Source organism: Nonomuraea sp. NPDC050202 (assembly GCF_040656115.1).
GTDB lineage: Bacteria > Actinomycetota > Actinomycetes > Streptosporangiales > Streptosporangiaceae > Nonomuraea.
In genome coordinates this window covers 281138-373347 of record NZ_JBFALF010000007.1, presented here as the reverse complement: position 1 = coordinate 373347, position 92210 = coordinate 281138, and the positions used below count along the sequence as shown (strand labels likewise).

The following is a 92210-nucleotide window of genomic DNA, read 5'->3' as shown; positions in this document are numbered from 1 at the left end:
TTGCCGGCGGCGAGGTTGGTGTCGGCCGCGGCGTGCGCGGGCGGCGCGGCGAGGAATCCGATGAGTAACGCAAGGGCGGCTAACAGTGCTCTCATGGGGGTGGCCCTTCGGGTAAGGCGGATGGCCGAACCATAAGATGTCGCGCAGATAGCCGCAATATTTCGACTACATTTCGCAAACAGTTGACTGAATCTGAGCGTGCGTGGTCGTCTCCTGTTGCTGGTCAGAGAGCGGTAACCGGCAGGAAGCCCGGTGTGGGCGCGGTGCAAGCCACGACGTTCGATGGACGTAAGCCGTTGCAAGCGCTTGCGTGGAAGGCCGTATAGTTTGCGCATGACGCGACGACTCGCAGAGGTGGCCAAGAAGGTCGGGGTGAGCGAGGCGACCGTGAGCCGCGTGCTCAACGGCAAGCCGGGGGTGTCCGACGCGACCCGCGAGGCCGTGCTGACGGCGCTCGACGTGCTCGGCTACGAACGGCCCACCCAGCTCCGCGGCGACCGCGCCCGGCTGGTCGGCCTCGTGCTCCCGGAGCTGCAGAACCCGATCTTCCCCGCCTTCGCGGAAGTGGTCGGCGGCGCGCTGGCCCAGCAGGGCTTCACCTCCGTGCTGTGCACCCGCACGGTCGGTGGCGTCTCCGAGGCCGACTACGTCGACCTCCTGCTCCAGCAGCAGGTCAGCGGCGTGGTCTTCGCCGGCGGCCTGTACGCCCAGGCCGACGCCTCCCACGGCCACTACGAGCTGCTGCACGAGCGCAAACTCCCCACGGTCCTGGTCAACGCCGCGGTCCAGCACCTCGACTTCCCGCAGGTGTCGTGCGACGACGTGGTGGCCGCCGAGATGGCCATCGCCCACCTGCGCGCGCTCGGCCACGAGCGGATCGGCATGGTGCTCGGGCCCAAGGACCACATGCCGTCGCGGCGCAAGCTCGAGACCTTCCAGGCTTCGGGCGGGGACACGGAGCTGGTGGAGCACACGATGTTCTCCCTGGAAGGCGGGCACGCCGCCGCCGCCCGCCTGGTCAAGCGGGGCGTCACGGGCGTCATCTGCGCCAGCGACCTGCTCGCCCTGGGCACCGTACGCGCCGCCCGCCGCGCCGGCCTCGCCGTCCCGGCGGACATCTCGGTCATCGGCTTCGACGACTCGGCCCTGATGAACTGCACGGAGCCGCCTCTCACCACGGTCCGCCAGCCCATCGACGCGATGGGCCGGGCGGCGGTGGACCTGCTGGTGGCCCAGATCGACAAGGCGGTCGTGCCGGCGGACGAGCTCCTGTTCGAACCGGAACTCGTCGTCCGCGCCTCCACCACCCGCGCCCGTCCCTGACCCTCGGCACCACGCGGCCGTGGGACTTGCACGGGTGCGGGCCGGTGGCGGGCGAAGGCGTTACCCCACCTGGGCACGGCACAGCACCGCACGGCACCGGCCGAACGATGGGCGCCCAGGTCGGCGGCATGCGGCGGTGATGCACGTGGTCGTAACGCGGCGCGGAGTGACGAGGACACCTGTGCGGCAGGGCGGGGGCACCGGCGCGGCATGGACGCGTGTGGTGCCGGAGGCCGCGCCCTTGATGCGCCGGGTCGGCGGGATGGTGCGCTGTGTTGCGCAGGTGCGGGCCTCGCCCGCCGTCCCCGCATGCCGGTGGCGGAGCCCGCCGGTGACCGCCCGGAACGCCGGGGTTCCCTCGGGTGGCGAGCTCGTCGCCACCCGGCCCCCGAAGGTCGCCTGACCCCGGACGGCGCCAGGAGCGGCCTCTCCCTCCCGGCGTAACGCAGTCGTTATCTTGCAATATGAAGTCGAAATCTTGCGAACATACGTCACGGATCCTATGGTGTGGGCACCTCGCATCAGAAGGGTCAGACCATGCAGAGATCCACCGGACTCCTGCTCGTATCCGCGCTAGCCCTGTCCACCGCCGCCTGCGGTTCAGGGAGCGAGCCCGCCACGCCCACCGCCGGCGGCGCCAAGGCCGTGTCGATCACGGTGGCCTGCCAGCCCGCCAAGTCCGCGCCGAAGGAACGGCAGGCCTGGGACGATGACGTGGCCACGTTCATGAAGGCGCACCCCGGCGTGACGGTCAAGAGCACGGACCAGCAGCCGTGCTTCGACCCCAAGACGTTCGGCCCCAAGCTGGCGGGCGGCCAGATGGAGACGGCGTTCGTGGTGCCCGTGACGAACTACAACGACGTGATCTCCAAGGGCCAGGCCCTCGACATCACCCCGTACACCAGCGTGATCAAGAACTGGAACGACCTGCGCCCCGACCACAAGGAGCTCGTCACCAAGGACGGCAAGGTCTACGGCGTCCCGAACGTGCACTACAGCGTCGGCCTGGTCTACAACCGCGCCCTGTTCACCAAGGCCGGGCTGAACCCCGACGCCCCGCCCAAGACGTGGGCCGAGGTCCGCGAGGCGGCGAAGAAGATCGCCGGGCTCGGCCCCGGCTACGTCGGCTACGGCGAGTACTCCGGCGGCAACACCGGCGGCTGGCACTTCACCCAGGCCATCTACGGCCGCGGCGGCGACATCCTGACCCCCGACAACAAGAAGGCCGCGTTCAACTCGCCCGAGGGCAAGGCCGTGCTGCAGACCCTGCACGACATGCGCTGGGTGGACAACAGCATGGGCACCAAGCTCCTGGTCGGCTGGGAGTCGCTGATGGTCGCCATGGGCAGCGGCAAGGTCGGCATGATGCTCGGCGCGCCCGACGTGGTCACCGACGTGGTCAACAAGTTCAAGGGCAACGTCGCCGATTACGGCATCACCGGCTTCCCCGAGGCCAAGGCGTCGCTGAGCGGCGGCGAGGCGTTCATGATCAACCCGAAGGCCACGCCCGAGGAGGCCAAGGCCGCGCTGGAGTGGATCGACTTCCGCTTCAACACGGTCGGCAAGGGCCGCTTCGACTTCGCCCGCGGCAAGAGCCTCGGCAACCCCGTCGGCGTCCCCGACAACGCCGTCTACGGCGACTCGCCCACCGGCCAGGCCATCCAGGCCGACCGCGTGAAGAACGCCTCGCTGCCGGTCTCGAACTACGAGACCTACGTCCAGGCCGCCGGCACGATCCCGCCGAAGGCCGAGCCGCTGCACGCCCAGGAGCTGTACGCGATCCTCGACGTGGCCATGTCGGGCGTGCTGAGCCGTAAGGACGCCAGTATCGACCAGCTCCTCGCCGACGCGGAGACGAAGGCCAACTCGGTGCTGGCGGCCAAGGGCTGACCCTATGCAGATCTTGAGGCGCAATCTGACGGCCTACGGGTTCTTGTGCGCGGCGCTGGCGTGTTTCACGGTGTTCGCCTGGTATCCGATGGTCAGGGAGTTCATTCTGAGCTTCCAGAAGACCGACCTGATCAACGAGCCGATCTGGGTGGGCCTGGACAACTTCGTGACGGCGTTCCAGGACCCGGCCTTCGGCGAGGCGTGGCTGAACACGCTGGAGTTCACGTTCCTCGCACTGGTGTGTGGCTACGCCGTGCCGTTCGTCGTCGCGCTCGTGCTGAACGAGCTGCGCCACGCCCGGGCCTACCTGCGGTTCGTGGTCTACCTGCCGGTCATGCTGCCGCCGATCGTGGCGGTGCTGCTGTTCAGGTGGTTCTACGACCCGGGGCCCGGGCTGTTCAACCAGGTGCTCGACGTGTTCGGCCTGCCGCCGCTGGCCTGGCTGGACAGCTCCTCGACCGCGCTGATCTCCCTGGTCATCGTCTCGACCTGGATGAACATGGGCAGCGCGACGCTGATCTACCTGGCCGCGCTGCAGAACATCCCGCCGGAGCTGTACGAGGCCGCGGAGCTCGACGGGGCCGGCATCTGGAAGCGCATCAGGCACGTCACGATCCCGCAGACGCGGCTGATCCTGCTGCTCATGCTGATGCTGCAGATCGTGGCCACCATGCAGGTGTTCATCGAGCCGTACATGCTGACCGGCGGCGGCCCGGAGAACTCCACCGTCACGGTCGCGTACCTGATGTTCCAGAACGCGTTCACCCTGCAGGACTACGGCTCGGCGGGGGCGCTCGGCATGATGCTGATGATCGTGCTGCTCGTGTTCGCCGCCTTCCAGCTCCGCCTGACGAGGGAGGACAAGGCGTGATCTCCGTCGGAGCCGAGGCGACGCCCCGGGGCAAGCGGGGCAGGAAGCGGTCGCCGAGGCCGATCGAGGTGCAGTTCCGTACGATCGTCTCGCCGCACCAGCTCAACAGCAGGTGGGGCCGGCGCATCTACTGGCTCGTGCTGACAGCGGTGCTCGTGCTGTTCACGACGGCGTTCGTCTTCCCGCTCTACTGGATGGTCACCGGCGCGCTGAAGACGCCGGAGGAGCTGGCGCAGATGCCGCCCACGTTCTTCCCGGCCGATCCGACGCCGGACGCCTTCTTCGAGGCGTGGGACCTGTTCGACATCGGCACGCTGCTGCTGAACACCGGCTACTACTCGCTGGGCGGCTGGATCGTGTGCATGGCCGTGGACGTGTCGGCGGCGTACGCGCTGTCGAAGCTGCGGCCGATGTTCGGCAACGTCATCCTCGGCATGATGCTGGCCACGCTGATGATCCCGGCGATGGTCGTGCTCATCCCGCTGTACGTGACGGTCGTGGACCTGGGCCTGCTCAACAACCCGTGGGCGCTGTGGCTGCCCGCGGCGGCCAACGGGTTCAACATCTTCCTGCTCAAGCGCTTCTTCGACTCGATTCCCCGTGAACTGATCGAGGCCGCGCAGATCGACGGGGCGGGCGCGGTGCGGATCCTGCGTTCGGTGGTCCTGCCCATCTCCCGGCCCATCCTGGGCGTGGTGTCGATCTTCACGATCGTCACCTCGTTCAAGGACTTCGTCTGGCCGCTGCTCGTCATGACCGACAGCGACAAGATGACGATCAGCGTGGGCCTGTCGCAGACGGCCGGGGCCGTCACCCAGAACCAGGTCATGGGCGGCCTGCTGATCACCAGCATTCCCATGATCATTGTTTTCTTCATCTTTCAACGGCACATCATGGCGGGACTCACCGCCGGAAGCATCAAGGGATGAGCGCATGTCGCAAACGTGGTGGCGGGGGGCCGCGATCTACCAGGTCTACCTGCGTAGTTTCGCCGACGGGAACGGCGACGGCGCCGGCGATCTCGCCGGCCTGCGCTTCCGCCTGCCGTACTTGAAGGATCTGGGGATCGACGCCATCTGGCTCAACCCGTGGTATCCGTCGCCGATGGCCGACGGCGGCTACGACGTGGCCGACTACCGCGACATCGAGCCGGTCTTCGGGACGCTGGAAGAGGCCGAGCGGTTCATCGAGGAGGCGCACCAGCTCGACATCAAGGTCATCATCGACGTCGTGCCGAACCACAGCTCCACCGAGAGCGCCTGGTTCAAGGAGGCGCTGGCGAACCCGGCGGCCCGCGACCGGTTCTGGTTCGCCGACGAGCCGCTGAACGACTGGCAGTCCATCTTCGGCGGCTCGGCCTGGACGCAGGTGCCCGACGGGCAGTGGTACCTGCACCTGTTCGCCCCGGAGCAGCCGGACTTCAACTGGAACAACCCGGAGGTCCACCAGGAGTTCGAGGACGTGCTGCGCTTCTGGTTCGACCGGGGCGTGGACGGCGTGCGCATCGACTCCGCCGCACTGCTGATCAAGTCAGACACCGCCTACGAAGACCTCGACGAGGTCCACGACGTCTACCGCCGGTGGCGCGAGGTGGCCGACGAGTACGACGAGCGCATCCTGATCGGGGAGGTCTGGCTCCCCGACCAGGAGCGTTTCGCCCGGTACCTGCGCCCCGACGAGCTGCACACGGCTTTCAACTTCGACTTCCTGTCCTGCGCCTGGGAGCCCGCCGACCTGCGCAGGTCGATCGAGCTGACGCTGGCCACGCACACCCCCATCGGCGCCCCGCCGACGTGGGTGCTGTCCAACCACGACGTGACCAGGCCCGTCACCCGGTACGGCCGCGCCGACACCTCCTTCGCCCACGGCGGTGCCCTGCACGGCACCCCGACGGACCTGGAGCTGGGCTACCGGCGGGCCCGCGCCGCGGCGCTGCTGGCCATGGCGCTGCCCGGCTCCGTCTACGTCTACCAGGGGGAGGAGCTGGGCCTGCCGGAGGTGGAGGACCTGCCGGACGAGGTGCGCCAGGACCCGATGTACGCCCGCTCCGGCGGCACGAACCCGGGCCGCGACGGCTGCCGTATCCCGCTGCCGTGGTCGGGTGAGGAGCCGCCGTTCGGCTTCGGCACGGGCACGCCGTGGCTGCCGCAGCCGGAGGGCTGGCGCAAGCTGACGGCCGAGGCGCAGCGTACGGACCTGGGGTCGATGCTGAACCTCTACCGCACGGCGCTGGGCATCCGGCGGCGGCTGCTCGGGGACGGCACGCTGACCTGGCTGCCACTGGGCGAGCAGGTGCTGGCCTTCACCCGCGACTCCGGCCTGACCTGCGTCACGAACCTGGGCCCGGACGCGGTGCCGCTGCCGCCGGGCAAGGTCCTGCTGGCCAGCGGGCCGGTCGTGGACGGCCTGCTGCCGTCCGACACCACGGCCTGGCTCTCCCCGGAGAGCTGACGATCCGGCGCAGTACCTCGACCCCCCTACGCCGTGTCCGCCGGGCGGCGGCTCGGACATCGCCGCCCGGCTGCCGGCGTTGGGGAGGGCCCGCCTGCTACGAGCGCCCGTTTGCCGGACCCACCGAAACCGGTCGCGAGAGCGTGATCAGCCGTTCATGGCGTCAACGTCACCACGTATCGCCGCAGCCCTCCCTCCGCCCCCTCGAACACCGCTCCGAGCCGCTCGGCCAGCCGCTGGGAGGTCACGTTGCCGTCGTCGGTCTCGATGAGGACCTCCTTCAGCCGGGCCCGCTTCCCCGCCGCGAGCACCGCCTGAGCCGCCTCGGCCGCCAGCCCCGCGCCCCAGTACCCGGGATCCAGGCTGTAGATGATCTCGACCCGCTCCTCGCCGCGCCGCCGCAGCCCGCACACCCCGATGAGCACGTCCTGAAGGAAGACCTGCCAAAGGCCGTACCCGCGCCGCGCGAAGTCGGCCTCGCTGTCGCGCAGCAGCGTCTCGGCCAGCCGGGGATCGACCTCCCTGTCGTCGAACAGGTAGCGCTTGACCTGAGGGTCGTTCCAGTGCCGCACGAGCGCGCCGAGATCGCGCAGCCCGGCGGGACGCAGCTCCAGCCGTTTCGTGGACATCGCCGTCATGCCTCCACAGAACACCTCGCCGGAGGCGCGGAGAAGGGCCGGTTACGATCGCGGGATGGCACGCCTGCGCAGGACGCCCCCGAACGAGCTGGACCCGGAGGCCCGGGCGCTCTACGACAAGATCACCTCAGGGCCGCGGGGCCGGTTCATGGTCGACGAGGAGGGCGGGCTCACCGGGCCGTTCAACGCGATGCTGCTCAGCCCGCCCCTCGGCGGCCCGCTCCAGGAGCTGGGCGCCGCCGTCCGTTACCGCTCCACGCTCACCGGCCGGGCGCGGGAGCTGGCGATCCTGGTCGTGGCCGGGCACCACGACAGCGCGTTCGAGCGGGCCGCCCACGAGCCGATCGCCCGCGAGCTGGGCTTCACCGAGGAGCAGCTCCAGGCGTTGCGCGACGGCTCGCCCCTGACGCTCGCCGACCCGGCCGAGGCGGCGGTGCTGCGCGTGGCCAGGGCCCTGGTGGCGAAGGGGGACCTGGATGAGGAGGAGTACGCGGTGCTGGGGGAGCGGGAGCTGTTCGAGCTGACCACGCTGGTCGGCTACTACTCCACCCTCGCTCTCCAGCTCCGCGTCTTCCGCGTGTGAACCGGCCTCGGCGGCTCGGGCCCCCGGGGCCGTGCCGACCAGACAGGAGATCCGGACGAACGCGTCGGCCGCGTTCGAGCCGGCGGCGGGGGCGTGGCCGACGGGCTAGGCCGACTCCCTGATCACCAGCTCCGTGGGCAGGATGATCGGATCGGTCGGCCCGCCCTCGAACAGGTTGAGCAGCAGCCTGACCATGGCCGCCGCCTGCTCCACGACCGGGTGCCGGAGCGTCGTCAGCGGCGGCTCGGTGTACTTCGCCGCCTCGATGTCGTCGAAGCCCACCACCGCCACGTCGTCGGGCACCCGCCGCCCGGCCTGCCGCAGCGACTGCAACGCCCCGACCGCCATCAGGTCGTTGGCCACGAACACGGCGTCCAGCGCCGGATCGTCGCCGAGGAGCTGGCGCATCGCGATCGCGCCCGACTCGCGGGTGAAGTCGCCCACCGCCACGATCGAGCGGCGGTCGGAGTCGCGCAGCACGTTGCGGTAGCCGGCCAGGCGGTCCTGGCCGGCGATCATGTCCTGCGGCCCGGCGATGGTGGCGATCCTGCGCCGCCCTGTCTCCACCAGGTGCCGCACCCCGGCCTCGGCCCCGCCGACGTTGTCGTTGTCGACGAACGGGATGTCCACCGGCACGGCGGGCCGCCCGTAGGAGACGACCGGCACGCGCAGCCGCGACAGCGCGGACGGCAGCGGGTCGGCGCCGTGCATGGACAGCAGCATCACGCCGTCGACGTGGCCGCCGGCGATGTAACGCTCCACCCTGGCGTGACTCTTGGGCGAGGACGCCAGCATCAGCACGACCTGCTTGTTGATCGCCTCCAGCTCCACCGAGGCGGACCTGATCGCCGTGGAGAACAGCGGGTCCTCGGAGAACACCCGCGTCCCCGGCTCGCTCACGACCAGGGCCACGGAGTCGGTGCGCTGGGTGACCAGGCTGCGCGCGGCGGAGTTGGGCACGTACCCCAGCTCGTCGATCGCGCGCAGCACGGCGTCGCGGATGTGCGGCGCCACCGTCGTCTGCCCGTTGACCACCCGGGAGGCGGTGGCGCGCGAAACGCCCGCGCGGGCGGCGACCGCCTCAAGGGTCGGGCGCCTCATGTCTGCACCAGGAGGGAGAGCACGTCAAAGAATCTACAGGCCGTTTCTGCCGATCACGTCCCGGTACCACAGCGCGCTGTCCTTGGGCACCCGCTCCAGCGTCGCGTAGTCCACGTGCACGATGCCGAAGCGCCGCCGGTAACCCTCGGCCCACTCGAAGTTGTCCAGCAGCGACCACACCAGGTAACCCCGCAGGTCCGCGCCCGCCTCGATGGCCCGGTGCACCTCGCGCAGATGCCCGTCCAGGTACGCCACCCGCTCGTCGTCGTGCACCCGGCCGTCCTGCACGACGTCGTCGAAGGCCGCGCCGTTCTCGGTCACCATGAGGCCGACCTGCGGGTAGTCCTGGGAGAGCCGGACGAGCAGCCTCGACAGCCCGTCCGGCACGATGGGCCAGCCCATCGCGGTCGTCGGCGCGTCCGCCGTGGCGAACCTGACGTTCTCCGAGCCCGGCCAGGCGGCGTCGGCCGGCAGCCCGGGGCCCGACTCCACCACGCACGGGTTGTAGTAGTTGACGCCGATCAGGTCGATCGGGGCGTTGATCAGCTCCAGGTCGCCGTCGTGGATGTGGTCCGTCCCGCCGTTGCGGGCCGCCGCGTCCAGCACCTCCTCGGGGTAGGTCCCGTACACGGCCGGGTCGAGGAACTGCCTGGTCAGCAGCGTGTGGATGCGGTGCACCGCGGCCGCGTCCGCCTCGCTGGGCACCGCCGACGGGTCGTTGACCTGGGCGGGGGTGAGCACGGGGGAGGAGTTGACGACCAGCATGATGCGCCGCGCGCCGGCCTCGCGCAGCCGCCGGGCCGCCAGCCCGTGGCCGAGCAGCAGGTGGTGGGCCGAGCGCATGGCGTCGGCCGGGCGGCGGCGGCCCGGCGCGTGCACGCCGTTGCCGTAGCCGAGGAAGGCGGCCACCCAGGGCTCGTTCAGCGTGGCCCAGTCGGCGACGCGGTCCCCGAGCCTGGCGTGCACGGCCTCGGCGTAGTCGGCGAAGCGGTAGGCGGTGTCGCGGTTCGTCCAGCCGCCGCGGTCTTCGAGAGCTTGGGGGAGATCCCAGTGATAAAGCGTGACATAAGGCGAAATTCCGGCGGCCAGGAGTTCATCTACGAGCTTGTCGTAGAACGCCAGGCCGCGGGGGTTGACCGAGCCCTCGCCGTCCGGCTGGATGCGCGGCCAGGCCACCGAGAACCGGTAGGCCGCCAGCCGTAGCTCGCGCATCAGCCCGATGTCGTCACGGAAGCGGTGATAGTGATCGCAGGCCACGTCGCCGGTGTCGCCGTCGGCCACGTTCCCGGGGGTGTGGGAGAAGGTGTCCCAGATCGACTGGCCCCGCCCGTCCTCCTTGACCGCCCCCTCGATCTGGTACGAGGCCGTGGCGGCGCCCCAGACGAAGTCCTCGGGAAAGATCATCCCTTAACAGCTCCTTGCATGATTCCACCGATGATTTGCTTGCCGAACAGGGCGAAGACGGCCACGAGCGGCAGGGTCCCGATCGCCGTTCCCGCCAGGCCGAGCACGTAGTCGTTGACGTACCCGCTGGCCAGGGTCGACAGCGCCACCTGGACGGTCGGATTGTCCGGGTTGAGCACGACCAGCGGCCAGAAGTAGTCGTTCCAGGCCGACATGAACGTCAGCATGCCCAGCACCGCCGCCGCCGGACGCGCGGCCGGCAGCACGACGTGCCAGAACAGCCCCCACGTCGAGCAGCCGTCCACCCGCCCGGCCTCCAGCAGCTCGGTGGGCAGGGCGCGCGAGAGGTACTGCGTCATGAAGAACACGCCGAACGCGTTGACCAGCGCCGGCACGATGAGCGCGTAGTTGGTGCCGGTCCACTCCAGCTTCACCATGAGCATGTAGAGCGGGATGATGCCGAGCTGCGCGGGGACCATCATGGTCGCGACCGTGATCACGAGCATGATGTTCCTGCCCCTGAACTTCAGCTTGGCGAAGGCGAACCCGGCCAGCGTCGAGAAGAACATCACCGCGATCGAGATCGACCCCGCCACGATGAACGAGTTGGCCAGCGCGAGCCCGAAGGGCACGGTGTCGAAGACCCGGGAGACGTTGGCGAAGAAGTTCCCGCCCGGGATCAGCGGCGGCGGCACCTCGGCCAGCGCGGAGTTGTGCCTGGAGGCCACCACGACGCTGTAGTACAGCGGGAACGCCGAGAAGAAGGCCACCGCGGTCAGGGTGAGGTAACGCAGTCTCACACCAGACCTCCCTTCACCTTGCGGGTGATCAGGAAGTTGATCCCGGCGACGACCACCACGGCCACGAACATCAGCCACGACGCCGCCGAGGCGTAGCCGAAGTCGAACGTCGAGTTCGCGAAGCCCTGCTCGTAGACGAACAGCGCCAGCGTCTGGAACTGGCGGTCGGGGCCGCCCGTGGCGATGCCGCCACCGCCGCCGCTGCTCTGCCCGAACAGCATGGGTTCGGCGATGATCTGCATGGCGTCGATCGTGGAGACGATGACCACGAAGATGATGGTCGGGCGGATCATCGGGATCGTGATCCGGCGGAGTTGGGTGAAGTTGCTCGCGCCGTCCAGGGTCGCGGCCTCGTACAGCTCGCGCGGGACGGCCTGCATGGCGGCCAGGAAGATCAGCGCGTTGTAACCGGTCCAGCGCCACATGATCATCACTGACAGCGCCACGTGCGAGGTGGCCGTGCCCGCCGCCCAGTCGATGTGGCCGACCCCGAACCAGGACAGCATCCAGTTGATCAGCCCGAAGTCCCGGCCGAAGAGCTGGCTGAAGATCACCACGACCGCGACCACGCTCGTGACGTTCGGCAGCAGCAGGGAGATCCTGAACAGCGTCTGGAACCTCAGCCGCCGGTTGAGCAGGTGCGCCAGCCAGATGGCCAGCGCGAGCTGCGGCACGGTCGACAACACGCCGATGGACAGGGTGTTGAAGGTGGCGTTCCAGAAGTACGCGTCGGTGAGCAGCGTCGAGTAGTTGCCGAGCCCGACGAACTCCTGCGTCTCGGACAGCAGCGTCCACTCGTGCAGGCTCACCCAGGCCGTGTAGACCAGCGGGAACAGGCCGAAGGCGCAGAACAGCAGGAAGAACGGGGCCACGTAGGCGTACGGCGACACCCTCACGTCGAGGGTGTGCCGCACGCTGCGCCTACGCCGTCGCGTGACCGCGAGGGGAAGGGTGCTCATTTGATCTTCTTGACGTCCTCGATCACCTGTGCCCACGCCTCGTCCGGCGTCTGCTTGCCCTGCTCGACGCGCCCGAGGCCGTTGCCGATGGCCGTGCGCACGTCGGCCTCCTTCGGGCCGAGGTGCTGCGGCTTGAGCGCCTTGGCGGCGTCGGAGTAGATCTTGCCGATGGGGGCGTCGCCGAAGAACGGCTTGGTGAAGTTCTGGATCGACGGGTCGTCGTACAGGGCCGGGATGGACGGGAACGTGCCCTCCTCCTTGAAGACCTTGGCCTGGTTCTCCTTGGAGGTGAGGAAGTCGATCAGCTCGGCCGCCTCCTTGGGGTGCTTGCTCTGCTTGGGCACCATCAGGTGCGAGCCGCCGCTGTTGCCGGAGCCGCCGGGCACGTTCGCGATGTCCCACTTGCCGGCCGAGTCCTTGGCCTGCTCCTGGATGAAGCCGGTCATCCAGGCCGGGCAGATGATCGTGGCGAACGAGCCCTTGGCGAAGCCGGTGTTCCACGGCGGCGAGAAGGCGGCCAGCTTGGCGGTCAGGCCGTCGGCGGTGAGCTGGTTCGACAGGTCCCAGGCCTTCTTCACGTCGGGGTTGGACTCGACGATGATGTTGTCCTGGGCGTCGTACAGGCCGACGGGGGCCTGGTTGACCATGGCGCGGAAGATCTCGCCGGGGGAGTCCACGAACTTGGCGCCGGCCACGTTCGCCGCGGCGAACTTCTTGCCCGTCTCGATGTACTGCTCCCACGTCGGCCAGAGCGCCGACACCTGCTCGCGCTCCTCGGGCAGCCCGGCCTTCTTGAACAGGTCCTTGCGGTAGCACATGGCCAGGCCGCCCACGTCGGTGCCGAGGCCGAGGACCTGCGCGCCGTCCTTGCTCAGGCCCTGCTGCCACTTCCAGTCGAGGTAGTCCGGCTGGCGCTTGTCGAGCCCGTACTGCTTGAGGTCCACGAACTTGCCCGGCTGGGCGGTGAACGTGCTGATGTAGCCCACCTCGACCGCTGCGACGTCCCCCGCGCCCGCGTTCGTGGCCAGCCGCTTGACCAGGTTGCTGTGGTGGTCGTTGAACTGCGTGACGTTCTCGACGATCTCGATGTTCGGGTGGGTCTTCTTGTATTCCGCGTAGAGCGGTTTGAAGCCGAAGTCGCCGAACAGGTCGACCGTCAGCTTGATCTTCTCTCCGGGCTTGGCGCTCGACTCGGTGGCGGTGTTGCCGCCTCCTCCGCCGCCGCACGCCGTCGCCAGGGCGAGGACGGACGCGGTGAGCAACGGCAGGCCGAGCCGCCGGATGCGAGGGGCCATGGGAAACCCTCCTGGGTCATGCTTGAGGAACAGAGTGAGAGAGCGCTCTCTCATGAGAGTCCCGGTGCTCACACGCTGCTGTCAACGAAGGTTAAATAACGATCCGTGTAACCGGAGAGAGCGCGTTCTTCACCTGGCCACCCCTCGGGGAGCTCACCAGGTGGTTAGGTTAGCTGCCCTAATTGACATGAGGTTCACCTGACTTGGAGTTGATGTGGCATCCCTCATCCGCGCCGGCCTCGCGGCGCTCCTGGCGGCGGTCGGCCTCGCCGCGTGCGGGTCCGGCGGCGAGGAGGCCGCCGGGACCTCGGCGCAGAGCGGTCCGACACGTACGGTGCGGCACGAGGCCGGCACGACCGAGGTGCCCGCCACGCCGAAGCGCATCGTGTCCACCAGCGTCACGATGACCGGCCAGCTGCTCGCGATCGGCGCCCCCGTCGTGTCCTCCCAGGCGACCCCTCCCGGCCCCATCACCGACGCCAACGGCTTCTTCAAGCAGTGGTCCGAGGCGGCCACCAAGGCCGGCGTGAGCGTGCTGTACCAGGGTTACGAGGCCGACATCGAGAAGGTCATCGCGGCCAAGCCCGACCTCATCGTCGGCAGCGCCTCCGGCGCCGACAGCACCGCCAAGGTCTACGACCAGCTCAAGGCCGTCGCGCCGACCATCCTGTTCCGGCACGACAACGTGACCTGGCAGGAGCTGAGCACCAAGCTCGGCCAGGCGCTCGGCCTGGAGGCGAACGCCGCCAAGGTCGTCGCCGGCTACGACCAGCGCGTCGCCGAGGTCAAGGCCAAGATCAAGGTTCCCGCCGAGGAAGCCGTCATCCTGCGCGACAACAACACCGACATCCCGGTCTTCACCGAGGCCTCCGCCCAGGGCGGCCTGCTCACCGCGCTCGGCTTCAAGCTGCACCCGGTCGACGCGGCGCTGGCCGCCGAGTCCACCAAGGAGGGCGGCGGCCGCAAGGACATCGTGAACATCTCCCAGGAGAACGTCATCAAGGCGTTCGGCGACAGCTCGATCTTCTTCGCCGGCCACAGCGCCGAGCAGATCGCCGCCACCGAGGCCAAGGCCCTGTGGAAGGACCTGCCCGCCGTCACCGGCAAGCGGGTCCACGACCTGGGCATCGACGCCTTCCGCATCGACTACTACAGCGCCTCCAACATCCTCGGCCGGATCGAGCAGCAGTTCTCCTGATGCGCGATCTCCCGCCGCGGGTCCCCAGGCCCGCACCTCCGCAGACCCTGCTCACTCCCGCGCCCGGCGTGGACTCCTCGCCGCTGGTGACCGAGGTGGACGCCGGCCACCGCGCCGTGACGTTCCAGTGGCGTGGCGCGGCCTCGGAGGTGCGGGTGCTGGCCAACAAGCTGACCCATGACACCGATGCCGCGCTGATGGAGCGCACCGGCGACCGCTGGCACCGCACGTACGTGGTGCCGGCCGGCTGGCGCGCCTCGTACCGGCTGTCCGTGGACGGCGCCGTCGTCACCGACCCGCTCAACCCGCGGGTCTGGCGGGGCTTCTCGGTCGCCGAGACCGCCCCGCCGTCGCCCTGGCTCGCCCCGTGCGCCGAGCCGGGGCACGAGCTCACCCGCCATCCGAACGGCTGGCGGTACGACCCGGCACGCCCGCCGCGCGCCACTCTGGTGGTCCTGGACGGCGAGCACTGGGTGGACGACCTGCCGGTCATGCTCGACAACCTCATCGAGGCGGGGGCGCTGCCCCCGGTCACGGCCTGGCTGGTGGAGTCGGGGCCCGACCGGGCGCGGCTGCTCACCTGCGACCCGGAGTTCGTGGACGCGCTGCCGTACGAAGGGGCGACGGTGATCGCCGGGCAGAGCTTCGGCGGGCTGGCGGCCGTCTACGCCGCCCACCGCCGGCCCGACCGGTTCGTGGCGGCGGTGTCGCAGTCGGGCTCGTTCTGGTGGCCCAACGGCCCGGAGCCGGAATGGCTCACGGGCGAGCTGGCCAGGACGGCGCCGCCCACGGTGCACCTCCAGGTCGGCACCGACGAATGGGCCCTGACGGGGCCGACGGCGCGGCTGCGCGAGCGGCTGGGGGAGACGAGCACGTTCCACGAGTACGCGGGCGGCCACGACCGCTACTGCTGGCGCAACGAGCTCGCCGACGCCCTCATCACCGCCTTCGCCGCCCTGCCCCGCTAACGGCGCCACTCCCGATACAGCAGCCAGGCCAGGTACAACCCGCCGAGCCCCCCGGTCAGCACCCCCACGGGAAGCTGGCCGGGCGTGGGCAGCCGCTGCGCCACCAGGTCGGCGGCCCCCAGCAACAGCGCCCCCATGGCGGCCGACGACGCGATCCCCGGGCCGGGCGCCCGCGTGACCCGCCTGGCGAGCTGTGGCGCCGCCAGCGCGACGAACCCGACCGGCCCCGCGCTCGACACGGCCACTCCCGACAGCCCGACCGCGATCAGCAGCAGCACCAGCCGCAGCCTCTCCACCCGCAACCCCAGGGCTCCCGCCGCGGCGTCCCCCATCTCCATCAGCGCCGCCGACCGGCTCAACCCCAGCGCGACCGGCAGCCCCGCCACGACGGCCAGCGCCACGGGCCAGACCCGCTCCCAGTTCGCCCCCGCCAGGCTGCCGATCAGCCACACCTTGGCGCCCTGCGACTCGTACAGGTCGGCCCGGGTCAGCAGGTACGCGATCAGCGAGTGCAGCATCGCCGTCACCCCCACGCCGACCAGCACCAGCCGCGTCCCCTTGACGCCCCGCCTGAACGACAGCGCGTACACCAGCAGCCCCGCCGCCAGCCCGCACACCAGGGCCCCCAGCGAGACCCCGCTCTCGGAGCCCAGGACGAGGATCATCAGCACGGCTCCGGCGGCGGCCCCGGCGTTCACGCCGATGACGTCCGGGCTGCCCAGCGGGTTGCGCGACAGGCTCTGCACCACCGCCCCGCCGACGCCCAGCGCCGCGCCCACGAACAGGGCCAGCAGCACCCGGGGCGCGCGCAACGTGTAGACGACCAGCTCGGTGGCGGCGTCGCCGTACCCGAAGAGCGTCCGCAGCGCGTCGCCCGTGGACAGGGCCGAGCCGGTGGTCAGCGCGACCAGGGCCAGCGCGGCGCTCGCCGCGAGCAGGCACCCCATCACCACGCAGGCCCGCACGTGGACGCGCAGCGCCAGCCCCGAGATCCGCAGCGTCCTCACGCCGCCACCGCCTTCCGCCGCCGCAGCAGGTAGATGAAGATCGGCCCGCCCACGAACGCGGTCACGATGCCGCTCTCCAGCTCTCCCGGCCGGACGACCACCCGCCTCAGCACGTCGGCGGCCAGCAGCAGCGCGGGGGCGAGCACCGCCGAGTACGCCAGCACCCAGCGGTGGTCAGGCCCGGTGAAGGCGCGTACGGCGTGCGGCGCCATCAGCCCGATGAACCCGATCGGCCCGGCAGCCGCCGTCGCCGCCCCGCACAGCAGCGTGATCGCCACCCCGGCCAGCAGCCGGGTACGCCCCAGCCGCACGCCCAGGGCCCGCCCGGTCTGCTCGCCCAGCGCGATCACGTTCAGCCCGCGCCCGAGGCCCAGCGCCAGCAGCGAACCCACCAGCACGAACGGCGCCACCTGCGCCACCACGTCCAGCGAGCGCCCGGCCAGCGCCCCGACGTCCCAGAACCGCCACTGGTCGAACACGCCGGAGTCCAGCGCCAGCACCCCGTTGATCGCGGCCACCAGCGAGGCGCTGATCGCGGATCCCGCCAGCACGAGGCGGGTGGGGTGGTGGGCGCCGAGCGCGTACACGGCCACGGCCGCCACCAGCGCGCCCGCCATCGAGAACCACACCCAGGTGGTCATGTCGTGCGCCCCGAAGAACAGGATCGAGCAGACGACGGCCAGCGAGGCGCCCGAGTTCACGCCGAGGAGCCCGGGGTCGGCCAGCGGGTTGCGGGTCAGCCCCTGCATGAGCGCGCCCGCCAGGCCCAGCGCCAGGCCGACGCAGAGGCCGAGCAGCGTGCGGGGCAGGCGGAGGTCGTGGATCACGGCGGCCGTCTCCCCGCCGTCGGGGTGCCAGAACTGCTGCCACACCTCGCCGATGGGTATCGCCTGCGCGCCGACCGCCAGGCTCAACGCCGCCATGGCCACCAGCACCGCCAGGGACAGCCCGAGTCCCGTCCACCGCATACACCTTCTCCTTGTTAGGCAAGGCTTACCTTAGCGGTGGCTTCCGCCGGGGAAGTCAGGTGGTCAGGACGCGTCCGGCCATCCGCGCGTACATGCGGCCCGGGCTCGGCGCCTCGGCCAGGAAGCCGGGCAACATCGGCAGGTCCACGGCGAACGGGTCGAGCCGCCCGTACAGCTCGTCGGCGTCGGCGGGCCGGTCGTCCGGCTGCTTCTCCAGCAGTTGCGCCAGCAGCGCGCTCAGCGGCTCCGGCAGCCCCGGGATCCGCGGCGGACGCTCCTTGACCTGCTTCTCGAAGACCACGTAGTCGGTCGGCCCGGTGAAGAGCTGACGCCCGCTCAGCATCTCGTGCAGCACGCACCCGAGCGCGTACAGATCGCTGCGCGGCTCGGCGACGCCGTGCTGGATCTGCTCGGGAGCCATGTACGCCGGAGTGCCCAGGATCTGCCCGATCCTGGTGAACGTGGTGACGTCCGACTCCCGCAGCATGGCCAGCCCGAAGTCCAGCACCTTCACGCTGCCGTCCGGGCAGAGCATGAGGTTGGTCGGCTTGAGGTCGCGATGGCAGATGGCCAGGGCGTGCGCCGCCGACAGCACCGCGCACGCCTGCGCCGCGATCGCCGCGGCCCACGGCACCGGCAGCGGCCCGTGCTCGTGCACCACGTCGGCCACCGTGACGCCCTCGATGAACTGCATCACCTGGTAGAGCCGCTGCTCGTGGGTGCCGAAGTCGTACAGGACGGGAGCCCCCGGATGCTCCAGCCGGGCCAGGATGCGCGCCTCGCGGATGAACCTGCGCTCCAGCTCCTGATCGGGCCCGCTGGGCAGCCGCAGCAGCTTCACCGCGACCCGCCGGTCGAGGTGGCGGTCGTGACCCGCGTAGACGGCGCCCATGCCGCCTTGCCCAAGAGGGAGGTCGTCGAGCTCATAGCGGTCACCGATGACCATCAACGCCCCTCCCGCAGCCTTTCGGGGAAAAACTACACCGTCAGGACTGCGGGTGCAGGTGGCCGTCGGCGAGGCCGTCGAGGCCCAGCCGGATCAGCGTCTGCCCCAGCGTCGAGGTCTCACGGATGGCGTCCTCCAGCACGGCGAGTTGCCTGAACGCCTCGCCGTACGCCTTCTGCTCCTTCAGCGACAGCCGCGGCAGGCGGGTGCGCCGCACGTCGAACCTGCTGGAGCCGGTCGTCACCCGCCCGCCCGCGGCCCGCAGGAAGCCGGCCAGGAAGTCGGGGTCGAGCCTGCGCGCATCCACCCGGTACAGCGTTAGGTGCGGCCCCAGCACGGCGCCGCCGCCGTCCTCCACCACCCGCACGGCCGAGTAGGAGGCCACCACGTCGCCGGGGTGGATCGGCACGAGCCCCTGCTGAACGGTGGTCAGGCCGGACGGGGCGCCGCCGCTGAGCACGTCGTCGGAGGTCAGGACCGGCACGTCGCCGCCGTCGGCGGACATCTTGGGCGGGGCCTGGGACGTGGTCACCAGCCCCTCCTTGATCAGGTCGCCCAGCGTGGTCGCGGGCTGGTCGAGCGGCTGCTCCAGCACCTTCAGGTCCGGCGGCACGGCCGCCGCCGCGAGGAAACGGTCGCGGGCCTCGGCGAACGCCCGGCCCACGTCGTCGCGCCGCTGGTGCCGGGCCGGGGTCATGTCGACCTCGTCGGCCAGCAGGTCGATGATGCGTACGGTCTGGTCGGAACGGTCCTCCAGGTACGCCTGCCAGGCCGGCTCGACCACCGACAGGTCGGCCGTGGCGTCCAGGATGAGCACCTCGGACGGCGGTCGCTCACCGGCCGCCGGGCGGCGCAGCAGCCACAGGTCGGAGCCGGGCAGCGCGACGACCGCCCGCAACGCGCCCGCGCGCAGCAGGTTGGCGCGGATGCGGCGGCCCGCCTTGCGGCTGGCGGCGGCCGGCGGCATGAGGATGGCGACCAGGCCGCGCGGCTTGACGTGGGTGAGGCAGTGCTGCACCCAGGCCAGCTCCGGCTCGCCGCGCGGCGGCAGCCCGTACTCCCAGCGCGGGTCGCCGGTCAGCTCCTCGTAGCCCCAGGCCCGCTCGTTGAACGGCGGGTCGCACACCACGGCGTCGGCCCGCTCGCCCGCGAAGCCGTCGTGCCGCATGGTGTCGCCGGCCACGATCCTGGCCTCGACGCCGCGCAGCAGCAGCCTGGCGGCGGTGATCGCGGCGGAGGTCTCGCTCAGCTCCTGCCCGAGCACCCGCGCCGGGGCGAGGCCGCTCGGCGGGTGGGCGGCGTCCTCTCCGTTCGAGGCCCGCGGCGGGTTGGCGCCGTCCTCTCCGTTCGAGGCCCGCGGCGGGTTGGCGCCGCTCTCCCCGTTCGTGGTCCGCGCCGGATCGGCGTCGCCCTCTCCGTTCGTGGTCCGCGCCGAGGTGACGCCGCTCTCCCCGTCCGGTGTCCGCGCCGCGGAGCCGGGGGCGAGCAGCAGGGTGCCGACGCCGCAGGCCGGGTCGAGTACGGTCGCGCCGCCGGCGCTCACGAGCCGCACCATCAGCGCGGCGACGTCCTCCCGGGTGACCGAGAGCTGCCGGGAGTGGGCTTCGAGGTAACGCTCGCAGAGGAACTCGTACGCGGCCGACGCGCCGTGCTGCTCGCCCAGCTCGCGGACGAGCTCGGCCAGCTCGGGATCGAGCCCGCCGCCGGCGCTCTCCTCCCGGCTCGCCCCGGTCACCAGGGTTCCGGCCTGGCCGGCCCCGGTCAGCAGGACTCCGGCCTGGGCCACCAGCTCGCCCAGCCGCAAATCACCCGCGGCTTTCAGGCGTTGCCAGACCCGATCTCCCAGCGATACCTGGTAGGACTTCCCATAGCGCCGCAGCCAGGACTCGACCTGCCGCAGCGAGAACAGCGGCTGGTTGGCGGTGCCGCCGATGGGCTGGGGGAAGTCGTCGTGGCGACGGCGCCAGTTGCTCACCGCGGCACGCCCGACACCCGCGAGCCGGGCGATGTCCCCGGCGTTCACGGTCGGGTCGTGGCTCATGGAGCCCACAGTAGTTCACAAGAGTCTTCAGCGCATCTGCTTGTGAAGTCTTTCAACCAATGATTTACTGCAGGGTATGAAGCACAACATCCGCTATGCCGCCGGATCAGACGTGGGCCGTCGCAGGGAGCAGAACGAGGATTCTGGCTATGCGAGCGGCCGGTTGCTCGTGGTGGCTGACGGGATGGGTGGACACGCGGCCGGCGAGCTGGCGAGCTCGGCGGCGATCGCCGTCATGCGCGAGCTGGATGCCACGCTTCCCGAGACGGGCTCGGACCTTGAGGCGGCCCTGGAGGGCGCCGTGCACGAGGCGGCTCGCAGGCTGGTCGAGCTGGCCGACATCGACCCCGCCCGCAGGGGCATGGGGACCACGGTGACCGCCATGCTGTGGGATGGCTACCACTTCGCCCTGGCTCATCTCGGTGACTCCCGCGGATACTTGCTTCGCGATGGTGCGCTCTACCAGATGACCAAGGATCACACACTTGTGCAGTCGATGGTGGACGAAGGCCGGATAACGGAGGATCAAGCCGCGGTGCACCCCCGCCGTTCGATGGTGCTGCGGGTGCTGGGCAGCGAGGGCAGGGCCGAGCCTGACATGGCGCTGCGCGAAGCCGAGCCTGATGATCGCTACCTCCTCTGCTCTGACGGGCTCACGACCGTGCTCGGGCCCGAGATGCTGCACGAAGTGCTGACCACGGTGGCAGACCCGGCGGCGTGCGTCCAGCGGCTCATCGATCTGGCGAACGAGGGAGGCTCGCCGGACAACGTGACCGTGATCGTGGCCGACGTGGTCGCGCCGGGCATGGGCGACGAGGGCATCTACCGGGTGGGCGCGGGCTCCTAACGAGAGTAGTAGCCAGTCCCATCGGTCACAGAAGCCACAAAGCCATAATTTCGGCTCACAACCAGACACTTTCCGGTTGATACGCGCAATTCCGCGATGGCGCTACTACAGTCCATCGTGATTTGTCGGTTTTCTGGGAGGAGTCACCCTGGACCCGATCGCGGATGAGCTGCTGAAAACGGTGCGGCAGGAACTCGGCTACAAGGAGAAGAGCGGCCAGTTCACCAAGTTCGGTCAGTGGTACGCGGATCGCGTCCAAGACACCCAGTACCGCGACGCGCCATGGTGCGACATGTTCCTCGCCTGGGCCGCGGACAAGTCCGGCCTCACCGACTACGTCGGCGAGTTCGCCTGGACGCCCTCCCACGCGGCCTGGTTCATCCAGCAGAACGCCTGGAGCCGGAAGCCCGAGCCCGGAGCGCTGGTCTTCTTCGACTGGCGCGGCGGCAAGAGCTACAAGGGCATCGATCACGTCGGGGTCGTGGAACGCGTCGAGGGCAAGAAGATCCACACCATCGAGGCGAACGTCGACCGCGTCTGGCTCAAGCGCAAGACCAGGGAGACGGACAAGGTCGTCGGATACGGCATCCCGCGCATGGTCAAGGACAACCTGGAGCGGCTGGACGAGATCCGGTCGACCGAGCGGCCCTTCGTGTCGCCGCCCCGTTCCGAGACCGGGCACGGGTCGCCGCTGGACGTGCTGGGCACGCCGCCCGCGTTATTGGCCGCGATGGTCCTCATGACCATCGTCCTCTCGCTCCGCGTCACCGGCCGCCGCCGCGGCACCCACCGCCGCCTGCCGTGGCTGCCCTGGCGTGGCAACCCGGCCGGTCCTCCCGCGAGGCCGGGGGTCCCGTCGCCCAGGAACCCGTTCGCGGGCGAGAAGGAGGCCGGCGATGAGGCGCCCCTGTTGGTGAAGGCCCGCGGCAAGGCCGCGGTCTCCGGGAAGCCGCATGGTGGCGACGCCGCGGACTCCCGGCGGGCGCAGGAGCATGGCGACGCGCCGCTCTCGGATCCGGCGAAGGAGCAGGCCAAGCCCCGCTCGGCCACATCCGCCGCGTCCGGCGCGCAGACCGGCCGCACCGCGAAGGCGCGGGTCCCGGCGGGCGCCGGTCGCTCCACCCCGAAGCCGCACCCCACCCCGAAGCGGCGCAAGCCCTACGACCCGAGCTGAGCGCCCCAGCGGCCACCGGCGCCGCGCCCCAGCGCCACCGGCGCCGCGCCCCGGCGGCCTCCCGGCGACACGCGCCGCGCCCCGGCGGCCTCCCGGCGACACGCGTCGCGCTTCGGCGGCCTCCCGGCGACACGCGTCACGCTTCGGCGGCCCCGGGCGACATGCGTCGCGCCCTGGCCGGGCTCCCCGGCCTCCCTGATGGTGCCGCTAGGCGGTCAGGTCGATGACGGCCTTGACGTCGTTCTCGTCGGGCTGGAAGGCCTCCAGGGCGCGGGACAGCGGGATCCGGCGCGTGATCAACCGCTCCAGCCACCCCCGGTCCGCCGCCGCCAGCGCCGCGGCCGCGTCGCGGTAGTGGCGGAGGTTGGCGTTGACGGTGCCGAAGATGACGTCGTTCTCCAGGACGATGTCCCGGTTGATCACCCCCGCGTCCACCCGGTGCGTACGCCCTCCGGGAGCGAGCCCGCACAGGCACACGATCCCCGCCGCGGCAGTGGTGATCATGGAGTCGATGACGAGCTGCCCGGCCCCGGTGCACTCGATGATGACGTCCGGCTTGGCCCGGGCGAACGGCTCCAGGGACGAGGCCGAGTGGTAGGTCCCGCCGAGAGCCTCGACCAGGTCCGACTTGTGCCCGCGCGGGGCCCGGTCGAGCACGTGCACCTCCATGCCCCGCTGCCGTCCGAGCAGCGCGGCCAGCAGCCCGATCGGCCCCGCGCCCGTGACGAGCAGTGTGTGCGGCTCGAACCAGGTGCGCGAGCCGATCCGTTCGATCTGCTCCCACGCCTTGGCCACCACCGACGCGGGCTCGACCAGCACCCCGACGTCCGCCAGCGAGGGGTCCAGGCGCACCGCGTAGGCGGCCTCGACGGTCCACGTCTGGCTGCCGTACCCGTCGATCTCCTTGATGCCGCGCTCGGTGTAGCGGCCGTTGCGGCACATGTCGAACTCGCCGTGCCCGCACGCCCCGCACGGCTCCGGATCGGGCCGGCGGACCACGCCCACCACCAGGTCCCCTGGCGAGAACGCGGAGCCGTCCGGCGACTCCAGCACCCGGCCGAGCGATTCGTGCCCGATGACCATGCGTTCCCTGCCCGGCGGCGGCCAGCCGTACTCGGCCTGCTCCAGCTCCCTGTCCGTCCCGCAGATGCCCAGGGCCAGCCCCTGGACGAGCAGCTCGCCCCGCCCCGGCTCCGGGTCGGGCACCTCCTCCACGTCGAGCGTGCCTTTCTGACCTGGCACGAACGTCAGCGCGCGCATCGGCGTCACCCCCTCGAAGGGCCCTCTACCCCGGACGCCCTTGGGAAATAGTAGGACGTCCTAGTATCTTCGGAAGGAGAGGCCTCCACGAAGGAGTGATCAGGCGTGCACGTCCCGGCCCACCCAGTACGCTTCGTGACCGCCGCTGCCCTGTTCGACGGGCACGACGCGGCGATCAACATCATGCGGCGCATCCTCCAGTCCCAGGGGGCCGAGGTCATCCACCTCGGGCACAACCGATCGGTGGACGAGATCGTCACCGCGGCCATCCAGGAGGACGTCCAGGGTGTGGCGATCAGCTCCTACCAGGGCGGCCACGTGGAGTTCTTCTCCTACCTGGTGGAGCTGCTGCGCGAGCGCGGCGCCGGGCACGTCAAGGTGTACGGCGGCGGCGGGGGCGTGATCGTCCCGGAGGAGATCGAGCTGCTGCACTCGCGCGGAGTCACCCGCATCTTCTCGCCCGAGGACGGCCAGCGGTACGGCCTGCCCGGCATGATCAACAAGCTGATCGAGGACTGCGACGTCGAGCTGGGCGACCCGCCGCCGGTGGAGGCCGTGGTCTCCGGCGACCAGGCGGCGCTGGCCCGCGCGATCACCCTCATCGAGTCGGGCCGCGCCCCCGAGGGCCTGGTCGAGGGCCTGCGCGCGGCGGGGAAGCAGGCCCCCGTGCTCGGCATCACCGGTACGGGCGGCTCCGGCAAGTCCTCGCTCACCGACGAGCTGGTCCGCAGGTTCCGCGTCGACAACGACGACAAGCTGCGCATCGCGATCATCGCCATCGACCCCACCCGCAGGCGGGGCGGCGGCGCGCTGCTCGGCGACCGCATCAGGATGAACAGCCTCAGCCCCCAGACCTACTTCCGCTCCCTGGCCACCAGGGGCGCGGCCAACGAGGTGCCCGCCTGCCTCGACGACGTGATCGCCGCCTGCCGGGCCGCCGGCTACGACCTGGTGATCGTGGAGACGCCGGGCATCGGCCAGGGCGACGCGGGCATCGTGCCGCACGTGGACGTGCCGATCTACGTGATGACGCCGGAGTTCGGCGCGGCCTCCCAGCTTGAGAAGATCGACATGCTCGACTTCGCCGAGGCCGTGGTGATCAACAAGTACGAGCGGCGCGGCGCCGAGGACGCCCTGCGCGACGTGCGCCGCCAGCTCGTACGCAACCGCGAGGCGTTCGGCGCCTCACCCGACGACATGCCGGTCTTCGGCACCATCGCCGCCCGCTACAACGACGCCGGCGTCACCGCCCTCTACCACCACCTCAAGCCGCTGCTCCCGATCGGCGACGGCGGCCCCGGGCTGCTCGCCCCGGTGGAGGGCCGCACGTCCCAGGTGTCGGCCGCGATCGTCCCGCCCGCCAGGTCCCGCTACCTGGCCGACATCGCCGAGACCGTGCGCGGGTACCACGCCGAGACGCTCGCGCAGGCCGAGGTGGCGCGCCGCCGCCAGCAGCTTGCCGCCGTCCGCGACCTGCTGAACGAGGACGGCGCGCGGGAGAGCGAGCGGGTGGAGCGGGAGCTGTCGGAGGAGAGCCGCGCGCTGCTCGACGGCTGGCCCGCCGTCAAGGCGCGGTACTCCGCCGACGAGCTGGTCGTGAAGGTGCGCGACCGCGAGATCCACACGCCGCTCTGGCGCGAGACGCTCTCCGGCAACCGCATCCCTCGTGTGGCGCTGCCCCGCTACAGCGACCACGGCGACCTGCTGCGCTTCCTCAGGAGCGAGAACCTGCCGGGCATGTTCCCGTTCACCGCCGGGGTGTTCCCGTTCAAGCGCGACGACGAGGACCCGACCCGGATGTTCGCCGGGGAGGGTGACCCGTTCCGCACGAACAGGCGGTTCAAGCTGCTGTCGCAGGGGCAGCCCGCGACCCGGCTGTCCACGGCGTTCGACTCGGTGACGCTGTACGGCCACGACCCCGACGTGCGGCCCGACATTTACGGAAAAGTCGGTACTTCGGGGGTGTCCATCGCGACCCTCGACGACATGAAGGTGCTCTACGACGGCTTCGACCTCGCGGCACCCAACACGTCCGTGTCGATGACCATCAACGGCCCGGCCCCGACCATCCTGGCCTTCTACCTCAACGCCGCCATCGACCAGGCCAGAGACCGCTTCCGCGCCGAACACGGCCGCGACCCCGACGAGGCCGAGGACCGCGACCTGCGCGCCCGCACGCTCGCCACCGTCAGGGGCACCGTGCAGGCCGACATCCTCAAGGAGGACCAGGGGCAGAACACCTGCATCTTCTCCACCGAGTTCTCCCTGCGGATGATGGCCGACATCCAGGCGTGGTTCGTCGAGAACGGCGTCAGGAACTTCTACTCGGTCTCCATCAGCGGCTACCACATCGCCGAGGCCGGGGCGAACCCGATCAGCCAGCTCGCCTTCACCCTGGCCAACGGCTTCACCTACGTGGAGGCGTACCTCGCCAGAGGCATGAAGATCGACGACTTCGCGCCGAACCTGTCGTTCTTCTTCTCCAACGGCATGGACCCCGAATACAGCGTGCTCGGCCGGGTGGCCCGCCGCATCTGGGCGGTGGCGATGCGCGAGCGCTACGACGCCGGCGAGCGCTCGCAGAAGCTGAAGTACCACGTCCAGACCTCGGGCCGCTCCCTGCACGCCCAGGAGATGAACTTCAACGACATCCGCACCACCCTCCAGGCCCTGATCGCCATCTACGACAACTGCAACAGCCTGCACACCAACGCCTTCGACGAGGCCGTGACCACCCCGTCGGCCGACTCGGTGCGCCGCGCCATGGCCATCCAGCTCATCATCAACCGCGAGTGGGGCCTGGCCAGGAACGAGAACCCGCTGCAGGGCGCGTTCATCGTCGAGGAGCTGACGGACCTGGTGGAGGAGGCGGTGCTGAGCGAGTTCGAGCGGCTGTCGGACCGGGGCGGCGTGCTCGGCGCCATGGAGACCGGCTACCAGCGCGGCAAGATCCAGGACGAGTCCATGCTGTACGAGATGCGCAAGCACGACGGCTCGCTGCCCATCGTCGGCGTGAACACGTTCACCAAGGACACCGACGAGCCGGAGCCGCACAAGCTGGAGCTGGCCAGGGGCACCGAGGAGGAGAAGCAGTCGCAGCTACGGCGGCTGCGCGACTTCCACGAGCGCAACCGCTCCGAGGCACCCGCCCAGCTCAGCCGCCTCCGCGAGGCCGCCATGTCCGACGGCAACGCGTTCGCGGTGCTGATGGAGGCGGCCCGCCACTGCTCGCTGGGCCAGATCACCGACGCGCTGTTCGAGGCGGGCGGCCAGTACAGACGCAATGTGTGATCGCGGCCGGGTCCGCCGCAATGCCTGAACGCGGCCGGGTCCGCCGCAATGTCTGAACGCGGCCGGGTCCGCCGCAATGTCTGATCGCGGCCGGGTCCGCCGCGGTGTGTGGTGAACGCGTGAGGGCGGGGTTGCGTCCCGGCGGGCTTTCGCCAGCCGGATGACCTTCCCCGCCGATCATCCGAACCGGTGGAACCCGGTTCATGCCCCTCACTCCCACAAGCGTGACCGGCGCCCGGGCCGTCCACGCCCTGCCCGGCGTCAAGGGCGCGGCGCTCCAGCCGGACCTGTCGCCGCACACGCTCCAGCGACGGCTGCGGGCGCTGATGGATCTGGCGGGCGTGCGGACGCGGGTCCGGCTCGGCCGGCACGCGGCCCGCCACGACTGGGCCCGGCAGGGGACGCCGATAGGATCACGATGCTGGGAGAACATCGTTATCAGGAGGCTTTCCATGTCCGTCACCTTCAAGGGCAACCCCATCACCGTGGCCGGCACCTTCCCGAAGCCCGGCGACAGCGCTCCCGCGTTCCGCCTCGTGGGCGCCGACCTGGCCGAGCGCACGCTGGCGGACTTCGGGCAGCAGACCAAGGTCCTCAACATCTTCCCGAGCCTCGACACCGGCGTGTGCGCGGCGTCCGTCCGCCGCTTCAACGAGGTCGCCGCCGAGCACCCCGACGTGGCGGTGCTGTGCATCTCGGCGGACCTGCCCTTCGCCCAGAAGCGGTTCTGCGGCGCCGAGGGCCTGGAGAACGTGACCACGCTGTCGCTCATGCGGGGCCGCGAGTTCCTGAGCGACTACGGCGTCTCCCAGGAGTCGGGGCCGCTGGCCGGCCTGGCCGCGCGCGCGGTGGTCGTGCTCGACGGCGACAACAAGGTGGTGTACTCCGAGCTCGTGCCGGAGATCACGCAGGAGCCCGACTACGACGGCGCGCTGGCCGCCCTCAAGTAAGCCCCGCGCGAGGCGCTTCGCCCGAGCGCCCTGCCAGCTCCGCCAGCTCGGCCCGCACGGCCGCCGCCAGGTCGAGCAGGTGCTCGTCGCTCGTCGCGGTGTGCTGCAGATCCAGGATGACCTCGTGCACGCCTGCCTGCGCCGCGGTGGCCAGGTAGGCGGAGATCTCGGCGACGGTGCCGCTCCTGGGCGGCGTGCCGCCCTCGGTGATCAGCGGGTTGGAGCGCAGGATCATGCGCAGGCCGGCGGGGTCGCGGCCGGCCTGCTCCGCGGCGCGGCACACGGTCTGCCACATCGACGTGAGCACGGGGACCGGCAGCGCCGCCGTCAGCCAGCCGTCGCCCCTGCGCCCGATGCGGCGCAGCGCCGCCTCGGAGAAGCCCGCCAGGTAGAGCGGCGGGCGCCGGGCCGGTTTGGGCTCGATGTGGCTGGGCGCGATCGTCCACAGCTCGTGCTCGTAGGACACCGGGTCGGTGGTCCAGATCGCCTCCAGCGCGTCGAGCGTCGCCTCGTAGCGCCGGGCCCGGCCCTGCCACGGCACCCCGGCGGCGGCGTACTCGTCGGAGGACCAGCCCAGCCCGAGACCGGCGTCGAGCCGTCCGCCGCTGAGGTGGTCGATCGTGGTGAGCGATCGCGCCAGGACGGCCGGGGCGTACCAGCAGGCGTTGAGCGCGCTGGTGCCCAGCCGCACGGTGGAGGTCGCCGACGCGGCCACCGACAGCACCGCGAACGGGTCGAGGAACACCCGGTGCGCCTCGGGGATCCGCCCGTCGCCGGCCGGGTATCGGTCCTTCGGCGCCAGCGGCGTCAGCAGCCGGTCGCCGGCCCACAGGCTGTGCAGGCCCATCGACTCGGCCTCGCGCGCCACCCGCAGCACGCTGGACAGCCGCGCGAACCTGCCGTACTGCGGCACCGCCAGCCCCATCTCCATGGCCTCAGCCCTTCCTGCCCACGCCGCCCAGGGCCAGCGACGACTGCGGGCCGTCGCCGAAGTCGATCAGATCGGCCTGCTCGGGACGCCACTCGGGCAGCCAGACCAGGCCCGGGTCCACCAGCTCGAAGCCCTGGAACAGCCCCGCGATCCGCTCCCGCCCGCGCAGCGTGAGCGGCGTGTCGGCGGTGCGGTAGACCTCGGTGGCCCGCTCGACGGCCGCCGCCCTGGCGTCGCTGGTGCCGTGGGACAGGACCAGGTAGCTGCCGGGGGCCAGCGCGTCGCGCAGCGTCGCGACGATCTTCTCGGGCTCGTCCGCATCCTCGACGTGGTGCATGACCGCCGACAGCAGCACGCCCACGGGCCGGTCGAAGTCGAGCGCCCGCAGCACCTCGGGGTCCTTCAGCAGCGCCTCGGGCTCGCGCAGGTCGCCCTCGACCACGGTCGTGTCGCCCTGGCCGGCCAGCAGCGCCCTGGCGTGCACGAGCACCACGGGATCGCGATCGACGTAGACCACCCGCGCCGCGGGAGCCACCTCGTGCACGTTGCCGGGCGCGGGCAGGCCCGTGCCGATGTCGAGGAACTGCTCGACGCCGGCCCCGGCGAGGAAGCGCACCGCCCGGCCGAGGAACGCGCGGTTGGCCCGCGCCGCGGCCCGCAGCTCGGGAGCCACCTCGAGGATCCGCTCCGCCGCCGCGCGATCGGCGGGGAAGTGGTCCTTGCCGCCGAGAAGGTAGTCGTAGAGCCTGGCCACGCTGGGTGTTTTCGGATCGAAGCCGAGCGACTCGCGCTGCAACCGTCGTCCCCCGATCACGAGTTAACGATCTTTGCCTGGAGTCTACGGCTCCGCGCCGACAAACGATCATCAGATCCGCAGATCTAGGCTTGCTGATGTGGATGATGACACCGGTGCGGCCGTGAAGATTCCCGTGACCGTGAGGCGGATCGTCTCCCTGGTGCCCTCGCTGACCGAGTCGGTGGCGGCGAGCCTGCCCGGCGCGCTGGTCGGGGCGACCGACTGGTGCTCGCACCCGGCGGATCTCGACGTGGCCAGGGTCAGGGGCACCAAGAACCCCGACCTGGACGCGATCAGGCGGCTCGCCCCCGACGTGGTGCTGGCCAACGCCGAGGAGAACCGGCCGCCCGACATCGAGGCGCTGCGCGAGGCGGGCGTGGCGGTGTGGGTGACGAGGATCGAGACGGTGGAGGAGGCGTTCGCGTCGCTGGAGCGCATGTTCGCGGTCGCGTGCCGTACGGAGCCGCCCGGATGGCTGGCGCGGGCGCGGCAGGCGTGGCGGGCGCCCTTCGACGGCCCGAGGCGGACGGCGGTCGTGCCGATCTGGCGCCGGCCGTGGATGGTGGTGGGGCGCGACACGTTCACCGGCGACGTGCTCCGGCGCCTCGGCGTGGACAACCTGTACGCCGACCACCCCGAGCGTTACCCCAGGATCCCGCTGCCCGAGCTGGTGGAACGGCGGCCCGAGCTGGTGGTGCTGCCCGACGAGCCCTACGCGTTCAGCGAGACCGACGGCCCCGAGTCCTTCCCCGGCCTCAGGTGCGTGCCGGTCAGCGGCCGCCTGCTCACCTGGTACGGCCCCTCGCTCGTCGAGGCGCCCGCCCTGCTGCGCCGCGCCCTCAGTTGACCAGGTTGGCCTTCTCGGCCAGGGCCGCGTCCACGGAGGCGGGGGAGAGCACGTGCTCCATGACGATCACCGCCATCCCGACGATCCCCGCCCGGTCGCCCAGCGAGCTCGTGACGATCTCCAGGTTGCGCGTCGTGTACGGCAGGCTGCGCCGGTAGACGATCTCCCTGATGCCCGTCAGGTAGTGCTCCCTGGTCTCCGCCATGTCCCCGGCCAGCACCAGCACGCCCGGGTTGAGCAGGCTGACCGCCGTGGCCAGCACCACGCCGAGCGTGCGCCCGGCCTCCTGGACGCGGGCGATGGCCTCGGGGTCGCCGGCCTGCACGAGCCGGACCACGTCGCGGCTGGAGGCCACGTCCAGGTCGGTGGCCACGGCGTGGCCGCTGGCCAGCGAGGCCACGCAGCCGCGCGAGCCGCAGGTGCAGACCCGGTCGTCGGTCTCGCGCAGCCGGACGTGCCCGATGTTCCCGGCGGCCTCCTCGACGCCGCGATAGATCTGCCCGTCGAGGATGATGCCGGTGCCGATCCCGGTGGACACCTTGATGAGGACCAGCGAGTCGGTGTCGCGCCAGGACGACCACCACTGGCCCAGCGCCATCGCGTTGGCGTCGTTCTCCACGAGGATCGGCACGTCGAAGGTGGACCTGATCGCCTCGCGCACCGGATGGTCGTCCCACCCGGGCATCAGGAACGACCTGATCACCCGCCCGGTGGCGGGGTCGACCGAGCCGGGCAGGTCGAGGCCGATCCCGCACACCTCGCCCGCCGGCCGCCCCACCCTGTCCAGCATCCGCTGGAACGCCTCACGCACCCACGACAGCACGGCGTCGGGGCCGAGCTCGATGCGCATCTCGGTGTGCTCCTCGGCCATCGGCCGGGCGGCCAGGTCGGTGAGCGCCACCCTGGCATGGTGGGCGCCCAGGTCGGCCACCAGCATCAGGCGCCTCGTGGCGTCCACGTCGAGCACCGAGGGCGGTCGCCCGCCCCCGGAGGCGCCGACCCCGGACTCGTGGATGTAGCCGGCGTCGATGAGCCGGTCGACCCGGTCGGTGATCGTCGACCGGGACAGGCCGGTGAACTCGATCAGTTCCTTGCGCGTCCGGCAGGAGCCATCGCGGATGAGCTGGAGGATCTGCCCTGCCGTCAGCATGGTCTATCCCTTCTCCGCTCCTGCGGTGAGGCCCTCCGTCAGCAGTCGCTCGCTGGCGAAGAACACGATCACGATGGGCAGCGTGAGCACCACCGATCCTGCCATCAGAACCGTCGTCGGGATCTCTATGCTCCCCGCGAGCTGAGAGAGCCCCAGGGAAACCGTCCAGCTCTCCCTCCTCTCCACCAGGAAGAGCAGGGCGAACAGGAACTCGTTCCAGGCGATCATGAACGCGTAGAGGCCGGTGGCCATCAGCGCGGGCTTGGACAGCGGCAGCACCACGCGCCAGATGGTCGACAACCTCGTGCACCCGTCGATCGCCGCCGCTTCCTCCACGCTTTGCGGCACGGTCTCGAAGTAGTTGCGGAGCATGTATACCGTGACAGGCACCGTTTGCGCGATATACACGAGGATCAGTCCGATCAGGGACCCCCGCAGCCCGATCATGGTGAAGAGCACGAACAGCGGGATGGCCAGCACGATCGCCGGGAACAGGTACACCGCCAGGAAGAGGAAGTGCACCTGGCGCCGGCCGAAGAAGCGCAGCCGCGCGACCGCGTACGCGCCGGGGATCGAGATCAGCAGCGTGACCGCCACCGAGGAGACGGCGATGATCGCGCTGTTGCCGAGGAAGGTCAGGAAGCCCTGCCGGGTCAGCACGTTCACGTACGTGTCCAGGGTGAAGCTGCGCGGCCAGAGCGAGCCCGGCTCCAGGATGAGCTCCTGGATGTCACGTACCGACAGCATCACCATGTAGAAGAACGGGAACGCGGTGATCAGGAAGAGGAACGCGATCACCAGCGGCTTGAGCACCCTGAGCAGGCCCCGCTCGAACCTATCTCTGGTCATCGCGCTCACCTCCCGCGAAGAACCGCAGGTAGATGACCAGGAAGACCACCAGGAAGACGGCCAGCACGATGGCCTGCGCCGCGGAGGCGCCGATGTCGTCGCGCGAGGTCAGGAAGTTGTAGACGCGCACGCTGACGACCTCGGTGCCGGCCCCGCCGCCGGTCAGCAGGTAGACGTCGTCGAACTTGGTGAAGGTGAACACGAACCGCAGCACCGACAGCAGCGCGATGATCCGCCAGAGCTGCGGCATGATCACGTACCGGAAGCGCTGGGTGGGCGTGGCGCCGTCGACCACCGCGGCCTCGTCCAGCTCGGCGGGCAGCGCCTGCAGCCGGGCCAGGATGAACAGGAAGGCGAACGGGAAGTACCGCCACGCCTCGAACGCGATCACCGTGAGCAGCGCCACGGGCACCTGGAGGCCCAGGAACTCGCCCCTGGCCTGGGTGAGGAAGGCGATCGGCTCGCTCAGCCAGGTGTTGACGATGCCGTACTGCGGGTTGAGCATCGTCTCCCACAGGAACGCCACGGCCACCACCGGAGCCACGTACGGGATCAGGATCGAGGCCCGTACCAGGGTCCGCCCCTTGAACCTGTCACGCAGCGCCAGCGCCGTCACCAGCCCGATCGCGATCGACAACGCCGTCCCCGCGACGGTGTAGACGAGCGTGTTGACCAGTGACGTCCAGAAGCCCGGCTCGGACATGACGTACGTGAAGTTCTCCAGCGTGTAGTGCCCGAAGACGCCCACGCGCCGGATGTTGATCAGCCGCGCGTCCTGGAACGCCAGCATGATCGCCCACAGCAGCGGCACCACCACCACGACCAGCGTGATGATCAGCGTGGGCGAGATGAGCGCCAGCCCGGCCCGGCCCTCCTGCTCGCGCAGCGTCCGCCCGCGCCGTGCGGGCCCGCGGTGCTGCGGCGCCTGCGGCTTGCTCGCGGTCGCCGTCACTGCCGGATCCCGCGTTTGATCGATTCCACGTCCGCCTTGGCCTGGGCCGCGGCGGCCTGCGGGGTCAGCGAGCCGTCGACGACCGAGCTCAGCGCCTTGGGCACGGGCAGCTCGCCCATCGTGGCGCCGACCAGCTTGCCCTGGCCCTGCGGGATGCCCCACCGGGCGAAGGTGTCAGGGCTCTTGCGCAGCGCCTCCAGCACGTCGGCCGGGTAGACGTCGGCCAGCGGCTTCTTGGAGTCGACCCCGGCGGGCAGCTTGTTCCACTTGTCCTCGAAGCCCTTGCGGGTGGGGAACTTGCCCTCCGGCGCCATCCCGATCCAGCGCTCGTACCCCTCGTTCATCATGTAGGAGACGAACTTGCTCGCCGGCTCCGTGGCGGCGTCGCGGGTGATCGCCCAGGAGACGATCTCGCCGTACTGCGCGGGCGCGCTCCCGTCGGGCCCCTTCAACGCCGTGACCACCCCGGTGTTCCTGGCCAGCCACTCGGGGTCCTCGCGGCACTCCTGGCAGCTCGGCAGCGCGTCCTTGCGCAGCCCGGCCATCTCGTCGAGGATGAACGACGACCAGATCATCATGGCCGCCTTGCCGGAGAAGTACGTGGCCCTGGTCGAGTCGACGTCCTGCTTGCCCTTGACCGAGTAGTTCTTCGCCAGGTTCGCGTAGAACTCGAAGGCCCGCGCGCACTGCGGCGAGTCGAGGGCGACGTTTCCCGCGTTGTCGACGAGCTGGCACCCGTTCGCCTGCGCGATGTGCTCGAAGCTCTGCGCGGTGAACGAGTCCTTCGGCGCGATCGCCAGCGTGATGCCCGCGACCCCGCCCGTGTTCAGCTTGGCCGCCGCCGCCTGCAGCGCCTCGTACGTGTCAGGCGGCTGCAGCCCCGCCTTCTCGAACAGGTCCTTGCGGTACAGGATGAGCTGCGCCCACCCGTCGCTGGGCACCGCGAGCAGCTTCCCGCCGGAGGTGTCGAGCTCCAGCGCGCGCGGTGAGAACGTGTCGCGGCCGAGCTGGTCGACGATCTTGCCCGGCGTCTCGGTGTCGAGCAGCTCGTTGGTCTCCATCTCCCGGATGGAGGCCAGCGGCAGCGCCCCGATCACGTCGGGCAGGTCGTCCGCCGCGGCGGCCGCGGTGAGGGTCTGGCTGAACTGGTCCTCGGCGACGCCGACCAGCTTCACCTTGATCCCGGTCTTCTGGGTGAACTCAGTGACGATCTTGTTCTGTACGGCCATCCGGTCCTCGAGGTTCTCCTCGGTCCAGACGGTGATCTCGTTGCTCGTTGACGACTGCTCGCCACCGCCGTCCCCGCAGGCCGTCAGGGAGGCGGCGGCGAGCAGGGCGACAGAGAGGACGGCGGTTACCTTCGTCGGCATGGCACGCTCCTCTGGTTGGGGATATGCCGCCCTTACCCGTGGACAAGAGGCCGCAACGTGCGGTAGGCGATACCGAGACCGGTCTGTACCCTCTCCGTGCTGCCGCTCCACACGGCATCCTCATGCTCCACAGAGACCACTCCGTCGTATCCGCCCTCGTAGAGCGCGTCGATCACGCTGGTCCAGTCGATCTGCCCGAGCCCCGGTACGCGGAAGCGGTACCATCCTTTTTCCCCGCTTACCGGGCCGTAGAAGCCGAAACGGTCGATCTTGCCGGGAAGGAACTGCGTGTCCTTGGCCTGGACGTGGGCGATGTTCTCGACGTACGGGGTCAGCGCCGTTACCGGATCGATGCCGAGCGCCACGAGGTGGGAAGGGTCGTAGTTGAGCTTGAGGCCCAACGAGAACATCCATTCCCATAGTTCGGGCGAGTAGGCCAAATTGCCCGGATAACCATCGGGATGCCAGCTTTTCATCACGCAGTTCTCGATGACGATCTCGACGCCGTGCCGCCGGGCGTGCTCGACGAGCGGGCCGAAGACGTCGGTCGCCCGTGCCAGGTTCTCCCGTACCGGCAGCCCGGGATCGCGGCCCACGAACGTGCCGACCGTGGGGCAGCCGAGCGCGGCGGCGGCCTCGATACACCGTCTGACGTGCGTGTTCACTTCTTTCCCTGTCGTAGGGTGGAGATTGTTCTCGTAGTAGGCGATCGAGGAAAGCGTCAGGCCGGTCTCCGCGAAGATCCGCCGGACCCGTGCGCATTCGGCGTCGTCGAAACGATCCACTCTGATGTGATTTCGGTCATCCGGTTCCGGCCAGCCGGCCACCTCCAGAGCCTCGAAGCCCTGGGTAGCGGCCCAGTGAGCAATGTCGGTAAGGTCGCTTTCCGGAAGACACGCTGTCAGAAACCCCAATTTCATCTGTCACCTCCGACGGAAGTCGTAGACTTAAGCGTGTTACGAGCGCAACTATCGTGTGCAAGGTAGCGCTAAATCTTCGACTTTTGTTTGATCAATAAGCGTAAGTGTGGGGAATGCGCGTCATCACCTTCGAAGAGCCAGGCCATGTCCGCGTCAGCCTGGAGTCGCCCGCCGAGCTTGAGCCGGGCACAGTGCGAGTTCGCACTCTCTATTCAGGAGTCTCAGCGGGCACCGAGCTGACCGCCTACCGCGGAACCAACCCCTATCTCACTCGCAAGTGGGACATCGAGCGCCGGCTCTTCGTAGAGGGCCAGACGCATGCCTACCCACTCAGCGGCTGGGGCTATCAGGAAGTCGGCGAGGTGGTGGAGGCCGCGCCCGATGTGGCCGACCCGCCGGTCGGCAGCCTGGTGTGGGGCATCTGGGGCCACCGCGCCGAGGCCGTCGTCCCGGCGGACAAGCTCGTCGGCCACGTCCTGCCGCCCGGCGCCGACGCCCTGACCGGCGTCTTCGCCCGGGTGGGCGCCATCGCGCTCAACGCCGTGCACGCCGCCGACGTGCATCTGGGCGACCAGATCGCGATCTTCGGCCAGGGCGTCATCGGGCTGCTCGCCACCCGGCTGGCGGTGCTCAGCGGGGCCCGCGTGGTCGCCGCCGACGCCATCCCCGACCGGCTGGAGCTGGCCAGGAAGTTCGGCGCGGCCGAGACGTTCGACGTGGCCTCCGGGTCGGTCGCCGAATTCATGCGCAAGCGCGTGGTGGGCGCCGACACCGTCATCGAGCTCAGCGGCAGCCACCTCGGCCTGCACGAGGCGATCAGGACCGTCCGCAAGGGCGGCCGGGTGGTGGCCGCCGGGTTCTACCAGGGCGACGGCATCGGGCTGCGGCTCGGCGAGGAGTTCCATCACAACCAGGTCCAGCTCGTCTCCTCCCAGATCGGCGGCGTCGCCTCGTGGCTGGCGCACCGGTGGGACGTCGAGCGGCTGCAGCGCACGTTCATGGAGCTCGTGCACCGCGGAGAGGTCGACGCCCGCGAGCTCGTCACCCACGTCATGCCCGTCGACCGGGCTGCCGAGGCCTTCGACCTGCTCGACAAGCACCAGTCCGAGGTACTCCAGCTCGTCTTCCAATTTGAGGAGTAAACAGTGAAGCTCGCCGTACAGGAGCAGCTTCTGCCCGGTCGCTCGCTGCAGGAGAAGTTCGCGTTCGCCCTCGATGCCGGCTTCGACGCCATCGAGCTGCGCGGCAAGGGCGACTTCCACTTCGCGGGCCGCCTGACGGAGCTCAAGCGGGCACGGGCCGACGGCGTGGAGATGCCGACGGTGTGCGTGGACATGCCGCACTTCATCGGCGACTTCGACCCCGCCAAGCGCAAGGACGCCATCCAGCAGCTCCGCTCCCAGCTCACGGTCATCGCCGAGCTGGGCGGCATCGGCGTCATGACGCCCGCCTCCTGGGGGCAGTTCTCCCGCCGACTGCCGCCGTTCGAGCCGCCGCGCAGCCCCGAGGAGGACCGCGAGGTGCTGGCCGAGGCGCTGGGCATCCTCGGCGAGCACGCGCACCGCAACGGCGTGCTGATCATGCTGGAGCCGCTCAACCGGTACGAGAACCACATGGTCAACACGCTGGCCGAGGCCGTCTCCTACTGCGCCATGGACTCCATCAGGATCGTCGGCGACACCTACCACATGAACATCGAGGAGGACGACCCCTGCCGCGCGCTGATCGACGCGGCCCCGTACATCGCGCACATGCAGATCAGCGAGTCGAACAGGAACCAGCCGGGCACCGGGCACCTCGACTGGGGTGCGCAGCTCGCCACGCTCGACGCCGTCGGCTTCGACGGTTACCTCGCCCTGGAATGCCGGCTCCGCGGCGAGCCCGAGATCGTTCTTCCCCAAACCGCAGCATTCGTGAGGAAGTATCTATGATCCTCCGCGACGCCGTGCGCGTCCTGGTCAGCAACTGGGACGGCAGTTACACGGTTCCCTCCCGTCGCCTCTACCCCCATCAGTGGAGCTGGGACTCCGCGTTCATCGCGATCGGCAACGCCCGCTGGTCGCCCCGCAGGGCCAGGACGGAGCTGCTGAGCCTGTTCGGGGCCCAGTGGTACGACGGCCGGGTGCCGCACATCGTCTTCAACCCGCGGGTGCCGGAGGACGCCTACTTCCCCAGCTCCGACTTCTGGCGGACGTCCGCGCCCTCCGGGGCGCGGACCTCCGGCATCGTCCAGCCCCCGGTGCACGCGCTGGCCGCGTGGAAGACGCACCAGGCCGAGCCCGACCCGGCGTTCCTGCGCCGGATCTACCCCCGGCTGGTCGCGCAGCAGGAGTTCCTGCGTCAGCAGCGCCGCTCCGCCGAGGGGCTGATCTCGATCGTGCACCCCTGGGAGTCGGGCATGGACAACAGCCCGGCCTGGGACCTGCCGCTGGCGGCCGTGCAGGCGAGCGCGACCGGGTTCGTCCGCAGGGACCTGCAGACGGTCAGCGCCGACGAGCGGCCCACCGACCGCGACTACATCCAGTACGTCGAGCTCGCCCAGGCCTACCGCGAGTCCGGCTACCGCGAGCCTGGCGCGTTCCAGGTCGAGGATCCGCTGTTCAACGCCGCGTACGGCGTGGCGGAGTCGACGCTGGCCACCATCGCCGCGGAGCTCGGTCTGGACCCGGAGCCGCACCGGCGCGAGGCCGAGGCGATCACCAAGGCCATGGTGACGCACCTCTTCGACGGCAAGCTCTTCCAGGCGCGCGACGTGCACAGCGGCGCCCTGATCCACTCCAGCAGCGTGGCGGGGCTGACGCCGCTCATGCTGCCGGGCCTGCCGCCCGAGGTCGCCGACGCGCTGATCGGGACGGCGATCTCCCGGTTCGGGCTGACCGACATGCCGCTGCCCAGCTACGCCCTGGACGCGCCCGAGTTCGACCCGGCCCGCTACTGGCGCGGCCCGAGCTGGGTCAACGTGAGCTGGCTGGTCTGGCAGGGGCTGCGGGAGCGCCGCCCCGACCTGGCCAGGATGCTCGCGGACGCGATGATGCGGGCGGTGAGCCTGTCGGGCTTCCGCGAGTACTTCAACCCGCTCACGCTGCGCGGTCACGGCTGCCGGGACTTCAGCTGGTCAGCCGCCCTCATCCTGGACATCGTCGCGGAGCACAGCCTGAACGGTCTGAAGCCGACGCGCCGCGAGTCCGGTCAGGAGCCGGGGCGCATCAGAAAAGCCGACGACATCAGTGATCACGTGCTCGCGTAGCGGGCCGCCGTGCTGCCTGAGCAGGGTGATGGTCTCGTGCGAGAGCCGCTCCCTGTCCCAGGCGTGGGCCAGGCCGCGCGGCACCCGGCCGATCTGGGCGCAGCGCAGGGTCAGCCCGTTGTGGTGGAACTCCTCGCCGAGCCGGACCTCGTCGGCGCCGTCGGTGTAGAAGGCCAGGTCCACCAGCGTGCCCTGGGGGCGCAGGAGCCGTAGCCCGAGCGCCAGCGCCCTGGGCCGGCCGCGGCACTGGAAGACCACGTCCGCGCCGCGGTCGTTCGGGGCGTGCCGCCAGCGGCGCTTGAGCACGACGGCCGGGTCGTCGTCGGCGGCCAGCACCTCGGCGCCGAGCGCCGCGGCGATCTCCAGCCTGGCCGGGGTCTCGTCCACGACCACGACCTCGGCCGCGCCGCCGGAGATGGCGAACAGGGCCGTCAGCAGCCCGACCACCCCCGCGCCCACCACCACGACGCGCCGCCCGCGCACGCCGTCGCCGAGGTCGCGCACGGCCGGGCCGTGCAGGTCGTGCGCCGCGTGCAGGAGGCCGTTGGCGCAGATGGGGCCCATGTGGGCGACGTAGATGCCGAGCAGGGGGTCGAGGTCGCCCGGCAGCTCCACGAACCGGTCCGTCATCGGGTCGGCCACGTACGCCGTGCGGTGCCCGTAACACATCGCGACCAGCGCGCCCTCGCGCACGGCCCGCGTCCGCGTCTCGGCCACCCTGCCGACCTGCATGTACCCGATGCCGCGCACCGGGTACGCCACCGACGGCGAGCCCTCCAGGAACAACCCGAGCGACGGGTCCCACGTCGAGGTGAGGTAGGGGTTGGTGCCCTTGACGAAGGTCAGCTCGGTGCCGGCCGAGACCCCGCTGTAGACGGTCTCCACCAGGAACCCGCCCTCGGGCACGTCGGGCAGCTTCTCCTCGACCAGGCAGACCTCGCCCGGCTCGTCGATGCTGAGAATGTTACTGGTCATCATCGAGCGTCACCGGCCTCCGTTCGACGGCGGATCGGGCGAGTGCGAGCGCCAGGCGGTGGGTGCGCAGCGCCTCCTCGTACGGTACGCGGACATCGGCCTGCTTGCCCTGCACGGCGTTGATGAACTCGCGGTCCACCCGCACCTTGGCCTGGCCGTCGTCCTCGATCACGCGCTCGCCGTCCACGAGCAGCCTGGTCTCGCTGAGCTCCAGCGCGATCCCGTCGGCGCACACCTCCAGCCCCACCCGGTGCTTGTGGGCGAGCAGGCAGGAGGTGGCCAGCAGCCCGGCGGCCCCGCCGGAGAAGCGCAGCACCGCGGCCGTGGCCCGGTCCACCTCACCGTCCACGGCGTTCTCCGCGGGCACCACGTGCACCATGGACACCTCGCCCACGAGCAGCCGGGCCAGGTCCAGGACGTGGACCGCCTGTTCCACGATCTGGCCGCCGGACATGTTCGGGTCCAGCCACCACGCGACCGGCGGCACCTTGTCCAGCCAGTGGCCGAGCGCGAGCTGCACCGGACGGCCGGAGAGCAGGTCGCGGGCCTGCTGGACGATGTCCAGGTAACGCCAGTGGTGGCCGACGGCCGAGGGCAGAGATCTCCGCGCGATTTCGGACGCGATGGATTCTGCGGTTTTGAGGTCTAGCGAAAGGGGTTTTTCCACGAAAATCGGGAGATTGCACGACAGAACATCTTGTTCCGGGTTACCGTGCGCGAAAGGAGGCACACAGACGTAGACAGCGTCAAGACCGCCGGCGCTGAGCAGGTCGGCATGGCCGCCGTAGGCGGGGGAGCCGTGCTTCGAGGCCAGCGCCTCGGCCCTGTGGGAATCGGTGTCGGCGATCCCAGCGATCGTGACATCGGGGAATCCGGACAGGACGTCAGCATGACGAGCGGCGACATTTCCGGCACCTATGATGCCGACACGGGTCATTGGGGACACAACCCGGCATATGCCACGTCTAGGCCGAATCAAACAAACATGTTCAAGTGCCTATAGACCGGGCAGAAGTCGTGACCTCATGAGATCGGGGCTGATGCATGGAGACAGATATGCGAGCCTTGGCCAGGGTCCAGGAGTGGTACGGCCCGCACTCGAGCACCGCAGCAGAGTGGCCGGTGGACGCCTTAATGATGGCCAAGGGAGACACCACGGTCAGCGTGGTCCTTCCCGCACGTGACGAGGAGAGCACGGTGGGCGACATCGTCGCCGCGATCCGCCGCGACCTCGTCGAGCACACGCCACTCGTCGACGAAGTCCTCGTCGTCGACTCCAACTCGACCGACGCCACCGCCCAGCGGGCCCGCGAGGCGGGCGCCCGCGTGGTGGCGCAGGGCGAGGTTCTCTCCCACCTCCCACCCCTCACAGGCAAGGGCGAAGCCCTGTGGAAAGGGCTTGCCGCCTCCAAGGGGGACATCGTCGTCTACATCGACAGCGACCTGCGCAGCTTCGGCGCGCACTACGTGTCGGGCCTGGTCGGCCCGCTGCTGGTCGACGCCGACACCCACTTCGTCAAGGCAACCTACGAACGGCCGTACATCGGCTCGGACGGCGTCGCCCAGCAGGGCGGCGGCGGGCGCGTGACCGAGCTGGTGGCCAGGCCGCTGCTCAATATGTTCTGGCCAGAACTGGCCGGCTTCGCCCAGCCGCTCGGCGGCGAGTACGCCGCCCGGCGCGAGGTGCTCGAACAGGTGCCCTTCGTCACCGAGTACGGCGTGGAGTTCGGGCTCCTCGTCGACCTGCTCCACCTCGTCGGGCTGGACGCCATGGCCCAGGTGGACCTGGGGCACCGCACGCACACGCACCAGTCGATCCCCGCGCTCGGCCGCATGGCCGGGCAGATCATGCTCACCGCCTGGTCCCGCCTGGAACGGCAGGGCCGCGTGCTCGCGTCGGAGCCTCCGGCGCACACGCTCCTGCAGTTCGGGCTCGACGGGCACGCCGACCTGGTGGACGTGGCCGTGGCGGAGCGACCTCCGCTCGCCTCCCTCGTACTGGAGGAGGATCTGGCATGAAAGTCCTGGTGAACGCGGGGCCGTGGCTCACGGTTCCACCCGCCGGCTACGGCGGGATCGAGAACGTGGTGGCCACGCTGGTGCCGGCGCTGCGCTCGCGCGGCGTGCAGGTGGTGCTGGCCTCCGTCGGCTCCAGCACGCTCGAGGTGGACGAGCTGATCAGCGTGTACGAGGACGAGCAGTTCACCGAGCTGCAGAAACCGTACAACCAGGTCATGGGCATCACCCACGCCCACCTGGCCCGGGTGGTGTCCGAGCTGCGCCGGCGCGACGACATCGACCTCGTGCACGACCACGTCGAGGTGGTGGGCCCCGCGGTGCTCTCGGCGCTCGGCGGCCCGCCCGTCCTCCACACCCTTCACTGGGACCTGCACAAACATCCCGCCTTCTACGGCGCGTTCCCGGCCTCGATCGCGGTCAACGGCGTCTCGGAATCGCAGGTCGCCCGCGCCCCCGAAGCCCTGCGCGCCGCCTCGCTCGGCGCCGTCCACCTCGCCACCCCGCTCGCCGACCACGCCCCGCGCGCGGACCAGGGCGAGCACCTGGTGGTGATGGGCCGCATCTGCGGGCTCAAGGGCCAGCACGTGGCGGCCAGGATCTGCCAGAAGCTCGGGCTCCCGCTGGTCCTGGCCGGCCCGGTGAGCGGCCGCAACACGCCCGCCGAGCTGGACGTCGTGGCCCAGAACCCCTACCACCCGCTGCACAGCCACCCGGACGTGCGCTACCACCTCGACCAGGTGTCCCGCTACCTCGACGGCGACCTGGTCCGGTGGGTCGGTGCCGTCGGCGGCCCCGACAGGGACCGGCTGTACGCCTCGGCCCGCGCCGCCCTCTTCCCGATCCAGTGGGACGAGCCGGGCGGCACGGCCGTCGTGGAGGCCCTTGCGCTCGGCGTCCCGCCGGTCGGCCTGCGGCGCGGCTGCCTGCCGGAGATCATCGACCACGGCCGTACCGGCTTCCTGGCCGACACCGAGGAGGAGCTGGCGGAGTGGGTGCTCCGGGTGGACGAGATCGACCCCGAGGAGTGCCGCCAGGAGGCCCGCCGCCGGTTCTCGCCGTCGGTGATGGCCGATCGGTACCTGGAGCTGTACGAGAGGGTCCTCTCAGGCCGATGACACCGCCTCCGCCGGGCGGGTCCTGAGGGCCAGGCGGGCGGGGAGGGACGTGGACAGCAGAGCCAGGGCCGTCGCCGCGGCGATCACCAGCACGTACGCCACCGGCGGCACGTACGGCACCGCCGATCCCGTCATCCCCGCCCCGAACGCCGCCAGCGTCGCCAGCGCCACCGCCGTGCCCGTCACCGCGGAGGCCAGCACGGCGCAGAGCGTCTCCAGGCGGAGCATGCGCAGGACCTGACGCCGGGTGGTGCCCGCCAGGCGCAGCACGGCCAGCTCCCTGGCCCGGCCCGAGGTCGCCATGGCCAGGGTGTTGACCACGGCGATGGCGGTGAAGGCGATGATCAGGCCGAGCGCCACCAAGGTGACCTGCGGATCGGCGGAGCCGGTCGGTGCCGCCTCGGGCGCCGCGCCCGGCAGGGCGACCCCGGGGGCCGCGACCAGGAGGGTGCCCGACGGGTCGTCCACGTGGCCTTGTACCAGCTCGTACGGCAGCGTCACGTCGCCGAAGCCGAGGCCGCGGGAGTAGACGGCGGCCACCTTCAGCGTGGCCGGGGTGCCGTCGCCGAGCGTGAGCCTGGCCCGGTCCCCCGGCGAGAGGGAGAGGCGGGCGGCGGCGGTGCCGCTGAGCGCCACCGAGCCGGCGCCGAAGCCGTCCATCGTGCCGGCGACGACCCCCAGGTCCATCGTGCGCGGGTCGTAGGTGACGGCCTGGGCCGGGTACTTGTCCAGGCCGAACCGGACCGAGGTGCGCAGCACCTGCGTGACGGCCTGCACGCCGGGAACCCGCCGGATCTCCTCGGCGGAGGCGCCGGACAGCACGTGGTCCGCGCGGATGCCGGCGGCGGCCTGCTCCTCGGCGGCGGCGCCCATCGTGGTCTGGGCGAACAGGATCGTGCAGGTCATCGCCACCATCAGGGTGAGCGGCGACAGCACGGAGGCCAGCGCCTTGGGGGTGGCGCGCAGGTTCCTGGCGGCCAGGAAACCGCTCGCCCCGGCCCACGGCAGCGGGAGCAGCCGGACGGCCCCGGCCGGCAGCGGCCCCAGCACCGACACGGCGACCGTCCAGAGCAGCGCGGTCAGCATGGTCACCGGCGTGGCGGCGGCCTCCGTGTCCAGCCCCGACAGCACCAGGGTGAGCGTCACGGCCCCGGCCACCAGCACCGGCCCCGCCACCAGCCGCCACCGGGGCAGCCGCCCGTCGTCGAGCGCCGCCTCCCCGAGCGCCTCCACAGGGCGGATCCTGGCCAGGCGGCGGGCGGAGACCCGGGCCGCGGCCCAGGCGGCGGCGACGGTGGCGAGCAGTGCGGCCAGCGGGGGGAACGGGCTGACGACCAGAGACAGGTTCGCCGGGGTCGCGCCGAGCGCCACGAAGACCGAGTGCAGCCACAGGCCCAGCCCGACGCCCGCCGCGGCCCCCGGCACCCCCGCCAGCACGCCCACCGCCAGCGCCTGGCCGCCCACCAGCCGGCGGATCTGGCGCGGCGTGGCGCCCACCGCCCGCAGCAGCGCGAGCTCGCGCTGGCGCTGCTGGATCGACAGCGCGAACGTGCCCACCACGACGAGGACGGCCACGATCAGCGACGTCCCGGCCAGCGCACCGCCCATGCTGATCAGCTTGACCCTGGCCTGCTCCGCGTCCAGGAACTCCAGCCGGCCGCGCTCGTCCCCGGCGTACAGCACGGCCCCCTGCGGCGCCCGCGCGACGGCGGGGAAGACGCCGGCGGCGCTGACCATGCCGGGGTGCCCGGCCAGGCGGCGGGCCTGCGCGGTGCTGAAGAACACGGTGTCCTGGCTCGGCAGGGCCTGCGCGGTGACGCCCACGACGCGGTACCCGCGCAGCCGTGCCCCCACCTCCAGCCCGGCGCGGGCGTCCACCACGATCTCGCCGGAGGCGCGCGGCTCGCGCCCCCGCTCGATCGTGAACGGGGTGAGCGCGGCCGACTCCCAGCCATGACCCGTGTACGGGCCGAACGGGAACGTCACCTCGGCCACCACCCTCGACACGCCGGGCGTGCGCCGCAGCGTCCCGACGACCGACTCGGGCAGCCAGGCGCGCTCGGCCAGCGGCTTGGCCTTCGTCTTGGTCTCGCCGTCGCCCTTGGCGACGGTCTCCCGCACGTACTGGTCGGCGGCCACGATCACGGGCGCGCCCGCGTACCGCTCGGGCGAGACCGAGCCGCGCAGCCCGGTCTCCAGCAGCATCAGGCACGCGCACACCAGCGCGGCGGCGCACAGCAGCGCCACGAACGCCCCCGCGAACGCGCCCTTGCGGTCGCGCAACGTCTTCCACGCCAAGCCGATCACTTCCACGCCCCCAGCCTGGTCATCCGCTCGGCCACCTTCTCGGGGGCCGGGTCGCTCATCGAGTCCACGATCCGGCCGTCGGCCAGGAACAGCACGGTGTCGGCGTACGAGGCGGCCAGCGGGTCGTGCGTGACCATCACCACGGTCTGGCCCATGCCGTCCACCACCTCGCGCAGCAGCCGCAGCACGTCCCTGGCCGTCATCGTGTCAAGCGCGCCGGTCGGCTCGTCGCCGAACACCACCTCGGGGCCGGTGATCAGCGCCCTGGCGATGGCCACCCGCTGCTGCTGCCCGCCCGAGAGCTGCGCGGGACGGTGCCCGGCGCGGCCCTCCAGGCCCACCCTGCGCAGGATGTCCTCCAGCAGGCCGTGCGGCGCCCGGGCGCCGGACAGGCGGAGGGGGAGGGTGACGTTCTCGACCACGTCGAGCGCCGGGACCAGGTTGAACGCCTGGAACACGAAGCCGACCCGCTGCCTGCGCAGCTCGGTCAGCTCCGTCTCGCCCATCCCGGCCAGCTCGGTGCCGCCGAGCCGCACCGAGCCGGACGACGGCACGTCCAGCCCCGCCGCGCAGTGCAGGAACGTGCTCTTGCCCGACCCCGACGGTCCCATCACGGCGGTGAACGAGCCGCGCGGGATGCCGACCGACACCTCCCGCAGGGCCGCCACCGCGCCCTGCCCCTTGCCGTACACCTTGCTCACGGCGTCCAGCCGCACTGCCTCTGTCATGTCTTCCAGCGTGCCGACCAGCGAGTACGCGCCCCAGAGAGCCCGTCACCGATCGCCCATGACGTCATCACGATCCGGACACTGGTGGACAATGTCTGCGTGATTCGCATACTTCTGGCCGAGGATCAGGCGGTCATCAGGGGCGCGCTCACGGCGCTGCTCGGGCTGGAGCCGGACCTGGAGGTGGTCGCCGCCGTCGACTCCGGCGCCGCCGCCGTCGCCTCGGCCGCCGTGGAGCTGCCCGACGTGGCCGTCCTGGACATCGACATGCCCGGCGAGCTCGACGGCCTGGACGCCGCCGCGCGGATCAGCGCCCGCGTGCCGTCGTGCCGCACGCTCATGCTCACTGGGCACGGCAAGCCCGCGCACCTCAAGCGGGCGCTGGCGGCGCAGGTGGGCGGGTTCATGCTGAAGACGGCGCCGCCCGAGGAGCTGGTCGCCGCGATCCGCGACGTCGCGGGGGGCAAGCGGGTGCTGGACCCGTCGCTGGCCATCACGGCGTGGGACCTGGCCGACAACCCGCTCACGCCGCGCGAGGCCGACGTGCTGCGGCTGGTCGCCGACGGCCTGGACGCACCCGAGATCGCGGTGCGGCTGCACCTGACGGCCGGGACCGTGCGCAACTACCTGACGGCCATCGTGGCCAAGCTGAACGCGCGCAACCGCACCGACGCGGTCCGCCTCGCCACCGAGGCGGGCTGGATCTAACGCGTCATCGAGGTGGGACGGACCTAGCGCGCCACCGAGGCGGGACGGACCTAGCGCGTCATCGAGGCGGGACGGACCTAGCGCGCCACCGAGGTGGGACGGACCTAGCGCGCCACCGAGGCGGGGCGGATCCGGCTCGCGGTGGCGGGAACCAGCGGCGCCGTGGCGGGGACCAGCGGCGCCGTCGCGTCGAGCTGGAACCAGCCGTCCTCGACGCCGGTCGTGAGCCGGCCGTCCAGCGCCGCCAGGCGGGTCGTCAGGTTGCCCAGGCCCGACGAGCCGCGCCGGGCCTCGGCGGTGCGGGCGCCGTCGTTGCGCACGGTCAGGCGTACCCGGTCGCCCTCGGCGGCCGTGCCGATCACGCAGTGGCGGGCGGTGCTGTGACGCAGGACGTTCGTGACGGCCTCGCGCAGCACGGCGCTGAGCACGGTCTCGACCTCGGCGGGCAGCGGCGGGTGCGCCAGGTCGGAGCTCACCTCGACGCGCGCCGCGCGCAGGACGGAGGCGGCCGACTCCGCCTCGTCGGCGAGCGAGAGGTCGAGCTGCTCGCCCGAGACCGAGCGCAGGTCGTGCTCGGCGCGCTCGGCCATCTCCAGCACGTCCGCCAGCTCCGCCCGCGCCCGCTCCGGCGGGAGGCGGCGGGCCAGCTCGCACTTGAGCAGGATAGCGGCCAGGTTGTGGCCGAGCAGGTCGTGCAGGTCGCGGGCGGCGCGCAGGCGCTCCTCGACGACGGCCGAGCGGGCCAGGCCCTCCCTGGCCGCCTGGAGCTCCTTCGCCAGCCCGGCCAGGCGCAGCAGGCTGTAGACGACCAGGCCGGTGACGAGGTTGCTCACGGTGACGTTCGCCGCCGCGGGGAAGGGCAGGCCGTAGGACGCGGCGACGGCGGCCGTCGCGGCGATGATCGCGGCGACCAGCGGCCAGGCCGTACGCGGGCGGAAGGCCAGCAGCACCGGGCCCGCCAGGAAGCCGCCCGTGCCCAGCCAGATCGGGCCGAACAGCGGGATCGGCGCGAACGCCAGCACCGCCATCACGCTCAGCGCCGTCATGTGCCGGCCCGTGACGGACCTGAGCTGCATGACCACGATGGCGGCCAGGAGCGCGGTGGCGGGCAGGAGGAGGTTCGCGGGGATCTGGAGCAGGGCCTTGAGGCTGAAGCCGGCCAGCACGGCGGCCAGGAGGAGCACGGACAGGTCGGCGGGCTCGCGCTCCTGCTCGCGTTGCGGGGCGGGCAGGGTGGCCTCGACCGTGTGGCGGCCCTGGTCGGACAGGCTGCCGGCCAGCCTGCCGCCGGCGGCTGTGACCCGGGCGGCGAGGTCGCCCAGCGCGTCGTCCTCGGCGGTGCGGCGGCCGTCGTCGGTGACGCGCAGGGTCACCGTGCCGGACCGCTCCACGGTCTCGATCACGCAGAGGCGGGCCGTGCCGCGGCGTACGACGTCGGTGACGGCCTCGCGCAGCACGGTCGCGAGCAGCGCCCCGGCGGGGCCCAGCGGTTCGGCGTGCCCGGCACGCACCTCCACGCTCATCCCCGCCGCCGCCAGCATGCCCCTGGCCGTGGTCAGCTCGGGGGTCAGCGACATCGCGCGGTAGCCGGCCGCCGCGGCCCGCGCGTCCGTCAGCGACCGCCGTGCCGCGCTCACCACCTCGCCCAGTTCCTCGGCGCCGGAACCCCGCACGGCCCGGCGCACCCCGGCCATGATCGTCGCCAGCCCGCGCCCCAGGCCGTCGCTCAGCTCGGCCGCGATGCGCAGCCGCTCCTCGCCCACCGCCGCCGCGGCCAGCGCCCGGCGGGTGGCATGCAGCTCGTCCACGCGCTCCACCAGCCGGATGAGCCCGGGCACGATCAAGGTCATCAGCATCGTGGTGATCGCCAGGTCGAGCGTCGTGACGACGTCGCCGCCCCGGGCGTACGCGATCACGACCGCGCTGAACACCACCCCGGGCGCCACCGCCCACAGCCGCGTCACCAGCAGCGAGCCCGCCAGGAAGCCCAGCACGACCACCGACGAGCCGGTCCCCAGCGTCACCCAGTAGACGAGCCCGGCCTGCGCGGCCAGCAGCCACCACTTCCTGGCCCAGAGCGTGTACAGGCACTGCACCGCGAACACGAGCACCGCGCCGCCCGCGCCCGCCAGCACGTACACGCTGGACAACGCGGCCAGCACCGCCACCACGATCACCCGCGCCAGGAACACACCCGCAAGCCTAGGAGAAACCCCTCGGCAGCACGGTGACCGGGCAGGCGGAGGCGCGCAGCACCTTCATGGCCAGCTCGCCGAGGAACACCCGGTGCGGCTGGGCGTCCTCGCTCGCCGCGCACACCAGCAGCTCGCCCGGCAGCCACTCCACGTCCGCCAGCGCGGCCGTCACGTCGTGGCCCTCGGCCACCTCCGACTCCGCCTCGATCCCGGTCTGCTCCCAGGCCAGCCGGACGGCCAGCGCCAGGTCGTCCCTGAGCTTGCCCTGGTTCTCGGTGCGCAGGTCGAGGGTGATCAGCCGGAGCGGCACGCCCAGCCGCAGCGCCGCCTGCGCCACCTGGCCGACGGCCGCGTCGCACTGGGGCCGGTGCACGTACGCCAGCGTGAGGCGGGCGGGCTCGGCGGGCGGCACGTACTGGGCGGGCGCCAGCATGACCGCCTCGGACGACAGGTGCAGCAGGTGGTCGGCGGTGCTGCCGATCGTGATGCGGCCGTGCCGGCCGCCGGCCGCCGAGCCGACCACGATCAGGTCGGCCCTGATCCTGCTCGCCAGCACCGACAGGCCGCGCCCCGTGCCCCTGCTCTCGTACGTGATGTACTCGGCGGGCGCCGGCCCCAGCTCCTCGGCCGCGTGGGCCAGGTTGGCCTGCGCCTCGACCGCCAGCCCCGGGCTGCCCGGCGGGTAGATCACGGCGACCGTGAGCTCCCCTCCGGTGACACGGGTGATCGCGGAACCGAGGGCGAGAGCGTCTCTCCCGCCCGCGTCGTTCGCGTATCCGACGATCACGTGCGCTCCGATCACGATTGCCCTCTTACCCGCTCTGAACTGGGAATACGCGGCCTTCCTGCGAACGTTGCAAACCTGCGGAGGCGCAAAGAAGTGAAGATCACCCTTGAAACCCGGTTCAACGGGTCCCTCGGTCCCGTCACCCTCCGTGAAGCGGTTCAGCAGCTCAGGGAGCGGGACCTGGCGTGCACGGTGGCCTCGGACGCCGTGGAGCGGAAGGTGTCCATCTTCTCCGACTGCGTGGAGCGCGGGTTCACCCCGCTGCGCAGCGAGATCATGGCCGCGTACTACGTCGCCGAGCGCGACGCCACCACCGAGGCGTTCGATCGCGGCCTGATCACCCGCGGCGAGCTGGAGACCAGGAACGCGGCGCTGGCCCGCAGGCTCCTTACTTAAGTCAGAGGTGCTTTTCGGCCGTTTGGTCGAGGCATGTCACGCGTTGAGTCCGTAAGGTCATGTCCATTGATCGTTCACGGATTGGACACGCGTGTACCAGGACATCGTCGGCTTCTCGCTCACCACCCCCGCATGGCTGCACACCTTCGCCGAGGTCGGCACCGACGCCGGGTTATTCCTCTTCGCGGCGCTGTTCGTGGTGGCCGCCGTGCGGGCGTGGCGGGGGCCTGCGCGTGACCTGGCGCTCGTGATCGCCGGGCCCGCGGGGATCGTGGGCGCGTACGTGGTGAGCGAGGTCGTCAAGCTGCTCGTCAGGGAGGACCGGCCGTGCCGGGGCGGCGTGGCGACCATCGCCGCCTGCCCGCCCCTGGGCGACTGGTCCTTCCCCAGCAACCACTCGGTCATCGCGGCGGGCGCGGCGGCCACGCTCGTGCTGGTCTGGCGCGGCCTGGCCTGGGCGGTGTTCCCGCTGGCCGCCGTCATGGCGTTCTCGCGGGTGTTCGTCGGGGTGCACTACCCGCATGACGTGGCCGCGGGCTTCCTGCTGGGCGTGGCGCTCGCCCCGCTGTTCACGCTGCTGCTGGTGGGGGCGGTCACCCCCGCGGTACGGCTCGTCCGCGCCCGCCTGCTCGGCGGCAAGGGGGACGCAGCCCCGCAGCCGGGCGCCTGGCCGGCCGGCCGATCCGGCGGCGGAGCCGCTCCGCGGCCGGGCCCCGGAGGCTACGTCGCGGAACCGCCCGCGAACCGGTCGGTCGCCTCGATGAGCCGATCCAGGACGCCCGGCTCCGAGTAGGCGTGCCCGGCGTCGTGGACCACGTGGAACTCGGCCTCGGGCCACGCCTTGTGCAGGTCCCAGGCCGTGGCCATGGGCGTGCAGGAGTCGTAACGGCCCTGCACGATCACCGCCGGGATGTGCCTGATCCTGTCGATGCCCCTGAGGAGCTGGTCGGCCGGCTCGAACCAGCCGCCGTGGCGGAAGTAGTGGTTCTCGATCCTGGCGAAGCAGACGGCATGCTTGTCCTCGCCGAACTCCGCCACCAGCGCCGGATCGGGCAGCAGCGTCACCGTGCCGCCTTCCCACTGCGACCACGCCTTGGCCGCCGCCAGCCTGGCCTCGTCGTCCGCCCCCTCCAGCCTCCTGCCGAACGCGGCGATCAGGTCCCCCCGCTCCGCCTCGGGGATCGGAGCCACGTAACGCTCCCACAGGTCGGGGAACAGGTAGGAGGCGCCCTCCTGGTAGAACCAGCGCAGCTCCTGCGGCCGCAGCAGGAAGATCCCGCGCAGCACGAGCTCGCTCGTCCTGCCGGGGTGCGTCTGCGCGTACGACAGGGCCAGCGCGCTGCCCCACGACCCCCCGAACACCTGCCAGCGCTCGATGCCGAGGTGCTCGCGCAGCCTTTCCATGTCGGCCACCAGGTGCCAGGTGGTGTTGGCGGTGAGGTCGGTCGCCGGGTCGGCGGCGTGCGGCAGGCTCCGGCCGCAGTTGCGCTGGTCGAACAGGACGATGCGGTAGAGCTCGGGGTTCCACTGGCGGCGGTGCTTGGCACTGCACCCGCCTCCGGGGCCGCCGTGGATCATGACGGCGGGCTTGCCGTCGGGGTTGCCGCAGACCTCGTAGTAGATCTGGTTGCCGTCACCGACGTCGAGCAGGCCCGACTCGTACGGCTCGATGGGCGGGTACAGGGTTCTCATACGCCCCGATCCTGCCGTATCTCCCGGCCAGGGACGCAACACTGGGCCTCGTGGCGCCTCGGCTCCCGCCCCGCGATCTACGGCTGAGCCCACTCGTACCGGTTGAGAAACGCCCGATCCCCCGTCGCGTACTCGTTGAACGCCTGCCGCACCTCCGCCAGCTCCGCCACCATCGCCCGGACCAGCGCCCCCTCCTTGTACTCCAGCTCGAACCCGGGCGAGACCTGCAAGAAGTGCTGCCCGAAGTTCACCAGCGCCACGAACGGGTTCTGGGCGGACATCGTCCCCAGCACGTCATGGACCAGCCCGAGGTCGGGATCGTTGACCACCATCCCGTCCCCGGTGTGCAGCTGCATGCCCTCGTACACCCCGAGCGGCGCCACGTTGTGCACCAGATCCCGCTGAGGGTCGTAACACACCAGCCCGTGCGCCCGCGCGACCGTGAACACCTGCGCCGACATCTCGTCCATCGTGTCCAGATCCATGCTCACCAGCACGTGCCCCGGATAGAGCGTGACCTCCCCCGGCAGCTCCTTGGCCACGTCGGGCTCGACGTCGGCGCCAGGCGCGGTCCGCTTGACCGCCAGGTACGTCGCGCGCGCCTGGTCCCTGCTGATCGGCACCGGCTCGTCCCAGACCATCAACTCAACGCTCATCGGTCCATCTTGACGGACGGGTGCCGCCGTCGCGCGTCATGGCCTGGGTTTTTCCGAATCCGGCACCAGCTCCACCGTGCAGTACATGCACCGGCGGGCCTCGGTCGGGATGTCGGACAGGCATTCGGGGCACTGCTTGGTCGCGGCCGACTTGTTCCGGTCGAGGAGGCTGATCAGCCGGGTCATCGGGGCCACGACCAGCCAGTAGACGATGGCCGAGATGATCAGGAAGGTGATCAGGTGGTTGAGGAAGTCGCCGTACTTGAACTCGCTGCCGTTGACGGTGAAGGAGTACTCGGCGAAGTTCGGCTGACGGCCGCCGGTGACCGCGCCGATCAGCGGGGTGACCAGATCGCGTACGAAGGCCTGGACAAGGCCGCTGAACGTGGCGCCGACGATCACGGCGACGGCGAGCTCGACGATGTTGCCACGGAGTAAGAACTGTTTGAAACCACCCATGGGGTCGGCACATTGCCCGAGAAGGGACGCTGAAACCGGCTCGCCCGCTTGACGTCCGGGGGATGCTGGGTGCGTGGGCCGCCTCCGATACCGCGCCGTCGGGGCGGCCCACCCCTTTTGACCTCGTACGAAGCAACCCGGAGTAATGACACCGCGAGCGTGGGAAGGAACAGAGTGATCTAGTGAGGCCCGGGGTTGTCCGGTAGAGCGGGGGAACGGAACATGGGGAGAGACCGCAAGGGAGCCTCGATGATCGAGATCTGGCCGGGAGACCCCTATCCCCTCGGGGCGACCTACGACGGCGCCGGCACCAACTTCTCGCTCTACACCGAGGTCGCCGACCAGGTCGAGCTGTGCCTGTTCGACGAGGACAACGTCGAGTCGCGGGTGCAGCTGAGCGAGGTGGACGGGTTCATCTGGCACGGTTACCTGCCGGGCATCGGGCCGGGGCAGCGGTACGGCTACCGCGTCCACGGGCCGTACGACCCGGCGCGCGGCATGCGCTGCAACCCCAACAAGCTGCTGCTCGACCCGTACGCCATGGCCATCGAGGGCGGCGTCAACTGGAACGAGGCGGTCTACGGCTACCGGTTCGGCTCCCCGGACGTCAAGAACGATCGCGACTCCGCCCCGTACGTGCCGCGCTCCGTGGTGATCAATCCGTTCTTCGGCTGGGGGCACGACCGGCCGCCCGCGACGCCGTACCACGACACCGTGATCTACGAGGCGCACGTGCGGGGGCTCACGATCAGCCACCCCAAGATCCCCAAGCACCTGCGCGGCACGTACGCCGCCCTCGGCCACCCCGAGATCCTCGACCACCTCACCAGGCTCGGGGTGACGGCGCTGGAGCTGATGCCGGTCCACCAGTTCGTCACCGATCACATCCTGGAGCAGCGCGGGCTGTCGAACTACTGGGGCTACAACTCGATCGGGTTCTTCGCCCCGCACAACCGCTACTCCAGCCAGGGCCAGCGCGGCGGGCAGGTGCTGGAGTTCAAGGCGATGGTGCGCTCGCTGCACGAGGCGGGCATCGAGGTCATCCTCGACGTCGTCTACAACCACACCGCCGAGGGCAACCACCTGGGGCCGACGCTGGGGTTCCGGGGGATCGACAACCTCAACTACTACCGGCTGGTCGAGAACGACAAGCGGTACTACGTGGACACCACGGGCACCGGAAACAGCCTGCTCATGCGCTCGCCGCACGTCCTCCAGATGATCATGGACTCGCTCCGCTACTGGGTCATCGAGATGCACGTCGACGGGTTCAGGTTCGACCTGGCCTCGACGCTGGCGCGGGAGCTGCACGAGGTGGACCGGCTGAGCGCCTTCTTCGACCTGGTGCAGCAGGACCCCGTGCTGTCGCAGGTCAAGCTCATCGCCGAGCCGTGGGACGTGGGCCCGGGCGGATACCAGGTGGGCAACTTCCCGTCCCGGTGGACGGAGTGGAACGGGCGATACCGCGACACGATCCGCGACCTGTGGCGCGGGCAGGCGGCCACGCTGCCGGAGTTCGGCTCCCGGTTCACCGGGTCGAGCGACCTGTACAAGGACGACAGCCGCCGCCCCGCCGCCTCGATCAACTTCGTGACCTGCCACGACGGCTTCACCCTGCAGGACCTCGTCTCGTACAACAACAAGCACAACGAGGCGAACAAGGAGGGCAACCGCGACGGCACCGACGACAACAGGTCGTGGAACTGCGGCGAGGAAGGCCCCGCGGGCATCGCCGTCGAATCGCTGCGCGAGCAGCAGAAACGCAACTTCCTCACCACGCTGTTCCTGTCGCAGGGCGTGCCGATGCTCTCGCACGGCGACGAGCTGGGCCGCACCCAGCGCGGCAACAACAACGGCTACTGCCAGGACAACGAGCTGACCTGGGTCGACTGGTCGGACGTCAGGGAGAACTGGCTGCTGCTCGAGTTCACCCAGAGCCTGGCCGAGCTGCGCAAGAGACATCCGGTGTTCCGGCGCCGCCGGTTCTTCTACGGCAAACCGGTACGCGGGCTGCGCGACATCGCGTGGCTCACCCCGTCAGGGGAGGAGATGACCGACGGCGACTGGACGGTCGGGTACGCCAAGTCCCTGGCCGTCTTCCTGAACGGCGACGCCATCACCGAGCCCGACCGGCGCGGCCGGACCATCAGGGACGACTCCTTCCTGCTGCTGTTCAACGCCCACTACGACACGATCAAGTTCACGATCCCCAAGGACTATGGCGAGATGTGGCATACGGAGATCGACACGGCCATGCCGATCAGGCTGGACGTCCGGATGGTGAAGGCGGGCGACGCGATCGCGGTGCCGGGCCGCAGCGTGCGGGTGCTCCGCCGTGTCTAGCCCGCCGAACCCGCCCAGGCCCGCTTCCACCTACCGGGTGCAGCTCACCCCCGACTTCGGCTTCGCCCAGGTGGCCGAGATCGCCGGCTACCTGCGCGACCTCGGCGTGAGCCACGTCTACCTCTCGCCGATCCTGCAGGCCACGCCCGAGTCGCGGCACGGGTACGACGTCACCGACCACTCCAGGATCAGGGAGGAGTTCGGCGGCGCCACCGGGTTCAGGGAGATGGCGCAGCAGCTCGCCGCGCAGGACCTCGGCATCGTGGTGGACATCGTGCCGAACCACATGAACACCGTGAACGCCCAGTTCTGGTCGGTGCTGAAGGAGGGGCCCGCCTCGCCGTACGCCTCGTGGTTCGACATCGACTGGGTGGACGGCAAGGTCGCGCTGCCCGTGCTGGGCGACGACACCCCGCCGGTCGTGGACGGTGACGTGCTGCGCTACCACGAGCACGCCTTCCCGCACCCCGGCCACTACCGGCTCGTCGACTGGCGCGAGGGGCCCGGCTACCGGCGCTTCTTCGACGTGTCGTCGCTGATCGGGCTGCGCGTCGAGGACCCGTCCGTGCTGTTCGCCACGCACGAGGTGATCTTCTGGCTGCTCGACGAAGGGCTGGTGGACGGGCTGCGCGTCGACCACCCCGACGGCCTGGCCGACCCGCGCGGCTACCTCGAACGCCTGCGCGCCCGCGCCGGCAGCGCCTGGACCGTCGTCGAGAAGATCCTCATCGGCCCCGAGCGGCTGCCCGACGACTGGGCCTGCGACGGCACCACCGGCTACGAGGTGCTCAACCGCGTCAACGGCCTGTTCGTCGATCCCGCCGGCAAGCAGCCACTCATCCGGCTGTTCACCGAGCTGACCGGGCAGCCCGCCGAGTACCGCCCGGTGATGGCGCAGGCCAAGCAGGAGGTGCTCGACCTGTTCTTCGGCGCCGAGGTGGATCGCCTGGCCAAGGCCACCTCCTGCGACCCCGCCGCCGTACGCGAGCTGCTCGCCGCCATGCCGGTCTACCGCGCGTACGTGGTGCCGGGCGAGCCGCCGCCGCCCCTGGCGGTCGAGACCGTCGAACTGGCCGCAGCCTCCTGCTCACCCGCCGTCCGCCCCCTGGTCCAGGAGGTCCTGTACGGCTCCGCCGAGGCGATCGTGCGCTTCCAGCAGGCGTGCGGGCCCGTCATGGCCAAGGGGGTGGAGGACACGGCGCTCTACCGGTGGTTCCCGCTGGCCTGCCTGAACGAGGTCGGCGGGGAGCCGGACGTGTTCGGCGTGCCGGTGGAGGAGTTTCACGAGTTCTGCGCCGGCCTGCCCCCGTACACGATGACCACGCTGTCCACCCACGACACCAAGCGGTCCGAGGACGTGCGGGCCCGGCTGTCGGTGCTGTCGGAGATGCCCGGCGAGTGGGCGGCGGCCGTGGCCGAGTGGTCGGCGCAGGTCAGTTTCGACCCGCACCTCGACTACCTGGCCTGGCAGAACCTCATGGCCGCCTGGCCCATCTCCGCCGAACGCTTCACCGACTTCCTCCTCAAGGCCGCCCGCGAAGCCAAGACCGCCATCTCCTGGGTGAACCCGGACCCCGGCTACGAGCGCCGCCTGCGCGCCTTCGCCGAGGCCGCCGTCCGCCTCCCGATCGGCGGCTTCACCGAGCGCGTCGACCCGTACGCCATGTCCAACTCCCTCGGGGCCAAGCTGGTGCAGCTGATGATGCCGGGGGTGCCGGACGTGTACCAGGGGAACGAGACCACCGACTTCTCCCTGGTCGATCCGGACAACCGGCGGCCGGTGACGTTCCCGCGCAAGCCCGAGACCTCATGGGACTCGGCCAAACTCCTGGTCACCACCCAGGCCCTGCGCCTGCGCCGGCGGCTGGGGGGCGCGGCGGCGTACCTGCCGCTGCACGCGGAGGGGGCGCGCGCGGACCACGTGATCGCCTTCGCCCGCGCCGCCACCGACACCGCCACGAACCTCACCCCTTGGCCCGAAACCACCGACGTCTGGGCTGGTGCGGCCCCCGAGTCTGACGCCTGGGGGCGGGACACGACGGACGGCGACTTCGGGGCTCGCGCTGCTGCGGGAGGTGATGGGCAGGTGCGGGGGGAGGCGGATGGCGGGCCCGGGGTTCGCGCCACCGCCGCCCTGGGCGCCGACTCCGGGGCCGGTGCTGCTGCGGACGCTGATCGCGGGGCCGGCGCTGCGGATGCCGATCCCAGGGCCGGTGCTGCTGTGCGGGACGACGCCCCGCAGCCGGCGCGGGTCGATGCCGGGCACCGAGCGCAGCCTGCCGACGGGTACCGGCCGCGGCGGGCCGATGAGGACGAGGTGCGGATCGATGCCGGACACGGGCCGCCGCCCGCCGGCAAGCACCACGTGCGAGCCGACGCCGGGGACGGAGCGCCGCCTGCGGGCGAGCACGGCGCGCGTGCCGGTGCGGGGCAGTCGGCCCGGGCCTCTGGCGAGCACGATGTGCGTGCCGGTGCGGGGCAGCTGGACCAGGCCGCCGGCGAGCACCAGCTGCAGGGCGTTGCCGAGGGGCGGGCGCGGGCTGTTGCGGAGGCTGGGGTGCGGCCGCGGGCGGTCGTGGTCGCCACCCGGTTGCCCGTGCGCCTGGCCGCCGAGGGCGGGTGGGGCGCCACCACGTTGACGTTGCCCGCGGGCACGTGGCGGGACCTGCTCACCGGCGCCTTGTTCACCGGGCGCATCCCGCTCGCCCACCTGCTCGGTCAGTATCCGGTCTCACTCCTGGAGAGACATGATCTTTGAGGTCTGGGCACCGAAGGCCACGGCGGTCGAAGTGGACGTCCTGGGCGGTCGCCGGGCGATGTCCCCCGGTGAAGGGGGCTGGTGGTCGGTGGAGGTGGAGGGAGCCGAACACGGCACCCGGTACGGCTTCGTGGTGGACGGCGACGGACCGTATCCCGACCCCCGCACCCGGCGGCAGCCGGAGGGCATCTTCGGGCAGAGCGCCGTGTACGAGCATGCCCGCTTCACCTGGTCCGACCACGACTGGAAGGGCCGCGACCTGCGTGGAGCCGTGATCTACGAGCTGCACATCGGGACGTTCACCCCGGAGGGGACGTTCGCCTCGGCCATCGAGAAGCTGCCGCACCTCGTGGAGCTCTGCGTCGACTTCGTGGAGGTGATGCCGGTCGCGCCGGTGCCGGGCGGGCGCAACTGGGGTTACGACGGCGTGGATCTCTACGCGGTGAACGAGACGTACGGGGGACCCGACGGGCTCAAGTCGTTCGTGGACGCCTGCCACCGGGCCGGGATCGGAGTCATCCTGGACGTGGTCTACAACCATCTCGGCCCTTCGGGGAACTTCCTGCGGCCGTTCGGGCCGTACTTCTCCGGCTTCGACGGCAGCTATTGGGGTGAAGCGGTCAATCTGGACGGGCCGGACTCCGATGAGGTGCGGCGCTACTTCATCGGCAACGCGCTGCAGTGGCTGCGCGACTTCCACATCGACGGGCTGCGGCTGGACGCCGTGCACGCGCTGCACGACAGGCGCGCCAGGCATCTGCTGGCCGAGCTGTCGGAGGAGGTGGACGCGCTGGCCTGCTCCGTCGGCCGGCCGCTCTCGCTGATCGCCGAGTCCGACCTCAACGACCCGCGCATGGTGCGCTCGCTCGACGCCGGCGGGCTCGGCATGACCGCGCAGTGGGACGACGACGTCCACCATGCCCTGCACTGCGCGGTCAGCGGCGAGAGCCACGGCTACTACCAGGACTTCGCCCAGCTCTCCGCCCTGGCCAAGGTGCTCACGCACGGGGTCGTGCACGACGGGACGCACTCCAGCTTCCGGGCCCGAGCGCACGGCAGCTCGTTCGCGGGCGTGCCGGGGCACCGGCTGGTGGCCTGCCTGCAGAACCACGACCAGATCGGCAACCGGCCCGCAGGCGACCGCCTGCCGATCCCGGCGCTCAAGCTCGGCGCGGGACTGCTCCTGACCTCGCCGTTCACGCCCATGCTGTTCATGGGGGAGGAGTGGGGGGCGCGTACGCCGTTCCTGTTCTTCTCCGATCATGTCGAGCCTGAGCTGCGCAACAGCGAGGGGGTGCGGAGGGAGCGGGAGTTCGACGGGTTCGGGTACGTGTGGGAGGCGCCCAACCCTTCGGACGAGGAGACGTTCCTGCGCTCGAAGCTGGACTGGAGCGAGGTGAAGGAGGAGGCGCACTGGTCGCTGCTGTGCTGGTACCGCGATCTGATCGCGCTGCGCAAGGCGCTGCCCGAGCTGTCGGACCCGCGGCTGGACCGGGTGCGGGTGGAGACGGACCCGCTGGGCAAGTGGCTGCTGGTGTGGCGGGGGAAGCTGGCGGTGACGGTCAACTTCTCGCAGGAGTCGGTGACCTTGCCCTTGTCGCCCGGGACGGTGCTGCTGGCCTCGGACGAGCCGGTGTCGGCGGATGGGGAGGGGCTGCGGCTGCCCGCGCAGTCCATGGCGATCTGTCGCCCTTCTGCTGAGTGAGCAGCTCGCCGCTGCTCTGGCTTGGATGGATGCGGCGCCTCGGCGGGGTGGATGCGGTTTGCGTCGGCGGGGTGGAGGTGGTTCGCGTCGGCGGGTGGATGCGGTTCGCGTCGGCGGGGGAGGTGGTTCGCCTCGGCGAGGTGCAGGGGGTTCGCCTCGGCGCGCGTGGAAGCGGTGCTCCTCGGCGGGGGAGGTGGGCCGCTGGTGCGGGGCGGCCCGGATCATGCCGCCAGGACTCGTGCCGGCTCTGGGGCGCCGACGTCGATCGAGGTCAGGGCGGCGTGGTGGGTGGCCTGGGTGGCGCAGAGCCAGTCGTTCAGCGAGCCGGTGAACCCTGAGGGCGGGCCGACCTTGAGGCAGGTGATCTGGCCTGTGCCGGGCGCCGGGCCGACCTTCAGGCGGCGGATGCTGCCGGTGCGGCCCAGCTCTCCCGTGTCCGCGTCGTACGGGGTCAGGCGGACGCCGAAGGGGAAGCCGCCGTCGGGCTGGTCGGCGGGCTGGATGTGGAGGAAGTCGTCGATCTTGCGGTCGGTGGCCGCCGGGTGCGTGGCGAGGTAGGAGAGGTGGTCGGTCAACAGGCGGTTGGCGACCGTGCGCAGGAGGTTGGTGGCGCACAGGTTGTGGGCGCAGGCGGCGCCGTCCAGGGTGATCTCCGGGAGGGCGAAGCGGCGCAGGCCCCGGGACGTGACGCGCAGGCAGTCGCACGCTCCCATGTCGGACGGGTCCCAAGGCGGGCAGGTGGCGGCGTCGTGGACCTGGACGTCCCAGGACAGCCAGTCGTCGTCCAGGCGGAAGTGGGTGGGCTCGCCCGCGCATCTGCCGCACGTGAGGATGGTCGAGTCGGTCAGCGGGTCGATCAGGAGGCCGTCGCTCTCCCTGGCCAGGGCCCTGGCTGAGGCGCGGGCCACCTGCACGGTGGTGGGGAGCCTGTGCGGGGGTGCGGTGGTGGACACGATGACGTGTTGTTTCGTACGGCGGAGGCGGCGTCTCTCGTCGTCCGTGAAGGTGGTGGCCGTCGGTTTCCACGGGGTGGGGTGGAGGGTCACCTCGAGTGTGCCCTGGGCTGCTGAGGTGATGGCGGCGCGTTTGAAGGGGCCGCCGACGCGCCACGGGACGAATGACTCGACGTCGAAGGGGGCTTGCTCCATCGCGACGATGAACTGGGTGGTCATGGTGCGGGGGAGGGGGATTGTGATCTTCATGGTGGGGCCTCTGGGTGGATGTGGTCGGGGTGGGCTGGACTCACGTCCGGACCTCGGTGGGATTCGGAGGCACTCAGGATCTGGGACGAGGGGTGGCGGGCGAGGACTGGAACGGCGTTCTGTGGATAAGCAGTGAAAGGGGTGGTCAGCCTGTGGAAAACCTCGGGGCGGCTGGGTTGCGCTTGGTGTATGGCGAAGAGCCGGCGGAGAGCCAAGGCCGAGGGCGCCCGGGCGGCAAGGGGTGACGGTGCGCAGGGTGGTGGGTGAAGGCCCTGCGGGGATGAGGGCGCATGGAGGAGCGCGGGCGCGGGTGCGTGGGACCAGGGTGCGGGACGGAGGAGGGCCCGAGGGCCAAGGCCGCGCGGAGGCGGGTGCCCCGGGCACGTGGAGGAGCGCGGGCGCGAGGAGGGTCGAGGGCCAAGGCAGCGCGGGGGTGGGGCGGGTGGAGGGCAGGGGTGAGGGTCAGGCGAGAGTGCGGGCCGCGTCGGTGGCTTCGGTGATGGCTGCGGGGATGTCCAGCACCGGGAAGATGACGTGGCGGATGATCCGGTAGCGGTCGATCACCAGGATCAGGCGCTTGAGCTTCAGGTCCTGACCGGCTCGGAACGTCGGCAGCCGCAGAGCCGCTGCCAGGCGCAGGTCCATGTCGGAGAGCAGGGGGAACGGGATCGACTCCGCGGCGGCGAAGGCGGCCTGCTGGTCCGGGCGTTGCGTGCTGACGCCGTGAACCGCGACACCGGCGCCGGCGAGCTCGGGATGCCGGTCACGGAACAGCCGGTTCTCCAGCGTGCATCCGACGGTTCCAGGCACCTGGTCCCAGTCCGGCGGCAGGGAGGTGGCCGGGCCGGTCGAGGGATAGGCGAACAGGATCGTGGCATTCGCGTCGGCGACCACGTCGAGCTGGGCGGGGCGGGGTGAGCCGGCGACCACGTCGAGCTGCGCGGGGCGGGGCGAGCCGGTGGGCAGGGCGAGGGGAGCAGGGTTGGGCGAGCTGGTGGGCAGGACGAGCGGGGCGGGCACCTTCGTGCCGAGGAGAGCGTGTACGCGCGAGATCTCCGTCCCTCCGGCCCGGGGAGCCCCCGTCACGGACCCGTCCCCCAGCAGCCACCGATCGGCCCAGTCCTGCATGCTGATCAGCGTCGGCGCCAGCGCCCACCCCGTCTCCGTCAGCACGTACTCGTGCCGCATCGGCCGCGCCTGATACGGCTCCCGGGTCAGCACCCCGTGGTCCACCAGATGCTTCAGCCGTTCGGTCAGCACCTTCCGTGAGATGCCGAGCTCGCGCAGCAGGTCGTCGAAGCGGCGGTGCCCGCGCGTCACCTCGCGCACGATCAGCAGGCTCCACCAGTCGCCGATGACGGACGCCGCCTGGGCGATCGAGCACTGGATGTCCTGCTCGCGCAGCTCCCTGACCATGGCGTGACCTTACCGCACAGTGAGTCTCTAATGGAAACTAATTCGGTTTCCGAAGGAGACTCAAGGGGTGAGTGAGGTGGCGAGGGCTGACGGCATCGGCCGGGTTGGCGGCGGTGGTGCTGCCGGTCGCTGTGATGGCGCTGCGGGGAAGAGGAGATGCTGGCGCAACTTGCAGGACGACTGAGACTGTTCTGACCTGGTTTGTTAGGAAATGTCCATGGTCATCCTGAACCGAATGGCGACGTGTGTCCGTCAAAGTGTCGTGATCCCGTTTGAGATGATCGACGAAGATCTGCACACGGCACGCCGGCGGGCGCGCCGCTGGGACGAGCTGCACGAGAGCCGCACGGCGATCACCGGCATGATGCGGGACGCCGGGCAAGAGTTCGACGCCACCGTGGAGGCCGGGCTGGGGGCGTACACGAGGGAGCTGGCGACCGTGGAGCGGGAGCTGGCGGAGGTGGGGCCGGCCCGAGAGCTCTACGAGGAGCTGCTGGTACGCCGGGAGCGCCGCATGACGGGATCGGCCGATCCGCGGGGCGCTGAGCTGCTGGAGATCGGGCGGATGCTGGCCGAGCTGGACGTCGAGCTGCCCGCGCGGGAGCGCGCCAGGGCCGCCGGGTTCGCGGTGCTCGACGGCGGAGGCGATCGGGAGGAGACGGTGGCCGCGTTCGTCAGGGACGTCGGTGCGCTGGGCATGACCGTCACGCCGGACGTGGCCGACGGCGAGGTGGAAGGGGTGGTGGCGGGGCTGGAAGAGCGTTGCGCGGAGCTGGGACGGCTGCGCGACACGCTCCATGCCCGGCGTGAGGAGCTCCTGCTGGCCGGTTGAGGAGCGAACCGGGCTGCCGTTCAACGGCGCGGCGGTTCCGGTTGGGCCTGCCATGCAACGGCCGGTGGTTCCGGTTGGGCTGCCGTTTAACGGCCGGCGGTGACTGATCAAGGGTCGGCGTCGGCTGATCGGGGGGCCGGCGTTGCCGGTCAGCGGCTGAGGATCTGCCGGAGGACCCGCTCCAGCGTGGCCGCCGGGTCCGCGACCGGCTCCGGCGACCGCCAGGCCACGTACCCGTCCGGCCGCACCAGTACGGCGCCGCCCCCGCTGACGCCGTACCGCTGCTCGAAACACCCCTCCACGTCCAGCAGCTCGTCATCCACCGGCAGCCGCGTCAGCCGCACCCCGAGCCGCTCCTTGACCACCCGCCCCGCCTCCATCCACGCCTGCCGGCCCTGCTTGGCGGCCAGGAGCACGAAGCCGTCCCCGAACAGGTCGATGGTGGAGATGCGCTGCCCGTCCCAGTCGAGCACGACGTGCGGCGCCCGGCTGCCGGGCCGCCCGCCGGCCAGGCGCGGGTCCTCCAGGATCGAGCCGTCGTCGCCGGGCTCGTCAAGGATGGCCGTGGAGTGGTAGCGGTGCCCGAGCAGGGTGTGCAGGAGATCCGCCTGCCGCTCCGGGTAGCCGATGCGGCCGGCGGGCGGCATGCGCGCGCCGAGCTCGGCGAGCTGCGCGTCGGCGGTCAGCGTCCCGATCGGGCGGCGTTCGGCGTCGTAGGTGTCCAGGAAGGCGGGCCCGGCCTGCCCCGTGAGCACCAGCCACAGCCGCCAGGCCAGGTCGGCCCCGTCCTGCAGGGCCGTGCTGCCGCCCTGGCCCCCGGTGGGCGGCATGGTGTGGGCGGCGTCGCCGGCGAGGAAGACCCGCCCTGCCCGGTAGGCGCCGGCCAGCTCGTGCGCGATGCCGAACGTGGCCCGGTCGAGGATCCGCACGTCCAGGCCGGGCCGGCCGGTCGCCAGGCGTACCAGCTCGGCGCAGCGCTCCACGGCGATGGGGCCCTCGTCCTCCGTCTGGTGGACGCTGAGCACGTGCGCCCCGGCCCCCGCGCCGGTCACCAGCGCGCCGGTGAAGGCGTCGTTGCGCAGGTACCACAGCGTGACCTCGCGCTCGCGCACCAGGTCCGACAGGTCGGCGTCGAACATGATCGAGCACATCCGGCTCAGCGTGCCCCTGCCGGAGGTGGGCACGCCCAGCGACCGGCGCAGCGGGCTGCGGTGACCGTCGGCGGCCACCACGTAGTCGGCCCGTACGAGGCTGTCGCCGTCCTTGCCGCGGATCAGCGCCGTCACGCCGTCGCCGTCCTGTTCCAGCGAGACCAGCTCGGTGGAGAAGCGCAGGTCGGCGCCGAGCTCCTCGGCCTTGACCCGCAGCACGCGCTCGATGTCGGCTTGCGGCGCCCCCACCGGCGCGGCAGGCGTGAGCTCGGCCAGGAGTGCGTACTCGGCCTGCCCGCCGTCGGTGATCAGGTGGGGCTCGGGGTCGGCCAGGTCGCGGGCGATCGCGATGCGCATGCCGTCACCGATCCCTGCCCAGATGCCGGCGAGCTCGTCCTCGATCCCGGGTACGGGCCGCAGCAGCTCGACGGCCCGCGGCCCGACCCCGAACGCCTTGGGCTGCACGGAGGTGCTCGGACGCCGCTCGACCAGCGTCACGGGCACCTCGCGCCAGGCCAGCAGCGTCGCGGCGCTCAGGCCCGCGTACCCGCCGCCGACCACCAGAACGGGCACTCGCTCCATTGATTCCACCTCCGGGCACGCGTACTATCGCGTCTGCGTCGAGCAACACGATATGACGCGTCCGCCGAAGGGTCAAGATATATCGCGTTTTGTCAGGAGAGGTGGCGCTCCAGGGACTCGAGCTTGGCGGTCATGCCGTCCGTGACGCCCTCGCGCAGGTCGGCCTTGAGCACGAGGCTCACCCGCGGCGCGACCTCGGCCACGGCGTCCACGGCGCGCTTGACGACGTCCATGACCTCGTCCCACTCGCCCTCGATCGTGGTGAACATGGCGTCGGTTCGGTTGGGCAGCCCGCTGTCGCGCACGACCTTGACGGCGCGGGCGACGGGCTCGGCGACCCCTTCGCCGACGCCCAGCGGGGTGATGGAGAAAGCGACGATCATCAAGGCTCCTCAAGAAGGGCAGCGAAAAGCCACGACGTCCGCAGAACGCCGTGGCCGCCGCAGTACGTCACGCGTGGTCGTGCTCTTCTTCCTCTTCCTCGCTCGGCCCCTCGGACGGCTCCACACCGAGCACGGCCTCGCGGGGCTCGATCTCGCTGATGTGCTCGACGAGCTGCAGCACGTGGTCGGGCTCGATCAGCCACTGCAGCGCCGAGGCGCCGGAGTCGTCGGAGGCGACCAGCTCGGCCTGCTCGGTGCGCTCCTCTTCGGTCAGATCGGCGTCGGGATGCCTGATCTCGGCCAGCGCCGCGGCCTGCAGCGCGTCCATGTCGAGCACCTCCACGGTCAGCTCGACCGTCAGGCGCAGGAACTTCGGTTCATCACTCATGGCGACGATGCTAGGGCAGCTTCCACTCGACAGGCGCCGCGCCTTGCTGCACGAGCAGTTCATTCGCCCGGCTGAACGGCCGCGAGCCGAAGAAACCGCTGCGCGCCGAGAGCGGCGAGGGGTGCGCGGACTCGATGCGCGGCACCTGGCCGAGCATGGGCGCCAGGTTGCGGGCGTCGCGGCCCCACAGGATGGCCACCATCGGCTTGTCACGCGCCACGAGAGCGCGGATGGCCTGCTCGGTGACCTGCTCCCAGCCCTTGCCCCGGTGCGAGGCGGGCTTGCCGGGCATCACGGTGAGCACCCTGTTGAGCAGCAGGACGCCCTGCTCGGCCCACGGCGTCAGGTCGCCGTTGGACGGCCGGGGGAGACCCAGGTCGGTCTCCATCTCCTTGTAGATGTTGACCAGGCTGCCGGGCAGCGGCCGCACGTCGGGCGCCACCGAGAACGACAGCCCCACGGGGTGACCGGGCGTGGGGTACGGGTCCTGGCCCACGATCAGCACCTTGACCTCGTCGAAGGGCTGGTTGAAGGCACGCAGCACGTTGGCGCCGGCGGGCAGGTACTGCCGGCCTTCGGCGATTTCCTTGCGCAGGAACTCTCCCATCACGGAGATCTGCTCGGACACGGGCTCGAGCGCGCGTGCCCATCCTGCTTCGACGACTTCGTTCAACGGACGACCGGCCATGGCCGTTGAGCTTAGCCAGGTCTGGTACGGCTTGCGGCCCGAACCCGGGGACAAGCCGTACCAGAATGATCACAACGACGGCTTGCCGGGCTTGAAGAGCCACGCGTCGAACAGGGCCCCGAGGTCCCTGCCCGACACGCGCTCCGACAGGGCGACGAAGGCGGCGGTGTCGGCGTTGCCGTACCTGTACTGGGTCGCCCAGGCCCGCAGGATCGCGAAGAACGGGTCGTCGCCGACCGTGCGCCGCAGCACGTGCAGGGTCATCGCGCCGCGGTCGTAGACGGGGGCGTGGAAGAGGTTCTCCGGGCCGCCGGGGTCGGCGGTCGGGGTCTGCCAGAACGCGTCCTCGGCCGGCCGCGCGTACGCCTCGTCGAAGGCGGCCTGCACGCTCTGCGTCCCGCGCTGGTCCGCCCAGAGCCACTCGGAGTAGGTGGCGAAGCCCTCGTTCAGCCAGATGTCGCGCCAGAGCGTGGGCGTCACCGAGTTGCCGAACCACTGGTGCGCCAGCTCGTGCGCGATCAGCGACTCGCCGGGCACGCGCGGGTAGATGGGCCGGGTCTGCGTCTCCAGCGCGTAGCCGACCTCGGGCGCGTGGTCCACGATCCCGCCCGTCGAGGAGTACGGGTAGCGCCCGAAGAGCCGGCTGAAGTAGTCGAGCATCGGCGGGTGCCGCTCGGCGAAGCCCGTGGCGTCACCGGTCGCCTGGGGGTCCACCGCGGTGGTCACCCGGTAGCCGCCGATCCGGCGGTCGGTGAGCTCGAACGTGCCGATCGACACCGTGGCGAGGTAGCTGGCCATCGGCTCGCGAGAGTTCCACACGTACGTCGTCCGCCCGCCCTTCGAGGCCTGGCGCACCAGGTCCCCGTTGGCCACCGCCACCCGGGAGCTGGGCACGGTCACCGTGAACCGGTACGTCGCCTTGTCCGTCATGTGGTGGTTGCCGGGGTACCAGGTGATCGCGCCCTGGGGTTCGTTGGCGTTGAACACGCCGTCGCCGGTCTTGATCCACCCGTCCATGGAGCCGTCGGGGTCGATGACGTGGGCGGGGTTGCCGTCGTACCGGACCACGACCGAGAAGCCGCGCCGGTCGCGCAGCGTCCTGGCCGGCGTGACCACCAGCTCCGAGCCGCTCTGCGCGTACGTCGCGGGCCTGCCGTCCACGGTCACGGACCGTACGGACAGCGTGTCGACGAGGTCGAGGTTGAAGCGGCTGAGCGCCTGCGTGGCCCGTGCCGAGAGGGCGGCGCGGCCGGACAGGCGTCCTGAGGACGGCTCGTAGTCGAGCGTGAGGTCGTAGTGGAGGGCGTCGTAGCCGCCGTTGCCCTGGCCGGGGAAGTACGGGTCGCCCGCGCCGGGCGCGCCGGGCGTGCCCGCCGGGGAGGCGGCGGCGGGGGTGAGGGGAAGCGTGAGGAAGGCTGCCGCGGTAAGAGCGAGAAGACGCTTCATGAAAAAGCATCGAAAACGCCCGAATGGGCGTTACGGCGGGCGCCCGCCGCGAGAAGGCGGGCGCCCGTCACGTCACTTGACCGAGCCGGCCATCATGCCCTGCACGAAGTACCGCTGGAACGCGAAGAACAGGACCAGCGGGATGATCAGCGACATGAACGCGCCGGACGAGAGGATGTCGGTGTTCGACCCGAACTGCCGCATCTGAGACTGCAGATACTTGGTCATCGGCTGGTTCCCGGTGTCGGCGAAGACCAGCGCGATGAGCATGTCGTTCCACACCCACAGGAACTGGAAGATGCCCAGCGACGCGATGGCGGGCTTGCCCAGCGGGAAGACCACCGAGACGAAGATCTTCCACTCGGGCGCCCCGTCCATGCGCGCGGCCTCCAGCAGCGAGGCCGGGATGCCGACGAAGAAGTTGCGCAGCAGGAAGATCGCGAACGGGAGCCCGAACGCCACGTGGAACAGCACCACGCCCAGGATGCTGCCGAAGATCCCGGTGCCGCCGTAGAAGGTGGCGATGGGGATCAGCGCGATCTGGATGGGCACGATCAGCAGCCCGACGACCACGAGGAACGCCGCGTCCCGGCCGGGGAAGTCCATCCACGCGAACGCGTACGCCGCCATGGCCGCGATGCCGATCACCAGGACCGTGGTCGGCACGGTGATCAGGACCGTGTTCCAGAAGGACGTGGTGAACCCGCTGCCCAGCAGGTTCGCGTAGTTCTGGATGGTCAGCTCGGCCGGCTTGGTGAAGATCGTCCACCAGCCCTCCGCGCTGTTGACCTGGTTCGTCCGCAGCGAGACGACCAGCAGGCCCAGCGTCGGCACCAGCCAGAACAGGCCCAGCAGGATCATGACCACCTGGACGGCGCCGCTGCCCAGCCGATCGACGATCTTGCTCACCACGCCCCTGCGCGGCGTTCCCGACTCCAGCCCGGACGGCCCCGCGGACGCTGCCGCGGCTGTCGCGGTCGTCATGAGTCTCCCCTCCTGAACCGCCGGATGTTCATGACCATGAAGGGAAGGACCAGTACGAGCAGGAAGATCGCCAGCGCGCTGCCCAGCCCCTGGTTGTTCCCGCCGCCGAACGACACGCGCCACATCTCCAGCGCGACCACGTTCGCCTGTGGTTGCACCGACGCGGGCGCGATGATGAACACCAGGTCGAACACCTTCAACGTATTGATGATCATCGTCACGAAGACGACGAGCAGGACCGGCGACAGCAGCGGCACGGTGATCTTCCGGAACACCTGCCACTCCGTGGCGCCGTCGATGCGGGCCGCCTCCAGGGCGTCGCGGGGGATCGCCGCCAGCCCGGCCGCGAGCAGCACCATGGCGAATCCGGCCCACACCCAGACGAACGCGCCGATGATCGCGGGCGTGATGAGCGTCGGGCCCAGCCACTGCAGGCCGCCGTACGAGGCCTGGAAGTTCGACTGCGGCAGCCGAACCGTGTAGGACCCGGGAGCCAGGCCCTCGAAGCGGAACGTGCCGTCCTCGGCCGTCGTGGCGGTGGCCGCGACCTGGCCGTTCTGGACCGCCTCGACGGTCATACCCGGCAGGCCCTTCTCGGTGCCGTCCACGGCGCCGCTCTGGCCGCCGCCGCCCTGCGTGAAGTCGAACCAGACGGTGCCCGACAGGCCGTCACCGGCGGGCGCGGCCTTGGCGGTCTGGGCGTTGGACGGCATGATGTCCGGCTTGACGCCGACGATCGGAATCAGTACCGGCTGCCCGGCCTGAACGGGCTGCTTGGTGACGACCGCGCCGTTCTCGGCGGCGACCTGCGACTGGTCGCCCTCGCGCGGCCGGGCGTCCGGATAGCCCTGGGAGGAGGAGAACGTGTCGGCCACGGTGGTGAGCACGGCGTTGGCCAGGCCCTTGTCCGGGCTCTGCTCGTAGACGAGGCGGAAGATGACGCCCGCCGCCATGAGAGAGACCGCCATCGGCATGAACACGATCAGCTTGAACGCCGTCGCCCACCTGATCCGCTCGGTCAGCACCGCGAAGATCAGGCCCAGCGTGGTGACGATGATCGGCGCGACGATCACCCAGATCAGGTTGTTGCGGATCGTGGTCAGCATGCCCTGATCGGTGAAGATCGAGACGTAGTTGCCGAGCCCCACGAACTCTTCGAACCCGTTGGCGCCGAACAGGCTTCGGACGATGGAGTAGACGATCGGATAGACCACCCAGATCCCCAGCAGCACCGCTGCCGGGAGGAGGAAGGCGATGGCGACCGCCGGCGAGGGGCCGAGGCGTCGTTGCTTGCGGGGGGTTTCAGCCGGTCCGGTTGAGGTGCCGCCCGCGGCCTGCGCCGCGGGCGGGTCCTGCCGGCCGTCCAACCGTTCGGTCACGGCCTTACCTCTTTACTTCCAGGCCTTCTTGGCCTCTGCTTCGAGCGCCTCCTGGGTGCCCTTGACGTCGCTCGGCTTGCGCAGGAAGTCCTGCAGCACCTTCCACTCGCCCTTGCCGTCGGTGGCGCCGAAGGCGCTCGGCGCCAGGTCCGACATGTCGTAGCGGACGGCGTCGCCGGCCGAGACGATCGTCTGGCCGAGCTGCTTGGTCAGCTCGTCCGGGTAGTTGTCGGGCGAGACGTTCTTGTTGGGCGACAGGTAGCCGGGCAGCTTGGCCCAGACCTCGCCACCCTCCTTGGAGGCCAGGAACTGCACCAGCGCCATCGCGCCGGGGGAGTCCTTCATGGCCACGGCCACGTCGCCGCCCAGCACGACCGGGGTGGTGTCACCGGCCTTGGGGAACGGGAAGTACTTGGCCTCCTCGCCGACCTTGGCGCCCGCGTTCACGGCCTCGACGGCCACGAAGTCGGCCTCGATGACCATGGCGGCCTTGTCGGTGCCGTAGACCTTGGTCACGCAGGTCGGGAAGTCGGTCTGCATGGTGCCGGAGGTGCCGTCGACCAGGTAGTCGTTCTTGCCGGCGATCTGCGCGATCTTCTCCAGCGCCGCGCCCACCGTCGGGTCGGTCCACGGGATCTCGTGCTTGGAGAGCTTGTCGTAGTTCTCCGGGCCTGCGGTGGACAGGTAGACGTTCTCGAAGAGGTCGGTCAGCGTCCAGCCGGAGGCGCCGCAGAACGAGAACGGCGGCGTGCCGGAGTCGGCGACGGTCTGCGCGGCCTTGACCAGCTCGTCCCAGTTGGTCGGCGGCTGCACGCCCGCGTCCTCGAACGCCTGCGACCGGTACCACACCAGCGACTTGTGCGCCGCCTTGACCAGCACGCCGTACACCTTGCCGTCGACGGAGCCGAGCTCCTTCCAGTACGGCGTGTAGTTGGTGTCGACCTCCTGGACGACCTCCGGGGTCAGCGGCTTGAGCGCGTTCTGCTCGACGTACTGCTGCACCAGGCCCGGCTGCGGCAGGATCGCGACGTCCGGCGGGTTGTTGCCCTGGATGCGCGGGCCGAGGTAGGCGCCGGTGTCCTCGCCGGTGGAGGCGTAGGTGACCTCGGCGCCGGTCTTGTCGGTGAAGGCCTTCAGCACCTGCTCGAAGTTCTTCTGCTCGGCGCCGGTCCACTTGGCGGCTACCTCGAGCTTGACGCCCTGGAGCGGCTTGGCGCCGCCGCCGGTCGCCGATGCCGATCCCGCCGCCGTGGGCTCGGACGTCGTCGGCGCGTTGCCGCAGGCGGCGACGGCTACCGCGAGCCCGGCCAGGATCGCTGCTGCTCTGCCTTTTCGCATGGCTGCCTCACTGGGTTCTGATGATTTCTTCGAGTTCGGACTTCATGGAGGCCGCGACGTCGTCAGCGGTCTCGGGGGAGGGGTCGCCGAGCGCCTTGGCGACCGAACTGGCGATCACCAGGCTCAGCTGGTTGTAGTTCGCGCTCACCGGCCGAGGCCGGGCCGCGAGGATGCTCTCCTTGAGCACGGGCAGGTAGGGGAAGCGCTCGATGAGCTCGGGGTCGTCGTAGAGCTCGGTCCACACGGGCGGGAACGAGCCCTCGGTGAGGACCCGGCGCTCGTTCTCCAGGCTCGTGAAGTAGCGGATGAACTCCTGGGCGGTGTGCTGGTGCTTGGAGTAGGCGCTGATGGCCAGGTTGGCGCCGCCCAGCGTGCTGGAGCCGGGGCCGTCGAGGCCGGGCAGCCGGGTCACGCCCAGCTTGTCGCCCAGCTCGGCCTTGGCCGGTCCGTACGCGTGCGGCCAGTTACGGGCGAAGGCCAGCCTGCCCTCCTGGAAGGCCAGGCGCGACTCCTCCTCCTTGTAGCTCAGCGACTCCTTCGGGATCCAGCCCTCGCGCAGGCCCTGGAGCAGGAAGTCGAGTGCGACCCCGCCCTTGGCCGGGTCGAGGGTCACCTCGGTGCCGTCGCGGCTGACGAGCTCACCGCCGGCCGACTGCACGGCCTCGGAGAAGTTGACCGTGAGCCCCTCGTAGGCCAGGAACTGCCCCGCATACCCTCCTATGTTGTGCTTTTTCGTGATCTCGCGTGATCGGTCGCGAAGCTCGGCCCAGGTCCGCGGCGGCTTCTTGACCAGGTCTTTCCGGTAGTAGAGCAGCCCAGCGTTGCTCGTGTACGGAACGGCCCAGAGCTTGTCCTTGTAGACGGCCGTCTCCACGACGGGCGGCAGGAACCTGTCGAGCGGGAACAACCCGCGCTCCAGGGGGATGATCCAGCCGTTCTCCGCGAATTCGGCAGTCCACACCACGTCGAGCCCCAGCACGTCGTACCGGCTGCTCTGGGCCTGCAGGTTGGCCGCGATCTGAGCGCGTTGCTCGTCGGCGGCCTCGGGCAGCTCCAGCAGCGTCACCTTCTCGGCCGGGTGGGCCTGGTTCCAGCGATCCAGCAGGGGTTGCAGGTACGCCGTGGTGTCGCGTCCGGTGGCGAAGGTGATGGGCCCGGTTCCGCCCGTCCCCTTGTCGCCGCCGCCCTCGTCCCCCGCCGCCGCGCAGCCGGCCGCCAGGGTCACGGCCAGCAGCATCGGCAGGAGGCGAAGCACCCTGTTTCCTCCACGTTCAAGTTGAATTACATACGTGTTAGGTAGATGCATTCATGTTATGCACAGCGGTAATCTGAAGGTCAACAGATTGCTCTGTAACGCGTACGTAACAGAGCGGGGAGGAGAGCGGTGCGGCCTCACCTGCTGGCGCTCCTGGCGAAAGAGCCTGCCCATGGCTACGAGCTCAAACAAGCGCTTGAGCAGACCTTCGGCAGTGCCTATCCCTCGCCCAACATCGGGCAGATCTACGTCACGCTCGGCAGGCTGGAGAAGGACGGTCTCATCAGGGCCGTGGACGTGGAGCAGTCCAACCGGCCCAACAAGAAGGTCTACTATCTGACCGCGAAGGGCCGCGAGTCGCTCGAAGCCTGGGTGGACGAGCCGACCGAGGGTCCCAGGGTGCGCGACGAGTTCTTCATGAAGCTCGTGCTCGCCCCGCTCACCGGCATCGCGGACCGGATGGCGCTGATCAGCCGTCAGCGCCGCCACTATCTGTCGCTGATGAGCGACCTGAACGACCTGCTGTCCCGCACCGCGCCGACCGATCGGGTGGCGATGCTGCTCATCGAAGGGGCCATGTTGCATCTGCAAGCGGATCTTGACTGGCTCGAACGATGCCAGGAGGATCTGGCATGAGCCCGGTTGTGAAAACGGTCAATCTGGTCAAAATCTACCAGGATGGCGCGGTGCCCGTGCCCGCCGTCCGCGGGGTGGATCTCCAGGTCGAGCCGGGAGAGTTCGTCGCGATCATGGGCCCGTCGGGGTCCGGCAAGTCCACGCTCGTGCACATGCTGGGCGGCCTCGACGCGCGCACCAGCGGCGAGATCTGGCTCGACGGCAAGCGCGTGGACACGCTCTCCGAGAGCGCGTGGGCGCTGCTGCGGCGCAAGAAGATCGGCTTCGTCTTCCAGTTCTTCAACCTGGTCGCCAACATGACGGTGGGCGACAACGTCGAGCTGCCCGCGCTGCTGTCCGGGGCCTCACCCAAGGTGGCCCGCGAGCGCCGCGAGAGCCTGCTGGCCGCGCTCAACCTGACCGATCGGGCCGACGCCGCGCCCGCCCAGCTCTCCGGCGGCGAGCAGCAGCGGGTGGCGCTGGCCAGGGCGCTGGCCAACAAGCCCAGCCTGCTGCTGGCCGACGAGCCCACGGGCAACCTCGACAGCCGCAACACGCGCGACGTGCTGCGCCTGCTGAGCGACGTGCACAAGGAGGGCCAGACCATCGTCATGGTCACCCACGACGCCCGCGTCGCCAGCCTGGCCGACCGGCTCGTGTCGCTCTTCGACGGCGAGATCGTGGACGACGGCCGCATCGCGCGCCGCCGCACGCGCACCGCCGGCGAGGTGATCGACCTCCGATGAGCACTGTCCTGGCCGGTAGCCGGTGGATCAGGGCCGACCTGCGGGCCAGGACGGGGCAGGCGGTGCTCACCGTGCTGGCCGTGGCCGGCATCGTGGCCGCGCTGATCACCGCGGCGACCCTGCTCGAAGACGGCACGAACCCGTGGCGGAGCCTGTCGGCCCAGACCGACGGGGCCCACGTCTGGATCTACACCAAGGACAGCCCCCAGGTCGCGCTGGGCGCCATCGACGGCGTGACGCAGACCGCCGGCCCGTACCGCTCCGCGCCCGTCACGGTGGCGCAGAACGGCAAGAAGGAGCCGGCCTCGCTGCGCGCGATGCCCGCCACCCCGCCCGCGGTGGCGCACCCCGTGGTGGCGGAGGGCCGCTGGCTGGACCCGTCGCAGCCCGACGGGGTGGTGGTCGAGCGCTCGTTCGCCGGCTCGCTGGGGCTGCGCATCGGCGCGCCGTTCACGATCATCACGATCAACGGCGAGCGCCACACGCTCTACGTGCGCGGCATCGCCGACTCGGCCGACCAGGGCTTCTACCCCGAATGGACGCCGGGCCTGGCCTACGTGCTGCCCTACATGCTCGACCGCATCGAGCCCATGCTGGGCCGCAGCGAGTGGGTCACCGGGCTGCGCCTGGCCGACCCCGAGGCCTCGCAGGTCGTCTCGCAGCGCGTGGTCGTGCTGCTGGAGGACCGGCTGCAGCGCGTCTACACCTGGCGCGAGGTCAGGGCCGCCATGGAGCTGGACAACCGGCTGCTGGGCACGCTGCTCGCGCTGTTCGGCGTGGTGGGGCTGGTGGCCGCCGCGCTCGCGCTGGCCAACGCCGCCGGCGGCCGGGTGCTGGGCCAGCTCCGCGACCTGGCCACGCTCAAGTCCATGGGCTTCACCAGGGGCCAGGTCGCGCTGCTGCTCCTGGTCGAGCACGGCGCGCTCGGCCTGCTCGGCGTCGCGATCGGCACGCTGGTGGGCTGGGGCGTGATGGCGGCGATGCTCGGCGCCGGCTCCGTGGCGCCCATCCCCGTGCTGGCCATCGTCGCGGGCACGGCCCTGGTGGTGCTGGCCGCCGTCGGCGTGCCCGCCTGGCGGGGCGGGCGCACGCCGCCGATCCCCGACGTGCCCGCCGCGCCGCCGCGGGGCCACCTGTCCAGGCTGGCCCGCCTGGCCCTGCTCGTACGCCTCCCCCCCGCGCTCGTCCTGGGCACCAGAGACGCCTTCACCCGCCGGGTGCCGGCGTTCCTGACGGCGTTCGGCCTGGCCGTGCCGATGATGATGACCACGATCGGGCTCGGCGTGTGGGCGACGCTGGACAACTTCTCCGCCCATCCCGAGCAGGTGGGCCAGTACGCCGCCCTGTACGTCAGGCCGGGCAAGGAGGACCCCGCCGTCGCCGAGCGGCTCGCCGCCCAGGACAAGGACGTGGCGGAGGTATATCCGGGCACCGACGTGAACGCGCTGGCCCCGGGCGAGGCCCGTTCCGTTCGGGTGCGGGCCATCGGCAGCTCGACGAGCCCGTACCCGTTCCCGGTGGTCGAGGGCCGCATGTACGCCCGCCAGGGTGAGGCGGTCGCCGGTCAGGGGCTGCTCGACCTGCTCGGGATCAAGATCGGCGACCGGGTGCGGCTCACCGTGGGCGGCACCCCGCTGATCGTCAGGATCGTCGGCAGGACCGTCGAGCCCGAGCAGGACGGCGAGGTGCTCTCGGTGGGGCTCGACAGCCTGGCGGCCAAGGACTCGGTGCCGCCGGAGTACTACGCGCTCGCGCTCAAGCCGGGCGCCGACCCGCTGGAGGTGCGCGGCCGGCTGCTGGCCGTCTCGGAGGAGGGCCTCGACGTGCAGGCGGCGGTCAACCCGGCCGACCGGCTGGCGATCATCCGGGTGGTGATCGTGGCGCTGATCGCCGTGCTGACCCTGATCGGCCTGGCCAACCTGCTCACCGCCAGCGCGCTCGGCCTGCGTGACCACGCCTTCGACCTGGCCGTGCTCAAGGCCATGGGGCTGACCCCGCGCCAGGTCATGGCCACGCTGGTGACCGGCACGGGGCTGCTGGTGGTGCTGGGCGTGGGCGTGGGCACGGTGGCGGGCATCTCCGTCGTCACCGGGCTGATCGACTGGCAGGGCCACACCAGCGGCGTCGGCGCGGGCATCGGCCGCGCGCCGTCGCCCCTGACGCTGGCGGTGGCGGTGCTGGTCGCGGTGGGCACGGCCCTCGCGGTCGCGCTCATCCCGGCGCGCCGCGCGGCCCGTGCCCAGGTGCCGGTCACCTCTCGCTGAGGCTCTCCTCGGGCCGCTTGAGCGCGAACCAGTAGAAGCCGTGCCCCGGCAGGGTGAGCAGGTAGGGCAGCTCCCCGATCGCGGGGAACGGCACCCCGCCCCTGGCCTCGACCGGCGTCATGCCCTCGAAGCGCCGCAGGTCCAGCTCGACCGGCTGCGGGAACTTCGACAGGTTGTTGACGCACAGCATCACATCGGCGTTGTCCTCGCGCACGTACGTGAGCACGCAGGGGTTCGACGACCACATCTCGGTGTAGGCCCCCACGCCGAACACCGGGTGCCTGCGGCGGATCTCCAGCATCTTGCGGGTGAAGTGCAGCAGCGACCCCTCGTGCCGCTGCTGGGCCTCCACGTTGACCGCCTGGTAGCCGTAGATCGGGTCCATGACCGCGGGCAGGTAGAGCCGGCCGGGGTCGGCCGAGGAGAACCCGGCGTTGCGGTCGGGGCTCCACTGCATCGGCGTGCGGACCGAGTCGCGGTCCTCCAGCCAGATGTTGTCGCCCATGCCGATCTCGTCGCCGTAGTAGATGACCGGCGAGCCGGGCAGCGACAGCAGCAGCGCGGTGAACAGCTCGATCCGGTCCCTGTCGTTGTCGAGCAGCGGGGCCAGGCGGCGGCGGATGCCCAGGTAGGCCCGCATGCGCGGGTCCTTGGCGTACTCCTTGTGCATGTAGTCGCGCTCTTCCTCGGTCACCGTCTCGAGCGTGAGCTCGTCGTGGTTACGCAGGAAGATGCCCCACTGCGCGTTCTCCGGCAGCTTGGGCGTTCGGGACATGATCTCGGAGATCGGCTCCCGGGTCTCCTTCTTGACCGCCATGTAGATGCGCGGCATGAGCGGGAAGTGGAAGGCCATGTGGCACTCGTCGCCGCCCGTGGTGGGGTCGCCGAAGTACTCCACCACGTCCTCGGGCCAGCCGTTGGCCTCGGCCAGCAGCACCCGGTCGGGGTAGAGGCGGTCGACCTCCGCGCGGATCTTCTTCAGGTACGCGTGCGTCTCGGGGAGCCCGGCGCACGCGGTGCCCTCACGCTCGAACAGGTACGGCACCGCGTCCAGCCGGAAGCCGTCGATGCCCAGGTCCAGCCAGAACCGCAGGACCTCCAGCATGGCCTCCTGCACCGCCGGGTTGTCATAGTTCAGGTCCGGCTGGTGGTGGAAGAAACGGTGCCAGTAGTACTGCTTGCGCACCGGGTCGTAGGTCCAGTTGGACTCCTCGGCGCCGATGAAGATGATCGGCGCGTCGGGGTAGCCGCCGGGATGGTCGGACCACACGTAGAAGTCGCCGTACGGCCCTTCAGGGTCGTGCCGGGACGCCTGGAACCAGGGGTGCCGGTCACTGGTGTGGTTCATCACGAGGTCGGTGATGATCCGCAGGCCCTTTTCGTGGGCCTGCTCGATCAGCGCCACGAAGTCCCCCAGGTCCCCGAAGTCAGGGAGGATCTTCATGTAGTCCGAGATGTCGTATCCGCCGTCACGCAGCGGCGACTCGTAAAGGGGCAGCAGCCACAGGCAGTCCACGCCGAGCCACTCGAGATAGCCGAGCTTCTCGATGAGACCGCGCAGGTCGCCGGTGCCGTCGCCGTTGGAGTCCTTGAACCCCCGGACGAGAACCTCGTAGAACACCGCCCGCTTGTACCAGGCTGGGTCCTCCGAGACGAAGGCCTCGGAGATCGGCTCCGGCGATGGGGATGCGTTGATCATGATGTCGCTCACAGGAAGAGATGTGGGCAGGACGAAGTCACCGGTTGCCCCGGCGTTGTTATCTGGTGACCGCGCCGCGTGGAGTCGTCATCCCTGCGAACTCCACTGCCCTCGAACGGGACCGGATTTGTGATCTGGTGCCCGTTTGTGCGGCGCTTACGGGCCGAACACTACCAGCCCGTTGGCTTTCCGGAACCCGCTTCTGCTGTGCGACGTGTAATACCCGCGAGATCGGGATGTAATCGCCATGTTACCCAGAGTTCGCTAAAAAGGCGTGGCCAGGTCGGAGAGGTCGCTCTCGAAGTCGTTCAGCCAGAGGCCGAACAGCACAAGACCGCGCACCCAGAACCGGTCGTTCCAGCCGTTGAACCTGGTCAGCGCGTCGGGCTCGCCCGCGACCACCTCGTGCAGCTCATCCGACAGCAGGTTCGGCACGCGGTTGACCAGAACCTCCAGCATGCGGTGCGCATAGGCGCGGGCGGGAGCGGCCGTGGAGCGCAGCGGAACGCGCTGGAGCGGCTGCTTGATCACGTTCGTCGAGGGCAGAGCGGCCACGCGCGGGTTGGCCGCGTACAGCACCTCGCGGTAGAAGCGGCCCTTGTCCTTGCGTGCCACGCCGACCGACAGCGCGGCGTCGAAGAACTCCGGATGGATGAACGGCGCCGCGAACGACGCCTCGGGGCCCACCAGGTTCACCGCCGAGCGCGCGATGCCCCGCACCGTCCTGGTGTGCAGCACCGACAGCGGCAGCTCGGCCCGGTGCCCGTGGAGCATCGAGGTGGCGGCCTGGAACTGCTCGCGCACCGTCTCGTCCATCCACTGCGCCGCGGCCTTCGACAGGAACGGCTGCGTCGGCTGCCCGAGCGAGAGCGAGGCCAGCACGGCCGCCGACCGCCCGGCCTGCGTCGTGGCCTCCAGCGCGGCCCCGCTGACCATGAAGTTCTTCAGCAGCGGCCCGCCGGCCAGCCCGTCGACGAGGATCCGGCCCGCGCCGTGCACCTCCTTGGCGAAGGGCGCGTACCAGGCGTGGTGCGGCGTCAGGTACTCCAGCCTGCGCGCCACCTCCATCGCGTCGGCCGGATAGTCGGCGGCGTCCTGGGTGATCACCCGGTGCGGGATGCCCAGCTCCCTGGTGATCGACCTGGCGAAGGCGATGTCGGTGTCGGTGCCGTCGTCGGGGCTGGTCGTCCACGACTCCACGTCGAACCCGCGCGCCCTGGCCACGCTGGCCAGCAGCCGCGAGTCGTAGCCGCCGCTGACCGGCACCAGCAGCCTGCGCCCGGCGTAGTCCTCGTACACCCCGTGCAGCAGCTCGACGATCTCCCGCGGGCTGATCCACTTCTCGTACGGCTCCGTGCGCAGCCAGCGCGGCAACCGCCGCTCGGTCGCCAGCCGGTCGTGCTCGAACACCAGCGCGCTCGCCCCGGGCAGCCGCTTGACCTCGGTGTACGGGGTCGCCTCACCCAGCGGGAACGTCACCTGCAGGATCGAGGCCCACGCCGACCAGTCGATCTGGACCGGCACGAGGCTGAGCAGGGGCTGGATCAGCGAGGAGAAGTAGACCGCCTCGCCCAGCCGTACGTAGTAGACGTCCACCAGGCCCAGCGCGCCCGTATGCAGCGTCACCTTCCGCCCGTCGCCGATCAGCCCCGGCGTCTCGAACGTCTCCGCGACCGTGATCCACTCGTCCTCGGCGGCCTTCGGCCTGCGTTCGCCCCAGGCGAAGGCGTACGAGTCGCCCGCGCGGTGGTAGGGCGGCAACGGTGAGGAGCTGAACAGCGCCGCGTCGGCCGACTGCAACGCGGGCCAGACCTTGGGCCCCGCCGCCATCAGCTTGCCGAGCACGGCGGTGTCGATCCGGCCGAGAGCGCCGCAGACGTAGGGCCGCACGTTGAACTGCACCGGATCTCAATCCCTTCGAGACGCTTCTCGGCAAAGAGTATCCTTTGGCGGGCTACGAGAGCGGAGGTCCGGTTCGCGAACGTAGTGAGTGAACGATGCGACGCAGCGTCTTGACGCCGGACCGACGAAGGAGGACCGGTGTCTACTGAGCTAGAGAGCACGCGGCGGGCGTTGCGCGATGCGATCGCGCAGGCCGAGCGGGCTGCCGAGCTGGCCAGGCTGCTGGACGCCGCCCAGGCCGAGCTGGCCGCGGCGCAGGAGAGCACCGAGGAGGCCAGGGTGCTGGCCGAGCAGCTCAGCGAGATCGAGGAGCGGCTGGCCGCCGAGCAGGCCACCTCCGACAAGCTGCGCAGGGAGCTGGCCGAGCAGCGCTTCCAGGCCGAGGTGGCGCAGTGGAAGCTCTCCTCGATGAAGGTCGCCCGCTGGAGCCGGCTCGGCGACGCCATCAAGAGCGGCAAGAGCAACCCGGTACGCCTGGCCAAGGGGCTGAGGGGCGCCGCCAAGCCGGTCAAGCGCCCCGTCGCGCCCAAGCGCAGGCCGGTGGCCGGCTCCGCCAAGCCCAGGGACGAGCGCCCAGGAGCCGCCTTCCAGGCCACCAGCACGACCAGGACGCTCGGTGGCGCCTCCTTCAAGCTCAAGCCGTACCGCGTGCCGACCGGCCCCAACACGCGCCCGCACCTGACGGCCGCGGTGATCGCCGACCCGCACGCCGAGGCGCTGCTGCGCTACGAGTGGCGCCAGACGACCGGCTTCACGCCCCGCGACTTCGCCAGGGTGCTCCCCCTGGAGGTGCCGCACCTGCTGGTCGTCGAGTCCGTCACGCAGGGCCCGTGGGCCGAGGAGATCACCGGCGAGCCGGGCGAGGGCCTCAAGGCGCTGCTGGCCTGGTGCGCCGAGCGCGGCATCCGCACCGTGTTCTGGCACACCAAGGGCGAGGTGTCGGCGTACGCGGCGGCGGCCGACCTGTTCGAGCACCGCTTCACCGCCGACCTGACCGTGGCCTGGCCGCGGCTGCAGTACGGCGTGCAGCCCCGGGTGCACAACCCGCTGCCGCTGGCCGGAGGCCGCATCGACCGGGTGCTCACGCTCGACCAGCTCCTGCCCGAGCACCTGTCGTACCCCGACGTCCTGACCTCCTACCGCTGGCCCGCCGCCGCCGACTGCCCGCCGGGCACCCCGCAGTGGCGGCTGGCCGAGATCGCCGCCTGCGGCACGTCGATCGGCACCGAGGCGGACAGCCGGCGGGCGCACGTGGCGCTGCGGCGGGCGTACTCGATGGGCACGATGAGCGAGCGCGTCGACGAGCTGCTCGACGCCATCGGACTGCCCAGCGCCCGGCCCACGCTCAACACCTCCGTCCTGCTGCCCGTGCTCGACCCGTACCTGCTGGAGCACGCCCTGGCCCAGGTCGCCAAGCAGTCCGGGGTGGACCAGCTCATCGTCATCGGCCCGCCGGAGGCCGAGCTGCGGGCCCGCGACGTGCTGCCGGACGTGGAGGTCATCCACCGCCGCCCGCACGCGGCGATGACCGAGGGCGCCATGCTCAACGCCGGCATCGACCTGTGCGAGGCCGACCTCGTCGCGGTCATGGACCCGCGCGACGTCTACGGCCCCCACTACCTGTCGGACCTGCGCCGCGCCTTCCTGTTCAGCACGGCCGACATCGTCGGCAAGGCCGCCTTCTACGCCCACCTGCGCAAGCCCCAGGCCACGCTGCTCAAGCAGCCGGAGGCCGAGTACACCTACCTCCCAGAGATCGCCGGCGGCACCCTGCTGGCCCGCCGCAACGCGCTGCGCGAGCTGGGCTTCGCCGACCTCACGGAGGGCTGGGACGAGGTGCTCATGCGGCAGTGCCGCACGGACGGGATCAAGGTCTTCTCGGCGGACCGGTTCGGCTACGTACGGGTGCGCGACGAGGACCGCTGGCTCCTGGGGGCCGCACACCTGGTCGAGTACGGGTCGGCGGAGCCGCACGCGCTCATCTAGGGTCGTCCCCGTGACACCTGGTGAGCTGGCCGGGGTGCTGGGCGAGCCGCCCGTGCCCGAGGGGACGTGGGAGCGCGAGGCCGTGTACGTCTCCGCCGCGGCCCTGCGCCGCCGCCTGCCCGCCGGGGAGCTCGCCGCCCGGGTGCGGGAGCTCGACGGGGTGGCCGCCGTGGAGGTCCGGGGACAGGGTTTCCTGCGGATCGTCCTGACCGAGCCTGTCGTGGACCTGGAGCCCGTGGCCGTACCCTTCGAGCCCGCCTGGCCGGACTTCCCGCGCACCTGGGACAACCCCGGGTTCGTGGTGCGGTACGGGCACGCGCGGGCCTGTGCCGTGCGGAGGTGGGCCGGGCAGCTCGGGGTGCCGGCGGGGTTCCGGCCCGAGGAGCTGTCCGACCCGTACCACCGGCGGGTGCTGCGCGTGCTGGCGGAGCTGCCGGGGAGGCTGGCCGGCCGGGAGCCGGGGTGGGAGAGTTTTCTCCTGCGGCTCGCGCTCGCCTACCACGACGCGCACGAGCGGGCGCCCGCCGTTCCGGTGGGGGACGAGGAGCCGGGGCCGGTGCACGCGGCGCGGGTGCGGGTGGCGGACGTGGTCGGCAAGGTGCTGCCAGGCCCCGACCGGTTGTAACGTGTCACAAAATATCCGGCTAAACGGCGAAAAAACGTAAAAATATCCCTTCTGGGGCTTGATCGCGTCTCGATACGTGGGCAGAGGGTCATGGCGTACTGGCGCTTCCGATAGCCTCGATCGGGTGAGTCGATTCGCCCATCCCGCCGGGGACCGGCACGCCGAGATGCTGCCCCAGGAGCGCCCGCCGCTGGCGCCCGCCGACCTCAATCGGATCAACCCCGCGATCTGGCCCCGAACGTCGTCCCGGGCCGATGGCGCGCTCACGGTCGGCGGTGTGGACGTTCGCGACCTGGCCCGCGACCACGGCACGCCGCTCTACGTCCTCGACGAGGACGACGTGCGCTCGCGCATGCGCGACTACGCCACGGCGTTCGCCGGCTCCGAGGTCCACTACGCCGGCAAGGCGTTCCTGTGCAAGGAGATGGTGCGCTGGTTGCAGGCCGAGGGCCTCGGGCTCGACGTGGCCAGCAACGGCGAGCTGGCGGTCGCGCTGAGCGTCGGCTTCCCCGCCGAGCGCATCACCATGCACGGCAACAACAAGTCCGTCGCCGAGCTCACCAGGGCGCTGGAGGCCGGGGTCGGGCACATCGTGGTCGACTCCTTCGACGAGATCGCCAGGCTCGGCTACCTCGCCGAGCAGCACGGCAAGCGGCCCAAGGTGATGATCAGGGTCACCACCGGGGTCGAGGCGCACACCCACGAATTCATCGCGACGGCGCACGACGACCAGAAGTTCGGCCTGTCGCTGAACACGGGGGCGGCGGCCGAGGCCGTGCGCCGGATCCTGGCCCTGCCCCAGCTGGAGCTCGTCGGGCTGCACTCGCACATCGGCTCCCAGATCGTCGACACCGCCGGGTTCGAGGTGGCCGCGCGGCGGCTGACCGCGCTGCTCGTGCAGATCAAGGACGAGCACGGCGTGGTGCTGCCCGAGCTCGACCTCGGCGGCGGCTACGGCATCGCCTACGTCGAGGGCGACGAGGCCCCCGACATCAAGGAGCTGGCCGACGGCCTGCGCGAGATCGTCTCCAAGGTGTGCAAGGACGCCGGCCTGCCCGTGCCCCGCCTGACCGTCGAGCCGGGCCGCACCGTCGTCGGCCCCGGCGGCATCACGCTCTACGAGGTCGGCACGATCAAGGACGTCGAGGGGCTGCGCACGTACGTGAGCGTCGACGGCGGCATGAGCGACAACGTGCGCACGGCGCTCTACGGCGCCGAGTACACCGCCGCGCTCGCCAGCCGCGCCAGCGAGGCCGAGCCCATGCTCAGCCGCCTGGTCGGCAAGCACTGCGAGAGCGGCGACATCATCGTGCGCGACTTCTACCTGCCCGCCGACCTCGCCCCCGGCGACCTGATCGCCGTGGCCGCGACCGGCGCCTACTGCCGCTCGCTGGCCAGCAACTACAACTACCTGCCCAGGCCCGCCGTGGTCGCCGTCTCCGGCGGCGTCTCCCGGGTGATCGTGCAGGGCGAGACCGAGGACGACTTGTTGAGGGGGCAGCTGTGAAACCGCTGAAAGTGGCTCTTCTGGGCTGCGGAGTCGTCGGCTCGCAGGTCATCAGGCTCATGCACGAGCAGGCCGACGACCTGGCCGCCCGCGTCGGCGCGCCGCTGGAGCTGGCCGGGGTCGCCGTGCGCCGCCTGGGCCGCAAGCGCGACATCGACGTCGATCCCGCGCTGCTGACCACCGACGCCGAGTCGCTGGTCACCCGCGACGACGTGGACATCGTGATCGAGGTCATCGGTGGCATCGAGCCGGCCCGCTCGCTGATCGTCGCCGCCCTGTCCAGGGGCAAGTCGGTCGTCACCGCCAACAAGGCGCTGCTGGCCGAGGACGGCGCCACCCTGCACGAGGCCGCCCGGACGGGCAACGGCGACCTGTACTTCGAGGCCAGCGTGGCCGGCGCCATCCCGCTGCTGCGCCCGCTGCGCGAGTCGCTGGCCGGCGACCACGTCAAGCGGGTGCTCGGCATCGTCAACGGCACCACCAACTACATCCTCGACAAGATGGACTCCACGGGCGCCTCCTTCACCGACGCCCTGGAGGAGGCCCAGACGCTCGGCTACGCCGAGGCCGACCCGACGGCCGACGTCGAGGGCTTCGACGCCGCCGCCAAGGCCGCCATCCTGGCCGGGCTCGCCTTCCACAGCCGCGTCCGCGCCGACGAGGTGCACCGCGAGGGCATCACCGAGATCACCGCCACCGACGTGGCCTCCGCCAAGGCCATGGGGTACGTCATCAAGCTGCTGGCCATCTGCGCCCGCTCCGACGACGGCCGCTCCTTCGGCGTGCGGGTGCACCCGGCGATGATCCCGCGCTCCCACCCGCTGGCGGGGGTGCGCGAGGCGTACAACGCGGTCTTCGTGGAGGCGGAGTCGGCGGGCCAGCTCATGTTCTACGGCAAGGGCGCCGGCGGCGCCCCCACCGCCTCGGCCGTCCTCGGCGACCTGGTGGCCGTCGGCCGCAACCGCCTGGCGGGCACCCGCGGCCCCGAGGAGTCGACGTACGCCGACCTGGCCGTGCACCCGATGGGCGAGACCGTCACCCGCTGCCACGTGGCCCTGGACGTCGCCGACAAGCCGGGCGTGCTGGCGCAGGTCGCGGAGCTGTTCGCCAAGCACGACGTCTCGATCCAGACCGTCCGCCAGGAGGGCCGCGGCGACGACGCCCAGCTCGTCATCGTCACCCACCGCGCCACGGACGCCGCGCTGTCGGCGACGATGGCGGGGCTGCGGGAGCTGGACATCGTACGGGCCGTGGCGAGCGTCATGCGGGTGGAGGGCGACGAGTAGGCGATCGACTTCGCGTGCACATCAGGCGGCGTGACGGTGAGGATCTCTACCTCACGACCGCCCGGCACGACCGGGAGCGGGAGGAGACCGCGAGTGTCGTGGCCCACCTGCTCTCGGCGCTCGTCATGAGCGACGAAGGGGTCCGGGCCTCGAGCACGCGCTTCCCGCCGTGTTCTCGTGGACCCGCCCCCTACCGGACGAGGACCATGGTGAGGTGCTCGCGCCGTGAGCCCGAAGCGCGGGAACGATGTGGCGCCTCCCCCGATCGGCGGCGAAGGGCGCCTGCGGTTCGCGACGAACGAAGCAGCCAAGGGATGGGCGGCATTGTGCACGGAGGCCCCGGGAAATGCCCGCCGGTGTTACGAGGCGCTGCGGAACGACCCGCCTTCCATGGACAACCCCGATCGGCAGCATCGGTTGCGAGGCCGACTGGCCACCGCCAGTCTTGGCGGGCGTGACCTGCCGCAACGGGAGTTCGAGGTCACCTCTGGCGGACGTGTGAGATCCCTCGTCGACACGGACCGGCGCACCGTGCACTTCGTGTACGCGGCCGACCGGCACCCGAAGGACACGGACGCGCAGGGCTAGTCGCCGGGGAAGGCCAGGTTGCGGACGCGGCGTACCGCGCGCTTCAGCACCGTCCGGTTCCGCTCCCTGGTCAGCCGCACCGCCTCCTGGCGCCAGGCCTCGGCCTTCTCGCGCCACCGCGCCGCGTCCCGGCCGTTCTTGCCCGCAGCCCTGCGCGCCTGCGCGAGCTCGGCGCGCAGGGCGGCCACGCGCTTGCGGTAGCGGGCGAGCTCCTGCTCGTGCCTGGCCGTGAGGACCGCCACCTCCGACGGCGGGCGCCTGCGCGGCGGGTAGACGGCGGGACGGCGCCTGAAGCCCCACGTCTCCCCGTCCACCCACTCCAGCCCGAACAGGGCGTCGACGAGGTCGTCCAGGTGCTCGCCCGGCCCGGCCACCAGGGCGGCGCGGGACAGGGCCGCCGTGCGGTCCAGGCGGGCGGTCGTGACGCCGTCCGCGGTCTCCTCAAGGACGACGCACAGCGTGCCCGAGTCGTGCTCCTCCAGGTACGCCACCAGGCGTTCCACGGTGTCCTTCGACACGACCCACCCCGGCGGGACCGACAGCCGGAACGGCGCCGTGCCCGTGGGGGGCGGGCTGAAGTGCACCCGGGGGTCGTGCTCGAAGGCGGCGTGGACGAGCCGGAGGTCGAGGTGGGGGTCGGCCAGGGGGGAGCGCCGCTCGGGGGTGAGCAGTTCCCAGGGGCCGGTGACGGTGACCCTGACGTCGGGCGGCGAGCCGGCCAGAAGGGAGTCCACCGTGGCCCGTACGTCCTCGTAGGCGCCCTTGGACACCGTCACGTCCACGTACGGCACCAGCCACTGCCGCCCCGCGTCCGTCCGCAGGTAACGCCGGTACGGCACCCGGTCGGCGACGTACGGATCGTTGTACCGCTTCAGCGCCCCGTGGTCGCGCATCGCCGTGGGCAGCCCGAGGTGCCACGCCCTGGACTCGGGGTCGGGCACGTACACGGCGCCCGCCTGCGTGAGCCGGTAGCCCAGCTCCGTGTCCTCGGCCAGCACCAGGGACGTGTCCATGCCGCCGGCCGAGCGCAGCAACGCCGCCGGGTACGACACCGTGGCCCCCACGTGGATCCTGGTGGCCAGGGAGCTGGGCGCGGTACGCAGGCCGTCGTGGTCGTGGATGATCTGCTCGGCCCAGTCGTGGCGGTGCGGCGACAGGGGGAAGAGCCGCTCCTCGGCGCCTTCCGCCAGCGCGGCCACGACCTGCTCGGGCGCGGGCAGCGGGCCGGGGCCGGTGAAGTCGATCCAGCCCAGCGCCACCACGTACGGGGCCAGGTGGTGCCAGCGGAGCTGGGCCTCCACGTGCCGGCGGTGCGGCACCATGTCGGCGTCCAGCACGAACACGACCTCGCCCGTCGCCGCGTCGAGCCCCGCCTGCACCGCCCACGCGCGCCCCCAGCCGCCCGGCGGGCTGGAGATCAGCTTGGTCCTGGCGGGGGCCAGATCCGGCAGGTACAGCGGCGTGGCGCTGCCGTCGTCCACGACGATGACGTCGAGCAGGTGCTCGGGGTAGCTCTGCGCCGACAGGGCCGCGAGCGTGAGGTTCAGCGTCTCCTGGCGGTCGTGGGCCGGGATCACGACGGTGACCGTGAGCGTGGGCTCCCACGCGCCCAGCGCGGGCGGGCTCAGCACGCCGAAGTCGTTGTGCGGGATGCGCGGGATCACGGGAGCGGGCTCCCGTCGAGCGCCATCAGCGCGTTCGGCCGGAAGCCGCGCCACTGCCGCCTGTTGCGCTGCAGGAACGTCCCGAGCGGCTCCTGCCAGGTGTGGTTGGCCGCGGGGCCTCTGCGCAGGATGTACCCGAGCCCGTGCGTACGGTAGATCTGCCCGCCCGCGGCCTGCAGCGCCTCCTGGAACTGCGTGTCCACCGAGCGCGGCAGCGGCCGGAACCCGCCCACGGCCTGGAACGCCGACCGCTCGACGAGGATCGTCCCGCCCGCCACGAAGCTGGTGATCTGCTCGGTGATCTGATGGCGGTGCACGGTGACGTCGATGGAGGACAGGTAGACGAACTCCGGCACCGTGCCGACCACCTGCGCCCCCGAGTACGCGTGCGCCAGCAGCAGATCGGCCAGGAAGTCGGGCCCGTACCAGTCGTCGTCGTCCATCTTCAGCAGGAACGACCCGGAGGCCCTGGAGGCGGCGTCGTTCAGCACCTCGCCGAAGACGGCCCGCCGGTCGGCCTCGAACACGGTCAGCGGCCCCTCGAACGCGGCGATCGCCGCCGCCACGTCCGGATGCCCCTTCGGCACGCCGTGCAGCGCGAGGACCACCTCCAGCCCGGCGCCGCGCTGGCGGGCGATCTGGTCGAGCGCGAAGGACACCATGTCGGTGCGGCGGGTGGCCAGCAGGACCGACGTGAGCGGGGGAGCGGGCACGGGCGCGCCGAGCTGCTCCCACCGGGCGGCCACCCCGTGGGTGCGCAGCGCGGCGCGGCGCAGCCGGATGCTGTGCTCCTCCCGCCGCAGGTCGTCCGCGAGATCCGGCTCGCCGGTGAGCAGCTCGACGAGCTCGCCGCCGAGCGCGCCGGCCCAGCGCGGCACCGTGCCGGCCACCAGGGGCACCCCGGCGGCGCTCAGCCCGGCCAGCACCCGCACGGCCGTCAGCGGGCCGCTGTGCGCGTGCCGCCAGTCCACCTCGACGCCCCTGATCTGGCGCAGCCTGGCCACGTCGGCGTCGGTCACGCCGCCCGACTCGGCGAACGACGTCACGACCTTCCCGTCCAGCACCACCGACCAGCGCCCGTCGCGCTCGGCCAGCGACGCCATGCCGCGCGACGGGGTGGTGACGAAGCCCTGCGGGTTCACCAGCCGCTCGTCCACCGGCGGGATCATCGACGGCTCGGCGAGCACGTCGGGGTCGGCCAGCGGCGAGTCCGTCATGCCGGGGCGGCCCAGCCGCTCCCAGCTCAGGGACTCCAGTGCGGGCCGTTCGATGGGCGTCTCGGCTCCGGCCCATCCGGTCTGCGTGGCCGTGGCGGGCTCGCCGCCGTGACGCGAGCCGGGTTCAGGCCCCAGGGCGTCCGCCGTCAGCGTGCGCAGGACCACGTCGGAGCCGGGAGCGCCCACACGCTCGGGGACGGGGCCGCTCACCTCGGCGGGCGTCGCGTTCGGGTCACCCGGCCGCCAGTCGGCCGCGCCGACGCCCGCGATGGCCGCCGCCGGCGCCGCGATCACGTCGAGGCGGTGCCCGGCGAACGCCCGGGCCGTGGCCGTCACCGTACGGCCGGCGGGTGTGGCGGCGGAGAAGCGCGCGTCCACCACCCAGACGCGGCTCTTCGGCTGGTACACCCGCAGGTCCGTCAGCGCTCGCCACCGGTGCGCCGGGGTGGGCGTGGGCACGGGGGCGGGGTGCGCGGGCGGCGTGTCGAGCACGGCGACGACCACCCGCTCGGCCTGCGGCAGCAGCTTGTGCAGGGTGGCGACCCTGCGCAGGTCGGAGGGGGTTCTGGCGAGCACGAGCACCTCCCGGGAGCGCTCCGGCTCCGCGTGCGGCTCCAGCAGGTCCCGGTCCAGGTCCACCGCGCCGTCCCGGTCGTGCAGGTGCTCGACGTCGTCGATCCCGGCGAAGAACACCCGTGCCTCGCGCAGGTCCGCCAGCAACCGCTCGATCATCCGGCGCTCCGCAGATGGCGCATGATCGTGTTCAGCGGACCGCGCGGCTCCTGCTCGTCAGGCGGCTCGGCGAGCCGCTCGACCTCGGCCGACAGCCGTTCCACCCGGGCCTTCAGCTCCTTGATCTCGGCCAGCCGCCGCCCGGCCAGCGCCCGCCACTTGGCGGGCTCCCCGGACAGGGGCTCGGCCTCGTCCGCGGGGACGACGCCGTACTCGTCGCCGCTGACCCACTCCGACCCGAACATCTCGTCCACCAGGTCGTCGGCCCCGCCGGGGAACAGCGCGGCGCGGGCGAAGGCGGCCGTGCGCTCCAGCCGGGCGGCCACGACCCCGCCAGGGCTCTCCGCGAGCGCCACGCAGACCAGGCCCAGCAGGTCACGGTCGGCGTGCTTGACGAGCCTGGCGAGCGAGTCGGCCCCCAGCACCCATCCGGCGGGCAGCGTGACCAGGAAGGGGGCGGGCGCCGCCGAGGCAGGCATGCCCTCCGCGAACTCGACCCGCGGCTCGTGCGCGTACAGGTTGTGCAGGAGGCGCAGCTCCAGCAGGGGGTCGTCGAGGTTCGAGCGCCGCTCGCCGGTCAGCTTGCTCCAGGGGCCGACGAGGGTGACCGCCGCGTCGGTGAGCGTGCCCGCGAGGGCCGAGTCCACGGTGGCGCGCGTCTCCTCGTACGTCGTGGCGGCCACCGCCACCCGCACGTACGGCACCAGCCACTGCCGGCGCGGATGCGCGCGCAACCAGCGCAGGTCGGGGATCAGATCGCCCAGGTAGGACCAGTTGTGCCGGTGCACCTCCCGCTCCCGCAGCATCACGGTGGAGGGCCCGACGTGCCACGCCCTGGCCTCGGCGTCGGGGATGAACACCGCGCCCGCCTGGGCCAGCCGGTAGCCGAGCTCGGTGTCCTCGGCCATGTTCAGGGAGGCGTCCACGCCGCCGGCGGCGCGCAGCAGCTCCGCGCGCACGGAGGAGGAAGCGCCGGTGTGCAGCAGGTACGGGTTCGTCCCGGCGTCCTTGAGCCTCCTGGTGGACTCCAGGATCTTCCTCGTGTACTCCGTCTGGACGCCCTCCTCGCCGGGCGCGTCCACGAACCGCGTGTCACCGATCACCACGGCGTAGTCGATCAGGTGGTGCCAGCGCATGTGCGCCTCGAGGTGGTCGTCGGCGAGGATCATGTCGGAGTCCAGCCAGTGGATCACGTCGCCGGTGGCCGCGAGCTGCCCGGCCTGCCTGGCCGCGCCGCGTCCCCACCCGTCGGCCACCCGTACGACCCGCGCCCCCGGCACCCGGAGCGGCGGCTCGCTGCCGTCGTCGGCGACGATCACCTCGACGAGCTCGGCCGGGTACGTCTGCCGCGCCAGCGCGGGCACCGTGCGATCGAGCGCCTCCTGGCAGTCGTAGGCCGGGATGACCACCGACACCTTCAGCGTGGGCCGCCACGTGCCGGGCTCCGGCGGACGCAGCACGCCGTAGTCGTTGTGCCTGACCCGGGTCATACGGGGTCCTTGGCCAGACCTCTGACTTGTTCGCGCAGCTCCGCCACCTCGTGCGCCCGCGCCATGGCGTTGACCCGGTCCTCGCCGAGCGAGGCCAGGATCGCGCCGAGGTCGTCGGCCCGCCGCGCGGCGGAGTCCTCGACGGCCTGCACCAGCACGTCCAGCCTGGTCTCGATGTTCTTCAGCGCGGCGGTGGTCCTGGCCAGCTCGGCCTCGTGCTTCTTGATCCGCAGGTCGATGCGGTGCGCCTTGCCGTCCAGGCGGCGCACGGTGAGGACGAGCAGGGCGAGCGCGGCCAGCGAGATCATGAACGCCACGGCGGCCGCCGCGGCGCCGAGCGTGATCAGGTCGGCGAGTACGAGGAGCGCGAGCACGCCGAGGGCCAGTGCTGCGAGGGGTGCGGCGGTCGCTGCCAGGCGGCGGGGCGAGAGCATCCGCGCATACCTTTCGTCGTTCACGGCTTGCAGGACATCGGAGGCTTCACGGACATCAGGGGAGTATTGACACCTTATTCAACATTGGCAACCACCGCGCCATGAGTTCGCCAAGGTTCCCAGCGAATCATCAGGCTCAGAACCTGCGCAGGGCCGCATGGAGCGGGTGTCCTGCCGAATCTGGCATGCGCGTCTACTAGTCAGTAAAACGGGCGTAAGGTAGGCGCCGATCACCTCTCGAACGGTCAAGGAGCACACCACCCATGTCCGTCACCCCTTGCGGCTTCACGCGTACGCCGGAGAAGGGGCTGGCCCGCCTGCACTGGGGCGACAACGGCTGGGCCGTGGAGGGCCAGCCGCTCGACGTGCCCGCGCTGCGCCCGCTGCGCGGCCTGGAGATCGAGTGGCCGGACGGGCGGGTCCCGCTCGACGGCCTGCTCGATCTGGCCGCCGCCGGGGTGCCGCTGACGGCCGGTCACGCGCCGCCGTGGGTGCCGGGGGACCTCGCGGCGCTGCTCACCGACCGCGACTGGCTCGGTCA

At 71.1% G+C, this 92210-nt stretch carries 76 protein-coding genes (1 of these 76 cut by a window edge); 32 read left to right on the top strand and 44 right to left on the bottom strand.

Features of this window, described 5'->3' with window-relative positions; genetic code table 11:
- Positions 1 to 333: 333 nt before the first annotated feature.
- The 5 genes from AB0I79_RS22740 (at position 334) to AB0I79_RS22720 (ending at position 6535) form a co-directional block, all read left to right on the top strand.
- A complete protein-coding gene (locus tag AB0I79_RS22740) occupies positions 334 to 1323 on the top strand; it encodes a LacI family DNA-binding transcriptional regulator (RefSeq protein WP_357875959.1) in 990 nt (329 codons plus the stop codon).
- Positions 1324 to 1860: 537 nt separating this feature from the next.
- Positions 1861 to 3213: an extracellular solute-binding protein gene (locus tag AB0I79_RS22735; protein WP_357875957.1), complete on the top strand. Its 1353-nt coding sequence runs from the start codon at positions 1861 to 1863 to the stop codon at positions 3211 to 3213.
- A 4-nt stretch (positions 3214 to 3217) separates the two neighbouring features.
- Complete coding sequence (locus AB0I79_RS22730) at positions 3218 to 4084, top strand: sugar ABC transporter permease (protein WP_357875955.1); 867 nt, start codon at positions 3218 to 3220, stop codon at positions 4082 to 4084.
- Positions 4081 to 5013 carry a carbohydrate ABC transporter permease gene (locus AB0I79_RS22725; protein ID WP_357875953.1) on the top strand — a complete coding sequence of 311 codons (933 nt, stop codon included), beginning with the start codon at positions 4081 to 4083 and terminating at the stop codon, positions 5011 to 5013. The genes AB0I79_RS22730 and AB0I79_RS22725 overlap by 4 nt, the downstream gene beginning before the upstream one ends.
- A gap of 4 nt (positions 5014 to 5017) precedes the next feature.
- A complete protein-coding gene (locus tag AB0I79_RS22720; protein ID WP_357875951.1) occupies positions 5018 to 6535 on the top strand; it encodes a glycoside hydrolase family 13 protein in 1518 nt (505 codons plus the stop codon).
- A gap of 155 nt (positions 6536 to 6690) precedes the next feature.
- Here AB0I79_RS22720 and AB0I79_RS22715 read toward each other — a convergent pair whose 3' ends face one another.
- On the bottom strand, positions 6691 to 7164 hold the full coding sequence (locus AB0I79_RS22715) for a GNAT family N-acetyltransferase (protein WP_357875949.1): 474 nt from the start codon (positions 7162 to 7164) through the stop codon (positions 6691 to 6693).
- A 64-nt stretch (positions 7165 to 7228) separates the two neighbouring features.
- Between AB0I79_RS22715 and AB0I79_RS22710 the strand changes: the two genes are divergently transcribed.
- Positions 7229 to 7756 (top strand): carboxymuconolactone decarboxylase family protein, encoded by a 528-nt coding sequence (locus AB0I79_RS22710; protein ID WP_357875947.1) that lies wholly within the window; start codon positions 7229 to 7231, stop codon positions 7754 to 7756.
- A gap of 105 nt (positions 7757 to 7861) precedes the next feature.
- Here AB0I79_RS22710 and AB0I79_RS22705 read toward each other — a convergent pair whose 3' ends face one another.
- The 5 genes from AB0I79_RS22705 to AB0I79_RS22685 are packed head-to-tail and all read right to left on the bottom strand — an operon-like array spanning position 7862 to position 13315.
- Complete coding sequence (locus AB0I79_RS22705; protein ID WP_357875945.1) at positions 7862 to 8857, bottom strand: LacI family DNA-binding transcriptional regulator; 996 nt, start codon at positions 8855 to 8857, stop codon at positions 7862 to 7864.
- 33 nt (positions 8858 to 8890) lie between these two features.
- Positions 8891 to 10261: a GH1 family beta-glucosidase gene (locus AB0I79_RS22700; protein WP_357875943.1), complete on the bottom strand. Its 1371-nt coding sequence runs from the start codon at positions 10259 to 10261 to the stop codon at positions 8891 to 8893.
- Positions 10258 to 11061 (bottom strand): carbohydrate ABC transporter permease, encoded by an 804-nt coding sequence (locus tag AB0I79_RS22695; protein ID WP_357875941.1) that lies wholly within the window; start codon positions 11059 to 11061, stop codon positions 10258 to 10260. Before AB0I79_RS22695 ends, AB0I79_RS22700 begins: the two co-directional genes overlap by 4 nt.
- Positions 11058 to 12020: a sugar ABC transporter permease gene (locus tag AB0I79_RS22690; protein WP_357875939.1), complete on the bottom strand. Its 963-nt coding sequence runs from the start codon at positions 12018 to 12020 to the stop codon at positions 11058 to 11060. Before AB0I79_RS22690 ends, AB0I79_RS22695 begins: the two co-directional genes overlap by 4 nt.
- On the bottom strand, positions 12017 to 13315 hold the full coding sequence (locus AB0I79_RS22685; RefSeq protein ID WP_357875937.1) for an extracellular solute-binding protein: 1299 nt from the start codon (positions 13313 to 13315) through the stop codon (positions 12017 to 12019). The genes AB0I79_RS22690 and AB0I79_RS22685 overlap by 4 nt, the downstream gene beginning before the upstream one ends.
- A gap of 214 nt (positions 13316 to 13529) precedes the next feature.
- Between AB0I79_RS22685 and fepB the strand changes: the two genes are divergently transcribed.
- Both fepB and AB0I79_RS22675 read left to right on the top strand, forming a co-directional pair.
- Positions 13530 to 14513 (top strand): Fe2+-enterobactin ABC transporter substrate-binding protein, encoded by a 984-nt coding sequence (gene fepB, locus AB0I79_RS22680; RefSeq protein WP_357875935.1) that lies wholly within the window; start codon positions 13530 to 13532, stop codon positions 14511 to 14513.
- A complete protein-coding gene (locus tag AB0I79_RS22675; protein ID WP_357875933.1) occupies positions 14513 to 15481 on the top strand; it encodes an alpha/beta hydrolase-fold protein in 969 nt (322 codons plus the stop codon). The genes fepB and AB0I79_RS22675 overlap by 1 nt, the downstream gene beginning before the upstream one ends.
- On the opposite strand, the gene AB0I79_RS22670 is transcribed toward AB0I79_RS22675, so the two are convergent.
- The 4 genes from AB0I79_RS22670 to AB0I79_RS22655 are packed head-to-tail and all read right to left on the bottom strand — an operon-like array spanning position 15478 to position 20443.
- Positions 15478 to 16488, bottom strand: a complete 1011-nt coding sequence (locus AB0I79_RS22670) for an iron chelate uptake ABC transporter family permease subunit (protein WP_357875932.1) — start codon at positions 16486 to 16488, stop codon at positions 15478 to 15480. The two genes, AB0I79_RS22675 and AB0I79_RS22670, sit on opposite strands and share 4 nt — an antisense overlap.
- Positions 16485 to 17456: an iron chelate uptake ABC transporter family permease subunit gene (locus tag AB0I79_RS22665; protein ID WP_357875930.1), complete on the bottom strand. Its 972-nt coding sequence runs from the start codon at positions 17454 to 17456 to the stop codon at positions 16485 to 16487. Before AB0I79_RS22665 ends, AB0I79_RS22670 begins: the two co-directional genes overlap by 4 nt.
- A gap of 55 nt (positions 17457 to 17511) precedes the next feature.
- A complete protein-coding gene (locus AB0I79_RS22660) occupies positions 17512 to 18402 on the bottom strand; it encodes a serine/threonine-protein kinase (RefSeq protein WP_357875928.1) in 891 nt (296 codons plus the stop codon).
- Between the two features lie 40 nt (positions 18403 to 18442).
- A complete protein-coding gene (locus AB0I79_RS22655; protein WP_357875927.1) occupies positions 18443 to 20443 on the bottom strand; it encodes an N-6 DNA methylase in 2001 nt (666 codons plus the stop codon).
- A 76-nt stretch (positions 20444 to 20519) separates the two neighbouring features.
- On the opposite strand from AB0I79_RS22655, the gene AB0I79_RS22650 reads away from it, so the two are divergent.
- Positions 20520 to 21290, top strand: coding sequence for a protein phosphatase 2C domain-containing protein (locus tag AB0I79_RS22650; protein WP_357875925.1), 771 nt, complete (start codon positions 20520 to 20522; stop codon positions 21288 to 21290).
- Positions 21291 to 21471: 181 nt separating this feature from the next.
- Positions 21472 to 22464 (top strand): CHAP domain-containing protein, encoded by a 993-nt coding sequence (locus tag AB0I79_RS22645; RefSeq protein ID WP_357875923.1) that lies wholly within the window; start codon positions 21472 to 21474, stop codon positions 22462 to 22464.
- Between the two features lie 207 nt (positions 22465 to 22671).
- Here AB0I79_RS22645 and AB0I79_RS22640 read toward each other — a convergent pair whose 3' ends face one another.
- A complete protein-coding gene (locus AB0I79_RS22640; RefSeq protein ID WP_357875921.1) occupies positions 22672 to 23724 on the bottom strand; it encodes a glucose 1-dehydrogenase in 1053 nt (350 codons plus the stop codon).
- A 105-nt stretch (positions 23725 to 23829) separates the two neighbouring features.
- On the opposite strand from AB0I79_RS22640, the gene icmF reads away from it, so the two are divergent.
- A complete protein-coding gene (icmF, locus tag AB0I79_RS22635) occupies positions 23830 to 27015 on the top strand; it encodes a fused isobutyryl-CoA mutase/GTPase IcmF (RefSeq protein WP_357875919.1) in 3186 nt (1061 codons plus the stop codon).
- A 203-nt stretch (positions 27016 to 27218) separates the two neighbouring features.
- On the top strand, positions 27219 to 27965 hold the full coding sequence (tpx, locus tag AB0I79_RS22630) for a thiol peroxidase (protein ID WP_357875917.1): 747 nt from the start codon (positions 27219 to 27221) through the stop codon (positions 27963 to 27965).
- Here tpx and AB0I79_RS22625 read toward each other — a convergent pair.
- Both AB0I79_RS22625 and AB0I79_RS22620 read right to left on the bottom strand, forming a co-directional pair.
- Positions 27958 to 28896 (bottom strand): TIGR03619 family F420-dependent LLM class oxidoreductase, encoded by a 939-nt coding sequence (locus tag AB0I79_RS22625; protein ID WP_357875915.1) that lies wholly within the window; start codon positions 28894 to 28896, stop codon positions 27958 to 27960. The two genes, tpx and AB0I79_RS22625, sit on opposite strands and share 8 nt — an antisense overlap.
- 4 nt (positions 28897 to 28900) lie before the next feature.
- The gene (locus tag AB0I79_RS22620) at positions 28901 to 29710 is read right to left on the bottom strand and encodes an SAM-dependent methyltransferase (RefSeq protein WP_357875913.1); all 810 of its coding nucleotides are present in this window, start codon (positions 29708 to 29710) and stop codon (positions 28901 to 28903) included.
- A gap of 79 nt (positions 29711 to 29789) precedes the next feature.
- On the opposite strand from AB0I79_RS22620, the gene AB0I79_RS22615 reads away from it, so the two are divergent.
- Positions 29790 to 30539, top strand: a complete 750-nt coding sequence (locus tag AB0I79_RS22615; protein WP_357875911.1) for a helical backbone metal receptor — start codon at positions 29790 to 29792, stop codon at positions 30537 to 30539.
- On the opposite strand, the gene AB0I79_RS22610 is transcribed toward AB0I79_RS22615, so the two are convergent.
- The 5 genes from AB0I79_RS22610 to AB0I79_RS22590 are packed head-to-tail and all read right to left on the bottom strand — an operon-like array spanning position 30532 to position 35780.
- The gene (locus tag AB0I79_RS22610; protein WP_357875909.1) at positions 30532 to 31689 is read right to left on the bottom strand and encodes an ROK family transcriptional regulator; all 1158 of its coding nucleotides are present in this window, start codon (positions 31687 to 31689) and stop codon (positions 30532 to 30534) included. The genes AB0I79_RS22615 and AB0I79_RS22610 overlap by 8 nt on opposite strands.
- A 3-nt stretch (positions 31690 to 31692) precedes the next feature.
- Positions 31693 to 32538: a carbohydrate ABC transporter permease gene (locus AB0I79_RS22605; protein WP_357875907.1), complete on the bottom strand. Its 846-nt coding sequence runs from the start codon at positions 32536 to 32538 to the stop codon at positions 31693 to 31695.
- Positions 32525 to 33490, bottom strand: coding sequence for a sugar ABC transporter permease (locus AB0I79_RS22600; protein WP_357875905.1), 966 nt, complete (start codon positions 33488 to 33490; stop codon positions 32525 to 32527). The genes AB0I79_RS22605 and AB0I79_RS22600 overlap by 14 nt, the downstream gene beginning before the upstream one ends.
- On the bottom strand, positions 33487 to 34860 hold the full coding sequence (locus AB0I79_RS22595) for an extracellular solute-binding protein (RefSeq protein WP_357875903.1): 1374 nt from the start codon (positions 34858 to 34860) through the stop codon (positions 33487 to 33489). Before AB0I79_RS22595 ends, AB0I79_RS22600 begins: the two co-directional genes overlap by 4 nt.
- A 32-nt stretch (positions 34861 to 34892) precedes the next feature.
- The gene (locus AB0I79_RS22590; RefSeq protein ID WP_357875901.1) at positions 34893 to 35780 is read right to left on the bottom strand and encodes a sugar phosphate isomerase/epimerase family protein; all 888 of its coding nucleotides are present in this window, start codon (positions 35778 to 35780) and stop codon (positions 34893 to 34895) included.
- 113 nt (positions 35781 to 35893) lie between these two features.
- Between AB0I79_RS22590 and AB0I79_RS22585 the strand changes: the two genes are divergently transcribed.
- Entirely contained in the window at positions 35894 to 36922 is a 1029-nt protein-coding gene (locus tag AB0I79_RS22585) for a zinc-binding dehydrogenase (protein WP_357875899.1), read from the top strand.
- 3 nt (positions 36923 to 36925) lie between these two features.
- Positions 36926 to 37711 (top strand): sugar phosphate isomerase/epimerase family protein, encoded by a 786-nt coding sequence (locus AB0I79_RS22580; protein WP_357875897.1) that lies wholly within the window; start codon positions 36926 to 36928, stop codon positions 37709 to 37711.
- Between the two features lie 1184 nt (positions 37712 to 38895).
- On the opposite strand, the gene AB0I79_RS22575 is transcribed toward AB0I79_RS22580, so the two are convergent.
- Together AB0I79_RS22575 and AB0I79_RS22570 are read right to left on the bottom strand one after the other, a co-directional pair.
- Complete coding sequence (locus tag AB0I79_RS22575) at positions 38896 to 40005, bottom strand: zinc-binding dehydrogenase (protein WP_357875895.1); 1110 nt, start codon at positions 40003 to 40005, stop codon at positions 38896 to 38898.
- The gene (locus AB0I79_RS22570) at positions 39992 to 40939 is read right to left on the bottom strand and encodes a Gfo/Idh/MocA family oxidoreductase (protein ID WP_357875893.1); all 948 of its coding nucleotides are present in this window, start codon (positions 40937 to 40939) and stop codon (positions 39992 to 39994) included. Before AB0I79_RS22570 ends, AB0I79_RS22575 begins: the two co-directional genes overlap by 14 nt.
- Before the next feature lie 119 nt (positions 40940 to 41058).
- On the opposite strand from AB0I79_RS22570, the gene AB0I79_RS22565 reads away from it, so the two are divergent.
- Together AB0I79_RS22565 and AB0I79_RS22560 are read left to right on the top strand one after the other, a co-directional pair.
- Positions 41059 to 42021, top strand: coding sequence for a glucosyl-3-phosphoglycerate synthase (locus AB0I79_RS22565; protein WP_357875891.1), 963 nt, complete (start codon positions 41059 to 41061; stop codon positions 42019 to 42021).
- On the top strand, positions 42018 to 43136 hold the full coding sequence (locus AB0I79_RS22560) for a glycosyltransferase (protein WP_357875889.1): 1119 nt from the start codon (positions 42018 to 42020) through the stop codon (positions 43134 to 43136). Before AB0I79_RS22565 ends, AB0I79_RS22560 begins: the two co-directional genes overlap by 4 nt.
- On the opposite strand, the gene AB0I79_RS22555 is transcribed toward AB0I79_RS22560, so the two are convergent.
- Together AB0I79_RS22555 and AB0I79_RS22550 are read right to left on the bottom strand one after the other, a co-directional pair.
- Complete coding sequence (locus AB0I79_RS22555; protein ID WP_357875887.1) at positions 43125 to 45449, bottom strand: ABC transporter permease; 2325 nt, start codon at positions 45447 to 45449, stop codon at positions 43125 to 43127. The genes AB0I79_RS22560 and AB0I79_RS22555 overlap by 12 nt on opposite strands.
- Positions 45440 to 46171 (bottom strand): ABC transporter ATP-binding protein, encoded by a 732-nt coding sequence (locus AB0I79_RS22550; protein WP_357875885.1) that lies wholly within the window; start codon positions 46169 to 46171, stop codon positions 45440 to 45442. The genes AB0I79_RS22555 and AB0I79_RS22550 overlap by 10 nt, the downstream gene beginning before the upstream one ends.
- Before the next feature lie 99 nt (positions 46172 to 46270).
- Here AB0I79_RS22550 and AB0I79_RS22545 point away from each other — a divergent pair, with 99 nt between their 5' ends.
- The gene (locus tag AB0I79_RS22545) at positions 46271 to 46879 is read left to right on the top strand and encodes a response regulator transcription factor (RefSeq protein WP_357875883.1); all 609 of its coding nucleotides are present in this window, start codon (positions 46271 to 46273) and stop codon (positions 46877 to 46879) included.
- Positions 46880 to 46983: 104 nt separating this feature from the next.
- Here the strand turns inward: AB0I79_RS22545 and AB0I79_RS22540 are convergent, their stop codons facing one another.
- Together AB0I79_RS22540 and AB0I79_RS22535 are read right to left on the bottom strand one after the other, a co-directional pair.
- Entirely contained in the window at positions 46984 to 49071 is a 2088-nt protein-coding gene (locus AB0I79_RS22540) for a histidine kinase (RefSeq protein ID WP_357875881.1), read from the bottom strand.
- A 10-nt stretch (positions 49072 to 49081) separates the two neighbouring features.
- Positions 49082 to 49876, bottom strand: coding sequence for a universal stress protein (locus AB0I79_RS22535; RefSeq protein WP_357875879.1), 795 nt, complete (start codon positions 49874 to 49876; stop codon positions 49082 to 49084).
- Between the two features lie 78 nt (positions 49877 to 49954).
- On the opposite strand from AB0I79_RS22535, the gene AB0I79_RS22530 reads away from it, so the two are divergent.
- Positions 49955 to 50257, top strand: coding sequence for a hypothetical protein (locus AB0I79_RS22530; RefSeq protein WP_357875877.1), 303 nt, complete (start codon positions 49955 to 49957; stop codon positions 50255 to 50257).
- 91 nt (positions 50258 to 50348) lie between these two features.
- Positions 50349 to 51050, top strand: coding sequence for a phosphatase PAP2 family protein (locus AB0I79_RS22525; protein ID WP_357875875.1), 702 nt, complete (start codon positions 50349 to 50351; stop codon positions 51048 to 51050).
- Here the strand turns inward: AB0I79_RS22525 and pip are convergent.
- The 3 genes from pip to mscL form a co-directional block, all read right to left on the bottom strand.
- On the bottom strand, positions 50978 to 51949 hold the full coding sequence (gene pip, locus AB0I79_RS22520) for a prolyl aminopeptidase (RefSeq protein WP_357875873.1): 972 nt from the start codon (positions 51947 to 51949) through the stop codon (positions 50978 to 50980). The genes AB0I79_RS22525 and pip overlap by 73 nt on opposite strands.
- 77 nt (positions 51950 to 52026) lie before the next feature.
- Positions 52027 to 52605: a hypothetical protein gene (locus AB0I79_RS22515; protein WP_357875871.1), complete on the bottom strand. Its 579-nt coding sequence runs from the start codon at positions 52603 to 52605 to the stop codon at positions 52027 to 52029.
- A gap of 36 nt (positions 52606 to 52641) precedes the next feature.
- Positions 52642 to 53064 (bottom strand): large conductance mechanosensitive channel protein MscL, encoded by a 423-nt coding sequence (gene mscL / locus AB0I79_RS22510; RefSeq protein ID WP_357875869.1) that lies wholly within the window; start codon positions 53062 to 53064, stop codon positions 52642 to 52644.
- Between the two features lie 249 nt (positions 53065 to 53313).
- Here mscL and glgX point away from each other — a divergent pair, with 249 nt between their 5' ends.
- The 3 genes from glgX to treZ are packed head-to-tail and all read left to right on the top strand — an operon-like array spanning position 53314 to position 59870.
- Entirely contained in the window at positions 53314 to 55407 is a 2094-nt protein-coding gene (gene glgX / locus AB0I79_RS22505) for a glycogen debranching protein GlgX (RefSeq protein WP_357875867.1), read from the top strand.
- Positions 55400 to 58165: a malto-oligosyltrehalose synthase gene (gene treY, locus AB0I79_RS22500; RefSeq protein WP_357875865.1), complete on the top strand. Its 2766-nt coding sequence runs from the start codon at positions 55400 to 55402 to the stop codon at positions 58163 to 58165. Before glgX ends, treY begins: the two co-directional genes overlap by 8 nt.
- Positions 58155 to 59870, top strand: coding sequence for a malto-oligosyltrehalose trehalohydrolase (treZ, locus tag AB0I79_RS22495; protein ID WP_357875863.1), 1716 nt, complete (start codon positions 58155 to 58157; stop codon positions 59868 to 59870). Before treY ends, treZ begins: the two co-directional genes overlap by 11 nt.
- 221 nt (positions 59871 to 60091) lie before the next feature.
- On the opposite strand, the gene AB0I79_RS22490 is transcribed toward treZ, so the two are convergent.
- Both AB0I79_RS22490 and AB0I79_RS22485 read right to left on the bottom strand, forming a co-directional pair.
- Complete coding sequence (locus AB0I79_RS22490; protein WP_357875862.1) at positions 60092 to 61072, bottom strand: hypothetical protein; 981 nt, start codon at positions 61070 to 61072, stop codon at positions 60092 to 60094.
- A 462-nt stretch (positions 61073 to 61534) separates the two neighbouring features.
- Positions 61535 to 62488 (bottom strand): winged helix-turn-helix transcriptional regulator, encoded by a 954-nt coding sequence (locus tag AB0I79_RS22485; RefSeq protein ID WP_357875860.1) that lies wholly within the window; start codon positions 62486 to 62488, stop codon positions 61535 to 61537.
- Between the two features lie 277 nt (positions 62489 to 62765).
- Between AB0I79_RS22485 and AB0I79_RS22480 the strand changes: the two genes are divergently transcribed.
- Positions 62766 to 63320: a hypothetical protein gene (locus tag AB0I79_RS22480; RefSeq protein WP_357875858.1), complete on the top strand. Its 555-nt coding sequence runs from the start codon at positions 62766 to 62768 to the stop codon at positions 63318 to 63320.
- 149 nt (positions 63321 to 63469) lie between these two features.
- Here AB0I79_RS22480 and AB0I79_RS22475 read toward each other — a convergent pair whose 3' ends face one another.
- From AB0I79_RS22475 to AB0I79_RS22435, 9 genes are all read right to left on the bottom strand, one after another.
- The gene (locus AB0I79_RS22475; protein ID WP_357875856.1) at positions 63470 to 65053 is read right to left on the bottom strand and encodes an FAD-dependent monooxygenase; all 1584 of its coding nucleotides are present in this window, start codon (positions 65051 to 65053) and stop codon (positions 63470 to 63472) included.
- A 92-nt stretch (positions 65054 to 65145) separates the two neighbouring features.
- Entirely contained in the window at positions 65146 to 65436 is a 291-nt protein-coding gene (locus AB0I79_RS22470) for an MTH1187 family thiamine-binding protein (protein ID WP_357875854.1), read from the bottom strand.
- A 67-nt stretch (positions 65437 to 65503) separates the two neighbouring features.
- Positions 65504 to 65824 carry a hypothetical protein gene (locus tag AB0I79_RS22465; RefSeq protein WP_357875852.1) on the bottom strand — a complete coding sequence of 107 codons (321 nt, stop codon included), beginning with the start codon at positions 65822 to 65824 and terminating at the stop codon, positions 65504 to 65506.
- 10 nt (positions 65825 to 65834) lie between these two features.
- Positions 65835 to 66512: a uracil-DNA glycosylase gene (locus AB0I79_RS22460; protein ID WP_357875850.1), complete on the bottom strand. Its 678-nt coding sequence runs from the start codon at positions 66510 to 66512 to the stop codon at positions 65835 to 65837.
- Positions 66513 to 66581: 69 nt separating this feature from the next.
- A complete protein-coding gene (locus tag AB0I79_RS22455; RefSeq protein WP_357875849.1) occupies positions 66582 to 67958 on the bottom strand; it encodes a M1 family metallopeptidase in 1377 nt (458 codons plus the stop codon).
- Between the two features lie 72 nt (positions 67959 to 68030).
- Positions 68031 to 68942 carry a carbohydrate ABC transporter permease gene (locus AB0I79_RS22450; RefSeq protein ID WP_357875847.1) on the bottom strand — a complete coding sequence of 304 codons (912 nt, stop codon included), beginning with the start codon at positions 68940 to 68942 and terminating at the stop codon, positions 68031 to 68033.
- Positions 68939 to 70321, bottom strand: coding sequence for an ABC transporter permease subunit (locus AB0I79_RS22445; protein WP_357875845.1), 1383 nt, complete (start codon positions 70319 to 70321; stop codon positions 68939 to 68941). The genes AB0I79_RS22450 and AB0I79_RS22445 overlap by 4 nt, the downstream gene beginning before the upstream one ends.
- A 12-nt stretch (positions 70322 to 70333) precedes the next feature.
- A complete protein-coding gene (locus AB0I79_RS22440; protein WP_357875843.1) occupies positions 70334 to 71659 on the bottom strand; it encodes an ABC transporter substrate-binding protein in 1326 nt (441 codons plus the stop codon).
- A 7-nt stretch (positions 71660 to 71666) separates the two neighbouring features.
- Positions 71667 to 72914, bottom strand: coding sequence for an ABC transporter substrate-binding protein (locus AB0I79_RS22435; protein ID WP_357875841.1), 1248 nt, complete (start codon positions 72912 to 72914; stop codon positions 71667 to 71669).
- A gap of 129 nt (positions 72915 to 73043) precedes the next feature.
- Here AB0I79_RS22435 and AB0I79_RS22430 point away from each other — a divergent pair, with 129 nt between their 5' ends.
- Genes AB0I79_RS22430 through AB0I79_RS22420 form a run of 3 tightly spaced genes read left to right on the top strand, consistent with a single transcriptional unit; the run spans position 73044 to position 76539 of the window.
- On the top strand, positions 73044 to 73550 hold the full coding sequence (locus tag AB0I79_RS22430; RefSeq protein WP_185109639.1) for a PadR family transcriptional regulator: 507 nt from the start codon (positions 73044 to 73046) through the stop codon (positions 73548 to 73550).
- Positions 73547 to 74275, top strand: coding sequence for an ABC transporter ATP-binding protein (locus AB0I79_RS22425; protein WP_357875839.1), 729 nt, complete (start codon positions 73547 to 73549; stop codon positions 74273 to 74275). The genes AB0I79_RS22430 and AB0I79_RS22425 overlap by 4 nt, the downstream gene beginning before the upstream one ends.
- The gene (locus AB0I79_RS22420; RefSeq protein WP_357875837.1) at positions 74272 to 76539 is read left to right on the top strand and encodes an FtsX-like permease family protein; all 2268 of its coding nucleotides are present in this window, start codon (positions 74272 to 74274) and stop codon (positions 76537 to 76539) included. The genes AB0I79_RS22425 and AB0I79_RS22420 overlap by 4 nt, the downstream gene beginning before the upstream one ends.
- On the opposite strand, the gene treS is transcribed toward AB0I79_RS22420, so the two are convergent.
- Positions 76526 to 78238 carry a maltose alpha-D-glucosyltransferase gene (gene treS, locus AB0I79_RS22415; RefSeq protein WP_357875835.1) on the bottom strand — a complete coding sequence of 571 codons (1713 nt, stop codon included), beginning with the start codon at positions 78236 to 78238 and terminating at the stop codon, positions 76526 to 76528. The two genes, AB0I79_RS22420 and treS, sit on opposite strands and share 14 nt — an antisense overlap.
- A 264-nt stretch (positions 78239 to 78502) precedes the next feature.
- Entirely contained in the window at positions 78503 to 80140 is a 1638-nt protein-coding gene (locus AB0I79_RS22410) for an asparagine synthetase B family protein (protein WP_357875833.1), read from the bottom strand.
- 138 nt (positions 80141 to 80278) lie between these two features.
- Here AB0I79_RS22410 and AB0I79_RS22405 point away from each other — a divergent pair, with 138 nt between their 5' ends.
- The 4 genes from AB0I79_RS22405 (at position 80279) to AB0I79_RS22390 (ending at position 85544) form a co-directional block, all read left to right on the top strand.
- Positions 80279 to 82126, top strand: a complete 1848-nt coding sequence (locus AB0I79_RS22405; protein WP_357875831.1) for a hypothetical protein — start codon at positions 80279 to 80281, stop codon at positions 82124 to 82126.
- A 10-nt stretch (positions 82127 to 82136) separates the two neighbouring features.
- Positions 82137 to 82751, top strand: a complete 615-nt coding sequence (locus AB0I79_RS22400; RefSeq protein ID WP_357875829.1) for an anticodon-binding protein — start codon at positions 82137 to 82139, stop codon at positions 82749 to 82751.
- A gap of 124 nt (positions 82752 to 82875) precedes the next feature.
- The gene (gene lysA / locus AB0I79_RS22395) at positions 82876 to 84258 is read left to right on the top strand and encodes a diaminopimelate decarboxylase (protein ID WP_357875827.1); all 1383 of its coding nucleotides are present in this window, start codon (positions 82876 to 82878) and stop codon (positions 84256 to 84258) included.
- Entirely contained in the window at positions 84255 to 85544 is a 1290-nt protein-coding gene (locus tag AB0I79_RS22390) for a homoserine dehydrogenase (RefSeq protein ID WP_357875825.1), read from the top strand. The genes lysA and AB0I79_RS22390 overlap by 4 nt, the downstream gene beginning before the upstream one ends.
- A gap of 584 nt (positions 85545 to 86128) precedes the next feature.
- On the opposite strand, the gene AB0I79_RS22385 is transcribed toward AB0I79_RS22390, so the two are convergent.
- From AB0I79_RS22385 to AB0I79_RS22370, 4 genes are read right to left on the bottom strand one after another with little or no spacing between them, the layout of a single operon-like run.
- Positions 86129 to 87796 (bottom strand): glycosyltransferase, encoded by a 1668-nt coding sequence (locus tag AB0I79_RS22385; protein WP_357875823.1) that lies wholly within the window; start codon positions 87794 to 87796, stop codon positions 86129 to 86131.
- Positions 87793 to 89745 carry a glycosyltransferase gene (locus tag AB0I79_RS22380; RefSeq protein ID WP_357875821.1) on the bottom strand — a complete coding sequence of 651 codons (1953 nt, stop codon included), beginning with the start codon at positions 89743 to 89745 and terminating at the stop codon, positions 87793 to 87795. Before AB0I79_RS22380 ends, AB0I79_RS22385 begins: the two co-directional genes overlap by 4 nt.
- Positions 89742 to 91235, bottom strand: a complete 1494-nt coding sequence (locus AB0I79_RS22375; RefSeq protein WP_357875819.1) for a glycosyltransferase family 2 protein — start codon at positions 91233 to 91235, stop codon at positions 89742 to 89744. Before AB0I79_RS22375 ends, AB0I79_RS22380 begins: the two co-directional genes overlap by 4 nt.
- Positions 91232 to 91693, bottom strand: coding sequence for a hypothetical protein (locus AB0I79_RS22370; protein WP_357875817.1), 462 nt, complete (start codon positions 91691 to 91693; stop codon positions 91232 to 91234). Before AB0I79_RS22370 ends, AB0I79_RS22375 begins: the two co-directional genes overlap by 4 nt.
- A gap of 239 nt (positions 91694 to 91932) precedes the next feature.
- On the opposite strand from AB0I79_RS22370, the gene AB0I79_RS22365 reads away from it, so the two are divergent.
- Positions 91933 to 92210: the start of a glycosyltransferase family 2 protein gene (locus tag AB0I79_RS22365; RefSeq protein ID WP_357875815.1), read on the top strand. Its footprint extends 865 nt past the window's final position; only the first 278 of its 1143 coding nucleotides appear in the window; its start codon is at positions 91933 to 91935; the stop codon falls past the right edge of the window.

Bases quoted from the DNA above. Each gene is read 5' to 3' on its own strand.
- AB0I79_RS22740 (WP_357875959.1), top strand. From the start codon at position 334: ATGACGCGACGACTCGCAGAGGTGGCCAAGAAGGTCGGGGTGAGCGAG.
- AB0I79_RS22735 (WP_357875957.1), top strand. From the start codon at position 1,861: ATGCAGAGATCCACCGGACTCCTGCTCGTATCCGCGCTAGCCCTGTCC.
- AB0I79_RS22730 (WP_357875955.1), top strand. From the start codon at position 3,218: ATGCAGATCTTGAGGCGCAATCTGACGGCCTACGGGTTCTTGTGCGCG.
- AB0I79_RS22720 (WP_357875951.1), top strand. From the start codon at position 5,018: ATGTCGCAAACGTGGTGGCGGGGGGCCGCGATCTACCAGGTCTACCTG.
- AB0I79_RS22715 (WP_357875949.1), bottom strand. From the start codon at position 7,164: ATGTCCACGAAACGGCTGGAGCTGCGTCCCGCCGGGCTGCGCGATCTC.
- AB0I79_RS22710 (WP_357875947.1), top strand. From the start codon at position 7,229: ATGGCACGCCTGCGCAGGACGCCCCCGAACGAGCTGGACCCGGAGGCC.
- AB0I79_RS22705 (WP_357875945.1), bottom strand. From the start codon at position 8,857: ATGAGGCGCCCGACCCTTGAGGCGGTCGCCGCCCGCGCGGGCGTTTCG.
- AB0I79_RS22700 (WP_357875943.1), bottom strand. From the start codon at position 10,261: ATGATCTTTCCCGAGGACTTCGTCTGGGGCGCCGCCACGGCCTCGTAC.
- AB0I79_RS22690 (WP_357875939.1), bottom strand. From the start codon at position 12,020: ATGAGCACCCTTCCCCTCGCGGTCACGCGACGGCGTAGGCGCAGCGTG.
- AB0I79_RS22685 (WP_357875937.1), bottom strand. From the start codon at position 13,315: ATGGCCCCTCGCATCCGGCGGCTCGGCCTGCCGTTGCTCACCGCGTCC.
- AB0I79_RS22675 (WP_357875933.1), top strand. From the start codon at position 14,513: ATGCGCGATCTCCCGCCGCGGGTCCCCAGGCCCGCACCTCCGCAGACC.
- AB0I79_RS22665 (WP_357875930.1), bottom strand. From the start codon at position 17,456: ATGCGGTGGACGGGACTCGGGCTGTCCCTGGCGGTGCTGGTGGCCATG.
- AB0I79_RS22660 (WP_357875928.1), bottom strand. From the start codon at position 18,402: ATGGTCATCGGTGACCGCTATGAGCTCGACGACCTCCCTCTTGGGCAA.
- AB0I79_RS22655 (WP_357875927.1), bottom strand. From the start codon at position 20,443: ATGAGCCACGACCCGACCGTGAACGCCGGGGACATCGCCCGGCTCGCG.
- AB0I79_RS22650 (WP_357875925.1), top strand. From the start codon at position 20,520: ATGAAGCACAACATCCGCTATGCCGCCGGATCAGACGTGGGCCGTCGC.
- AB0I79_RS22640 (WP_357875921.1), bottom strand. From the start codon at position 23,724: ATGCGCGCGCTGACGTTCGTGCCAGGTCAGAAAGGCACGCTCGACGTG.
- tpx (WP_357875917.1), top strand. From the start codon at position 27,219: ATGCCCCTCACTCCCACAAGCGTGACCGGCGCCCGGGCCGTCCACGCC.
- AB0I79_RS22625 (WP_357875915.1), bottom strand. From the start codon at position 28,896: ATGGAGATGGGGCTGGCGGTGCCGCAGTACGGCAGGTTCGCGCGGCTG.
- AB0I79_RS22610 (WP_357875909.1), bottom strand. From the start codon at position 31,689: ATGCTGACGGCAGGGCAGATCCTCCAGCTCATCCGCGATGGCTCCTGC.
- AB0I79_RS22605 (WP_357875907.1), bottom strand. From the start codon at position 32,538: ATGACCAGAGATAGGTTCGAGCGGGGCCTGCTCAGGGTGCTCAAGCCG.
- AB0I79_RS22595 (WP_357875903.1), bottom strand. From the start codon at position 34,860: ATGCCGACGAAGGTAACCGCCGTCCTCTCTGTCGCCCTGCTCGCCGCC.
- AB0I79_RS22590 (WP_357875901.1), bottom strand. From the start codon at position 35,780: ATGAAATTGGGGTTTCTGACAGCGTGTCTTCCGGAAAGCGACCTTACC.
- AB0I79_RS22585 (WP_357875899.1), top strand. From the start codon at position 35,894: ATGCGCGTCATCACCTTCGAAGAGCCAGGCCATGTCCGCGTCAGCCTG.
- AB0I79_RS22575 (WP_357875895.1), bottom strand. From the start codon at position 40,005: ATGATGACCAGTAACATTCTCAGCATCGACGAGCCGGGCGAGGTCTGC.
- AB0I79_RS22570 (WP_357875893.1), bottom strand. From the start codon at position 40,939: ATGACCCGTGTCGGCATCATAGGTGCCGGAAATGTCGCCGCTCGTCAT.
- AB0I79_RS22565 (WP_357875891.1), top strand. From the start codon at position 41,059: ATGCGAGCCTTGGCCAGGGTCCAGGAGTGGTACGGCCCGCACTCGAGC.
- AB0I79_RS22560 (WP_357875889.1), top strand. From the start codon at position 42,018: ATGAAAGTCCTGGTGAACGCGGGGCCGTGGCTCACGGTTCCACCCGCC.
- AB0I79_RS22550 (WP_357875885.1), bottom strand. From the start codon at position 46,171: ATGACAGAGGCAGTGCGGCTGGACGCCGTGAGCAAGGTGTACGGCAAG.
- pip (WP_357875873.1), bottom strand. From the start codon at position 51,949: ATGAGAACCCTGTACCCGCCCATCGAGCCGTACGAGTCGGGCCTGCTC.
- AB0I79_RS22515 (WP_357875871.1), bottom strand. From the start codon at position 52,605: ATGAGCGTTGAGTTGATGGTCTGGGACGAGCCGGTGCCGATCAGCAGG.
- mscL (WP_357875869.1), bottom strand. From the start codon at position 53,064: ATGGGTGGTTTCAAACAGTTCTTACTCCGTGGCAACATCGTCGAGCTC.
- glgX (WP_357875867.1), top strand. From the start codon at position 53,314: ATGATCGAGATCTGGCCGGGAGACCCCTATCCCCTCGGGGCGACCTAC.
- treZ (WP_357875863.1), top strand. From the start codon at position 58,155: ATGATCTTTGAGGTCTGGGCACCGAAGGCCACGGCGGTCGAAGTGGAC.
- AB0I79_RS22490 (WP_357875862.1), bottom strand. From the start codon at position 61,072: ATGAAGATCACAATCCCCCTCCCCCGCACCATGACCACCCAGTTCATC.
- AB0I79_RS22485 (WP_357875860.1), bottom strand. From the start codon at position 62,488: ATGGTCAGGGAGCTGCGCGAGCAGGACATCCAGTGCTCGATCGCCCAG.
- AB0I79_RS22480 (WP_357875858.1), top strand. From the start codon at position 62,766: ATGATCGACGAAGATCTGCACACGGCACGCCGGCGGGCGCGCCGCTGG.
- AB0I79_RS22475 (WP_357875856.1), bottom strand. From the start codon at position 65,053: ATGGAGCGAGTGCCCGTTCTGGTGGTCGGCGGCGGGTACGCGGGCCTG.
- AB0I79_RS22470 (WP_357875854.1), bottom strand. From the start codon at position 65,436: ATGATCGTCGCTTTCTCCATCACCCCGCTGGGCGTCGGCGAAGGGGTC.
- AB0I79_RS22465 (WP_357875852.1), bottom strand. From the start codon at position 65,824: ATGAGTGATGAACCGAAGTTCCTGCGCCTGACGGTCGAGCTGACCGTG.
- AB0I79_RS22460 (WP_357875850.1), bottom strand. From the start codon at position 66,512: ATGGCCGGTCGTCCGTTGAACGAAGTCGTCGAAGCAGGATGGGCACGC.
- AB0I79_RS22455 (WP_357875849.1), bottom strand. From the start codon at position 67,958: ATGAAGCGTCTTCTCGCTCTTACCGCGGCAGCCTTCCTCACGCTTCCC.
- AB0I79_RS22450 (WP_357875847.1), bottom strand. From the start codon at position 68,942: ATGACGACCGCGACAGCCGCGGCAGCGTCCGCGGGGCCGTCCGGGCTG.
- AB0I79_RS22440 (WP_357875843.1), bottom strand. From the start codon at position 71,659: ATGCGAAAAGGCAGAGCAGCAGCGATCCTGGCCGGGCTCGCGGTAGCC.
- AB0I79_RS22425 (WP_357875839.1), top strand. From the start codon at position 73,547: ATGAGCCCGGTTGTGAAAACGGTCAATCTGGTCAAAATCTACCAGGAT.
- AB0I79_RS22420 (WP_357875837.1), top strand. From the start codon at position 74,272: ATGAGCACTGTCCTGGCCGGTAGCCGGTGGATCAGGGCCGACCTGCGG.
- treS (WP_357875835.1), bottom strand. From the start codon at position 78,238: ATGATCAACGCATCCCCATCGCCGGAGCCGATCTCCGAGGCCTTCGTC.
- AB0I79_RS22380 (WP_357875821.1), bottom strand. From the start codon at position 89,745: ATGATCGAGCGGTTGCTGGCGGACCTGCGCGAGGCACGGGTGTTCTTC.
- AB0I79_RS22375 (WP_357875819.1), bottom strand. From the start codon at position 91,235: ATGACCCGGGTCAGGCACAACGACTACGGCGTGCTGCGTCCGCCGGAG.